This window comes from Chelatococcus sp. XZ-Ab1, assembly GCF_029309855.1.
Taxonomy (GTDB): domain Bacteria; phylum Pseudomonadota; class Alphaproteobacteria; order Rhizobiales; family Beijerinckiaceae; genus Chelatococcus_A; species Chelatococcus_A sambhunathii.
This window is the reverse complement of record NZ_JARKII010000007.1, coordinates 169,061-279,928: the sequence shown is the minus strand read 5'-3', so window position 1 is coordinate 279,928 and position 110,868 is coordinate 169,061. Positions and strand designations below refer to the sequence as shown.

At 69.1% G+C, this 110,868-nt stretch carries 105 protein-coding genes, 2 tRNA genes and 1 riboswitch (2 of these 108 only partly in view); of the genes, 42 read left to right on the top strand and 65 right to left on the bottom strand.

Annotated elements, in window-relative coordinates; genetic code table 11:
• The 3 genes from P2T65_RS12805 to leuB form a co-directional block, all read left to right on the top strand.
• Positions 1–273, top strand: the 3' portion of a protein-coding gene (locus tag P2T65_RS12805) for a RidA family protein (protein ID WP_055459688.1). It extends 117 nt beyond the left edge of the window; the window shows 273 of its 390 coding nt (coding positions 118–390); its start codon lies off the left edge, out of view; its stop codon occupies positions 271–273.
• Positions 274–294: 21 nt separating this feature from the next.
• Complete coding sequence (locus P2T65_RS12800) at positions 295–690, top strand: VOC family protein (protein WP_055459689.1); 396 nt, start codon at positions 295–297, stop codon at positions 688–690.
• Between the two features lie 105 nt (positions 691–795).
• Positions 796–1,908 (top strand): 3-isopropylmalate dehydrogenase, encoded by a 1,113-nt coding sequence (leuB, locus tag P2T65_RS12795; protein ID WP_063188289.1) that lies wholly within the window; start codon positions 796–798, stop codon positions 1,906–1,908.
• Between the two features lie 183 nt (positions 1,909–2,091).
• On the opposite strand, the gene P2T65_RS12790 is transcribed toward leuB, so the two are convergent.
• Both P2T65_RS12790 and P2T65_RS12785 read right to left on the bottom strand, forming a co-directional pair.
• Complete coding sequence (locus P2T65_RS12790; RefSeq protein ID WP_276199907.1) at positions 2,092–2,391, bottom strand: hypothetical protein; 300 nt, start codon at positions 2,389–2,391, stop codon at positions 2,092–2,094.
• Between the two features lie 127 nt (positions 2,392–2,518).
• Positions 2,519–3,490, bottom strand: a complete 972-nt coding sequence (locus P2T65_RS12785; protein ID WP_276199906.1) for a hypothetical protein — start codon at positions 3,488–3,490, stop codon at positions 2,519–2,521.
• A 440-nt stretch (positions 3,491–3,930) separates the two neighbouring features.
• Here P2T65_RS12785 and P2T65_RS12780 point away from each other — a divergent pair, with 440 nt between their 5' ends.
• Positions 3,931–4,965, top strand: coding sequence for an aspartate-semialdehyde dehydrogenase (locus P2T65_RS12780; protein WP_055459693.1), 1,035 nt, complete (start codon positions 3,931–3,933; stop codon positions 4,963–4,965).
• 159 nt (positions 4,966–5,124) lie between these two features.
• Here P2T65_RS12780 and P2T65_RS12775 read toward each other — a convergent pair whose 3' ends face one another.
• From P2T65_RS12775 to P2T65_RS12765, 3 genes are all read right to left on the bottom strand, one after another.
• On the bottom strand, positions 5,125–5,811 hold the full coding sequence (locus tag P2T65_RS12775; protein WP_055459694.1) for a carbonic anhydrase: 687 nt from the start codon (positions 5,809–5,811) through the stop codon (positions 5,125–5,127).
• Between the two features lie 21 nt (positions 5,812–5,832).
• Positions 5,833–6,798: a threonine/serine dehydratase gene (locus P2T65_RS12770; RefSeq protein ID WP_055459901.1), complete on the bottom strand. Its 966-nt coding sequence runs from the start codon at positions 6,796–6,798 to the stop codon at positions 5,833–5,835.
• A 70-nt stretch (positions 6,799–6,868) separates the two neighbouring features.
• Positions 6,869–7,591 (bottom strand): DUF429 domain-containing protein, encoded by a 723-nt coding sequence (locus tag P2T65_RS12765; protein WP_071923212.1) that lies wholly within the window; start codon positions 7,589–7,591, stop codon positions 6,869–6,871.
• Positions 7,592–7,701: 110 nt separating this feature from the next.
• Here P2T65_RS12765 and P2T65_RS12760 point away from each other — a divergent pair, with 110 nt between their 5' ends.
• Positions 7,702–8,583, top strand: a complete 882-nt coding sequence (locus P2T65_RS12760) for a CoA ester lyase (RefSeq protein ID WP_276199905.1) — start codon at positions 7,702–7,704, stop codon at positions 8,581–8,583.
• 82 nt (positions 8,584–8,665) lie between these two features.
• Here the strand turns inward: P2T65_RS12760 and metW are convergent, their stop codons facing one another.
• Both metW and P2T65_RS12750 read right to left on the bottom strand, forming a co-directional pair.
• Positions 8,666–9,301, bottom strand: coding sequence for a methionine biosynthesis protein MetW (metW, locus tag P2T65_RS12755; RefSeq protein WP_055459697.1), 636 nt, complete (start codon positions 9,299–9,301; stop codon positions 8,666–8,668).
• Positions 9,302–9,303: 2 nt separating this feature from the next.
• Positions 9,304–10,473, bottom strand: a complete 1,170-nt coding sequence (locus P2T65_RS12750) for a homoserine O-acetyltransferase (RefSeq protein ID WP_055459698.1) — start codon at positions 10,471–10,473, stop codon at positions 9,304–9,306.
• Between the two features lie 252 nt (positions 10,474–10,725).
• Between P2T65_RS12750 and P2T65_RS12745 the strand changes: the two genes are divergently transcribed.
• Genes P2T65_RS12745 through P2T65_RS12735 form a run of 3 tightly spaced genes read left to right on the top strand, consistent with a single transcriptional unit; the run spans position 10,726 to position 13,683 of the window.
• Positions 10,726–11,604, top strand: coding sequence for a chorismate mutase (locus P2T65_RS12745; protein WP_063188282.1), 879 nt, complete (start codon positions 10,726–10,728; stop codon positions 11,602–11,604).
• 14 nt (positions 11,605–11,618) lie between these two features.
• Entirely contained in the window at positions 11,619–12,731 is a 1,113-nt protein-coding gene (gene hisC / locus P2T65_RS12740) for a histidinol-phosphate transaminase (RefSeq protein ID WP_055459700.1), read from the top strand.
• Positions 12,724–13,683, top strand: coding sequence for a prephenate/arogenate dehydrogenase family protein (locus P2T65_RS12735; RefSeq protein WP_055459701.1), 960 nt, complete (start codon positions 12,724–12,726; stop codon positions 13,681–13,683). Before hisC ends, P2T65_RS12735 begins: the two co-directional genes overlap by 8 nt.
• A 12-nt stretch (positions 13,684–13,695) precedes the next feature.
• Here the strand turns inward: P2T65_RS12735 and P2T65_RS12730 are convergent, their stop codons facing one another.
• A complete protein-coding gene (locus P2T65_RS12730) occupies positions 13,696–14,772 on the bottom strand; it encodes a DUF2125 domain-containing protein (protein WP_055459702.1) in 1,077 nt (358 codons plus the stop codon).
• A gap of 135 nt (positions 14,773–14,907) precedes the next feature.
• Between P2T65_RS12730 and P2T65_RS12725 the strand changes: the two genes are divergently transcribed.
• Positions 14,908–15,435: a gamma-glutamylcyclotransferase gene (locus P2T65_RS12725; protein WP_063188278.1), complete on the top strand. Its 528-nt coding sequence runs from the start codon at positions 14,908–14,910 to the stop codon at positions 15,433–15,435.
• A gap of 21 nt (positions 15,436–15,456) precedes the next feature.
• Here the strand turns inward: P2T65_RS12725 and P2T65_RS12720 are convergent, their stop codons facing one another.
• The 5 genes from P2T65_RS12720 to P2T65_RS12700 form a co-directional block, all read right to left on the bottom strand.
• Positions 15,457–15,888 (bottom strand): hypothetical protein, encoded by a 432-nt coding sequence (locus P2T65_RS12720; protein ID WP_141659683.1) that lies wholly within the window; start codon positions 15,886–15,888, stop codon positions 15,457–15,459.
• An 81-nt stretch (positions 15,889–15,969) separates the two neighbouring features.
• Positions 15,970–16,734 carry a lysophospholipid acyltransferase family protein gene (locus P2T65_RS12715; protein ID WP_055459705.1) on the bottom strand — a complete coding sequence of 255 codons (765 nt, stop codon included), beginning with the start codon at positions 16,732–16,734 and terminating at the stop codon, positions 15,970–15,972.
• A gap of 47 nt (positions 16,735–16,781) precedes the next feature.
• A complete protein-coding gene (locus tag P2T65_RS12710) occupies positions 16,782–17,534 on the bottom strand; it encodes a YdcF family protein (protein WP_082464826.1) in 753 nt (250 codons plus the stop codon).
• 77 nt (positions 17,535–17,611) lie between these two features.
• The gene (locus P2T65_RS12705; protein WP_276199904.1) at positions 17,612–18,583 is read right to left on the bottom strand and encodes an ABC transporter permease; all 972 of its coding nucleotides are present in this window, start codon (positions 18,581–18,583) and stop codon (positions 17,612–17,614) included.
• A 4-nt stretch (positions 18,584–18,587) separates the two neighbouring features.
• Positions 18,588–19,211, bottom strand: a complete 624-nt coding sequence (locus P2T65_RS12700; RefSeq protein WP_276199922.1) for an ATP-binding cassette domain-containing protein — start codon at positions 19,209–19,211, stop codon at positions 18,588–18,590.
• Positions 19,212–19,548: 337 nt separating this feature from the next.
• Between P2T65_RS12700 and hpt the strand changes: the two genes are divergently transcribed.
• From hpt to P2T65_RS12685, 3 genes are all read left to right on the top strand, one after another.
• On the top strand, positions 19,549–20,103 hold the full coding sequence (gene hpt, locus P2T65_RS12695) for a hypoxanthine phosphoribosyltransferase (protein WP_055459708.1): 555 nt from the start codon (positions 19,549–19,551) through the stop codon (positions 20,101–20,103).
• Positions 20,104–20,105: 2 nt separating this feature from the next.
• Complete coding sequence (locus tag P2T65_RS12690) at positions 20,106–20,468, top strand: response regulator (RefSeq protein ID WP_063188270.1); 363 nt, start codon at positions 20,106–20,108, stop codon at positions 20,466–20,468.
• A gap of 115 nt (positions 20,469–20,583) precedes the next feature.
• Positions 20,584–21,747, top strand: a complete 1,164-nt coding sequence (locus P2T65_RS12685; protein WP_276199903.1) for a PLP-dependent aspartate aminotransferase family protein — start codon at positions 20,584–20,586, stop codon at positions 21,745–21,747.
• A 14-nt stretch (positions 21,748–21,761) separates the two neighbouring features.
• Here the strand turns inward: P2T65_RS12685 and P2T65_RS12680 are convergent, their stop codons facing one another.
• The 4 genes from P2T65_RS12680 to P2T65_RS12665 all read right to left on the bottom strand — a co-directional run bounded on the left by P2T65_RS12680 (position 21,762) and on the right by P2T65_RS12665 (position 26,642).
• Positions 21,762–22,325: a hypothetical protein gene (locus P2T65_RS12680; protein ID WP_141659684.1), complete on the bottom strand. Its 564-nt coding sequence runs from the start codon at positions 22,323–22,325 to the stop codon at positions 21,762–21,764.
• 54 nt (positions 22,326–22,379) lie between these two features.
• On the bottom strand, positions 22,380–22,829 hold the full coding sequence (locus P2T65_RS12675; RefSeq protein WP_055459903.1) for a host attachment family protein: 450 nt from the start codon (positions 22,827–22,829) through the stop codon (positions 22,380–22,382).
• A gap of 98 nt (positions 22,830–22,927) precedes the next feature.
• On the bottom strand, positions 22,928–24,607 hold the full coding sequence (locus P2T65_RS12670; RefSeq protein ID WP_276199921.1) for an acyl-CoA dehydrogenase family protein: 1,680 nt from the start codon (positions 24,605–24,607) through the stop codon (positions 22,928–22,930).
• A 37-nt stretch (positions 24,608–24,644) separates the two neighbouring features.
• Positions 24,645–26,642 (bottom strand): protein meaA, encoded by a 1,998-nt coding sequence (locus P2T65_RS12665; protein ID WP_063188264.1) that lies wholly within the window; start codon positions 26,640–26,642, stop codon positions 24,645–24,647.
• A gap of 252 nt (positions 26,643–26,894) precedes the next feature.
• Here P2T65_RS12665 and ccrA point away from each other — a divergent pair, with 252 nt between their 5' ends.
• Positions 26,895–28,184, top strand: coding sequence for a crotonyl-CoA carboxylase/reductase (ccrA, locus tag P2T65_RS12660; RefSeq protein ID WP_055459713.1), 1,290 nt, complete (start codon positions 26,895–26,897; stop codon positions 28,182–28,184).
• A 229-nt stretch (positions 28,185–28,413) separates the two neighbouring features.
• Here the strand turns inward: ccrA and P2T65_RS12655 are convergent, their stop codons facing one another.
• Complete coding sequence (locus P2T65_RS12655) at positions 28,414–29,265, bottom strand: YihY/virulence factor BrkB family protein (RefSeq protein ID WP_082464827.1); 852 nt, start codon at positions 29,263–29,265, stop codon at positions 28,414–28,416.
• 257 nt (positions 29,266–29,522) lie between these two features.
• Between P2T65_RS12655 and P2T65_RS12650 the strand changes: the two genes are divergently transcribed.
• Positions 29,523–30,368 (top strand): DMT family transporter, encoded by an 846-nt coding sequence (locus P2T65_RS12650; RefSeq protein WP_245316275.1) that lies wholly within the window; start codon positions 29,523–29,525, stop codon positions 30,366–30,368.
• Here P2T65_RS12650 and P2T65_RS12645 read toward each other — a convergent pair.
• Positions 30,365–30,886 (bottom strand): GNAT family N-acetyltransferase, encoded by a 522-nt coding sequence (locus P2T65_RS12645; protein WP_063188258.1) that lies wholly within the window; start codon positions 30,884–30,886, stop codon positions 30,365–30,367. The two genes, P2T65_RS12650 and P2T65_RS12645, sit on opposite strands and share 4 nt — an antisense overlap.
• Positions 30,887–30,891: 5 nt before the next feature.
• Positions 30,892–31,677: a bifunctional 2-polyprenyl-6-hydroxyphenol methylase/3-demethylubiquinol 3-O-methyltransferase UbiG gene (gene ubiG, locus P2T65_RS12640; protein WP_276199902.1), complete on the bottom strand. Its 786-nt coding sequence runs from the start codon at positions 31,675–31,677 to the stop codon at positions 30,892–30,894.
• 145 nt (positions 31,678–31,822) lie between these two features.
• On the opposite strand from ubiG, the gene P2T65_RS12635 reads away from it, so the two are divergent.
• The 7 genes from P2T65_RS12635 (at position 31,823) to clpB (ending at position 43,155) form a co-directional block, all read left to right on the top strand.
• Positions 31,823–33,061 carry an aspartate kinase gene (locus P2T65_RS12635; protein WP_063188254.1) on the top strand — a complete coding sequence of 413 codons (1,239 nt, stop codon included), beginning with the start codon at positions 31,823–31,825 and terminating at the stop codon, positions 33,059–33,061.
• Between the two features lie 90 nt (positions 33,062–33,151).
• Complete coding sequence (locus P2T65_RS12630) at positions 33,152–34,084, top strand: DMT family transporter (RefSeq protein WP_245316273.1); 933 nt, start codon at positions 33,152–33,154, stop codon at positions 34,082–34,084.
• Between the two features lie 166 nt (positions 34,085–34,250).
• Positions 34,251–36,515, top strand: a complete 2,265-nt coding sequence (ptsP, locus tag P2T65_RS12625) for a phosphoenolpyruvate--protein phosphotransferase (protein WP_055459718.1) — start codon at positions 34,251–34,253, stop codon at positions 36,513–36,515.
• Between the two features lie 82 nt (positions 36,516–36,597).
• Positions 36,598–37,689: a peptide chain release factor 1 gene (prfA, locus tag P2T65_RS12620; protein ID WP_276199901.1), complete on the top strand. Its 1,092-nt coding sequence runs from the start codon at positions 36,598–36,600 to the stop codon at positions 37,687–37,689.
• 386 nt (positions 37,690–38,075) lie between these two features.
• Entirely contained in the window at positions 38,076–38,936 is an 861-nt protein-coding gene (gene prmC, locus P2T65_RS12615; protein ID WP_276199900.1) for a peptide chain release factor N(5)-glutamine methyltransferase, read from the top strand.
• A 439-nt stretch (positions 38,937–39,375) separates the two neighbouring features.
• Complete coding sequence (locus P2T65_RS12610) at positions 39,376–40,254, top strand: DUF4167 domain-containing protein (RefSeq protein ID WP_082464828.1); 879 nt, start codon at positions 39,376–39,378, stop codon at positions 40,252–40,254.
• Between the two features lie 270 nt (positions 40,255–40,524).
• Positions 40,525–43,155: an ATP-dependent chaperone ClpB gene (gene clpB, locus P2T65_RS12605; protein ID WP_071923202.1), complete on the top strand. Its 2,631-nt coding sequence runs from the start codon at positions 40,525–40,527 to the stop codon at positions 43,153–43,155.
• Between the two features lie 42 nt (positions 43,156–43,197).
• Here the strand turns inward: clpB and P2T65_RS12600 are convergent, their stop codons facing one another.
• From P2T65_RS12600 to P2T65_RS12580, 5 genes are all read right to left on the bottom strand, one after another.
• The gene (locus P2T65_RS12600; RefSeq protein WP_276199899.1) at positions 43,198–44,859 is read right to left on the bottom strand and encodes a hypothetical protein; all 1,662 of its coding nucleotides are present in this window, start codon (positions 44,857–44,859) and stop codon (positions 43,198–43,200) included.
• Positions 44,860–44,871: 12 nt separating this feature from the next.
• On the bottom strand, positions 44,872–45,021 hold the full coding sequence (locus P2T65_RS12595) for a diguanylate cyclase (protein ID WP_157672336.1): 150 nt from the start codon (positions 45,019–45,021) through the stop codon (positions 44,872–44,874).
• A gap of 229 nt (positions 45,022–45,250) precedes the next feature.
• On the bottom strand, positions 45,251–45,430 hold the full coding sequence (locus P2T65_RS12590) for a hypothetical protein (RefSeq protein ID WP_055459724.1): 180 nt from the start codon (positions 45,428–45,430) through the stop codon (positions 45,251–45,253).
• Positions 45,431–45,604: 174 nt separating this feature from the next.
• Entirely contained in the window at positions 45,605–46,540 is a 936-nt protein-coding gene (gene xerD, locus P2T65_RS12585) for a site-specific tyrosine recombinase XerD (protein WP_276199898.1), read from the bottom strand.
• Positions 46,541–46,555: 15 nt separating this feature from the next.
• A complete protein-coding gene (locus P2T65_RS12580) occupies positions 46,556–46,699 on the bottom strand; it encodes a hypothetical protein (protein WP_019402539.1) in 144 nt (47 codons plus the stop codon).
• A gap of 92 nt (positions 46,700–46,791) precedes the next feature.
• On the opposite strand from P2T65_RS12580, the gene P2T65_RS12575 reads away from it, so the two are divergent.
• From P2T65_RS12575 to P2T65_RS12565, 3 genes are read left to right on the top strand one after another with little or no spacing between them, the layout of a single operon-like run.
• Positions 46,792–47,409 (top strand): shikimate kinase, encoded by a 618-nt coding sequence (locus tag P2T65_RS12575; RefSeq protein ID WP_082831662.1) that lies wholly within the window; start codon positions 46,792–46,794, stop codon positions 47,407–47,409.
• An 11-nt stretch (positions 47,410–47,420) separates the two neighbouring features.
• Positions 47,421–48,566 (top strand): 3-dehydroquinate synthase, encoded by a 1,146-nt coding sequence (gene aroB / locus P2T65_RS12570; protein ID WP_276199897.1) that lies wholly within the window; start codon positions 47,421–47,423, stop codon positions 48,564–48,566.
• Complete coding sequence (locus P2T65_RS12565) at positions 48,563–49,852, top strand: HlyC/CorC family transporter (RefSeq protein WP_055459727.1); 1,290 nt, start codon at positions 48,563–48,565, stop codon at positions 49,850–49,852. The genes aroB and P2T65_RS12565 overlap by 4 nt, the downstream gene beginning before the upstream one ends.
• A gap of 128 nt (positions 49,853–49,980) precedes the next feature.
• Here P2T65_RS12565 and P2T65_RS12560 read toward each other — a convergent pair whose 3' ends face one another.
• On the bottom strand, positions 49,981–51,771 hold the full coding sequence (locus tag P2T65_RS12560) for a glucan ABC transporter ATP-binding protein/ permease (protein WP_276199896.1): 1,791 nt from the start codon (positions 51,769–51,771) through the stop codon (positions 49,981–49,983).
• A 210-nt stretch (positions 51,772–51,981) separates the two neighbouring features.
• Between P2T65_RS12560 and P2T65_RS12555 the strand changes: the two genes are divergently transcribed.
• Both P2T65_RS12555 and P2T65_RS12550 read left to right on the top strand, forming a co-directional pair.
• Positions 51,982–54,528 carry a DUF3772 domain-containing protein gene (locus P2T65_RS12555; RefSeq protein ID WP_276199895.1) on the top strand — a complete coding sequence of 849 codons (2,547 nt, stop codon included), beginning with the start codon at positions 51,982–51,984 and terminating at the stop codon, positions 54,526–54,528.
• Position 54,529: 1 nt separating this feature from the next.
• Complete coding sequence (locus P2T65_RS12550) at positions 54,530–55,045, top strand: CAP domain-containing protein (protein WP_082464831.1); 516 nt, start codon at positions 54,530–54,532, stop codon at positions 55,043–55,045.
• 6 nt (positions 55,046–55,051) lie between these two features.
• On the opposite strand, the gene P2T65_RS12545 is transcribed toward P2T65_RS12550, so the two are convergent.
• Genes P2T65_RS12545 through cbiE form a run of 5 tightly spaced genes read right to left on the bottom strand, consistent with a single transcriptional unit; the run spans position 55,052 to position 59,703 of the window.
• On the bottom strand, positions 55,052–56,554 hold the full coding sequence (locus P2T65_RS12545; protein WP_276199894.1) for a cobyrinate a,c-diamide synthase: 1,503 nt from the start codon (positions 56,552–56,554) through the stop codon (positions 55,052–55,054).
• Positions 56,551–57,333, bottom strand: a complete 783-nt coding sequence (cobA, locus tag P2T65_RS12540) for a uroporphyrinogen-III C-methyltransferase (RefSeq protein ID WP_276199920.1) — start codon at positions 57,331–57,333, stop codon at positions 56,551–56,553. Before cobA ends, P2T65_RS12545 begins: the two co-directional genes overlap by 4 nt.
• Positions 57,333–58,106, bottom strand: a complete 774-nt coding sequence (cobM, locus tag P2T65_RS12535) for a precorrin-4 C(11)-methyltransferase (protein ID WP_276199893.1) — start codon at positions 58,104–58,106, stop codon at positions 57,333–57,335. The genes cobA and cobM overlap by 1 nt, the downstream gene beginning before the upstream one ends.
• Positions 58,103–58,477, bottom strand: a complete 375-nt coding sequence (locus tag P2T65_RS12530; protein ID WP_276199892.1) for a cobalamin biosynthesis protein — start codon at positions 58,475–58,477, stop codon at positions 58,103–58,105. The genes cobM and P2T65_RS12530 overlap by 4 nt, the downstream gene beginning before the upstream one ends.
• On the bottom strand, positions 58,474–59,703 hold the full coding sequence (gene cbiE, locus P2T65_RS12525) for a precorrin-6y C5,15-methyltransferase (decarboxylating) subunit CbiE (RefSeq protein WP_276199919.1): 1,230 nt from the start codon (positions 59,701–59,703) through the stop codon (positions 58,474–58,476). The genes P2T65_RS12530 and cbiE overlap by 4 nt, the downstream gene beginning before the upstream one ends.
• A 28-nt stretch (positions 59,704–59,731) precedes the next feature.
• Here cbiE and P2T65_RS12520 point away from each other — a divergent pair, with 28 nt between their 5' ends.
• Positions 59,732–60,514 (top strand): cobalt-precorrin-6A reductase, encoded by a 783-nt coding sequence (locus P2T65_RS12520; protein WP_276199891.1) that lies wholly within the window; start codon positions 59,732–59,734, stop codon positions 60,512–60,514.
• 107 nt (positions 60,515–60,621) lie between these two features.
• On the opposite strand, the gene cobJ is transcribed toward P2T65_RS12520, so the two are convergent.
• The 13 genes from cobJ to P2T65_RS12455 form a co-directional block, all read right to left on the bottom strand.
• Positions 60,622–61,395, bottom strand: coding sequence for a precorrin-3B C(17)-methyltransferase (cobJ, locus tag P2T65_RS12515; protein WP_276199890.1), 774 nt, complete (start codon positions 61,393–61,395; stop codon positions 60,622–60,624).
• A complete protein-coding gene (locus P2T65_RS12510) occupies positions 61,392–62,123 on the bottom strand; it encodes a precorrin-2 C(20)-methyltransferase (protein ID WP_276199889.1) in 732 nt (243 codons plus the stop codon). The genes cobJ and P2T65_RS12510 overlap by 4 nt, the downstream gene beginning before the upstream one ends.
• Positions 62,120–62,752, bottom strand: coding sequence for a precorrin-8X methylmutase (locus P2T65_RS12505; RefSeq protein ID WP_276199888.1), 633 nt, complete (start codon positions 62,750–62,752; stop codon positions 62,120–62,122). The genes P2T65_RS12510 and P2T65_RS12505 overlap by 4 nt, the downstream gene beginning before the upstream one ends.
• Positions 62,749–64,020 (bottom strand): precorrin-3B synthase, encoded by a 1,272-nt coding sequence (locus P2T65_RS12500; protein WP_276199887.1) that lies wholly within the window; start codon positions 64,018–64,020, stop codon positions 62,749–62,751. The genes P2T65_RS12505 and P2T65_RS12500 overlap by 4 nt, the downstream gene beginning before the upstream one ends.
• Positions 64,017–67,502: a cobaltochelatase subunit CobN gene (gene cobN, locus P2T65_RS12495; protein ID WP_276199886.1), complete on the bottom strand. Its 3,486-nt coding sequence runs from the start codon at positions 67,500–67,502 to the stop codon at positions 64,017–64,019. Before cobN ends, P2T65_RS12500 begins: the two co-directional genes overlap by 4 nt.
• Before the next feature lie 48 nt (positions 67,503–67,550).
• A complete protein-coding gene (cobW, locus tag P2T65_RS12490; RefSeq protein WP_063188209.1) occupies positions 67,551–68,600 on the bottom strand; it encodes a cobalamin biosynthesis protein CobW in 1,050 nt (349 codons plus the stop codon).
• 67 nt (positions 68,601–68,667) lie between these two features.
• Complete coding sequence (locus P2T65_RS12485) at positions 68,668–69,096, bottom strand: DUF1636 domain-containing protein (RefSeq protein ID WP_055459740.1); 429 nt, start codon at positions 69,094–69,096, stop codon at positions 68,668–68,670.
• Positions 69,096–69,821 (bottom strand): CbtA family protein, encoded by a 726-nt coding sequence (locus P2T65_RS12480; RefSeq protein WP_276199884.1) that lies wholly within the window; start codon positions 69,819–69,821, stop codon positions 69,096–69,098. Before P2T65_RS12480 ends, P2T65_RS12485 begins: the two co-directional genes overlap by 1 nt.
• Before the next feature lie 6 nt (positions 69,822–69,827).
• A complete protein-coding gene (locus tag P2T65_RS12475; protein WP_055459742.1) occupies positions 69,828–70,001 on the bottom strand; it encodes a CbtB-domain containing protein in 174 nt (57 codons plus the stop codon).
• 34 nt (positions 70,002–70,035) lie between these two features.
• Positions 70,036–70,226, bottom strand: a riboswitch (cobalamin riboswitch).
• A 64-nt stretch (positions 70,227–70,290) separates the two neighbouring features.
• Positions 70,291–70,704: a nucleoside diphosphate kinase regulator gene (rnk, locus tag P2T65_RS12470; protein WP_276199883.1), complete on the bottom strand. Its 414-nt coding sequence runs from the start codon at positions 70,702–70,704 to the stop codon at positions 70,291–70,293.
• A 378-nt stretch (positions 70,705–71,082) separates the two neighbouring features.
• On the bottom strand, positions 71,083–71,772 hold the full coding sequence (locus P2T65_RS12465) for a hypothetical protein (protein ID WP_276199882.1): 690 nt from the start codon (positions 71,770–71,772) through the stop codon (positions 71,083–71,085).
• Positions 71,769–73,130, bottom strand: a complete 1,362-nt coding sequence (locus P2T65_RS12460; protein ID WP_055459745.1) for an O-antigen ligase family protein — start codon at positions 73,128–73,130, stop codon at positions 71,769–71,771. The genes P2T65_RS12465 and P2T65_RS12460 overlap by 4 nt, the downstream gene beginning before the upstream one ends.
• 128 nt (positions 73,131–73,258) lie before the next feature.
• Positions 73,259–73,335 (bottom strand) — tRNA-Arg (locus P2T65_RS12455).
• 20 nt (positions 73,336–73,355) lie between these two features.
• Between P2T65_RS12455 and P2T65_RS12450 the strand changes: the two genes are divergently transcribed.
• Together P2T65_RS12450 and P2T65_RS12445 are read left to right on the top strand one after the other, a co-directional pair.
• Entirely contained in the window at positions 73,356–74,222 is an 867-nt protein-coding gene (locus tag P2T65_RS12450) for a thermonuclease family protein (RefSeq protein ID WP_276199881.1), read from the top strand.
• A gap of 68 nt (positions 74,223–74,290) precedes the next feature.
• Complete coding sequence (locus P2T65_RS12445; protein ID WP_082464834.1) at positions 74,291–75,703, top strand: M48 family metalloprotease; 1,413 nt, start codon at positions 74,291–74,293, stop codon at positions 75,701–75,703.
• 211 nt (positions 75,704–75,914) lie between these two features.
• Here the strand turns inward: P2T65_RS12445 and P2T65_RS12440 are convergent, their stop codons facing one another.
• The 5 genes from P2T65_RS12440 to P2T65_RS12420 form a co-directional block, all read right to left on the bottom strand.
• Positions 75,915–76,505, bottom strand: coding sequence for a CarD family transcriptional regulator (locus tag P2T65_RS12440; protein WP_055459747.1), 591 nt, complete (start codon positions 76,503–76,505; stop codon positions 75,915–75,917).
• Positions 76,506–76,844: 339 nt separating this feature from the next.
• Positions 76,845–77,183 carry a ferredoxin FdxA gene (gene fdxA / locus P2T65_RS12435; RefSeq protein ID WP_055459748.1) on the bottom strand — a complete coding sequence of 113 codons (339 nt, stop codon included), beginning with the start codon at positions 77,181–77,183 and terminating at the stop codon, positions 76,845–76,847.
• Positions 77,184–77,388: 205 nt separating this feature from the next.
• A complete protein-coding gene (locus tag P2T65_RS12430; RefSeq protein WP_055459749.1) occupies positions 77,389–77,685 on the bottom strand; it encodes an RNA-binding S4 domain-containing protein in 297 nt (98 codons plus the stop codon).
• Between the two features lie 46 nt (positions 77,686–77,731).
• Positions 77,732–80,884, bottom strand: a complete 3,153-nt coding sequence (locus P2T65_RS12425) for a helicase-related protein (RefSeq protein ID WP_055459750.1) — start codon at positions 80,882–80,884, stop codon at positions 77,732–77,734.
• A gap of 563 nt (positions 80,885–81,447) precedes the next feature.
• Entirely contained in the window at positions 81,448–82,245 is a 798-nt protein-coding gene (locus P2T65_RS12420) for a DUF3108 domain-containing protein (RefSeq protein WP_186438018.1), read from the bottom strand.
• Between the two features lie 353 nt (positions 82,246–82,598).
• Here P2T65_RS12420 and rpmB point away from each other — a divergent pair, with 353 nt between their 5' ends.
• Entirely contained in the window at positions 82,599–82,889 is a 291-nt protein-coding gene (gene rpmB / locus P2T65_RS12415) for a 50S ribosomal protein L28 (protein WP_055459752.1), read from the top strand.
• Between the two features lie 83 nt (positions 82,890–82,972).
• Positions 82,973–83,596: a queuosine precursor transporter gene (locus tag P2T65_RS12410; RefSeq protein WP_063188191.1), complete on the top strand. Its 624-nt coding sequence runs from the start codon at positions 82,973–82,975 to the stop codon at positions 83,594–83,596.
• Positions 83,597–83,603: 7 nt separating this feature from the next.
• Here the strand turns inward: P2T65_RS12410 and P2T65_RS12405 are convergent, their stop codons facing one another.
• The 4 genes from P2T65_RS12405 to P2T65_RS12390 form a co-directional block, all read right to left on the bottom strand.
• The gene (locus tag P2T65_RS12405) at positions 83,604–84,629 is read right to left on the bottom strand and encodes an esterase-like activity of phytase family protein (protein ID WP_276199880.1); all 1,026 of its coding nucleotides are present in this window, start codon (positions 84,627–84,629) and stop codon (positions 83,604–83,606) included.
• Positions 84,626–86,527 (bottom strand): cobaltochelatase subunit CobT, encoded by a 1,902-nt coding sequence (gene cobT / locus P2T65_RS12400; RefSeq protein WP_276199879.1) that lies wholly within the window; start codon positions 86,525–86,527, stop codon positions 84,626–84,628. Before cobT ends, P2T65_RS12405 begins: the two co-directional genes overlap by 4 nt.
• 22 nt (positions 86,528–86,549) lie before the next feature.
• Positions 86,550–87,539 (bottom strand): cobaltochelatase subunit CobS, encoded by a 990-nt coding sequence (gene cobS / locus P2T65_RS12395; RefSeq protein ID WP_055459756.1) that lies wholly within the window; start codon positions 87,537–87,539, stop codon positions 86,550–86,552.
• Positions 87,540–87,700: 161 nt separating this feature from the next.
• Positions 87,701–88,321, bottom strand: coding sequence for a DnaJ domain-containing protein (locus P2T65_RS12390; RefSeq protein WP_055459757.1), 621 nt, complete (start codon positions 88,319–88,321; stop codon positions 87,701–87,703).
• Positions 88,322–88,400: 79 nt separating this feature from the next.
• On the opposite strand from P2T65_RS12390, the gene P2T65_RS12385 reads away from it, so the two are divergent.
• Positions 88,401–88,667, top strand: coding sequence for a BolA family protein (locus P2T65_RS12385; protein WP_276199878.1), 267 nt, complete (start codon positions 88,401–88,403; stop codon positions 88,665–88,667).
• A 90-nt stretch (positions 88,668–88,757) separates the two neighbouring features.
• Here the strand turns inward: P2T65_RS12385 and P2T65_RS12380 are convergent, their stop codons facing one another.
• Together P2T65_RS12380 and P2T65_RS12375 are read right to left on the bottom strand one after the other, a co-directional pair.
• Positions 88,758–89,924, bottom strand: a complete 1,167-nt coding sequence (locus P2T65_RS12380) for an acetyl-CoA acetyltransferase (RefSeq protein WP_276199877.1) — start codon at positions 89,922–89,924, stop codon at positions 88,758–88,760.
• Positions 89,925–90,000: 76 nt separating this feature from the next.
• Complete coding sequence (locus tag P2T65_RS12375; protein WP_082464836.1) at positions 90,001–90,903, bottom strand: DMT family transporter; 903 nt, start codon at positions 90,901–90,903, stop codon at positions 90,001–90,003.
• A 230-nt stretch (positions 90,904–91,133) separates the two neighbouring features.
• Here P2T65_RS12375 and P2T65_RS12370 point away from each other — a divergent pair, with 230 nt between their 5' ends.
• From P2T65_RS12370 to P2T65_RS12355, 4 genes are all read left to right on the top strand, one after another.
• Positions 91,134–92,411, top strand: a complete 1,278-nt coding sequence (locus P2T65_RS12370) for a D-alanyl-D-alanine carboxypeptidase family protein (protein WP_276199876.1) — start codon at positions 91,134–91,136, stop codon at positions 92,409–92,411.
• Positions 92,412–92,579: 168 nt separating this feature from the next.
• Positions 92,580–93,764 carry a GTP-binding protein gene (locus P2T65_RS12365; RefSeq protein WP_276199875.1) on the top strand — a complete coding sequence of 395 codons (1,185 nt, stop codon included), beginning with the start codon at positions 92,580–92,582 and terminating at the stop codon, positions 93,762–93,764.
• A 112-nt stretch (positions 93,765–93,876) separates the two neighbouring features.
• Positions 93,877–95,121: a GNAT family N-acetyltransferase gene (locus tag P2T65_RS12360; RefSeq protein WP_276199874.1), complete on the top strand. Its 1,245-nt coding sequence runs from the start codon at positions 93,877–93,879 to the stop codon at positions 95,119–95,121.
• A 697-nt stretch (positions 95,122–95,818) separates the two neighbouring features.
• Positions 95,819–96,364, top strand: coding sequence for a hypothetical protein (locus tag P2T65_RS12355; RefSeq protein WP_055459762.1), 546 nt, complete (start codon positions 95,819–95,821; stop codon positions 96,362–96,364).
• 206 nt (positions 96,365–96,570) lie between these two features.
• On the opposite strand, the gene P2T65_RS12350 is transcribed toward P2T65_RS12355, so the two are convergent.
• Positions 96,571–96,645 (bottom strand) — tRNA-Gly (locus tag P2T65_RS12350).
• A gap of 187 nt (positions 96,646–96,832) precedes the next feature.
• On the opposite strand from P2T65_RS12350, the gene P2T65_RS12345 reads away from it, so the two are divergent.
• The 3 genes from P2T65_RS12345 (at position 96,833) to P2T65_RS12335 (ending at position 99,304) form a co-directional block, all read left to right on the top strand.
• On the top strand, positions 96,833–97,006 hold the full coding sequence (locus tag P2T65_RS12345) for a hypothetical protein (protein WP_276199873.1): 174 nt from the start codon (positions 96,833–96,835) through the stop codon (positions 97,004–97,006).
• A gap of 120 nt (positions 97,007–97,126) precedes the next feature.
• On the top strand, positions 97,127–98,368 hold the full coding sequence (locus tag P2T65_RS12340) for a GNAT family N-acetyltransferase (RefSeq protein WP_055459763.1): 1,242 nt from the start codon (positions 97,127–97,129) through the stop codon (positions 98,366–98,368).
• Between the two features lie 3 nt (positions 98,369–98,371).
• Positions 98,372–99,304: a cupin-like domain-containing protein gene (locus P2T65_RS12335; protein ID WP_055459764.1), complete on the top strand. Its 933-nt coding sequence runs from the start codon at positions 98,372–98,374 to the stop codon at positions 99,302–99,304.
• Between the two features lie 60 nt (positions 99,305–99,364).
• Here P2T65_RS12335 and P2T65_RS12330 read toward each other — a convergent pair whose 3' ends face one another.
• Together P2T65_RS12330 and P2T65_RS12325 are read right to left on the bottom strand one after the other, a co-directional pair.
• On the bottom strand, positions 99,365–100,465 hold the full coding sequence (locus P2T65_RS12330; protein ID WP_055459765.1) for a 2'-deoxycytidine 5'-triphosphate deaminase: 1,101 nt from the start codon (positions 100,463–100,465) through the stop codon (positions 99,365–99,367).
• Between the two features lie 90 nt (positions 100,466–100,555).
• On the bottom strand, positions 100,556–101,224 hold the full coding sequence (locus P2T65_RS12325; protein WP_055459766.1) for a CDP-alcohol phosphatidyltransferase family protein: 669 nt from the start codon (positions 101,222–101,224) through the stop codon (positions 100,556–100,558).
• Between the two features lie 105 nt (positions 101,225–101,329).
• Here P2T65_RS12325 and apaG point away from each other — a divergent pair, with 105 nt between their 5' ends.
• Positions 101,330–101,722 carry a Co2+/Mg2+ efflux protein ApaG gene (apaG, locus tag P2T65_RS12320; protein WP_055459767.1) on the top strand — a complete coding sequence of 131 codons (393 nt, stop codon included), beginning with the start codon at positions 101,330–101,332 and terminating at the stop codon, positions 101,720–101,722.
• A 31-nt stretch (positions 101,723–101,753) separates the two neighbouring features.
• Positions 101,754–102,914 (top strand): acetylornithine deacetylase, encoded by a 1,161-nt coding sequence (gene argE, locus P2T65_RS12315; protein ID WP_055459768.1) that lies wholly within the window; start codon positions 101,754–101,756, stop codon positions 102,912–102,914.
• A 112-nt stretch (positions 102,915–103,026) separates the two neighbouring features.
• On the opposite strand, the gene P2T65_RS12310 is transcribed toward argE, so the two are convergent.
• The 3 genes from P2T65_RS12310 to P2T65_RS12300 are packed head-to-tail and all read right to left on the bottom strand — an operon-like array spanning position 103,027 to position 106,135.
• Positions 103,027–104,007, bottom strand: a complete 981-nt coding sequence (locus P2T65_RS12310) for an Hsp33 family molecular chaperone (protein ID WP_055459769.1) — start codon at positions 104,005–104,007, stop codon at positions 103,027–103,029.
• Entirely contained in the window at positions 104,007–104,936 is a 930-nt protein-coding gene (gene argF / locus P2T65_RS12305; protein WP_055459770.1) for an ornithine carbamoyltransferase, read from the bottom strand. Before argF ends, P2T65_RS12310 begins: the two co-directional genes overlap by 1 nt.
• On the bottom strand, positions 104,936–106,135 hold the full coding sequence (locus P2T65_RS12300) for an aspartate aminotransferase family protein (RefSeq protein WP_055459915.1): 1,200 nt from the start codon (positions 106,133–106,135) through the stop codon (positions 104,936–104,938). The genes argF and P2T65_RS12300 overlap by 1 nt, the downstream gene beginning before the upstream one ends.
• A 371-nt stretch (positions 106,136–106,506) precedes the next feature.
• Here P2T65_RS12300 and P2T65_RS12295 point away from each other — a divergent pair, with 371 nt between their 5' ends.
• Complete coding sequence (locus tag P2T65_RS12295; protein WP_055459771.1) at positions 106,507–107,052, top strand: GcrA family cell cycle regulator; 546 nt, start codon at positions 106,507–106,509, stop codon at positions 107,050–107,052.
• A 90-nt stretch (positions 107,053–107,142) separates the two neighbouring features.
• On the opposite strand, the gene phoB is transcribed toward P2T65_RS12295, so the two are convergent.
• The 4 genes in view from phoB to pstA are tightly spaced (at most 41 nt apart) and all read right to left on the bottom strand, a layout consistent with a single transcriptional unit that may run on beyond the window.
• On the bottom strand, positions 107,143–107,844 hold the full coding sequence (gene phoB, locus P2T65_RS12290; RefSeq protein ID WP_055459772.1) for a phosphate regulon transcriptional regulator PhoB: 702 nt from the start codon (positions 107,842–107,844) through the stop codon (positions 107,143–107,145).
• A 38-nt stretch (positions 107,845–107,882) separates the two neighbouring features.
• Positions 107,883–108,602, bottom strand: a complete 720-nt coding sequence (gene phoU, locus P2T65_RS12285; RefSeq protein WP_055459773.1) for a phosphate signaling complex protein PhoU — start codon at positions 108,600–108,602, stop codon at positions 107,883–107,885.
• 29 nt (positions 108,603–108,631) lie between these two features.
• Positions 108,632–109,441, bottom strand: a complete 810-nt coding sequence (gene pstB, locus P2T65_RS12280; RefSeq protein ID WP_276199918.1) for a phosphate ABC transporter ATP-binding protein PstB — start codon at positions 109,439–109,441, stop codon at positions 108,632–108,634.
• A gap of 41 nt (positions 109,442–109,482) precedes the next feature.
• On the bottom strand, positions 109,483–110,868 hold the 3' portion of the coding sequence (gene pstA / locus P2T65_RS12275; protein ID WP_055459774.1) for a phosphate ABC transporter permease PstA. 369 nt of this gene lie beyond the right edge of the window; the window shows 1,386 of its 1,755 coding nt (coding positions 370–1,755); the start codon falls outside the window, past its right edge — the gene reads right to left on this strand; the stop codon is at positions 109,483–109,485.

Below are 110,868 nucleotides of genomic sequence, written 5' to 3'. Positions count from 1 at the left end.
ACGATGGCGATGCCGGAGGATGCGGCCGCGCAGGCGCGCAACTGCTGGGCGACCATCGCACGCACGCTGGAGGAGGCCGGCCTCTCCCTCGCCGACATCGTGCGCGCCACCTATTACGTCACCGATGTCGCCCATGCCGAGCCGCTGCTCACGGTCTGTGGTGAAGTGCTGGCCGACGTGCGCCCGGCCGCGACGCTCCTCGTCGTCGCTGGCCTGCTGAAGCCCGAAATGAAGGTCGAGATCGAGGTAACGGCACTGAAGCGCCGCACCTGACGACGAAACGGAGCCCCACCCGTGGCCAAAGCCATCCACACCATGATCCGCGTGCTCGACGAGGCGCGCTCTGTCGCCTTCTACGAGACGGCCTTCGGCCTCAAGATCGCCGACCGCTTCGTCTTCGACGGCTTCACGCTCGTCTACCTGCGCAATGCCGAGGCCGATTTCGAAGTCGAGCTCACCGTCAACCACGGCCGCAGCGAGCCCTATGCGCTCGGGGACGGCTACGGCCACCTCGCCGTCGCGGTCGAGGATCTCGACGCCGAGCATGCCCGCTTCACCGACGCCGGCCTCACGCCCCAGCCGGTCAAGGAGTTTTTCCGCGACGGGGCGCTGATGGCGCGCTTCTTCTTCGTCACCGATCCGGACGGCTACAAGATCGAGGTGCTCGAGCGCCACGGCCGCTATCGCTGAGCGGGCCGGCCGGCGCGAGCCATGCGCCGGAACGCCTTGCCAAACCCGCACCCGCGCAGCAAAAGGCTGCGCGACCCATCTCATTCCGCGCAACACGAGGGCATCATGGCGTCCTACAATCTCCTTCTCCTCCCCGGCGACGGCATCGGCCCCGAGGTCATGGCCGAGGTCGAGAAACTCGTCGGCTGGTTCACGAAGACCGGCATCGCCCGCTTCGAGACGGAGAAGGACCTCGTCGGCGGCTGCGCCTATGATGCGCATGGCGTCGCCATCACCGACGCCGCCATGGACCGCGCGCAGGCGGCGGACGCCGTGCTCTTCGGCGCCGTCGGCGGGCCGAAGTGGGACAAGGTGGCCTACGAGCACCGCCCCGAGGCGGGCCTCCTGCGCCTGCGCAAGGAGCTCGGCCTGTTCGCCAACCTGCGCCCGGCCATCTGCTATCCGGCCCTGGCCGATGCCTCGTCGTTGAAGCGCGAGCTGGTCGAGGGGCTCGACATCGTCATCGTGCGCGAGCTCACCGGCGGCGTCTATTTCGGCGAGCCGAAGGAGATCGTGACGCTGGAGAGCGGCGAGAAGCGCGCCGTCGACACGCAGCTCTACACGACCCATGAGATCGAGCGCATCGCCCGCGTCGCCTTCGAGCTCGCCAAGGTGCGCCGCAACAAGGTCTCCTCGGCCGAGAAGCGCAACGTCATGCGCACCGGCGTGCTGTGGAACGAGGTCGTCACCCGCGTCCACAAGAACGAGTATCCGGGCGTGGAGCTGGAGCACGTGCTCGCCGACAACTGCGGCATGCAGCTGGTGCGCAACCCGAAGCAGTACGACGTCATCGTCACCGACAACCTGTTCGGCGACATCCTGTCCGATGTGGCGGCCATGCTGACCGGCTCGCTCGGCATGCTGCCGTCGGCCTCGCTCGGCGCCGAGGATCCCGCGACCGGCAAGCGCAAGGCCCTCTACGAGCCCGTGCACGGCTCGGCCCCCGACATCGCCGGCAAGGGCCTTGCCAACCCGATCGCCATGATCGGCTCCTTCGCCATGGCGCTGCGTTATTCCTTCAGCCTCGTGAAAGAAGCCGACATGCTGGAGAAGGCCGTCGCCAACGTCCTCGACGGCGGCCTGCGCACCAAGGACATCGCCGGGCCTGGCGTCAATGCCGCGGGCACCGGCGAGGTGGGCGACGCTATCGTTAGGGAAATGGAAAAGCTCGCCGGCTGAGGCCGGACGCAGCCTGCAACGACGAAGCCCGGCCGTCCGGCCGGGCTTTTTCGTTGTCTCTATCTTAGCGGCAAGGAACTTGCGTGCGCCATGGCCCGGCTTGTCCCGGCCGTCCACGCCGTCGATCTTGCTTGAGCTTTCAAGGCGTGGATGCCCACGACAAGCGCGGGCATGACGCCCCCCTCAGCGCGACGCCTGGAAGTCAATCGCGCCGAAGGGATTGCGACCGCCGCCGATGCGCGGGGGCAGCACGGTGGAGCCGAATTTCTCCTGCACGTTGGCATAGACGGGCGAGGCATGGCTTTGGCCCGAGAGCACGTAGTTTGACATGGACCCGACCGGCACGACCTTGCCGGGATCGAGATAGCTGCGCGGCGTCACCGTGATGGTGCGCACGCGGCTCTGGGCGTATGCCTCACCGGCGACGGCAAGACAGGAGGCCGCCATGGCAGCGGCCGACAGGATGATGGCGAGATGACGCATGGTGCTGAACCTTCGCTTGCCATATCGGCGCGGCCATTAGTCACAGAATAGCATAACGGCCCGTGAAGGGCGCCGCCGCCGACCATCACACGCCCGTCCCGGCGCTCAACTTGCGGTGACGGGCGGCTCACGTGCGCCCGAAGGAGGCCGGCCGGACCGGCGGCAAGGGCACGTCGGCCGAGGTCGCGAGCAGTTCCGCGATACCATCGGCCGCCAGCGCCTCCTCCGCCACGCGCGGCGCAGCGCCGCAGGTGGCGGCCGGCCTTGCCGCATGGAACAGAGCCTTCAGGCCTCCGTCATCAAGCGAGGCGGCCGGCTCGAGGCCGTCGATGACGCAGCGCAAGGCGGCGTCGGCGCGCGGCCTGTCATCGGCGCCGCAGACCCAGCCGCTGAGGCGGAGGGCTGGTGCAGCATGCAGCAGGCGAAAGGCGGAGCAACTGCGCACGACGCCATGGCCGACCAGCTGCGCTTCCGCAACCTCCATGGTGCCCAGCTTCGTCGTGACACCACGCGGCACCGACGTGCGGGAGACGGCGAGTCCCGCCTCCGAAGCGGCCCGCACCATGTCGACGAAGAAACTGGACGGAGTGCCCGCCTCCCCGCCCGGCCGATAGACCGACAGGCGCAGATGCGGGCCCGGCGTCGCGAAACGCCCGATGCCGATAATATCCTCCTGCCCGCCGAGGCCGTGATGCTGGGCCTCGTAGCTGCGTTCCCTGTCGCCGAAGCCGGGGCCGATGCCCGAGGCCGCGAGCGAGAACACGGGCACGGGCGCGCTCGCGCGGATCCAGATGGGGCGCGCCACGGCGGCGTCGAGGCCGGGCGTCGCCGGCACCGCTGCATCCTCCGCGAGCCTGACGTCCGCCTGTGCGTCACCGACTCCGGCGCCGTCAGGCCCCTTCGCGGCCTGAAGGACATAGGCGCCGCCGGCAAGGGCGACGACGAACAGCCCGGACAGGAGCGTGCGCTTCAGGCGCGCCGCGGCACTGCGCCGCGGCCGCCGGCGCACCGGCCGGTCCAATTCCTCGTAGAGCCTGTCGCCTGGCGACAGGTGCGGCATGGACGGCCCCGCCGCACGGCCTTGGTGATATCGCGTCATGGACACGCTCCCTGCCCTTCTGTTGCCGAAGGTTTTCCGGTGTCGTAGCGGACAAGGCTCACCGCATATGCCTGACCATCAGTTACCGCCGCGCGGCGATCTCCAAGGAGAGTCAACGACCCGTTGACGGGTAGCCGCCTGCAGTAACGTTAACGGGCCGCGCCGTGCATCCACGTCGCGCTTGACAGGACACGCCCGCCGTGGTGCAGAGACGGGTGCGGCTCGCTCTCGTTCGGCCGCGACTGGAACCGACGGACTTTCCATGGCTTCGCTGCTTGCGCTCAGCACGCTGACGAAAACGAAAGCCACGCTGACGGCCAAAACGGCCGGCTGACAGTCCGCTCGTCCCCCCGGTCCTCTCCCCACGGGGCGAGAGGAGGCGCCCGAGACGGCGCACCACGCCCAAGGGGGAGAAGCGAGAAATTCGAGGAGACAACGTGATGGGTTTCAAGGTCGCTGTCGTCGGCGCCACCGGCAATGTGGGCCGGGAGATGCTCGACATCCTGGCCGAGCGCGCCTTTCCGGCCGATGAGGTCGTGCCGCTCGCCTCGCGCCGCAGCATCGGGCAGGAGGTCTCCTACGGCGACAAGACGCTGAAGGTGAAGGACCTCGCGACCTACGACTTCTCCGATGTCGACATCTGCCTGATGTCGGCCGGCGGCGATGTGGCGCGCGAATGGGCGCCGAAGATCGGCGCCCAGGGCGTCGTGGTCATCGATAATTCCTCGGCCTTCCGCTACGACGCCGACGTGCCGCTGATCGTGCCCGAGGTGAACGCCGACGCCGTCGCGGGCTTCACCAAGCGCAACATCATCGCCAATCCGAACTGCTCGACGGCGCAGCTCGTCGTGGCGCTGAAGCCGCTGCACGATGCCGCCGGCATCAAGCGCGTGGTCGTGTCGACCTACCAGTCGGTCTCCGGCGCCGGCAAGGAGGGCATGGACGAGCTCTTCGACCAGACGCGCGCCATCTTCTCGGCCGGCGAGGTGAAGAACAACAAGTTCACCAAGCGCATCGCCTTCAACCTCATCCCCCATATCGACGTGTTCATGGAGGACGGGTTCACGAAGGAAGAGTGGAAGATGACGGCCGAGACGAAGAAGATCCTCGACCCGAAGATCAAGCTTACCGCCACCTGCGTGCGCGTGCCGGTGTTCATCGGCCATTCGGAGGCCGTGAACATCGAGTTCGAGAAGCCGATCACGGCTGACGAGGCGCGCGACATCCTGCGCTCGGCCCCCGGCTGCCTCGTCGTCGACAAGCGGGAGCCCGGCGGCTACATCACACCGCACGAGGCGGCGGGCGAGGACGCCACCTATATCAGCCGCATCCGCGAGGACGGCACTGTGGAGAATGGCCTCGCCATGTGGATCGTCTCCGACAACCTGCGCAAGGGTGCAGCCCTCAACGCGGTGCAAATCGCCGAGTGCCTCGCCAACCGCAAGCTGATCACAGCCAAGAAGAAGGCGGCCTGACCGGGCACTCGCGCGACGGCGCGCATGCCGTTGCCTGTTCAATGACCACTGATCTTTTCGTCATGGCCGGGCTTGTCCCGGCCATCCATGTCTTTGAGCCTTGCGCACCCGTCCTGGCGTGGATGCCCGCGACAGGCGCGGGCATGACGGCGGTCTTTCTTACGTGCAGCCGATCGCCGACACCCGCCCCGGCAGGTCCGCGATCACCGGTGCGAAGGCGCCTGTCTCGGGATCACGCACGAGCAGATGGCCCGTGGCGACGCCGAAGAACGCGCCATGCAGCGCCAGCCGACCCTTCTCCACCAGGATGCGCACGCAGGGAAAGGTCATGAGGTTGGCGAGGCTGTTCTCGATGGCGGCATATTCGAGCTTGCGCAGATAATCCGTCTCGGCCTCCCCGCCGCGGCGCGGGCCGAGGCGCTCCGCTGCCGGGGCGATGAGGTCCATCCACTTGCCGATGAAATCGCCGGGCGAGAGCGGCTCGGATTCCCCTGCGAAAGCGCGGATGCCGCCGCAATGGGCGTGGCCGAGCACGACGATGTGCTTCACCTTCAGCGCCTGGACGGCGAATTCAAGCGCGGCGCTGGTACCGTGGTGAGACACCTTGTCCGGCTCGTAGGGCGGCACGAGGTTGGCAACGTTGCGCACGACGAACATCTCGCCCGGCGCGGCGTCGAAGATGACCTCCGGAGAGACGCGCGAGTCGCAGCAGCCGATGATCATGATCTCCGGCCTCTGGCCCTTCTCGGCGAGATGCTCGAAGCGGTCGCGCTCGCGCGGCAGGCGTTCGTGCACGAAGGATGTGTAACCGTCCGTCAGCCGTTTCGGGAAGGGGGCGCTTGCCATGTGCCGGGTCCTCCTTGGATATCAGGCGGCGAGTGCCGCAAGGGTGGCGAGATCGACGTTGCTGCCGCAGGCGAGGATGCCGAGCCGCTCGCCACGGGCCGGCACATAGGCGCCGGCGAGGACGGCGGCAAGCGCCGTGGCCCCACCCGGCTCGGCAGCGATTCTGAGGCCGCGCCAGAGGCGGCGCTGCGCCTCGATGATCGCTTCGTCAGGCACAAGCACGACGCGCTCGACGGCACGCGATGAGATGGCATGGACGAGCGGCCCGACGTTGCGGGCGCCGAGCGAATCGGCCGCTACCGACTCGACCGGCACATCGACGGGCGCCCCGGCGGCGAGCGCGGCGTGCAACGCACATGAGCCCTCCGGCTCTACCCCGACGACCTTGACCTTGCCGCCGAACCACCAGGAGGCGATACCGGCGATGAGCCCGCCACCGCCGACAGCGACGAGCACCGTATCGAGATCCGGCACCTGCTCTTCCCACTCACGCCCGACCGTGCCCTGACCGGCAATCGTCTCGACGGCGGAGAAGGGGTGAATGCGCAGCGCCCCGCTGTCGGCCACGTAGCTGTCGCAGGCGTCCTGGGCGTCGGCATAGCGGGCGCCGCCGATGACGATGTCGGCGCCGAAGGCTCGGATAGCGGCGATCTTCGGGGCGCTGGAAATCTCGGGCACGAAGATACGTGCCTTCAAGCCGAGCTTCATCGCGGCATAAGCCACCGCCGCGCCATGGTTGCCGCCCGAGGCGGCGGCAACGCCCGCCCCCGGTACGGGCAGCGACAGGAGCGTGTTGAAGGCGCCGCGCGGTTTGAAGGAGCCAGCGTGCTGGAGGAGTTCCAGCTTGATATTGACCGGGCCTTCGAGCCCGAGATCGCCGGCGGCAAGGTCGATGACAGGCGTACGGCGGATGTGGGGCCGGATCCTCTCATGGGCGGCCTCGATTGAAGCACGCGGGAGCGGGCCTTCGGCCAGAGTGCCGTGCATGGATTTCTCCTCCGTGGTCGCGCGGACCATAGCGGCTGGGAGCGACGCCTCCAACCCTCCGTGGCTTGTCTTATGTCCAGATGGATACTGGTAAATTCGCGCCGTCACGGCCGGGCGGATCGGGGAAGCTGCGGGCTTCGCCACAGGCAATCCGCAGGGCCACGGTGAGATTGGCGAGGGCGTCGAGCACGTCGTCCGGGCCCGTACCGCGCGGGCGCAGGCCGAACGCGCCGTCGCCGAAGCCGGCGGCGCGCAGGAGGCGTTCACGAAGGGCGAGGCCCGCCGGCCAGGGGCGGCCCTTGACCTTCTTGGGCTGGTCGAGCGCCCGTTCGCCGTTGAGGCGCCAGAAGGCGACCTCGGGATGGGCCTCGAACACCCGGCCGGCGAGATCCGGCCGGCCGCGCAGCAGCGCGTCGAGCTCTCGGATCTTCGGAAAGAGATGGAAACACTGTTTCGACACCCGCCGCGGCGGATCGGAAGTCGCGAGTGCGGTGGCGCAGGCGGCGGCATAGTCACCGGCGTGGACAGCTGCGCGTGACGGCACGGAAAACACGCTCGACTGGCGCCCACCGAGCAGTGGCCGCACCAACGCCTCCGGGCCTCGCCCGCCATGACCGACGCGCTCCGGCAGGCCGATGGGCATGTCAACGGCCACGATAGCTGGCGCGTCCACGAGGCTGAAGAGATCCTCGAACCGTGGCACGACGAGGAGGCGAGGCACGAAAGGCTTTGCGGCAGGCGCCAGCGCCGCAACCCATCCGCCCGGACAACCGTCGACCCCCGCCAGCCACATGCCGCGTTCTCCGCACCCCGCCTGTCCACAGGCAGCATTCACCTTTTGCATGAGTGGCGCGGCGGCGTCGAGGCGTTATGCTGCAGCGCCGAAAAGGAGCATTCCCGCCCATGACCGAGATCCGCCCGCGCCGCAGCGCGCTCTACATGCCCGGCTCGAACGCCCGGGCCCTTGAGAAGGCGCGCAGCCTGCCGGCCGACGTCGTCATCCTCGACCTCGAGGATGCCGTGGCGCCGGATGCGAAGGAGACGGCGCGGGCCCAGGTGTCGGCAGCCGTCACGGCCGGCGGCTTCGGCCCGCGCGAGGTGATCGTGCGCGTCAACGGCCTCGACACGCCGTGGGGCGAGGAGGACCTGGCCGCTGCCATCGCCTGCGTGCCCGATGCCATCCTCCTGCCCAAGGTGTCGACCCCGGCGGTGCTCGCCACGGTCGGCCGCCGGCTGGCGACAGCGGGCGCCCCGCACAAGATCCGCATCTGGGCGATGGTGGAGACGCCGCTCGCGATTCTGAACATTGCCGAGATCGCCGCGGCAGCGGCCGACCAGGCGACGCGCCTCGAATGCTTCGTCATGGGCACCAACGATCTCGCCAAGGAGACGGGGGCGCGGCTCGTGCCCGGCCGCGCGCCCATGCTGCCCTGGCTCGCCACAAGCCTTGCCGCAGCGCGCGCACACGGGCTTTCGATCCTCGACGGCGTCTACAACAATCTCTCCGATGCGGACGGCTTCGCGGCCGAATGCGCCGAGGGCCGCGACATGGGCTTCGACGGCAAGACGCTGATCCATCCTGGCCAGATCGCGGCGGCCAATGCCGCCTTCGCGCCGGAGGAGGCCGAGGTGGCGCACGCCCGCGCCATCATCGCCGCCTTCGATGCGCCCGAGAACGCCGGCAAGGGAGCCATCAACCTTGACGGGCGCATGGTCGAACGCCTGCATGCGGCGATGGCACGGCGCACGGTGAGCCTCGCCGAAGCGATCGCAGCGCGGGAATGAGCCCTACCGCGGCAAATGCCTGCCACTCCCCGCCTCACTTGCGGGGTGTGTGGGGGCCCAACAGGAATGGAGACGCTGCCAGTCACCGCCGGCGCAACAGGAACACGCCGTTCTCGCCGAAGAGGTTCCACACCCACCAGGGCACGCTGACGCGCACGGGCTCGCCGCTGGCGTTGAGCGCCACGGCCCGCTCCATCTGCGCACCCACCTCGTCGCACAGCGCCACGAAGTCACGGATCGTGCAGAAGTGGATGTTGGGCGTGTCATACCAGGAATAGGGCAGCTTCTCCGTCACCGGCATGCGGCCCTTGAGGCCGAGCTCGAGGCGGATGCGCCAGTGGCCGAAGTTGGGAAAGGAGACGATGGCCCGGCGGCCGATGCGCAGCATGTGCTCCAGCACCTGCCGCGGCTGGCGCGTCGCCTGGATGGTCTGGGACAGGATCACGTAGTCGAAGGAATCGTCCGGATAGTCGGCAAGGTCCGTGTCGGCATCCCCCTGGATGACGGAGAGGCCGCGCGCGACGCTCTGGCTGACTCCTTCACGGGAAATCTCGATGCCGCGCCCGTCGACGCCGCGTTCGCGCATGAGCAGCGCGAGCAGCGCCCCGTCGCCACAGCCGACATCGAGCACCCGTGCCCCCGGCTCGACCATGTCGGCGACGAGCCGGTGGTCGGAACGAACTGGCAATTGGTCCGGAAAGGCTGTCGTCGCATCCATGATCACAGCCCCCGTGCCCGCGCCGCGGCGGCGAGGAAGCCGCCGGTGGTGGCGAAGAGTTCAGGCTCGTCGAGCAGGAAGGCATCGTGCCCCTTGTCACTTTCGATCTCGACGAAACTGACGGAGGCTCCCGCAGCGTTGAGCGCATGGACAACGGCCCGCGAGCCGGACGTGGGGAACAGCCAGTCCGAAGTGAAAGAGGCGACGCAGAAGCGTGTCTTCGTGCCGCGGAAAGCATTGGCCAGCACGCCGCCATGGTCGGCGGCGAGGTCGAAATAGTCCATCGCCCGCGTCACGTAGAGATAGCTGTTGGCGTCAAAGCGCTCGACGAAGGCCTCGCCCTGGTAGCGCAGGTAGCTCTCCACCTGGAAATCGGCATCGAAGGAGAAGGTCGGCGCCTCCCGGTCCTGCAGGCGGCGGCCGAACTTGCGATGCAGCGCCTTCTCGGAGAGATAGGTGATGTGCGCGCCCATGCGCGCCACGGCGAGGCCCTTGGCGGGTTTTACACCCTCCTCCAGATAGCGGCCGTGGCGCCAGTCGGGATCGGCCATCACCGCCTGGCGGCCGACCTCGTGGAAGGCGATGTTCTGGGCAGAATGGATGGCGGCGGCGGCGATCGGCATGGCCGAGAAGACGCGCTCGGGATAGCTTGCCGCCCATTGCAGCACCTGCATGCCGCCCATGGAGCCGCCCGCCACACAGAACAACGTGTCGATGCCGAGGTGATCGACGAGCATCGCCTGTGCGCGGACCATGTCGCGGATGGTGACGACGGGAAAGTCGATGCCCCACGGCTTGCCCGTCGCCGGGTTGAGGGAGGCCGGGCCCGTGGTGCCCATGCAGCCGCCAACGACATTGGCGCAGATGACGAAGAAGCGGTCGGTGTCGATGGGCCGGCCGGGACCCACCATGGTTTCCCACCAGCCCGGCTTGCCAGTCACGGGATGCGGGTTGGCGACGTGCTGGTCGCCCGTCAGGGCATGGCAGACGAGTACCGCATTGGACCGCGCGGCATTGAGTTCGCCATAGGTCTGATAGGCGATCTGCCAGGGCGCCAGAGCGACGCCGCAGTCCATAACGAGCGGCCTGTCCGGCCCGAAGCGTGCGACCGGACTCGCCGGATCGTCCACCTGCGAAGCCCCCAGCTGGCGTGCGACTGCACCTTGGACCATCGCCTCACCCGACACGTTCCGGAGCGGTCCGACCCGCGCGGCGCTCCGTTCGTTTTACCGAACCGTTTTCCTAGTGAACGAAAGGGCCGCTCGTCAACGGCAAAGGCAGCAAGACGGATGCGCGGCCGCCATACGTCGAAGGCAATGGTGTACCGACACCGATCTCTTTGCGTTCCGCCGCGCCGCGTTCTACAAGACCGGCTTTGCTGGCCCGCGATGGCGTGCGGGACGGCAGCTCATGCGGATCGGAACATGTCGCGGACCCTGCCAAACGTCGACCTCGCCGCCCTCAGGCAGGACATCGACCGCATCGACGAGGCGATGCACCGTCTGCTGATGGAGCGCGGCGAAATCATCGACCGGCTGATCGCGGTCAAGAAGACGCAGGAATCGGGCTCCGCCTTCCGCCCCGGGCGCGAGGCGGACATGATGCGCCGCCTGGCCGCGCGCCACCGAGGCATCCTGCCGCTCGACACGGCCGAGAGCATCCTGCGCGTCATCATCGCCACTTTCACCTATGTGCAGGCGCCCTATCGCGTGCATGCCGACATCTCCGGCGGCGACGCGCCGATGCGCGATTCCGCGCGCTTCCACTTCGGCTTCACCGTGCCCTACGTGCCCCACGCGAGCGCTGCCGAGGTGATCGCCGCCGTCGCCGCCTCGAAGGGCGATCTCGGCATCTTCCGTCCGGACCAGGGTACCGCCTCGGGCGCCTGGTGGGCGCGGCTCACAGGCGCGGGCGCGCCCAAGGTGATTGCGCGCCTGCCGTTCATCGAGCGGCCCGATCATCCGGCGGCGACCCCGGTCTTCGTCGTGTCGAAGCCAGTGGCCGATGCTGCCGTGCGCGAGATCGTGCTCGTCTCGGCGCGGGTGGAGCGATGGCGTGACACCGTCCCTGCCGCCATTTCCGCCCTCGGTGCCGAGGTGCTCGGCTCGGCCGGCATTGCCGGCGGCCTCTCGCTTCTCCTCTCCATGCCCGGCACGGTGACGCTTGCCGCCCTCGAAGAGGCGCTGACCGGCGCCGGTGCCGGGCGCGCGCATCTTGCCGAGATCGGCAGCCATGCGGCCCGGTTCGTCGTTCCCGAGGCGCCCTCACAGGGCGGCGGCGCCTCTTCTTCCCCCGTCCGATAGCGGAGCCCATTGCAATGGCCATCGTCACGGCCCGTCCCGAGCCTCGTCCCGGCGTGCTCAGCATCGACGCCTATGTCCCCGGCAAGAGCGCCGCGGCCGGCGTCGAGAAGGTCTATAAGCTCTCCTCCAACGAGACGCCGCTCGGCCCAAGCCCGCATGCGATCGCCGCCGTCCGCGCCGCTGCCGATCACATTGCTTATTATCCGGACGGATCGGCGACGCGCCTGCGCCATGCGATCGCCGCCAAATACGGTCTCGACGCCGGCCGCATCGTCTGCGGCGCCGGCTCGGACGAGCTGCTCAACCTCCTGACCCACGCCTATATCGGCCCGGGCGACGAGGGCCTGTTCAGCGAGCACGGCTTCCTCGTCTACCGTATCGCCATCCTGGCGGCCGGCGGCACGCCGGTGGTGGCGCCGGAGAAGAACCTGACGACCGATGTCGATGCCCTGCTCGCGCGGGTCACCGAGCGGACGAAGATCGTCTTCCTCGCCAATCCCAACAACCCGACAGGCACCTACATCCCCTTCGACGAGGTCAAGCGCCTGCACGCCGGCCTGCCGCCGCACGTTCTCCTGGTGCTCGACGCGGCTTACGCCGAATATGTGCGGCGCAACGACTATGCCTCCGGGCTCGAGCTGGTGGCGACGAGCGATAACGTCGTCATGACGCGCACCTTCTCGAAGATCTACGGGCTTGCAGGCCTTCGCCTCGGCTGGGGTTACATGCCGGCGCATGTCGCCGACGCGCTGAACCGCATCCGCGGCCCCTTCAACATCGGCGCCCCGGCGCTGGAGGCCGGCATCGCCGCGCTTGCCGACGACGCGCATATCGCGGCCTCCGTGGCGCACAACGAGGAATGGCTGCCCTGGCTGACGCGGGAGATCGAGAAGCTCGGCCTTTCCGTCACCCCGAGCGTCGGCAACTTCCTGCTCATCCACTTCCCGGACGAGGCGAAGCGCGGCGCCAGGGCGGCAGATGCCTTCCTCTCGGCCCGCGGGCTGATCCTGCGAGGGGTCGGCGCCTATGGCTTGCCGAACGCGCTGCGCCTGACGATCGGCACGGCCGAGGCCAACCGCCTCGTCGTCGCGGCGCTCGCCGATTTCCTGCGAGGGGGCGATGCCTGACCGTCTCGGCCCGCCGCGTGACACGCCGCTCTTCGAGCGGATCACTCTCATCGGCCTCGGCCTCATCGGCTCCTCGATCGCGCGGGCGGCGCGCCACCTGAAGCTCGCCGGCACGCTCGTCGCCGCCGATGCCTCGCCCGAGGTGACGGCGCGTGTGCGGGAGCTTGGCCTCGCCGATATCGCGACCACCGATGCCGCCGCGGCGGTCTCCGGAGCCGATTTGGTCATCCTGTGCGTGCCGGTCGGCGCCTATGGCGCCGTCGCCGAGGCCATCGCGCCGCAGCTCGAGTCCGGTGCCATCGTCTCCGACGTCGGCTCGGTCAAGGGCGCGGCCTTTGCCCAACTTGCGCCGCACATACCGGCAGGCGTTCATCTCGTTCCCGCCCATCCCGTCGCCGGCACCGAGCATTCCGGCCCCGATGCAGGCTTTGCGACGCTCTTCATCGATCGTTGGTCGATCCTGACCCCGCCGGAGGACGCCGATCCCGCTGCGGTCAACGCCGTGCGCAGCTTCTGGCGCGCGCTCGGCTCAAATGTCGAGGTGATGACGGCGCAGCACCACGACCTGGTGCTCGCCATCACCAGCCATGTGCCGCACCTCATCGCCTACAACATCGTCGGGACGGCGGCGGACCTCGAAGAAGTCACCCAGTCGGAGGTGATCAAATTCTCGGCCGGCGGTTTTCGCGATTTCACGCGCATCGCCGCGTCCGACCCGACCATGTGGCGCGACGTCTTCCTCAACAACAAGGAGGCGGTGCTGGAGATGCTCGGCCGCTTCAACGAGGATCTCGCGGCGCTGCAGAGGGCCATCCGCTGGGGCGACGGGCAGGCGCTGTTCGACCTCTTCACGCGCACGCGCGCCATCCGCCGCAACATCATCGCCGTCGGCCAGGAGACGGCCGAACCGGACTTCGGCCGCCGGCGGGGCGGAGACGGCGACGGGCAGTGACCGGCCCGCCGCTCAGCGCAGCGGCGCGACCGTGCCCACCTGGAAAGGACCGAGGAGGATCCGCCCGTCCGCGAAGCGGATGGGCGGCAGCCTGGTCATCCCCGGCGCACCCGGAGCCTGGGCATCGGCCCTGCCGCCGCCGAGCACGGAGAGACCTCCGGCGATGAGGCCGCCGAGTCCGTTGCCGCCGATGCCGAAGCGCGAGAGCAACCCCTCGAGGCCTGCCACCGACGCATCGATGGTGCCCTCCGGCCGATGCAGCACATCGATCCCGAGCCTTCCGCTTGCCTCCAGCGACTGCGGGCCCTTGACGAGGGCAAGGCGGGTCAGCTCCACCGCCCCATCGCGTTCCCGCCAGGCCTCCAGGCGGGTGGGGGTGGCGCCACGGGCCAATATCTCGGCATCGGTCACCGTTGCGCGCAATGTCATGTCCGCGGCGTCCGAGGTCGCGAGAAGGGCGTCTAGCTCGGGCACACTTGCCTTGCGCAGATCAAGCGCGAGGTCATAGGCACCGGGGCGCTCGGGCGCACGCCGGGCATGGAATTCCATGGCCTCCGCCTGGAAACGGCCCCCAGTCGAATCAGGCGCGCTCACCGTAAGCGTCGGCTCCGCGATGCTCACGGCGATCCGCTCGGGTAGATCGTCGGCGATGACAACGCTCGCATCGAAGCGCCGCCAGTCCAGCGTCAGGCCGGCATCGTTGACCGTGCTGCGCGCCACGAGCGGCCCCTCGACCTCCAGGATAACGTGCTGCGGGCGATAGACCTGCGAGACCGCGAGGAAGCGCTTCAGCTCGCCCGTGGCAGGGCCGATGTTGGTCTCGCCCGTGAAGGTGGCGTTCTCGCAACGCAGCTCGAAGCGGAAGGGAAAGCCTCCAACCGAGCGCTGCGGGCAGGACCAGCGGCGCCCCTCGGCCGCCTCGCGTGCCAGCCACAATTCGACCGTCTCGAGGGCCCGGGCGCGCGCGCTGAACCAGAAGACGGACCAGCCGGCGACGAGCAGCGCCAGCAGCACGACCGGAAGATAGAGCCCCCAGCGGCTGCGGCGCACGCCGGCCAGGCTGCTGTCGACCTGTTCGCTTTGGTTCAACACCCTCTCCCTTGTTGCACCGCCCCTTCCTAGCTGTTACCCGGCTTGCGGCCAAGCGGCGGCGCGGGCAAGCTCTCGGCGTCGGCGGAAACGGCCTGTCATCGACGAGACGGTTCATCGACGAGACGGAAGGGCATGGGCCACGAATCGGGCGATCTGTGGGTCTTCGGCTATGGCTCGCTGATGTGGCGGCCCGGCTTTCCCTTCATCGACCGCTTTCCCGCCCGGCTCGCCGGCTACCGGCGCTCGCTGTGCATCTATTCGCACGTCCATCGCGGCACCCCGGAGCGGCCGGGCCTCGTCCTCGGACTCGATCGCGGCGGCGCCTGCAAGGGGGTAGCCTTCCGCGTGCCGCGGCCGGAGGTCGCCGAAACGATCGCCTATCTGAGGGCACGGGAACAGGCGACGGCCGTCTATCTGGAGCGCTACCTGCCGGTGCGCCTCGACGACGGCAGGCACGTGACCGCCCTCACCTATGTGGCGGACCGTCGGCACCGCCAATATGCCGGGGAGCTGCCGCGCGAGGCGCTGCTCGCCATCGTGCGACAGGGCGTGGGCCAGTCTGGCCCCAATCCCGAATATGTGCTGAACACTTACGAGCACCTCATGGCGCTCGACGTGCATGACGCAACGCTCGCCTGGCTGGCCGCGCAGCTGCGCTGACGCCAGCCCCGCAACGCCGGATCACTGGAAGGGGCGCAGGTCCCGCGCGACGGCCGCGCGTTCCCCGGCGCTGGTGGCGAGGAGGTGGACGTGGAGCTCCACCGCGCCGCAGGCGCGCATCTGCCCGAACCAGGCGCCGTCGAAGCCCTCGGGCGAGAGCGGGGAGGAATCGCGCACCCCGACGATGCGGCGCGCCTCACCGTCACGGGCGACGGCGATGAGCACGGCGTCGAGATGCGCCTCCTGCCACATGGCCGTCATCGGATAAACCGACACGACATAGCGGCGCCCCGAGCGCCCGCGCCAGGCACGCAGCGGCAGGAGATCGCCGCCCGAGGCGACGTGGAGGGCCTCGTCCTGCACGGCCCGGCGCCCCGCAACGAGCGGGCGGGCCAACGGGCGCGCGACGGGACGGCGCGCCATGTGCATGGGAAATTGGACGACTGCGCTCATATCCGGCTCCATGTTCCCTATTTGTTCCGGACAAAGAGAGAACAAATTAACCATGTTGTCAAGCGCCGAGGCTTCAGCTGATCACGGGGCCTCCGCCCGCTCCGGTGCCGGCTGGATGGTCCCGCCGATCTCCGCAAGGCCTTCGGCATGGAGGCGGCGGGCGACGGGCTCGATCGCTTCGACCAGCGCCGGCACGAGGCTGTCGCGCGGCAGGCCGGCCGGGATCGGCGGCAGGAACTCGACCACGATGGTGCCGGGCCGGCGGATGAAGCGCCGGCGCGGCCAGTAGAGGCCGGAGTTGAGGGCGACCGGCAGGCACGGCACGCCGAGCCGGCCGTAGAGATGGGCGATGCCGTATTTGTAGGCGGGCTCGGCGCCCGGCGGCCGGCGCGTGCCCTCGGGAAAGATGATGATCTGGCGGCCGTCGCGCGCCTCCTCGGCCGCCTTCTCGGTCATGCGCACCATCGCCCGCGCGCCGCCGCGCCGGTTCACGGGCACCATGTCGGCCTTCCACAGGTACCAGCCGAAGAAGGGGATGAACATGAGCTCCCGCTTCAGGATAAAGGTGGGATCCGAGAAGAAGGGAACGAGCGCGAAGGTCTCCCACATCGACTGGTGCTTGCAGGCGACGAGGCAGCCCCCCTGCGGGATGTTGGCGAGGCCGCGCACCTCGAGACGCGTGCCGGCAATGACGCGCAGGAGCCACAGGGAGCTCCGGGCCCAGCCGCGCGCCACCGCCATCAGGGCGCGCCGCGGCAGGAGCATCGTCGGCAGGCAGATGACGAGCCACACGGCGAGGTTGGCGTAGAAGGCGATGTTGAAGGCGAGGGAACGGAGAGCGAGCATGGCATCCGGCGGCATCTGCGCGCGCGGGCCGGCGCGCCGCTGACCGCCTAGCGCAGCACGGGAACGGTCGCAACCGGTTTGCGGCCGCCGACGAAGACCGCGACGCGCGAATCTTCCGGATCGCGCTCCACATAGGTGCGCGCCACCGCGACGAGATACTTCAGATATTCCATGAAGAGCAGCTTCGCGGCCACGGGGTCGCGCCACCACCGCTCTGTGTCGATGCGGTCGGCCGAGACGGCATGCGGCACGAGTTCGGTCTCGGGCAGGACATTGCCGAGCTCCACCAGCGAGCGCGGCATGTGGTAGTTCGACGTCACCACGATCAGCGAGCGGAAGGCGTGCTGTTGCACCCAGCGCCGCGTCTCGATGGCGTTGCCGATCGTATTGCGCGCCCGGTAGTCGAGATCGACGCAGCAGTCGACGAGATCGCCGAGTTCCGGGTTGAGATCGGCGAGTTGGGCCGGCGTCGTGTGCTTGTTGACGCCGCTGATCAGGAGACGGCGGGCATAGCCTTGCTTCAGCAGGTCGGCAGCATCGGCGATGCGCTGGGCGCCGCCGGTCAGGGCCACCACGGCATCGGCGCTCGCGTTCACCCGCCGCTCCGCGCGCCCGACCATGTCGGTGAACACGAAGAAGCCGACGGCGAAGGCAAGGCAGGCGAGAAGGCCGGCCGCAGCCACGCCACGGCGCAGTACCAGCCATCCCCTGCCGCGCCGCGGGGGCACTGCCGTCGCCACGGCGGACGGCTCGCCTTCGGCAGGATCGACCGCGACCGGCTCGTTGCCCACGACGCTCATGCTTTCAACCTTTCGCCGCGAAGCATAACGACGAATGCGGCGGGCACTAGGCAGAAAGCGCGCACAGCCACGCGTTGTCAGCCCAGCCCACTCAGGTGACGGCGCACCGTGACGCGCGAGACGAGCGCCGTCACGGCGGCGACGATCGCCGCCACCACGACGACGGCGCCATAGCCGCGCCAGCCGATGTCGAAAGCCCCGAACAGCGCCTCGATCTGATCGCCGCCCGGACTCGCGCGCCAGTAGCCGGCGAGGAAGCCGAGCGCCGCGATGAGCAGGATGGCCGCCAGGCAGCCGATGGCCCCGCCCTTGAGGCCGAGGCCGAGGAACCTCAGCTGGAACTCGCGGGCGATGAAGCGGTCATCCGCGCCCACGAAATGCAGCACCTCCAGGATCTCGCGGCTGCTCGCCACGGCCCCGCGCGTCGCGAAGGCGATGGCCAGCGCCGCCGCCGTGAGCACCAGGCCGACGATGGCGAGCGCGATGACGACGAGGGTGCCCGCCATGGTCGACAGGCGCGCGATCCACAGGCGGTGATCGTCGAGGCTCGCGGTCGGCACCTGCTCGGCCAGTTGCTGCTTCATGCCGGCAAGGTCCGGCGTGATGCCGCCCTTGAGGCGGACGACGACAAGCCGCGGCACCGGCAGTTCGACGAGGTCGAGCCCCGTGCCGAGCCAGGGCGCCAGCAGCCGCTCCGCCTCCTCCTTCGAATAGACGGAGACGGAATCGACCTGCGGGTCGGCACCCGCCACCGCGGTGGCAGTGGCGACATCGGCCTCGATGTCACGCTGGGTGTTGGGCTTCACCTGGATGGTGACCTCGCGCGAGATCGAGGAGCGCCATTCGGCCGAGACGCCGGCGACGAGCTCGGCGGCACCGGCCGCGAGCGCGGCGAGGAAGGTCAGGATGGCGATGACGGTGACGAGCGCCCGGCCGGCGACCGAATCGGCCGGGACGAGCGGCTGGTTGCGCCGCAGCGTCTCTGGCAGCGGCCCGAGGTCGGGCTCTGCGACCGGTTGGACGGTGGTCTGTTCGGCGCGGCGCATCATGCGATCACTCGTAGATATGCAGGCGGCCTTCGCCAAGCACCAGGCGCCGAGCGTCCACCTGATCCATGAGCACAAGATCGTGCGTGGCGATGATCACCGACGTGCCGAGCCGGTTGAGCTCCACGAAGAGGCGCAGCAGGCGTCTGGCGAGGCTGGGGTCAACATTGCCGGTCGGCTCGTCGGCAAGGAGTAGCTCCGGCCGGGCGATGAGGGCGCGGGCAATGGCCGCGCGCTGCTTTTCGCCGCCCGAGAGCACAGGCGGCAGCACGTGCATGCGTTCGCCGAGGCCAACCCAGCGCAGCAGTTCCACCACCTCGGCACGGTAGCCCGCTTCCTCCCGCCCCTGCACGCGCAGCGGCAGAGCGACGTTCTCGTATGTGGTGAGATGGTCGAGCAGCCGGAAGTCCTGGAAGACGACGCCCATGCGCCGGCGCAGGGCTGTCAACGCGTCCCCGCCGATCTGGGATACATCCTCGCCGAACAGCGTGATGAGGCCCCGCGTGGGCTTGAGCGCGAGAAGAATGAGGCGCAGCAGCGTCGTCTTGCCCGCGCCCGACGGGCCGGTCAGGAACTGGAACGAGCGCGGCTCGATCGAGAACGTCAGGTCTCTCAGCACCTCCGGCCCCATGCCGTAGCGCAGTCCGACATTGTCGAAACGAACCACCAGTCACCTCCTCGCGGCCGCGGCGCGTTCACGGTTCGTTAACCATGAGGGCCGACCAATTGGTGTTACGCGGATGCCTGTCCTACCCGGGGCAGGCCGCGCAAGCCAGCCTGATTCGCCATGCCCATTGTCTGTCCTTCCCGCGCCAACGCCTATAGGGTCATACGCGCGGAGGCGCGGGCGCCCCGGCAGCGGATGGATCCGCGCCCGGACCCTGCCCGCCCGTCCTACTTGCACCCATCGCCGGTGGCGGCTAAGCGGCAGCGTGCGCTTCGCCGTGGGCAACGATAAAGGCCAGACCATGCAGACCAAGAGCATCCGGGTTCTGTTCGACGAGAGCAAGATCGCCGCCCGCAACGAGGACATCGCCAGGGCCGTAGCGGCCTCCAAGCCGCACGACCTGCTCGTCGTCGCCGTGCTCAAGGGCAGTTTCATGTTCGCGGCCGATCTCATTCGCGCGCTGCACAGGGCCGGGCTCGAGCCGCAGGTCGAGTTCGTGCACATGTCGAGCTATCGCGAGGCAACCGTTTCCTCCGGGCAGGTCGAAATCCTGAAGGATGTCGAGAGCGACGTACGCGACCGCGACGTGCTGCTCGTCGACGACATCCTCGAATCGGGCCGCACCCTCGCCTTCGCAAAAGACCTTCTGATGGCGCGCGGCGCGCGCACCGTGAAATCCGCCGTCCTGCTCGAGAAGCCGGGCAAGCGCGCGGTTCAGATCGATGCCGACTACATCGGCTTCGAATGCCCGGACCTGTTCGTGGTCGGCTACGGCATGGACGTCGCCCACCGCTACCGGCAACTGCCGTTCGTCGGCGTCGTGGAGACAGAAGACAAGGACCGCAAGGAGCAGTGACGATGGCGCATATTCTGCTCGTCGACGATGAGGAAGGCGTCCGCGGCTTCCTGAAGCGCGGGCTGGAGATCGACGGCCATGCGGTCGTCACGGCCATCGACGGCGAGGACGGCCTTGCCCGTCTCGACCAGCACAAGGGCCGTTTCGACCTCCTGCTCACCGATATCCGCATGCCCATCATGGACGGGATCGCCCTCGCGCATGCGGCCAAGCGCTCCTACCCCGAGCTTCCGGTCATGTTGATGACCGGCTTCGCCGACCAGCGCGAGCGGGCAGGTTCCCTCGACGGCATCGTCATCGACGTCCTGACAAAACCCTTCTCACTGGCGGACCTGCGCACGAGCGTGCGGGACGCGTTGAGCTGAAGGCGGCCACCGCCATGCGCCCGGCGCAGTCGGACGCTTCGTCGCGCCGCTTGCGTCGCCTGCCGGCTGGCGTCATATGCACGCATCCCGGTTCGCGCGCCGCAAGGAGCTTCCCATGACCGCGCCCCAGAAGCCCTGGTCCGCCCGCACCCTCGCCGCGCAGGCCATGGGTGTCACCGATCCGGTGACCAAGGCCGTGGTGCCGCCCATCCATGTCGCGACGACCTATATCCGGGACGAGGACAACGCCTATTCGTCGGGCTACGTCTACGGCCGGCCCGACAACGCCACGACGCGCGAGGCCGAGGCCGTCCTCGCCATGCTGGAGGGGGGCAAGGAGGCGCTGCTCTTCGGCTCAGGCATGGCCGCAGCCACTGCCCTTTTCCAGGCGCTCGACCCCGGCGACCACATTGTCGCGCCGACCGTGATGTACTGGGCGCTGCGCCACTGGCTGGCGAACGAGGCCAGGCGCTGGGGCCTCCTCGTCGATTTCGTCGATACCGCCGATCTTGACGCACTGCGCGCCGCCGTCACGCCCGGCCGCACCAGGCTCGTCTGGATTGAGACCCCGTCTAACCCGCTGTGGACGATCACCGACATTGCCGCCGCCGCCGAGATCGCCCATGCAGCCGGCGCGCGCCTTGCGGTCGATTCCACCACCGCCTCGCCCTTCCACAGCCAGCCGCTGGCGCTCGGCGCCGATATCGTGATGCATGCGGCGACAAAGATCCTCAACGGCCATTCGGATGTCGTCGCCGGGGCCCTCGTCACCGCTGCAGAGGACGACTTCTGGGCCCGCATCACGACGATCCGCCGGGGCCAGGGCGGCATCCTCGGCCCCTTCGAGGCCTATCTCCTGATGCGCGGTATGCGCACCTTCCACTTGCGCGCCGCGGCCCAGAGCGCCTCGGCTGCAACGCTCGCCGAACGGCTCGCCGCTCATCCCGCGGTGGCGAAGGTGCTCTATCCGGGCCTGCCGGGCCACCCTGGCCATGCCGTCGCGGCCCGGCAGATGGTGAACGGCTTCGGCTACATGCTGTCGATCCGGCTCGCAGCCGGCCCACAGGCGGCCATCGCGACGGCCGCGAAGGTCCAGTTGTGGAAACGGGCGACTTCCCTCGGCGGCGTCGAGAGCCTGATCGAGCATCGCGCCTCCATCGAGGGGGCGGGATCGCCCTGCCCGCCCGATCTCCTGCGCCTGTCGGTCGGCATCGAGGATCCGCAGGATCTCTACGATGACCTGTCCTCCGCGCTCGAGCGGGCGACCCGGCACGGCTGAGACCGCATCCGACGTCAGCCCCCGACCGCGGGGCGCGGTGCCGCCTTCCGGCACGCTTCGCCGCTTCCGTGCGACGCCGAGTCCGTCCGGCCGCCGAGGGCCACGACGAGATTGCGCGCGGCAGAGCGTACAAGCCGGGCGACAGCCGGCAGATCGACGGCATCGACGGCCGGCGCGCGGCGGGCGAGCCCTTCGGCCACAAGCGCTTCAAGGCCCGCTTCCGACACCAGCATGTAGCGCGTGAATGGCCGAAATGTGCCCGGGCTCGTCTCCAGCCGCACCAGCATCTTGTCATCGGGACCGACACAGGCGAGCGCTTGGGTGACGTTGATGGCGCCGGCCCGGTTCAAGGTGAAGCGCAGGGACCGGCAAACGTCGGCCGCGACGAACCACAACCCGCCAGCGCGTTCCACGAACCGCACCTCGTCGCCGGTCTCCGGCCAAGGCAGGCGAAAAACGGTATCGGCTTCGAAACTCTCCAGGGCCCACCCCATCGCCGGTACGCTCCCCTCGCTCGTTGCGCCATTCCGATAGCTGACAACGCAACGCGCGGCGTGGCAACACCCGCCGGCAGCCATGGGGCTTTTGCAGGAGCGCCCGCGCGGCACCACCTGGCGGGTGGCGCAGGCACTTCAGGCCGTCAGGACCTTCTCGATATCGTAGACCGGGTGGGAGGTGAGCGTCTTGTCCACCTCGGCGACGATGCGCTCGCTGACCTCCTTGTGGAAGGCCTTGCGCAATTCGCCGAGCGTCTGCGGCGGAGCGACGACGACAAGCCGCTCGAATCGCTTTTCGTGCGCCGCCCGGTAGAGTGTTTCTGCCACCTCGCTCGCGAATCGATCCTTGGCGAGACGGTGCCAGTCCGTCGGCTCGATGGCACTCTTGTTGTTGCTGGGCCGGCCACGGTTCATGCGGCCCGGCACGTCCGTAGCCTGCTCGCGATTGGGCGGATTGTCCTGCGCGAAGACATTCTCGACGACAAGGTTCGGATAGGCGGCGTCCCCCTCGTTGCGGAATAAGAGCGCCTTCTCTCCGTCGCCGACGAGAACCCAGGTGTCGTGGGCAAGGCGTAGTCCGCTCATCATGGTCCTCCTTGGCTGCACTGACTTATGTGGGAAGCGGGCACGCGCGATGCCAGACACGCGCGTGAAAGCCCTTCAGGAAGCGAACACGGCAAAGGTCAGGACAGTTCCTCGATCAGGCGGCGGGCGATGACCTGGGCCTGGATCTCGGCAGCGCCTTCAAAGATCGACAGGATGCGCGCATCGCACAGCACGCGCGACACCGGATATTCGAGCGCAAAGCCGTTGCCGCCGTGGATCTGCACAGCATTGTCTGCCGCCGCCCAGGCGACGCGGGCTGCCAGAAGCTTCGCCATGCCAGCCTCGAGATCGCAACGCCGGCCCTCGTCCTTGGCGCGGGCGGCGAAATAGGTGAGCTGACGGGCAAGCATGATCTCGACCGCCATCATGACGAGCTTGTCGGCAACCCGCGGGAAGTGGATGAGGCTCTTGCCGAACTGCATCCGCTCCTCGCCATAGCGCAGGCCGAGCTCGAAGGCCGATTGCGCGACGCCAATGGCGCGCGCCGCCGTCTGGATGCGGGCCGCCTCGAAGGTCTGCATCAGTTGCTTGAAACCCTGCCCCTCGTGCCCGCCGAGAAGATTGGCCGCCGGCACCTCGAAGCCATCGAAGGCGAGTTCGTACTCCTTCATGCCGCGATAGCCGAGCACCTCGATCTCGCCACCCGTCAACCCCGCCACCGGGAAGGGGTCTTCATCCGTGCCGCGCGGTTTCTCGGCCAGCAGGATGGAAAGGCCGCGGTGGCCGGGCTCGGCCGGGTCGGTGCGCACGAGCAGGGTCATGAGGTCGGCACGCACGGGATGCGTGATCCAGGTCTTGTTGCCGTGGACCTTGTAGACTTCGCCCTCGCGCAGGGCGCGCGCCTTCAGGGACGCGAGGTCCGAACCGGTGTTCGGCTCCGTGAAGACCGCCGTCGGCAGGATCTCTCCGCTCGCGATCTTCGGCAGGAAACGTGCTTTCTGCTCCTCCGTGCCGCCGCCGAGGATCAGTTCGGCCGCGATCTCGGAGCGCGTGCCGAGGGAGCCGACGCCGATATAGCCGCGCGACAGCTCCTCCGAGACGACGCACATGGACACCTTGGACAGTCCCATGCCGCCGTATTGCTCGGGGATGGTGAGGCCGAAGACACCGAGCGCGGCCATGTCGGCGATGATCTCGAGCGGAATGTAGCTGTTGCTGCGATGCCAGTCCTGCGCGTGCGGCATGACCTCCGCATCGGCGAACCGGCGCATCTCGGCGCGGATGGCCTCGAGCGTCTCGTCGAGACCGGTGTCGCCGATGCTCGAGGCGCCATCGCGCTGGCGGATGAGCATCGCCAGCCGGGCACGGTTTTCAGCCGTATTGCCTTGAGCTATGAGCGTCCGCAGCGCCGGTGTACGCAAGGTGGCAAGCGCCGCTTCGTCGAAACTGAAGACATCAGGCCGCACGATCTCGCCCTGGCTCATGGGGATGCCGCCGAAGACCTGCGCGCAATATTCGCCCGCGCCTAAGGCGAGGATGAGTTCCTCCACCTCGCCGAAGCGGCCTTCCCCGGCGAGCCGATCGGCCCAGGCGGCGAGCTCGCGCACGGCCGTGGCATAGGTCGCGATCCAGGCGAGACCATGGGCCATGTGCTGGGCGCGGTCGAGCCTGTCCGGCGCGATACGCCCCTCCATCATGACGGTGATCCGTGTCGCCTCTGTCGCGGTCCCTGTCAGTGCGCCGAGTGCCTTGGCCGCCTCGCGGGCGAGGGTGCGCAGATCGGTCGGTATCGTGCTCGCGGCAGCGGCAGGGCTCATCATGTCTCCCTTTCGTTATCGTTTCTTAATGGAGCGCTCAGGCATCGAGCCGGGCGCGGGCGCGCTCGACGACCCGGACGATGCCGGCCATCACCTCGTCGAGCGCATAGTCCTTCGGCGTGTAGACGGCGGAGACGCCGATGTTCTGCAGCACCAGTTCGTCCTCCGGCGGGATGATGCCGCCGACGACGACCGGAATGTGGTCCAGTCCCTCGGAGCGCAGCCGCGCCATGACGTCGCGGACGAGCGGCACGTGGGAGCCAGAGAGGATGGAGAGGCCGATGACATGGGCATCAACCGCGCGGGCCCGGGCCACGATGTCCGCCGGGGTCTGGCGGATGCCGTCGTAGGTCACGTCCATGCCGACATCGCGGGCGCGCAGGGCCACCTGCTCGGCACCGTTGGAATGGCCGTCGAGCCCCGGCTTGCCGACGACGAGGCGCGGCGGACCGCCGAGCTTTTCCGCAAGATCAGCCACCAGCAGGCGCACATCGCGGTCGACCTCGGGCGAGCGCGTCTCAATGGAGACGCCGGTCGGCGCACGGTATTCGCCGAAGACGCGGCGCAGGGTCTCGCCCCATTCGCCGGTGGTGACGCCGGCACGGGCGCAGCGGATCGATGGCTCCATGATGTTGCGCGCCTCGCGCGCCGCGGTCTCGAGATCGGAAAGCGCCGCCGCAACCTCGCTGCCGTTGCGCCGGGCCCGCCACTCCCTGAGCCGGGCCACGGCCTCCATCTCGACCGTCTCCGGCACGGTGAGAATGGCCCCCTCCCCAGCCAGGAGCGGGGAAGGCTCGCTCTCCGTCCAGCGGTTGACACCGACGACGACCTGCTCGCCCGCCTCGATGGCAGCGAGCCGGGCCGCATTCGATTCGACGAGCGCCCGCTTGAGATAGCCGGTCTCGACCGCGGCGACGGCCCCGCCGAGCGACTCGATGCGGGCGAGTTCCGCCCGCGCCGCATCCTTCAACGCCTCTACCTTCTCCTCGATCACGCGGGAACCGTCGAAGATGTCGTCATATTCGAGCAGGTCCGTCTCGTAGGCCATGATCTGCTGCATGCGCAGCGACCATTGCTGGTCGAAGGTACGCGGCAGGCCGAGCGCCTCGTTCCACGCGGGCAACTGCACGGCGCGCGCGCGCGCCTTCTTGGAGAGCACGACGGCGAGCATCTCGATGAGGATGCGGTAGACGTTGTTCTCGGGCTGCTGCTCGGTGAGGCCGAGGGAATTGACCTGAACGCCGTAGCGGAAGAGGCGCTTTTTCGCATCCGTGATGCCGTAACGATCGACGCAGATCTCATCCCACAGTTCCGCGAAGGCGCGCATCTTGCAGAGCTCGGTGATGAAGCGCATGCCCGCGTTGACGAAGAAGGAAATGCGCCCGACGACCTCGGCGAAAGTCTCCTCATCCACCTCGCCGCTACCCCGCACGGTGTCGAGGACGGCAATGGCCGTGGCGAGCGCGAACGACAACTCCTGCACGGGTGTCGCGCCCGCCTCCTGCAGGTGGTAGGAGCAGACGTTCATCGGATTCCACTTCGGCACCTCACGCGTCGTGAACAACACGATGTCCTTGGTGAGGCGCATCGACGGCACCGGCGGGAAGACATAGGTGCCGCGCGAGAGATATTCCTTGACGATGTCGTTCTGCGTCGTGCCCGCGAGGCGCCCTCGCGCGGCACCCTGCCCGTCAGCAACAGCGATGTAGAGCGACAGCAGCCACGCCGCCGTCGCATTGATCGTCATGGAGGTGTTCATCTCCGCGAGCGGGATGCCCTCGAAGAGGGTGCGCATGTCGCCGATATGGGCGATGGAGACACCGACCTTGCCGACCTCGCCGCGAGCGAGCGCATGGTCCGGGTCGTAACCGGTCTGCGTCGGCAGGTCGAAGGCGACCGACAGACCGGTCTGGCCGCGCGCGAGATTGGTGCGGTAGAGCCGGTTTGATTCCGCCGCCGTCGAATGGCCCGCGTAGGTGCGGAAGATCCAGGGCCTGTCCCGGTGCGGGCGCGCGCCGCCGTCTCGCTCGCTCATGCCGTCTCCCCATCATGCGCTCGCGGGTTCGTTTTTCCCGCGCTGCTGTTCTGACGTCATGGTGCGGCGCAGCAACCCGCGCTGCAAGCGCAAAATGCCGGATTGGCCGAAGGTCGAATGCAACCGGCGCCCGCCAACGGGCGTTTTCGCTTTCGCTGCATCGCAATATCATTCATTCTGTCCATGGCGCAGCGCAGCAGAGCCCCGTCATCAAGAGGGCGCGCCGGGGAAACACGAACGACAGGAGGCCGCATGAACGCCACAGCCAGAGCGACCACCGCGGGCGGCACGGACGAGCGCAAGGACCTTTACGCCATCGGCGAGATTCCGCCTCTCGGCCATGTGCCGGCGAAGATGCATGCCTGGGCCATCCGCAAGGAGCGGCACGGGCCACCGGAAGAATCGATGCAGCTCGAAGTTGTGCCGACCTGGACCATCGGCGACGACGAGGTGCTGGTGCTCGTGATGGCCGCCGGCGTCAACTACAATGGCGTCTGGGCCGCGCTCGGCCAGCCGATTTCGGTGCTCGACGTTCACAAGCAGCCATACCATGTGGCCGGCTCCGACGCCGCCGGCATCGTCTGGGCCGTCGGCTCCAAGGTGAGACGCTGGAAGGTTGGCGACGAAGTCGTCGTGCACTGCAACCAGGACGACGGCGACGACGAGGAGTGCAACGGCGGCGATCCGATGTTCTCGCCCTCGCAGCGCATCTGGGGCTATGAGACGCCGGACGGCTCCTTCGGCCAGTTCTGCCGCGTGCAGTCGCGCCAGCTCATGGAGCGGCCGAAGCACCTGACGTGGGAGGAATGCGCCTCCTACACGCTGACCCTCGCCACCGCCTACCGCATGCTCTTCGGCCACGCGCCGCATACCTTGAAGCCCGGCGACAACGTGCTCGTCTGGGGCGCCTCGGGCGGGCTCGGCGTCTTCGGCGTGCAGCTGTGCGCCGCCGCCGGCGCCAATGCCATCGGCATCATCTCAGACGAGGACAAGCGCGACTACGTGCTCGGCCTTGGCGCCAAGGGCGTCATCAACCGCAGGGACTTCAACTGCTGGGGGCAATTGCCCAAGGTGAACTCGCCCGAATATGCCGCCTGGACGCAGGAGGCGCGCAAGTTCGGCAAGGCGATCTGGGACATCACCGGCCGGCAAGACGTCGATATCGTCTTCGAGCACCCGGGCGAACAGACCTTCCCGGTCTCGACCCTGGTCGTGAAGCGCGGCGGCATGGTGGTGTTCTGCGCCGGCACAACCGGATTCAACCTCACCTTCGACGCCCGCTACGTCTGGATGCGGCAGAAGCGCATCCAGGGCTCCCACTTCGCCCATCTCAAGCAGGCTGCCGCCGCCAACAAATTCGTCGTCGACCGGCGTATCGACCCATGCATGTCCGAAGTCCTCTCCTGGCACGAGATCCCGGCCGCGCATACCAAGATGTGGAAGAATGAGCACAAGCCCGGCAACATGGCCGTGCTCGTCAATGCGCCGCGGCCCGGCCTGCGGAGCTTCGACGACGTGCTGGAGGCAGCGCGAGAAGGTTGAGTGACCCCCGGGCGGTGCTGCGGGCCGATCCATCCGGAGCCCGGCGGATCGCCCGTGGCGCCACCGCCGGGGTCGGCCTCTCCGCCGTCCTGGACGGGCTTGCCCCGGCCATCCACGTCTTGGGCCTCGCACGATCGTCGCGGCATGGATGCCCCCGACGAGTGGTCATGACGGTGGAAAGCTTCGCCCCTCGCTACACTAGGCTTCTGCAGTCCTTGGCGTCACTCCGCTACAAGCCGCCATCGTCCACCTCGCGCTCGCGGATCAGCGCGGCGTTGAGCTCGCCGCCAAAGATGAAGATGGCGGACAGGATATAGAGGAAGACGAGCACGATCATGCCGGAGGCGAGGCCGGCATAGGTCGACACGTAATTGGTGGCGAAGCCCTCGAGATAGAGGCCGAAGGCGGTGCCGCCGATGAGCCAGAGCACCAGGGTCGCAGCGATGCCCGGCAGCACCGACCTCACGCTGCGCCGCCCGCCCGGCAGGAGGAGATGGGCAATAAGCAGGGCCACGACGATGACGATCGTCGCCACGGCAAAGCGCGCCGTGACGATGAGCGGACCGAGCGGGCGCAGTGCCGGCACCTCGGCGACGATCGCGCGCCAGGCAAGCGGACCGAAGACGACGAGGAGGGCGAAGACCATGAGCGCGATGGCTCCGACGAGGACGTAGGCGATCGCCTCGAGCCGTGTCAGCCACCAGGGCCTCCAGTCGTAGCAGTCATAGGCGCGATTAAGGCCGATGCGCAGCGATTCGACGCCGTTCGAGGAGAAATAGACCGCAAGGAGAGCGCCGACCGTAAGGAGGTCGCGCCGCTGCTGGGTCATGACCTTGCGCACCTCGCCGGCCACCGAACCGGCAACCTCGCTCGGCCAGGTTTCGAAGATGAGGTCGGCGACGCCGCGGGCAAGATCGGTCGAGCCGATGAAACCGGCGAGCGCCGTGACGAGAATGAGGAACGGAAAGAGCGACATCAGGCCGGACAAGGCGATGTGGCTCGCGATCGCCCAGCCATCGTGATCATTGAACCGTTCGAAGGCCCGCCAGAGGACGCGTGCCGAAATGGCTATCGCCTTCACCGTCGCTCCCCTTGCACGGCGGCCTTTCGCCTCGTGACCTGCATCGCTCCTCCCGGCGCTCGCCCGCCAAGTTCGGCATTCCGGCCGCCGCTGACAAGTCGCATGGCAAGCCGGATGGCGACCGGACACATGGTCGCACGGCTGTGTGGCCGCCCCGACATTGCGGCTCGGCCGCCGCCATGGTTGGGTGCAGCCCCTTCTCGACAACGGATCGACCTGCCTTGCCGTTCCCGCCCTCCATGCCCGCCGAACGGCTGATGCCGGCGCTTTTCGTCGTCATCTGGGCGACAGGCTTCGTCGTGGCGCGCCTCGTCGCGCCCCATGCCGAGCCGTTCACCTTCCTCTTCATCCGCTATTGCCTTACCATAGCCGTGCTCGGTGGCCTGTGCCTCGCCGTTGGCGCGCCCTGGCCGCGGACGGCGCGCGGCTGGCGCGACGGCCTCGTGGCCGGCGTGCTGCTGCACGGCGTCTATCTCGGCGGCGTGTTCTGGTCCGTCGGCCACGGCCTGCCGGCTGGCATCGCCGCGCTCATCGCCGGCATGCAGCCGCTGCTCACCGGGGCGCTCGCCGGGCCCCTCATCGGCGAAAGGGTCAGCCCACGGCGCTGGCTCGGCATCGTCACCGGCTTTGCGGGCGCCCTCCTTGTGCTCGTGCCGAAGCTCGGCGGGGTCGACGGCCTCGCGCCGATGGCGGTGCTTGCCTGCTCGCTCGGCATGGTGTCCATCACCATGGGAACGTTCTGGCAGAAGCGGACGGGCGCCGGCTCGGACCTGCGCACCAACGCCGTCGTGCAGTTCATCGGGGCGGCGCTCGTGACCCTGCCGGCCATGCTGCTCGCCGGGGACATGCGCTTCGACCCAGCGCCGCCCGCGCTTGCCGGCCTCGCCTGGGCGGTCGTCGTCCTGTCGATCGGGGGCATCCTCCTGCTGATGCACCTCATTCGCCGGGGCGCAGTGGCGGGTGTCGCCTCCCTGCTCTATCTGGTGCCGCCGGTGTCGGCCGTCATGGCCTTCCTTATCTTCGGCGAGAGCCTCGCGCCGCTGCAGATGCTGGGCATGGCCATCGCCGCCGTCGGCGTCGCCATCGCGAGCCGCGGCGCTTAAGACGCGATCATGCGCCACATGTAGAGCGCATCCTCGCCGTAGCTGGCGAGCTTGTCGGCAAGTCCCGGTGCGTCGGCCGCCACGAAGCCGTGGCGCTGCCAGAATGCAGCGGAATTGTTGACGGCCACGAGCGAGAGGTTGTCGGCTCCCGCGATCCGCGCCTGCCGCACGAGATGGGGCAGCGCGGCTGCGGCAGCGCCGGTGCCGCGACCGGGCGGCAACAGGGCGATGTCGTGCAGATAATAGGTGGTCGCGACCGGCGGCAGACGGCCGAGGAGGCTGTCGAGCGGCGGGGGCGCGCCAGTGTGCCAGGGATGGCTGAGGAGATAGCCGGCCGCCTCGCCGTCCCGCTCCAGGATCAGGCAGCCGGCCGGGAAGAGCGCAAGGCGCTCGGCGAAGACCTCTGGCCGTTCGGGAAAGCCCGGATGCACCGCCCGCGCGATGGCATCGACCTCCGGCAGGTCCGTCACCGTCATGGGCCGCCAGCCGGCGCCGGCGGCATCGCTGCCCTCGATCATCGTACCTAAGCGCCGGCCTCGCCCGGCCGGGCGGCGACCAGCATGTAGTTGACATCGAGATCGCGCGACGGACGCCAGCTGTCGGCAAGCGGATTGTAGACCACGCCGGTGCGGTCGAGCACAGAGAGGCCGCCGTCCTCGATGGTGTCGGTGAGTTCGTCCGGCGTGACGAACTTCTCCCAGGAATGGGTGCCGCGCGGCAACCAGCGCAGGACATATTCGGCGCCGACGATGGCGAGCGCATAGGACTTCAGCGTGCGGTTGATGGTCGCCATGAAGAGCAGGCCGCCCGGTTTCACCACCGCGCAGCAGGCCGCGACGAAGGCGCCGACGTCGGCAACATGCTCCACCACCTCCATGGCGCAGACGATATCGAAGCGTTTGCCGCGTGCGGCAAGGGCCTCCACCGTCTCATCGCGATAGGCGATGGAAAGGCCCGCACGCTCCGCATGCAGGCGCGCCACCTCCACATTGGTGGTGGCGGGGTCGAGCCCCGTGACCTCCGCCCCGAGGCGCGCCAGAGGCTCGCACAGCAGCCCGCCGCCGCAGCCGATGTCGACCACCGAAAGATCCTGCAGGCAGGTCAGGCTCGCCGGGTCGCGGCCGAAATGCCGCGCCGCCTCGTCGCGGATATAGCCGACGCGGACCGGGTTGAACTTGTGCAGCACGCGCATCGATCCGCGCGGGTCCCACCAGGTGTCGGCGAGCGCGGCGAAGCGCGCCACCTCCCGCTCATCCACCGTGCGGCGCTCACCCGTGCCGTGCCGCGGCTCGCTCCTCGTTCCAGCCATGTCCCTCACCCTCGTCCGGGGGCCTTTCCCGCCGTTGACACGGCAGGGGGCTCCCGTCATCTATACGCGCCTTTTGCGTGCTTGGCGCCAGGCTCCTGGTCGCTGTAGCACCTCCCGTCGTCCTGTAAATGGTGTCAGTCCTGCCATGGCCCGTCTGGTGATGAAGTTCGGCGGCACGTCCGTCGCCAATATCGAACGCATCCGCAACGTGGCCAGGCACGTCAAACGGGAGGTCGACGCCGGCCACCAGGTGGCGGTCGTCGTCTCGGCCATGGCCGGCAAGACGAACGAACTCGTCGGCTGGTGCCGCGAGGCCTCACCCCTGCACGATGCGCGCGAATATGACGCGGTCGTCGCCTCCGGCGAGCAGGTGACGGCGGGCCTCCTCGCCATCGTGCTGCAGGACATGGGTATCTGGGCCCGTTCCTGGCAGGGCTGGCAGATACCGATTCTGACCGACGGTGCCCACGGCGCGGCCCGAATCACGGGCGCCGACGGCTCGCGCATCATCCAGCATTTCGAGGAGCGCAACGAGGTCGCGGTCGTCACCGGCTTCCAGGGCATCCACCAGCCGACAAACCGCATCGCGACGCTCGGCCGCGGCGGCTCGGACACGAGCGCGGTGGCGCTCGCCGCCGCCATCCATGCCGACCGCTGCGACATCTACACCGACGTCGACGGCGTCTACACGACGGACCCGCGCATCGTGCCCCAGGCCCGGCGCCTCGACCGCGTCTCCTTCGAGGAGATGCTCGAGATGGCCTCGCTCGGCGCCAAGGTGCTGCAGGTGCGCTCGGTCGAGCTCGCCATGACCCATAATGTGAAGACTTTCGTGCGTTCCAGCTTCGACGATCCCGCCGATCCCAAGCCGGGCACGTTGATCTGTGACGAGGAGGATATCGTGGAACAGCAGATCGTCACCGGCATCGCCTATTCCAAGGACGAGGCCCAGATCACGCTCCGCCGCGTCGCCGACAAGCCGGGCGTCGCCGCCGCGATCTTCGTGCCGCTGGCCGATGCCAACATCAACGTCGACATGATCATCCAGGTCGTGTCCGACGACACGACGACCACCGACATCACCTTTACCGTGCCGGCCGCCGACTATGAGCGCGCCAAGACGATCCTCGAGAAGGCGCGCGGCGAGATCGGCTATGCCACGCTGCAGGGCGCCACAGACGTGGTGAAGGTCTCGGCCATCGGCGTGGGCATGCGCAGCCACGCCGGCGTCGCCGCCAAGGCCTTCAAGGCGCTCGCCGACAAGGGCATCAACATCCGCGCCATCACGACGTCCGAGATCAAGTTCTCGGTGCTGATCGACGCGGCCTATACAGAGCTTGCGGTGCGCACGCTGCACTCGCTCTACGGGCTCGACAAGGCCTAGAGCGCAGGCAAGACCGGCCCGGTTTCGGGTGGCCTCCTCCCCGCGCGCGGCTAACGTTCAGGCGGCTGCAACGAACAGCGATCGAGGAGCATGATGACGGCCACCCCACGCACCCCCGCCATGGGACCAACCGAATGGGCGATGCTGATCGCCCTTTCGGTCCTGTGGGGCGGCTCGTTCCTCTTCATCGGCATCGCCGTCAAGGCCGTGCCGCCGCTCACTATCGTGCTGGCCCGCGTCGGCATCGCCGCCCTCGCCCTCAACCTCGTGCTGCGGCTCTCGGGCCAGCGGCTGCCGATCGACGGCCGCTTCTGGGTCGCCTTCGCGATCATGGGCCTCCTCAACAACCTCATCCCCTTCAGCCTCATCGTCTGGGGACAGGCGCGCATCCCGAGCGGAGTCGCCTCCGTCCTCAACGCCATGACGCCCGTCTTCACCGTCATCGTCGCCCATTTCCTGACGAGCGACGAAAAGCTGACCGGCAACCGGCTCGCCGGCGTCGCGCTGGGCTTTGCCGGCGTTGCGGTGATGATCGGGCCGGCGGCCGTCATGGGCCTGGGTGCCGATGTCATCGGCGCCGTCGCCGTTCTTCTCGCGGCGCTGTCCTACGCCTTCTCCGGCATCTTCGGGCGCCGCTTCCGCGGCTACGGGTTGAGCCCGCTCGTGGCCGCCACCGGCCAGCTCACGGCGACGACGGCGATGATGACGCCGCTTGCCGTCCTTGTGGAACAGCCGTGGACATTGCCGGCGCCCGGCCTCGGCCCGGTGGCCGCGATCGTCGCGCTGGCGCTCGCCTCCACCGCGCTCGCCTATATCCTCTTCTTCCGCATCCTCACCGCGGCGGGGGCGGTCAATCTGTCGCTGGTGACGCTGCTCATCCCGGTGAGCGCCGTCTTCTTCGGCGCCATCTTTCTCCACGAGGCCCTCGCGGCGAGGCATCTGGCCGGAATGGGCCTGATCGGCCTGGGTTTGCTCGCCATCGACGGCCGCCTGTTCGCCGCCTTCCGGCGCGCGCCCGCGTGAAGCAGGCGGGAAGGAAATACGCATCCACATGCGCGCGGCAGCTTGCGGGTGCGGCAAGACCTTGGTTATACGGCTAGTTGAAGCTGTCGGCCGGAGACGATCATCGGCGCCGGTCCGACGAAGAGGGAACGGGCTGCGCTGGCGGCCCGATGACGGGAACCGGCTGATGCGAGGCGCTCTCGGTGGCCCGCGCGTTCTCCTGCGCCGCCTCCGCGAGGTCATGGCGGAGCCGGTCCACGCGCAGGAGAAGCTCGACAGGATCGTCATCCAGATCGCCGCCAACATGGTGGCGGAGGTCTGCTCGGTCTATGTCATGCGTGCCGACGGCGTGCTGGAGCTTTACGCCACCGAAGGCCTGAAGCGCGAGGCCGTGCACCTGACAGCCATGCGCGCGGACGAGGGCCTCGTCGGTCTCATCGCCCGCGAGGCCGAGCCGCTCGCCCTCTCCGACGCCCAGTCGCATCCCGCCTTCAGCTACCGCCCGGAGACGGGCGAGGAGATCTACCACGCCTTCCTCGGCGTTCCCATCCTGCGCGCCGGCAATACGCTGGGCGTGCTCGTGGTGCAGAACAGGGCGCACCGCCTCTACAGCGAGGAGGAGATCGAGGCGCTGCAGACGACCGCGATGGTCCTCGCGGAGCTGATCGCCTCGGGCGAACTGCAAGCCATCGCGACGCCGGGCGCCGACATCGCCATCCGCCGGCCGCTGCACCAGCGCGGGGTGTGCCTCGCCGATGGCGTCGGCCTCGGACACGTGGTGCTGCACGAGCCGCGGGTTGTCGTGAAGAATCTCATCGCCGAGGACGTGCAGCGGGAGGTGCAGCGCCTCGAGGATGCGATCGCCGCCATGCGGGCGGCTATCGACAAGCTCATCGAGCGCGGCGACGTCGCCCACCATGGCGAGCACCGGGACGTGCTCGAGACCGTGCGCATGTTCGCCAACGACCAGGGTTGGCTGCGCCGCATCCGCGAGGCGGTACTCACTGGCCTCACGGCCGAGGCCGCGGTCGAGCGCGTGCAGTCGGACACGCGCGCTCGCCTCCTGCGCCAGACCGATCCCTATCTTCGCGAGCGTCTGCACGATCTCGACGACCTCGCCAACCGGCTGCTGCACACGCTGGCCGGCACCGACTTCGCAACCAGCCGGGAGGGCCTGCCGGAGAATGCCATCCTGGTCGCCCGTTCCATGGGGCCCGCCGCGCTGCTCGACTACGACCGGGCACACCTCAGGGGTGTCATTCTCGAGGAAGGCGGCCCGACGAGCCATATCGCCATCGTCGCCCGGGCGCTCGGCATCCCGGCGGTCGGGGAGGTGGAGAACATCACGAGCCTCGTCGAGCAGGGCGACGCCATCATCGTCGACGGCGGCGCGGGCGAGGTTCAGATCCGCCCGGCACCCGACGTCGAGGCGGCCTATGCGGAGAAGGCGCGGCTGCGCGCCCGCCGGCAGGAGCAGTACCGCAGCCTGCGCGACCTGCCGAGCCGCACGCGCGACGGCGTCGCGATCGACCTTAACATCAATGCCGGCCTCCTCGTCGACATGCCGCATCTGGCGGAGACGAATGCCGCCGGCGTCGGCCTGTTCCGGACCGAAATCCAGTTCATGGTAGCGCAGCGCCTGCCGACGACCGGCGAACAGCTTGCGCTCTATGCAAGCGTGCTCGAAGCCGCGCAGGGCCGGCCCGTCACCTTCCGCACGCTCGATATCGGCGGCGACAAGGTGCTGCCCTACATGAAACAGGTGGAAGAGGAGAACCCGGCGCTAGGCTGGCGCGCGATCCGCATCGGCCTCGACCGGCCGGGGCTGCTGCGCTCGCAGGTGCGCGCCCTGCTGCGCGCCGGAGCCGGGCACCACCTCAGGATCATGTTCCCGATGGTGGCCACCGTCGAGGAATTCGAAATGGCAAAGGCCATCGTGGCGCGGGAAGAGGCGCATCTTGCGCGGCACGGCCACCCCCCGCCCGCGTCGCTGTCGCTGGGCGTCATGGTGGAGGTGCCCTCGCTTCTCTTCCACATCGACGAGGTCGCCCGCAAGGTCGACTTCATGTCGGTCGGCTCCAACGACCTGATGCAGTTCCTTTTCGCCGCCGACCGGGAGAACCGGCAGGTCGCCGCGCGATTCGACCCGCTGTGCCGGCCGGCGCTCCGGGCTCTCAAGGTCGTCGCCGAGCGGGCCGATGCGCTCGGCTGCCCGGTCACCGTCTGTGGCGAGATCGGGGGCCGGCCGCTCGAGGCGATGGCGCTCATCGGCCTCGGCTATCGCCGGCTCTCGATGTCACCCTCCGCGGTCGGGCCCGTCAAGGCGATGCTGCTCAAGCTCGACGCCGGCGCCATCACGGCGGAGATGGAGCGGTTGCTCGCGGGAGACGGCGACCTGTCCCTGCGCAAGGCGCTCCTGCGCTTCGCCGAGGCCCACGACATCCCGTTGTAGCGACGCTGCCGCACATCCCGGTTCCCCGGCCGTGCGCTCAGCCCTGACGGCCGTATCGACGCAGCTGCATTTCGGAAACGCCATGTCCGACCAGACCTTTACCCCCCCGCGAGAGAGGCTCGACGCCATCCGGGCTCGGCGCGACATTCTGACTGCGACCCTCGCGGCCGGCGCCGGGGCGGACGATTTCGTCGCGCTGTCGCGCGAACTCGCCGAGATCGATCCCGTCGTCGTCGCGATCGACGCCTTCGAGGGCGCGCGCAAGAACCTCGCGGAAATCGAGGCGCTCATGGACGACCCGGCAACGGACGCAGACATGCGCGCACTCGCCGAAGAGGAACTGCCGCGGGCACGCGAGGCGGTGAACGAGGCGGCACACACCCTCAAGCTGCTGCTGCTGCCGAAGGACGAGGCCGACGAGAAGAGCGCCATCCTCGAGATCCGCGCCGGGACGGGCGGCGACGAGGCCGCCCTCTTCGCCGGCGACCTCTTCCGGATGTACAGCCGCTACGCCGACCTCAAGGGCTGGAGCGTGGAGATCCTGTCGGAAAGCGAGGGTACCGTCGGCGGCTACAAGGAGATCATCGCCGAGGTGAAGGGCCGCGGCGTCTTTGCCCGCCTCAAGTTCGAATCCGGAGTCCACCGCGTGCAGCGCGTGCCGGAGACGGAGGCTTCCGGCCGCATCCACACCTCGGCCGCCACGGTCGCCGTCCTCCCGGAAGCTGCAGAGGTCGATTTCGCCATCGACGAGGGCGATCTCAGGGTCGACACCATGCGCGCCGGCGGCGCCGGCGGCCAGCACGTCAACAAGACCGAATCGGCCGTGCGCATCACGCATGTGCCGACTGGCATCGTCGTCCTGGTGCAGGACGAACGCTCGCAGCACCGCAATCGCGCCAAGGCCATGGCGCTCCTGCGCTCGCGCCTCTATGACGCCGAGCGTCAGCGCAAGGACGCGGAGCGCGCGGCCGATCGGCGGGCGCAGGTCGGCTCCGGCGACCGCTCCGAACGCATCCGCACCTACAACTTCCCCCAAGGGCGCCTCACCGACCACCGCATCGGCCTCACCCTCTACAAGCTCGACGAGGTGATGATGGGTACGGCCCTGGACGAGGTCATCGATGCTCTGATCACCGAGCACCAGGCGGCGCAACTGGCAGCGCAGGCGGGGTGAGGACAGCATCCCCTCTCCGCCGGAGGAGTATGGTGGAAAGGAAAACGTCTCCACCGAAGCGACAGCAGGCGCTTCGGCTATTGGCTTTTGCCCCTCACCCCGGCCCTCTCCCCCTGATAGGGGAGAGCGGGCAGGGTCCAGTTGTGCGAGTGATCGTCGCCCGCCTCATAGCTTCGGCCGCAATCCCAGCATCGAGCGGCAGGAGGGTGTCGGCGAACTGCTCGAAGGAGAATGGCTTGCATGCGGCGGTTCTGCGGCGGATAAGACGCGCCTTATGGCCCGCCCAGCGGCCCGCGAACAAGCGGGCACCACATGTCCCTGCCGCCGTTTGCGACGGAGCGGGAGGAATCACCCTGACGACCATGCCCGCTCCGGTTCCACCTTTGATGCCGACGACGACGCGTCAGGAAGCCCTGCGGCATTTGCGCGCGTCCTTTGCGGCCGCCGGCATCGACAACCCGGCGCTCGACGCGCGACTTCTCCTTCTGGCCGCATGCGAGATCGCCGGCGCGGAGCTCGCCGCCAACCCGACGGAACCCCTTGGCGAGGACGGCGCGAAGCGCCTCGTCGCCGTCGCGGCGCGCCGGCTCGCGCGCGAGCCGGTGGCGCGCATCCTCGGCAAGCGTGAGTTCTGGGGTCTGCCCTTTCGGCTGTCGCCCGCGACGCTGGAGCCGCGGCCCGACACCGAGACGCTCGTCGCGGCGATACTGAAAACGTTGAGGGCGCAAGGCCGCGCCGATGCGCCGCTCACCATCCTCGACATTGGTGTCGGCAGCGGCTGCATCCTCCTCGCGCTGCTGCACGAACTGCCCCAGGCCACGGGCCTTGGCATCGACCGCGCCCTGGAGGCTGCGCAGACGGCGCGGGGCAATGCGGAGCGCCTTGGCCTAGCAGAGCGCGCGCGTTTCATCGTCGGCAACTGGTCCGCAGCCGTTGCTGGGCCGATCGACATCCTCGTCTCGAACCCACCCTATATTGCGAGCGCCGTGATCCCTGGCCTCGCGCCGGAAGTGCGGCGATACGATCCGCTGCTCGCCCTCGACGGCGGCGGCGACGGGCTCGATGCCTATCGGGCGCTCGCGGCCGATGCGCCGCGCCTCCTCGCTCAGGGCGGTCTTGCGGCGCTTGAGGTCGGTGCGGGGCAGGACGGTGCCGTCGCCGGCCTCTTCGCCGGACTCGGGCCGATAACGGTCCATGCCGATCTCGCGGGCATTGCCCGCGCGGTCGTTGTCGCGGCGGCTGGATGAGCCTGTCGGCGGAGGGGCCCGCCGGGCCGGAGCGCAAAAAAGGCTTGGCGGGCACGGTCAAAGCCGCTAGTGTCCGGTTAGGAATCGCGCTCCACGACAAATGATCTGGCTTCAGCAAGCCCGGTCGAGGTTGCGACAGCAAGCCTCCGGGTCGGCGCGAACATCAAGTCTTCGGAGTGCCGGGATGCGTCTGCGCCTGGCATGAAGCGCCGGACGACGAGGCGACGTCTGTTCGGCGCGGCCGGGGAAGTATCCGGAGAGCTCGCTCGCCCTCGGATCATTGCCGCTGTTACATGACGTTCTCGGCTGACAGGCCCCTTCGGTTCGGCATGCGACCCGAACCAACCGGCTCGCTCAATGCCTCTCGGCGGCTCGCCGCCCGGGATGGTCTGCGGCGTCGGGATGTCATGCGGTTCAGGAAGCTTCAAAGAGACATTAGATGAGACCAGGTCAGAACAGGCGTATGCGGGGGCGCAACCGCAAGGGTCCCAACCCGCTGACGAGAAGCTACGAGTCGAACGGTCCGGACGTGAAGGTGCGCGGCACCGCTCAGCATATCGCCGAGAAATACAGCCAGCTGGCGCGCGACGCCCAGGCTTCGGGCGATCCGGTCGCGGCCGAGAATTACTTCCAGCACGCCGAACATTATTTCCGCATCATTGCGGCGGCGCAGTCGCAGCTGCAGCAGACCTACGGCGGCTTCCAGCGGCCGTACGACGACGAACGCGATGATCTCGATGCCGAGGAGGGCAACGGCTTCGGTTACGGGCAGGGCCAACCGGCCGTGCACGAGCTTGGCGCGCCCCAGCCGGATGTGCGCGGCGAAACCTTCGCCGACGACGACGGCGAGGCCCGGCCCGAGCGCCCGCGCTTCGAACGCGGCCCGCGCGGCGACCGCCCGATGCGACAGGACCGTGGTGACCGTCCGGACCGGAGCGATCGCCAAGAGCGTGGCGAGCGACAGGACCGTGGCGAGCGCCGCGAGCGCGGTCCCCGGCCTGCCTATGTGAACGGCAATGCCGCGGGCGAGGCGCGCCGCGCCGAGAGCGAGGAAAAGGCTGGCCTGCCGGCCTTCCTGACAACCCCCGTGCGCACGCCGATCGCCCCGGTCGAGGATGATGAGGCATCCGCACCGGCGAACGAGCCGGCGGCTGTCGAAGAGGTCGCCCCCAAGCGCACGCGCCGCCGCAAGGCCCCGCTGGCGACCGAGCAGGTTGCCGCCGAGAGCACTCCGGCGGAGGAGGACAAGCCCGCTCGCGCCAGCCGTCGCCCCCGTGCCCGCAAGACCGCGGACGACAAGGTGCCCGTCGGCGAGTGAGCCCAGGCCATCATAACGACTGCGCGGAAGGCGGGCGACGAGCCCGCCTTTTTCGTCTTGGCCGGCCTTGCCGCGATCGGCGGGCTGCATCGGCGCCCGCCCCTTGATGTGGCCGCCGTGCAACACCTACATGATTGATGCGGCGCAATGACCGGTGCCGCAGCCGTGCCGAGGATCGCCGCAATGGGGTCTTGGGCCGGCAAGTCCATTGAATGGGGGGCGCCTTCCCGGGCATCATCTGGCGGGCGGCGCGGCCTCGAGGAGGTTTTGATGAACGTCGACAAATACACCGACCGCTCGAAGGGTTTTCTGCAGTCCGCGCAGGCACTCGCCCTGCGCGAGGGCCATCAGCAGTTTTCGCCCGAACATCTCCTCAAGGTACTGCTCGACGATCCCGAAGGGCTCGCGGCCGGCCTCATCGACCGCGCCGGCGGGCGCTCGCGCGAGGCGCTGCAACTCGCCGAACAGGCACTCGCCAAACTGCCGAAGGTTGAGGGCGGCTCGGGCCAGCTCTATCTCTCGCCCGGCCTCGCCCGGGTGTTCGACACGGCCGAGAAGGCGGCGGACAAGGCGGGCGACAGCTTCGTCACCGCCGAGCGGCTACTCATCGCCCTCGCCATCGAGAAGGACACCGAGGCCGGCAAGGCGCTGGCGAAGGCCGGCGTAACCGCCCAGAGCCTCAATGCCGCCATCGAGGCCCTGCGCCAGGGCCGCAAGGCAGACACGGCCTCGGCCGAGGAAGGCTACGACGCGCTGAAGAAATATGCCCGCGACCTCACGCAAGCGGCGCGCGACGGCAAGCTCGATCCCGTCATCGGCCGCGACGAGGAGATCCGCCGCACCATCCAGGTGCTGTCGCGGCGCACCAAGAACAACCCGGTGCTGATCGGCGAGCCCGGCGTCGGCAAGACGGCCATCGTCGAGGGCCTCGCCCTCCGGATCGTCGACGGCGACGTGCCCGAGAGCCTCAAGGACAAGCGCCTGCTCGCACTCGACATGGGCTCGCTCATCGCCGGCGCGAAGTACCGCGGCGAGTTCGAAGAGCGGCTGAAGGCCGTGCTGCAGGAAGTGCAGGCGGCCGAAGGCGGCATCGTCCTGTTCATCGACGAGATGCACACGCTCGTCGGCGCAGGCAAGGCTGACGGGGCGATGGACGCCTCGAACCTGCTGAAGCCCGCACTTGCCCGCGGCGAATTGCACTGCGTCGGCGCGACCACGCTCGACGAGTACCGCAAGCACGTGGAAAAGGACGCGGCGCTCGCCCGACGATTCCAGCCCGTCTTCGTCTCCGAGCCGACGGTGGAGGACACGGTCTCGATACTGCGCGGCCTCAAGGAGAAGTACGAGCAGCATCACGGCGTGCGCATCCAGGACGCGGCGCTCGTCGCGGCCGCAACCCTGTCGAACCGCTACATCACCGACCGCTTCCTGCCCGACAAGGCCATCGACCTCGTCGACGAGGCGGCGGCGCGCCTTCGGATGCAGGTCGATTCCAAGCCGGAGGAGCTCGATTCGCTCGACCGCGAGATCGTGCGCCTCAAGATCGAGGCCGAGGCCCTGAAGAAGGAGAATGACGCCGCCTCCAGGGACCGACTCGTGCGGCTGGAGAAGGAGCTGGCCGCGCTCGAGGAGCGGTCCGCCGTGCTGACCGCCGCCTGGCAGGCCGAGAAGGACAAGCTCGGCCGCGCCGCGGACCTCAAGAAGAAGCTCGACGAGGCGCGCAACGAGCTCGCCATCGCCCAGCGCAAGGGCGAGTATCAGCGCGCCGGCGAACTCGCCTACGGCATCATCCCGCAGCTCGAGCGCGAACTGGCCGAGACTGAGGCCAAGGCCGACGGCAAGGGGGACGGTGCCGGCGTGGTGCAGGAGGCAGTGACGCCCGACAACATTGCCCAGGTGGTGTCGCGCTGGACGGGCGTGCCCGTCGACAAGATGCTCGAGGGCGAGAAGGAGAAGCTCCTCAAGATGGAGGAGCAGCTGGCGCGCCGGGTCGTCGGCCAGAGCGAGGCGGTGGAGGCGGTGTCGACCGCCGTGCGCCGCGCCCGCGCCGGCCTGCAGGACCCGAACCGCCCGATCGGCTCCTTCATGTTCCTCGGCCCCACGGGCGTCGGCAAGACGGAGCTGACGAAGGCGCTCGCCGCCTTCCTCTTCGACGACGAGACGGCGTTGGTGCGTATCGACATGTCGGAATACATGGAGAAGCACTCGGTCGCCCGGCTCATCGGCGCCCCGCCCGGCTATGTCGGCTACGAGGAGGGCGGCGCGCTGACGGAGGCCGTGCGCCGGCGGCCCTATCAGGTCGTGCTCTTCGACGAGATCGAGAAGGCGCATCCGGACGTGTTCAACGTCCTGCTGCAGGTGCTCGACGACGGGCGCCTGACGGACGGCCAGGGCCGTACGGTGGACTTCCGTAACACGCTCATCATCATGACCTCGAACCTCGGGGCCGAATATCTCGTCGCGCAGAAGGCGGGCGAGGATTCGGAGGCCGTGCGTGACGAGGTGATGGGAGTTGTCAGGGCCCACTTCCGGCCGGAGTTCCTCAACCGCGTGGACGAGATCATCCTCTTCCACCGCCTGAGGCCCGAGCAGATGGGATCAATCGTCGACATCCAGCTCAAGCGCCTCGCCCGGCTGCTCGAGGACCGCAAGATCACGCTCGCGCTCGACGACGCGGCGCGCGAATGGCTGGCGACCAAGGGCTACGATCCGGCCTACGGCGCACGCCCCCTGAAGCGCGTGATCCAGAAGAACGTGCAGGACCCGCTCGCCGAGATGATCCTCGCCGGCCGGGTGAAGGACGGCGAGACCGTGCCGCTGACGGCGGGGCCGGAGGGCCTGGTCATCGGCAACACGCCCGTCGTGCGCGAGCGCCGGCCGGCCGGCGTGCCGCTGAACTGATCGTGGAACGGGAGCCGCAGCCGGTGCTGCAGCTCCCACTGCTCAGGCGGTGGGCGGGACGTCGGGCGTGCCCGCCTGTTGTGATTCGCCTGGATCCTGCCGCGGCACGACGACGACCGCTTCGGGCGCCTCCGCCTCGCCGGCGGGCCGGGCCGCCCCCCCGGCCCAGGCTTCCAGGGGGCGGGAAACGGTTCGCATCGCACTTCCCGCCACGGTCCTGACCGCCTCCTTGATCGAGGCGTTGTCGTAGATGCCGGACAGCGGCACTCTCAGGGGAAAGGCTGCCAGCCTCCCTGCCGCATCGCCCCAGAGCCGGCTCGCCCCGGCCCCCTCAACCGCGTCCTTGACGGCCGTTCTCGTCACGGCATAGGCGCTCAAGCCGCCGACGAGCCATGCACCCAGCGCGACATTCTCGACGGACACGGCATCCTTCAGGTTGTCGCCAAGGCTGCGCACGGCATCATAGGGCAGCAGGGCAACCTTGCGGCCGATGTTGAGGGCAGGCTCATAGGGGGGCGAGGCCTTCAGGGTGTCGTAAACCTCCTCCCAGTCGTGCCTGCCGAACAACCACAACGGGCCATAACGGCCGGCCTGATACTCGATGCCGTAGCGGATACCGTCCTTGATGGCGCCACCCGGCATGCGCAGCGCGTTGTTGACGATCTTGTCGACGACGCCGGCCGTCCTGGGAGAGGAGGCCGCCTCAACTGCAACGGCGATGGGGAGCAGCAGAAGGTTGCGCACCGATCCCGTCTGGTTGGTCAGGAACCGGTTGCGGAAGACCTGCCATTGCCCGAGCTCCATGGCCTTGTTGGCCTTGGCCGCCGGCTCGACCAGCTTTTCCACGTTCGGCGCCAGATAGAACCGGTCACCGACCGAGGGTACCACGCGCAAAGACAGCAGATAGCAGCCAAGCACATCGGCCGCGTGCTCGAAGGCTCCCGCCTGCGCCGCCGTGGCGGCCGCCTTGCCGAGCGGATTGCCCAGTTTCTCCGCCTCGGCGAAGAAGTTTGGCGTGAAATCGGCCGCCCATCCGGCCGCCATGGCGGGGACGGCATTGACCGCCCCGGTCGCCGCGGCCGTCAGGACATCGCGCCGCAACGCCTTGAGCGCCAGCGCCCTGATGTCCTCGAGCCGCTCTCCTTTTTCGGCCAGGCGACGGCTCACGGCCTCGAGATGCAGGCCGAGGGCCGCGCGCACATCCTCGTCAAGCTCCCGCGGGACGGAGGACGCCAGCCAGGAACCGATGACCTCTCCCTCGGGAATGTCGATCGCGACCGACTGTGCACGGGTAGGTCCCTGCGATGCGGCCGCCCCGTTAACCGGCACCGGATCTCCGAGGTGGATGACCACCGAGCGGTCCGGCCGATAGCTGATCGTCGCGCTGGGCGCACCCAAGGGGATCTCCGCCAACGCGGGCCCGCGGACCCGGCGCCCCGGGCCCGCCTGCGCGGCGTCCCGGAACCGGGCAGCCGCGGCGTCGCGTGCCGGGCTCTCGCCCGCCCGCGGAGATGGAACAGCATCATTATTGATATCAACACCCATTATAAGTCCTCTCAAAATATCCCGAACAGGCGCAAAGCCACCCTGCGGCGCAGAACCATAAATCCAGCAAGTGATATTGGTGACGTATATTAGAATTCCCATGAACGAGATGGGAAATATCGGTCTGCGCATCGATAGACTATCGCGGGGCGAGCACACTCACGTAGCGGCCTACACCTCGGCCGCTACGGAAAAACCATTGCGACCACGCTTCTTCGTAGCATAGAGCGCCACGTCTGCCGCCTCGATGACCCGCGCCAGTCTGGCGTTTCCTTCAGGGCGCCATTCTGCAATGCCGACGCTGATGGAAAGCGGGATCATCTTGCCGCGCCACAGACAGGGGCTTGCAGCGACGAGCCTCACGAGATCGTGGCCATGTTGAGACTCGCCCGGTTGCCAACGCACAGCACCATGCCGAGACCTGCCGCTGCCGTCACGACGACGGTCACATCCCAGCGCGGCCGTTCCCGTAGAACACGCGCACGCCACCCCACGTGACACCGAAACCGAAGATGACGCACGCATTGCCCGCCACCGTGAAGGCCTCGTCCTAGGGCAGCGCCTCCAGCGCCAGGAGACAGCCGCCGAACGTCGTCAGAATGCAGCTCGCCAACCCGTAACGCGCGGCCGCGAACGGCCGGTAGGCGTGGCAGATGGCGGCCCAGACGATGGTCAACGTCAGCGAATTGAGGAGTATGATGACGTAGAGCGTGAAGAAATCGAGGTTCAATCGATGCCCGCCCGCTGTGGGTCGGGCGCTTGGCCCGATCGGGCACGACACCGGCGCCCTGGCCCGCCGGTCGATCATTGTGCTCTTGTTGCACCGCATGCAGAGCGTTGCAAGCACGATACGCGGCACCAGAGGTGCGGATCCGGACAGGCCGAACCACCGGGCGCCTTTCGCTCACCCCTCATCCGCCAGCGGATGCAGGTCGCGCACCATGGCCTTCAGCCGCTCGTCGAGCACGTGGGTATAGATCTGGGTCGTGGCGATGTCGGCGTGGCCGAGCAGCTCCTGCACGATGCGCAGATCCGCGCCATTCTGCAGGAGGTGGCTGGCAAAGGCGTGCCGCAGCACGTGCGGACTGACGCGCGCCGGATCGAGGCCGGCGGCGATGGCGAGGTCCTTCAGTTCGCGGGCGAAGGCCTGGCGGGTCAGGTGGCCGCTCTCGCTGTCGGCCGGAAAGAGCCAGGGCGAGGTCCTGTCCGCCGCCTCGCCCGTGGTGGCGAGGTCGAGCCACGTCCGCATTGCCCGGCGCGCGGCCCCCGTCAACGGCACCAGCCGCTCCTTGCCGCCCTTGCCCCTGACAAGGAGGAAGCGCTCCTTCGTACGCGCAGCCGCCACGGGCAGTGAGACGAGCTCCGATACGCGCAGGCCGGTGGCATAGATGAGCTCGAGAAGGCAGGCGAGACGGGCGGCGCGGCGGCGCTCGCGCAGGGGGCGCTTCTCGTCGTCGATGCCCTCGTGCGCCGTGGCGATGAGCCGGTCGACCTCGGCGACGCTGAGCACCTTCGGCAGCGGCCGGCCCTGCTTCGGCCCCTCGATGGCGCCGGTCGGGTCGTCGCCGCGATAGCCCTCGGCATAGAGGAACTTGTGAAGTTGCCGGACGGCCGAGAGGCGGCGCGCCGCCGAACTCGCCTTGAAGCCGCGGGTGTGCACGTCCTGCAGATAGGCCCGTATCATCGCCGCATCCGCACTCCTCAGACCGGTGCCGGCCGCGGCCAGGAAGGCCGTGTAATCCTCGAGATCGCGCCCGTAAGCCGCGAGCGTGTTGGCGGAGGCCCCACGCTCGGCCGCCAGCATGTCGAGGTAGAGGGCGATGAGCCGGTCGTCGCGCATCGTCAGCTGCCGGTGTCACTTGCCGAGACGGGAATTGGGAATGGTGACCGTGATCTCCCGCTCCTGCGGCTCGACGAAGGTGGCGAGCGCGAACATGCCGGCATAGACGGCGCCGACGATGAACCCGACGACGAAAAGGAAGCGAAACAGGGTGGGCACGTGTCGGAACCTGCCGTCAAAGTCCATGCCGCGGCCACCGTGGCGCGGCTTTCCTGTCCGTGATAGTGAAGCATCGAAGAGTGAATACCAAGATGACGAGCTATCAGGACATGGCGACCGTGGACGACAAGGCTCCACCGGCCGCCCTTGCGCCCGACGCGCTGCGCCGCAGCCTCGGCAAGCGCTCGATCGTGCTCGTCGGCATGATGGGCGCGGGCAAGAGCACGGTCGGGCGGCGGCTGGCCGCGAGGCTTGGCCTGCCCTTCATCGATGCCGACAACGAGATTGAGGCAGCGGCCGGGATGACGATTCCCGAGATCTTCGCCGCCCATGGGGAGGCTGCCTTTCGCGACGGCGAGCGGCGGGTGATCGAGCGACTTCTCGGCGAGGGGCCGCAGGTCCTCGCCACCGGCGGCGGTGCCTACATGAACGCGGAGACACGCGCCCGAATCGCCGAAGCCGGCATCTCGGTGTGGCTCAAGGCCGACCTCGATGTGCTGATCAAGCGCGTGCGCAAGCGCCCCAACCGGCCGCTGCTGCAGACACCCGACCCGGAAAAGACCCTGCGCGGGCTCATCGATCTGCGCTATCCGATCTATGCCGAGGCTGCCATCACCGTGATCTCGCGCGATGCCCCGCACGAGGCGGTGGTGGAGGACATCATCCGGCGCGTCTCCGCCTTCCTCCAATCGCCCGCCGGCCGCGCATAACGAGCCCTGCCGTGACAGCATCCCCTTCCCCCGCCCGCTCCGCCACCCCTGCGCGCGTCGTCAAGGTTCCGCTCGGCGAGCGGTCCTACGACATCCGGATCGGCCGCGGCGTCCTCGCCGAGGCGGGCTCCGCCATGGCAGCCCTCAAGCCCGCCGCCTGCGCCATCGTCAGCGACGAGACGGTCGCGAGGCTGCACGCTTCGGCGTTCGCAGCGTCCCTCGAAGGCGCCGGCCTCAGGACGTCCCTCGTCACCGTGCCGGCCGGCGAGCCCTCGAAAAGCTACGCCCGGTTCGCCGAGGTGTGCGACAGCATTCTCGCCGCGCGCATCGAGCGCGGCGACCTCGTGGTCGCATTCGGCGGCGGGGTGGTCGGGGACCTTGCAGGCTTTGCCGCTGCGGTCGTGCGGCGCGGCGTACGCTTCGTGCAGGTGCCGACGACGTTGCTCGCGCAGGTCGATTCTTCCGTGGGCGGCAAGACCGGCATCAACTCGCCCCACGGCAAGAACCTCGTCGGCGCCTTCCACCAGCCGAGTCTTGTCCTTGCCGACACGGCGCTGCTCGACACGCTGCCCGCGCGGGAGTTCCGCGCCGGCTATGCCGAGGTGGTGAAATACGGCCTGATCAACGACGCCGGCTTCTTCGACTGGTGCGAGGCGAACGGTACGCGCGTCTTCTCCCCCGGCGACGAGCGCGACCAAGCGGTGGCTGTCAGTTGCGCTGCCAAAGCCGCCATCGTCTCGCGGGACGAGCGCGAGACGGGCGAGCGGGCGCTGCTCAACCTCGGCCATACCTTCGCTCACGCGCTCGAGCGCGCCTGTCGCTACGACGGCAGCCGCCTGGTACACGGAGAGGCGGTCGCGATCGGCCTTGCCCTCGCCTTCCGCTTCTCGCAGCGACTCGGCCTGTGTCCCGGCCAGGACGCGGTGCGCGTCGCCCGCCATCTTCAGGCCGTCGGCCTGCCCTCGCGACTGCAGGACGTGCCCGGCGGCGCCGGCACGGCCGACAGCCTCATCGACGCCATGGGGCAAGACAAGAAGGTGGAGCGCGGGGCGCTCACCTTCATTCTGGCGCGCGGCATCGGCAAGAGCTTCGTTGCCAAGGGCATCGAGGCTGGCGCCGTGCACGACTTTCTCACGGAGGAACTGAAGCCGTCATGACGGCAGACCTTTGGCTTGCGATCGGTACCGTCTTCATCTGCCTCATTCTCTCGGCCTTCTTTTCCGGCTCCGAGACGGCGCTGACCGCCGCCTCGCGTGCGCGCATGCATGCCCTCGAAAAGGGGGGCGACGCGCAAGCCGGCATCGTCAACCGCCTGCTCTCTCTGCGCGAGCGGTTGATCGGCGCCATTCTCATCGGCAACAACATCGTCAACATTCTCGCCTCGTCGCTGGCGACGAGCGTGCTGGTTGCCTTCTTCGGCAGTGCCGGCGTCATCTATGCGACGGCGGTGATGACGGTGCTCGTGGTCGTGTTTTCCGAGGTGATGCCGAAGACAGTCGCCATCAATGCACCCGACCGGGTGGCGCTCCTCGTCTCGCGGCCGGTCGCTGTCTTCGTGGCGCTGTTCGGCCCCCTCGCGCTTGCCGTCGAAGCCATCGTGCGTCTGACGCTCAGGCCCTTCGGCGTCCGCATCGGCGAAAATCAGGCCATCCTTTCGGCCCACGAGGAATTGCGCGGGACGGTCGACCTGCTGCACCGTGAAGGCGGCGTGGTGAAGGACGACCGGGACATGCTCGGCGGGCTCCTCGACCTGCAAGATCTCGAGGTCTCGGACGTGATGGTCCACCGCACCAAGATGCGCACCATCAATGCCGAGCTGCCACCGCAGGAGCTCGTCAACGAGGTGCTCTCCTCGCCCTACACGCGCCTGCCCCTGTGGCGGGGCACAGGCGACAACATCATCGGCATCCTGCACGCCAAGGACCTGCTCCGGGCGCTCGCCGCCGCCGGCGGCGACGCGGAGAAGCTCGACATCGAGAAGATCGCCCTGCCGGCGTGGTTCGTCCCGGACACGACCGGCCTCGTCGACCAGCTGCGCGCCTTCCTGTCCAAGAAGACGCATTTTGCCCTCGTCGTTGACGAATACGGTGAGGTGATGGGCCTCATCACGCTCGAGGACATCATCGAGGAGATCGTCGGCGACATCAAGGATGAGCACGATATCATCGTGCAGGGCGTGCGGCCGCTGCCGGACGGCTCCATCAACGTCGACGGCTCGGTGCCGATCCGCGACCTCAACCGGGCCATGGATTGGGACCTGCCGGACGAGGAGGCGACGACCATCGCCGGCCTCGTCATCCACGAGGCGCAGACCATCCCCGAGCAGGGCCAGGCCTTCACCTTCCACAACTTCCGCTTCCAGGTACTGCGCAAGACGCGCAACCGCATCACTTTGCTCCGTGTGACGCCACTCATCCCGCGTCGCAAGGCGGCAGGGGAGTAGGGCATCAAAGGTTGCAGGCCGCCGCCGGTTCGGACGGCGCAAAGAGCAGCGGCTCGGCATGGCGGCGGGGGGCCGTGCGGCGATTTGGCCGCGGCCCCATGGCACGCACCATCATGACCCGCGGGACCTCACGTCTCGGCGATGCCGGCGCCCTCCGGCTGCGCCTCGGCCTCGGCCAGGAACTGCGCCCGGGCGAGGGCCGCGAAATGGCCGCCCTTGGCTACCAGCTCCGCGAAGCTGCCGCTCTCGATGATACGGCCGTCCGAGAAGACGAGGATGCGGTCGGCGTTGCGGATGGTAGCCAGCCGGTGGGCGATGACGAAGGTGGTGCGCCCAGTCATGACCGCTTCGAGCGCCTTCTGGAGCTTCGCCTCGGTCGCCGCGTCGAGCGCGCTCGTCGCCTCGTCGAGGATGAGGATCGGCGGGTTCTTGAGGAGGACGCGGGCGATGGAGAGGCGCTGGCGCTCACCGCCCGAGAGCGTGCGCCCGCGCTCGCCGATGACGGTGGCGAGCCCGTCCGGCTGACGGGCGAGAAAGTCGCTGGCCTGCGCCTTCGCGAGCGCCGCCCGCATTTCGCCCTCGCTCGCGTCAGGCTTGCCCACGGCAAGGTTCTCGGCGATGGAGCGGGCGAAGAGCATCGGCTCCTGGAAGACGACGCCGATGTTGTGGCGCAGGCTCTCGAGTGTCAGCGAACGGATGTCGCGCCCGTCCACCGTAATCGTGCCCGATTGCGGATCGAAGGCACGGTAGAGCAGGCCGAGCGTCGTCGACTTGCCCGAGCCGGTGGCGCCGACGAGCGCCACCGTCTCGCCGGGGGAGACGGTGAAGGTCACGTCCGCGACCGCGGCCCGCTTGCCATCGTAGGAGAAGCTCACCCCGTCGAACGCGACGGCGCCCGAGAGTTGCCGGGCGTCGATCGCGTCCGGCCGGTCGGCGACGGTGGGTGCAGTGTCGGCCACGGCAAAGAACTCGGCGATCTTCGGCGCCTGCATGAAGAGCACGTTGACGAAGCCGACCGCCTGCTCCAGCCGGCCGATGAGCAAGGTGGCGAGGCTCATGAAGGTGACGATCTCGCCGATGCTCGCCTCGTCACGCAGATGCAGCCAGGTGCCGAGAAGGAAGACGGCGAGGATCGTCAGCGTCGCCGCCGCGCGGGTCGAGATCGCGGCCAGCGCCCACCAGGACAGGACCGGCGTCTGGGCCGCGAGCAGCCGGTCCGTCGTCTCGCGCAGGGCGCGCGCCTCCGCCTCGATGCGCGTGAAGCTCTGGATGACGGGCACGTTGCCGAGGGCGTCGGAGGCCCGCTCGGCCAGCGCGCTGTGGTAGCGCTCGACCGTGCCCTGCTTCGTCTGCGTGCGCCTGAGGACGAAGTTGATCAGCACCGCGAAGACGAGCACGAGGACGAGCAGCAGCGCGCCAAGGCGCAGGTTGATGACGAGCGACAGCGGCAGCAGCACGACGAGCATGACGAAGGCGGCGCAATGCTCGCGGAAGAAGGAGAGCCACAGGCTCGCCATGCCGTTCGCGCCTTCCAGCATCACCTTGAGGAGCCGGCCGGAATGGGTCTCGCCGTGGAAGGACAGGGGCAGGCCGAGGACGTGCTCGAAGAGCCGGGCCATGACGGCGAGGCGCCGTCGATGCGACAGCCGATCAGCATGCAGCGCGACGACGACACCCATGGCGATTGAGAACAGGCCGAAGGCGACCCACAGACCGGCCAACAGGGAGAGACGGCGCATATCGAGCGGCACACCCGGCGACTGGGCCCGGGCAAGCACGTCGATGAGCCGGCCGAACAGCACGGGCTCGGCGAACAAAGTTGCGGCGAGTGCGATATTGGCGAGGGCGAGCGCGAGCGCCAAACGCGCCTCGTCCCTGAGGAGGCCGAGGACACGGACGTAGAGACGGATGATCGACATGGTGTCCGCGAAAGTGGACCGGGCCTGCAGCTTGCCCGCCGGCGCCTGCCGCCGCAACCCGCCCGTCCTGCGTTAACGCTTCCTTCACCAAAGGCCCGCTTGCTGCCCACAGAGCACAACTTCCCCGCCTTGTCTTTGCCGCAACCGCCAAAGAGGTTGCCGCGGGCGACGGCCGGGGGGCTGAGCCGAAGCAGCGGATGCCGCATGCGCATGACACATCCTGTCCCGATCCTTCCCCTTGCGGCGGCCATCGTCCTCGCCACCAGCCTTTCCATCGGCTTCTGCTGGCCCGCAAGCCTGGCCGCCGCTGCACAGGACGCGGCAGAGCAACGCCCCCCGGTGCTGGCAGCGCCATCGGGAGCGGTCGCGGAGCCGGGCAACGGTCAGGATGCCGCTATCCATCGGGCGCAGCTCGACGGGGTAAGGGCCCAGCTCGACCAGATCGAGAACGCCCTGACGCGCCAGGATCTTTCGGACGACGACCTGCAGCGGCTGCGCCAGCTGCTAGAGGCGCCAGCGGCGCGGATTCAGGCAACCCTCACGGCCCTGACGCCGAAGGCCGATGCCGTCAAGGAGCGCCTGACCCAACTCGGCCCGGCGCCGGCGGCCGGAGCCGCACCGGAGACGGCGGAGATCAGCCGTGAGCGGGAGGAACGCAGCCGCTCGCTGAAGGAGCTCGAGGACACGATTCGCCTCGCCAGGGCACTGCAGGTGCAGTCCGAGCAGATCCGGGCCACGTTGGCCGAACGGCGGCAGGCGGCCTTTACGCGCATGATCTTCCAGCGCACGCATAGCCTGCTCAGCCCTCATCTCTGGTCGCGCTTGCTTTCGGCCCTGCCGGGCGAGTTCGCCGCGCTCTCCACCGTTGCGCGCGACTGGCTGGCGACCTTCGAGCGGCGCGCCCGCAGCGGGGAGGTGCTGGCGCTGCTCGCCGCCCTCGGCATCGGGCTTGCCCTGCATTTCGCGCGCGTCCGGCTGCTGCCGCATGTCGCACGCCGCCCCGCGGAGGTGACGGACCCGAGCCGGCTGCGGCAGTCCGTGACAGCCCTCGGCATCGTGCTGGCCCAGACGGTGCCGGTCCTTGCCGGGGTGTTGGTGCTCTATCTTGCGCTCGAGAGCATCCAGCTGCTGCCGCCGCGGGTCGCGCCGATCGTCGGCACCTTCCTGACGAGCCTCGTCTTCCTCACCTTCGTGCGCTCTCTCGCCCACGGCCTCCTCGCCCCCGGCCTGCCTGCCTGGCGGCTGCTGCCGGCACAGGAGGTAACGGCGCGCATTCTCGTCACGGCAGTCACGACCGGCTCGGCACTGGTCCTGCTGTTCACCACACTCGAGCGCATCGCCGAATCGATCGGCGCCGACTATGCCGTCCTCGTCTTCCTGCGGGGCGTCCATGCTGTTGCGATCGCGGCGCTGCTGGCGGTGACGCTGCACCGAACGCAATCGACCGGTGCCAGCGACGAAGCCTGCCTCGGCCCCTATGTGCCCGACAGCCGGGCCGGCGGTCCTCTCAAGGCCCTTGGCTGGCTGGTGGCGGCGATCATCCTCATCGCCTGCCTCGCCGGCTACATCGCCCTCGCCACCTTCCTCGTCGAGCAGATCGTCTGGGTGGCGACGCTCGCGGCGGTGCTCTTCCTGCTGCTCGTCCTGGTCGAGGAAACCTTCGAGCACGCGATCCGCCCCAACAGCCGCTTCGCGCTCTCGCTGCAAACCAGCCTCGGGCTGCGCCGTCGCGCGCTCGACCAGCTGTCGGTGCTCGCGGGCGGCACGATCCGCATCCTGCTCGCCATCGCTGCCATCGTGCTGGTGCTCGCACCATGGGGAATCGAATCGTCCGACATCCTCGGCTCGCTGCGCAGCGGGCTCGCCGGCATCCAGCTCGGCGAGGTCAGACTGTCGCCGACAGCGATCGCCATCTCCATCGTCACCTTTCTCATCGTGATCGTGGTGACGCGGGCCGTGCAGCGCTGGCTCGACCAGAAGTTCCTGCCAGCGACGGAGCTCGATTCCGGGCTGCGCAACTCCATCCGGACGGCGACCGGCTATCTCGGCTTCTTCCTGGCGGTCGCGCTCGCAACGGCCCAGATGGGCCTCAGCCTGGAGAAGATCGCGATCGTCGCCGGTGCCCTCTCCGTCGGCATCGGTTTCGGCCTGCAGTCGGTCGTCAACAACTTCGTCTCCGGCCTCATCCTCCTGTGGGAGCGGCCGATCCGCGTCGGTGACTGGGTCGTCGTCGGCGACGAGCAGGGCTACGTGCGGCGCATCAACGTGCGCGCGACGGAGATCGAGACTTTCGACCGGGCAGCGGTCATCGTGCCCAATTCCAACCTCATCTCCGGCGTCGTCAAGAACTGGGTACACAACAACCGCATCGGCCGCATCATCGTGCCCGTCGGCGTCTCCTATGACGCCGATCCGGACGAGGTAGCGCGCATCCTCGAGAGCTGCGCCCGCGAGCATTCGGAGGTGCTGAGCGAGCCCGCTCCGACGGTCCTGTTCATCCGGTTCGGCGATTCCTCGCTCGACTTCGAGCTGCGTTGCTTCGTCGGCAATGTCGAGGCGTCGCTCGGCGTGAAGAGCGCCCTGCTCTTCTCCATCTTCCGAAAGCTGCGCGAGGCGGGCATCGAGATCCCCTATCCGCAGCGTGACCTCCACGTGCGCGGCACCGAACGGCTGGAACAGGTCCTCGAACGGCTGACAGATGCCACAAGGGCACCGCCGGCGCCCGCGAGTGCGGCCGAGACGTCCCAATCTTCATAGGATGACCATGGTGAACACCTCCTCCGTTCAGCAACTCCTGCGCCGCGCGCTTGCCGCAGCCCCGCTCGCGCTCCTGGCAGCCTGCTCCTCGCAGCCGGAGACGCAGCAGCCGGCCTTCTACCGCTCCCTCGCCTCGGCCGGTGCGAGCGTCGATGCCGCAAGCGCCGCGGGGATGATCTCGGCCTACCGCCGCAACCACGGCCTGCCGCCCGTCGCCGTCGACGCCGCCCTGCAGCGCGAGGCGCAGGCAGAGGCTGAGCGCATGGCGGCGGCCGACAGGCCGAGCTCGGCCGATGCGGTGAAGCAGCGCCTCGCCGCGGCGGGCGTCGCCTCTCCCGCCGTCAACCTCTCGGCCGGCTACCACACCATGGCGGAGGCCTTCTCCGGCTGGCGCGAATCGCCCCAGCACGACCGCACCATGCTGGCGCCCAGCGCGACGCGCCTCGGCATCGCCACGGCCTATGCGCCGGGGTCGAAATACAAGGTCTACTGGGCGCTGATCGTCGCCAGCCCCTGAGAGGGCTCAGCGCGGAGCGATAGCGTGAAAGAAGGTGCCGCTGACGCGCCCGCGCAGATGGCCCACCGGGCCGATGTCCGTTCCATGTGCATCGCGCACCTGCGCCAGGCAATCGACCTCGCCCGGGGCGCCGGCCGTCACCGAGGCATAGTGGAACTCGTGGCCGACGAGCACCGCGCCGGCGGAGCCGAGGACGCTGTCGCGGGCCAGCGTCGCGATGCGATAACCGAGGTGCAGGCGGCGCCTCGCGAAGGAGGTGACGACGGGCAGCAGGCCGGCCATGGCGTGCGTCACACCTTCGGCATCCTCCAGCGCCTCGCCCAGCACCATGTAGCCGCCGCATTCGCCGTGCACCAGCCGGCTGGCCGCGAACCCGCGGAGGCCGTCGAGGAAGCGCGCATTGCCGGCGAGTCGCCCGGCATGCAGTTCCGGATAGCCGCCCGGCAGCCAGCAGGCGTCGCAATCGTCCGCCGGCGGCTCGTCCTCCAGCGGCGAGAAGGGCACGATCTCCGCCCCCGCCTGCCGCCAGCCGTCGAGCACATGCGGATAGACGAAGGAAAAGGCCGCATCCTGCGCCAGCGCGATACGCCGGCCGGGCGGTGGCAGGCGGAGCGATGGGCGGCCGGGCGGTCGAAGGCTGGGCGATGAAGGACTGGGCGCCGTTCCCCTCCCCCCGCCTTTCGGTTGGAAGGGGCTAGGGGTGGGGGGTGTTCCCGCTTGGATGGGCCGGCTGTCGATCGTCGCGCCGCTGCCCCCCACCCCAACCCTCCCAACCGCAAAGCGGGGGGAGGGAGCCTGTCGCTCCCGGTCGTCGCCAGCGTTTTGCGATTGCCGCGCAGCGTGCAGCAAGGCGTCGAGATCGATCGACGCCTCCGCGAGGTCCGCCAGTGCGTCGAGGCGGGCGGCGAGGTCGGCCGTCTCGCCCGCCTGGACGAGGCCGAGGTGGCGCTCGGGCAGGATGATCTCCTTGCGGCGCATGACGACGCCGACGACGGGCAGGCCGATCCGCGCCATGCCGTCGGCCGAGAGGCGCCGGTGGCGCTCGCTCGCGACGTTGTTGAGGATGACGCCGGCGATCATCACGCGCGGATCGTAGCTGCGGAAGCCGAGAGCCGTCGCGGCCGCCGACTGCGCCTGGCCCGAGACGTCGAGCACCAGCACGACCGGCCAGCCGAAGCGGGCGGCGATGTCGGCGCTGGCGCCGGTCGCCCCCTCGCCGCCGGTCACACCGTCGAAGAGCCCCATGGAGCCCTCGGCAATGACGAGGTCGGCCGCCGCATGGTCGGTGACAAGATCCTCCAGCAGCGCCGGCGGCATGGCGAAGCTGTCGAGGTTGAAGCTCGGCCGCCCGGTCGCCGCGGCATGGAAGGCCGGGTCGATATAGTCCGGCCCGCATTTGGCGCCCTGCACGACAAGGCCGCGCCGGCTGAGCGCCCGCATCACCGCAAGCGTGATCGTCGTCTTGCCGGAGCCGGAGCGTGGGGCGGCGATGAGGAGGCCGGGGCTCACGAAGCCTCCTTCAGGCGAGCGGCGAGCATGGCGCGGAACCGCGCTATGGCGCCCACAGCGATTACCGCCGGCGCGTTGAGGCCGCCGCCAGCGGCGAGCGCGGCAAGCTCGTCGAGCGTGCCCTCCACAAGCCGCTCGTCCAAGGTCGAGACCCGCTCCACCGCGAGCGCTAGTGTCGCGCCCGACATGCCACCGGCCTTGAGTCCGGCAACGATGGCGGGCAGGTTGGCGACGGCCATGTAAAGCACGATGGGCACGCCCGCCCGGGCAAGCGCCGCCCAGTCCGCGCCCTCCTCGCCCGGCGCCGCATGGCCGGTAGCGAGAATGACGGCGTGGTTGGTGTCGCGCGTCGTCGCCGGAAGGGCGTGGGCGGCGAGTGCGGCAATGCCGCTCGACAGGCCGGGCACCACGTGGAACGGCACGCCGGCGGCGGCGAGCGCCAGCACCTCCTCGCCGCCGCGGCCGAAGACGAAGGGATCGCCTCCCTTGAGGCGCAGCACGCGCAGCCCCTCGCGCGCGAGCGCGACCAGCCGCTCTGAGATGTCGCGCTGGCACGCCGAGGGCTTGCCGCCGCGCTTGCCGGCATATTCGCGCCGAGCCGAAGACGGTGCGAGCGCGAGGATGCGCGGATCGACGAGCGCGTCGTGGACGATGACGTCCGCCTCGACGAGCGCCTTGACGGCATGGAGCGTCAGGAGCCCGGGATCGCCGGGGCCGGCGCCGACGAGCCAAACCGAGCCGGGCGCGAAGGCGGGCGTCTCGATCTCCGGCAGCCTCATCACGTCTCGCTCTCCCCCTCCTGCGGGCGGAAGCGCCGCGCATAGGTCTTCGTATAAAGCGCGCTGTCGCGGAAATCCTCGCGAGCCAGCGCCGGCCCGACGAGGATGAGCGCGGTGCGCTCCAGCTTCTCGCGCGCCACCTCGCCGGCGATGCCGGAGAGGGTACCCCTCAGGATACGCTCGTCCGGCCAGGACGCACGCCAGACCACGGCCGCCGGGCAATCCGGCCCGTAGTGCGGCGTGAGCTCATCCACCACCTTGTCGATGACATGGATGGAGAGATGGATGGCGAGCGTGGCACCCGTCGCGGCGAAGGCGGCGAGCTTCTCCCTGTCCGGCATGGGCGAGGCGCGGCTGCCGGTACGGGTGAGCACGAGCGACTGGGCGACGCCGGGCAGCGTCAGCTCTCGCCCGAGCGCAGCCGCAGCCGCGGCGAAAGCCGGCACGCCCGGCGTCAGCGTATAAGGAATGCCAAGGGCATCGAGCCGGCGCATCTGCTCGGCCACCGCGCTCCAGATGGAGAGGTCGCCCGAGTGGAGGCGCGCCACGTCCTGCCCGAGCGCATGGGCACGCTCGAACTCGGCGGCGATGGCATCGAGGTCGAGTCCGGCCGTATCGACGAGGCGCGCACCCGGCGGGCACCAGGAGAGGATCTCCGGCGGCAGGATGGAGCCGGCATAGAGGCAGACCGGACAGCGCTCGACGAGGCTGCGCCCGCGCAGGGTCATGAGATCGGCGGCGCCGGGACCCGCGCCGATGAAATGGACGGTCATGGCCCCTCCCCTTCCGCCACGGCGCAGGTCGCCCCCGCCTCTGCAAGGCGCGCCACGAGCAGGCGCGCGCCGCGTCCGGCGGCGACGAGCGCCGCCGCTTCGGCGACCGAGCCGACGCCGTAGCGGGCAAGGCTTTCGGGCGAGCGCGTCACCACGGCCGCCTCGACGGTCTGCATGGCCGCGCGCGATACCGGCGCGACCGGCAGGCCCAAGAGGCGCGCCGCCGCGGCCACCGCCGGCAGGTCCGCGCGCCAGTCGGGCACGGCGAGCACGGACGCCTCCAGTCCGGCATGGGCCAACGCTCGGCGTGCGAGCGCGGCAATGGCCGCGCCGTCGACAGCGCTGGTAAGACCGATGCCGAGGGCGATCATGGCTTGTCCACCATCCATTGCGTCACGGGCATCGCCGTGCGCCAGCCATGGAAGCCGCCGACCGGCTCGGCCCGGGCGACGGAGAGGCGCCGCAGCCGCCCGCCGTGGGCGGCGAAGAGTGCGGCGAGCCGCTGTTCGCTCTCCAGGGTCACGGCATTGGCGACGAGCCGCGCGCCGGTCGGCATGGCGGCCCAGGCCGCCTCGAAGACGCCGGCATCCGTCAGCCCGCCGCCGATAAAGACGGCCTCAGGCCGCGGCAGGTCGGCGAGCCCTTCCGGCGCCCGGGCTTCCACCACCGTGACAGCGATCGCGCCGAGCCTGTCCGCATTCGCCGCGGCACGCGCGGCGCGGTCCGGCCGCTCCTCGATGGCGAAGGCGCGGTTACGGGGATGGGCAAGGCACCATTCGATGGCGATGGAGCCGGCGCCGGCGCCAATATCCCACAACACCTCGCCCGCGCGCGGGGCGAGCGCCGCCAGGGTCACGGCGCGGATCTCGCTCTTGGTGAGCTGGCCGTCGTTGTCGAACCAGGCATCGTCGCGCCCCGGCACCAGCGTCACGACCCGGGCGTCCGGGCCGGCGAGGACCTCGACGGCGAGCGTGTTGAGCGGACCGATCCCGGCAAGATCGAAGCCTTGCGCCGACGCCACAAGGCGCCGCTCGCGCGGCCCACCCATGGCCTCGAACACGGTGAGGCGCGAGGCGCCGAAGCCACGCTCCGTGAGCAGCGTCGCCACCTTGCCGGGCGTCGTGCCGTCCCATGTCAGCACGATGAGCCGCGCACCGGGCAGCAGGTAAGGCACGATGCCGGCGAGCGCGCGGCCGTGCAGGCTGATGGTCGCGGCGTCCGGCAGCGACCAGCCGAGACGCGCGGCGGCGAGCGAGAAGGAGGAGGGCTGAGGCAGGCACAGCAGTTCGTCGGCCGGCACGAGGGCGGCGATCTGCGCGCCGATGCCATAATTGAAGGGATCGCCGCTGGCGAGGATGCACACCGGGCGGCCGCGATGGGCGAGGATTTCCGGAAAAGCCTCCTTGAGCGGGCTCGGCCAGGCGAGGGCCCGGCCGGGAAAGGGCGCGGCGAGCGCGAGGTGCCGCTCCCCGCCGACCACGAGCTCGGCCGCCTCGAGCGCCGCGAGCGCGGCGGGAGACAAGCCGCCGCGCCCGTCCTCCCCGATGCCGACAATCGTCAGCCAGGGCCCCGCGCTCATCCGCGCGGCGCTCGACATCGGCGCTGCGTTGGGCGAGAAGTCCGGCATGTCAGCGGCCATGCGCATTCTCCTTCTCGGCGGCACCAGCGAGGCGACGACCCTTGCCCGGCTCGTGGCGGAGGATACGCGGTTCGAGCCCGTGCTGTCGCTCGCCGGGCGCACGAGCGCGCCGGCCGCCGCGCCTGTCGCGACACGCATCGGCGGCTTTGGCGGCATGGACGGGCTGGCGCATTTCCTCGCCCGAGAACGGATTGCGGCCGTCGTCGATGCGACGCATCCCTTCGCCGCTCGCATGAGCGCGAATGCGGCCGCCGCCTGCGGGATGGCGGGCGTGCCGCTTCTCGCCCTCACGAGGCCGTCGTGGCAGCATCGGCCGGATGATAACTGGATCGAGGTCGCCGACATGGCGGGCGCGGCGGCGGCGCTCGGCACGACGCCTGCCCGCGTCTTCCTCACCATCGGGCGCCAGGAACTGTCCGTTTTCGCCGCGGCGCCCCAGCACCATTATGTCGTGCGCAGCATCGAGCCGGCGAAGGGGCTTCTCGCGTCCGCCACGCTCATCCGGGCGCGCGGGCCGTTCGCGGTGGAGGACGAGGTGGCGCTGATGCGGCGTGAGGCGATCGATGTCGTCGTCTCGAAGAATGCCGGCGGCCGCGCCACCGAGGCCAAGATCATCGCGGCCCGCAAGCTCGGCCTGCCCGTCGTCATGGTGCGACGGCCCGACCGGCCTGACGTGCCGATGGTCGAGACCGCCGAGGCGGCGCTGGCATGGCTCATTGCCAGGCACCGGAGCGCCAGCGCCCCCCCCCCCTTGGGGGGGGTGGGTTAGGGAGGGGGGTAGCGCCATCCGCTGTACAAGCGACCGGCGCCCGGCCTGACGCCCCCCACCCCCGACCCCTCCCCACAAGGGGGAGGGGAGAATTGACGCCGCTCTGTTCATCGCCCGCCTCCGTAGCTGCGCGGCGTGTAGACCCAGGGTCGTTCACCGGCCGGCCGTCGCACGCAGCGCGTCGTCGAGGCCCCGATAATGACGAGGGTCGCCATGTCGGCGAGGCCGCCGGCCGCCTCGGCGAGAGGCATCACCGTCAGCTTCTCGTCGGCACGCCCCACGGCCCGGGCGAAGATGACGGGCGTTTCCGGCGCGCGATGCTCGCGGGCGATGGCGAGGGCGCGCCCGAGCTGCCAAGGCCGCGCGCGCGAGATGGGGTTGTAGAGGCAGATGACGAAATCGGCCGACAGCGCCGCAGCGAGCCGCTTCTCCAGCACCTCCCAGGGCTTCAGATTGTCGGACAGGGAGATGGCGCAGAAATCGCCGCCGAGCGGCGCGCCGGCCCGGGCCGCGGCGGCGAGCATGGCGGTGACGCCGGGCTCCACCTGGATGTCGAGCCCCGCCCAGGCGGGATCGCCCCCTTCGACCGCCTCGAACACGGCCGCCGCCATGGCGAAGACGCCGGGATCACCGCCCGACACGACAACCACCCGCCGGCCCTCGGCGGCGAGCGTGAGCGCGTGGCGCGCCCGCTCCAGCTCCACGCGGTTGTCGGAGGCGTGGCGGCGCTGGTCGGGCCGCAGGTCGCCGAGGCGGTCGAGATAGGGTCCGTAGCCGATGAGGTCGCTCGCGCCGTCAAGCGCGGCGCGCGCCGCCGGCGTCAGCCAGTGCGGCTCGCCGGGCCCGAGGCCGACGATGACGAGACGGCCCGGCGCGCTCACAGCCGGCGCCCCTCGCCGGGCACCAGCACCATGGCGAAATAGGGCGCTTCGTCGTCCGCCTTCTCGGCGAGGGGGCAGACGATCTCGCCGTCCATCGTGCCGCGCTCGACGAAGACAGCGCGCTCGATGAGCCCGGCCTCGATCAGCGCCGCACGCACCTTGGGGAGGTTGCGGCCGAGCTTCATGATGACGGCGGCGTCCGTCGTGCCGAGACGGCGCACCAGGTCCTCCTTCGCGAGCGTCGCCGGCAGCACCGTGAGCACGTCGTCGCCCCAGGTGATGGGCACGCCGGCGCGTGACCAGCAGCCCGACATGCCGGTGACGCCCGGCACCACCTCCACCGCGAAGCGCCCCCGCAGGCGCCGCCACAGATGCATGAAGGAGCCGTAGAAGAAGGGGTCGCCCTCGCATAGCACGGCGACATCGGTGCCGGCGGCGAGTTCCCGGGCGATCGCCTCGGCCGCCTCGTCGTAGAAGGACGTGATGGCGGCACCGTAGCCCGGATCGGCGACGGCGATCTCGGTCGTCACCGGATAGACGAGGGCCATTTCGCGCCTGCCTGTGCCGATGGCCGCATCCGCGATGGTGCGGGCATGGCCGCGCCGCCCCTTCTTGGCGAAATGGGCGACGACGCCCGCCTCGAGCACCACTGCGCGGGCGCGCAGCGTCACATAGCCGGCGTCGCCCGGCCCCATGCCGACACCGAAGAGCTTGCCTGGGGTGGTCATTCGCTATCGCTCGCAAGGGCGTTGACCGCCGCGGCCGCCATGGCGCTGCCGCCGCGCCGGCCGTGGACGACGAGGTGCGGCACGCGCCCGTCGGCGGCGAGCGCCGCCTTCGATTCGGCCGCGCCGACGAAGCCGACGGGGATGCCGATGATGGCAGCCGGCAGCGGCGCGCCCTCGTCCAGCATTTCCAGCAGACGGAACAGCGCCGTGGGCGCATTGCCGACGACGACGAGGCTGCCGGCGAGCCGCGCGCGCCACAGCTCCATGGCCGCGGCGGTGCGGGTGTTGCCGATCTTCTCGGCGAGGGCCGGCACGCGCGGGTCGTCGAGCGTGCAGACGACCTCGTTGCCCGCCGGCAGGCGCGCGCGGGTGATGCCGTTCGCCACCATGCGCGCGTCGCAGAGGATGGGCGCGCCCCGGCGCAGGGCCGCCGCCGCCGCTTCCGCGAAGCCGCCGGACATGTCGACGTCCTGCGACAGGTCCGTCATGCCGCAGGCGTGGATCATGCGCACGACGACGCGCTCGGCGGCGCCGGAAAAGCGCGCAAGATCCGCCTCGGCGCGGATGATGGCGAAGGAAGCGCGATAGATCGCCGCCCCGTAGCGCTCGTAATCGTAACGGCCGCTCATCGCGGCATCTCCTTCCCCGGTTCAGATCCCAACGCGCGGACGAGGGAAGCGATTGCCTCGCCCCGCGACGGGCCAGTCGCGACAACCTGCTGCAGCAGCGCCTCGATCTCCGCCGCTGAGCGGACGGCGAGCGGCGCATCGCGCACCGTGCCGTCGAGCACCACGCCATAGCCGCCCGCCTGGGCCACCAGCGTGAGCGGCGCTGGCGCCTGGCGCGCACAGCCCTTGGCGCAGCCCGAGACATGCACGGCGCCGAGGAGCCCGGCCACGCCGGCGAGGCGCAGGGCATCGGCCTGCGCCGGCGCGAAGGCGCTCCGGCAGGCCGGCCGCCCCGGACAGGCGACAAGCAAGGCACGCGGATCATCGGCATCGACGATGAAGCCGGCCGCCCGCGCCTCGCGCATCAGCCCGTCCGCCGCGTCCCTGTCAAGATGCGGGATGAGCACGGCTCGGGACGGCGTCAGGCGCAGTTCTCCCGCGCCGTGGCGGCCGGCCCAACCGGCGAGCCGGCGCATGTCGGCAGCGGCGAGGCGGCCGAAGGCCGGGGCGACGGCGAGGATCGGTTGCTCGCCGGCTGGCAGAAGGCCGAGGTAATTAGCCGGCACATCGCTTCGTTGTCGGGGACTACGCTTGGCGGCGCGACGGGCGAGGAACTCCAATACCAGCGCCACGATCCGGGCCGGGAGCCCGGCCTCCTGTCTCCTCCTCCCTTGCGAAGGAGGGGAGCAGGGCGTGTCCGCCTCAGGCGGTTGCGCGCCGGGAAAATGGACGACAGCGTTGCCGTCGGCATCGATGGCGACCTCGACGTCCGCTGCCACGGCGGGCGCGGTGCCTGCATGTCCAAGGGCGATGCAGAACTTGCCGGGGAGCTTCGCGCGCAGCGGCCGCAGCTCGGCCTCGATGGCATCAGCGAGCGGGCGCAGATCGCGCAGTCCGTCGAGACCCGCGAGCGGATGCAGAAAGACGATGCGCTGCGGTCCCGTTGCCGGCAAATCATCGATGAAGCCGAGTCCGGCGAGCGCGTCAGAGAGCGCGCCATGATCGGCCTCGGCAACACCGCGCAACTGCAGGTTGCCGCGGCTCGTCACATCGGCGAGGCCGTTGCCGTAGCGCTCAGCCAGATCGGCGAGCCCTCCAAGCTGTGCCGCCGTCAAGGAGCCGTGGCGCGGGTGGATGCGCACGAGCAGGCCGTCGCCGGTCGCCATGGGGCGGGCGATGCCCGGACACCAGCCGCGTCGGCTGGCCGGTACGGGAGCCGCGCCGCTCATGCCGCGGCCTCCTGGACGAGGGTCTCCAGCCGGGTGGCGGCGGAATTGAGCCGCGAGCGCCACAGGCCGCGGCGGCGGGCCGCGGCGAAACGCTCGAGGATAGCACCGGCGGCCGGGGGATTGGCCTCCCGCACCTGGGCGAAAACCGCCTCGTCGCCGACATAGGCGGAAAACAGCATGTCGAACTGATGGTCCGACACTGCGCCCGTGGTGGCCGCACAGATGAAGACGGCATCGAGCGACTGGGCGAGCTCCGCAGCGCCGCGCCAGCCGTGAGCGAGCTGGCCGGCGATCCAGCGCGGGTTGGCGAGCCGGCCGCGGACGAGGCGGGCGACGTCCTCCTCCACGGTGCGCACGCGCGGCGCCTCCGGCCGGCTGGTATCGAGACTGAAGACGAGCGCCCCGTCCCGCCCGGCGACGGCGAAACCGCCGATGGCCTCCATGGCGTCGTCGCCGTCGAGGATGTCGCGCTCGCGCGTGTCGGACACGTGGACGAAGGCATCGGCCGCCGCGAGCCGCTCCGCGAAGGAGGCATCCCGGCGCGCCGGCCCGGCACCATAAGCGTGGTCGGTCGCGGCCAGGTAGAGCGCGGCGAGGTCCGCGCGCGCGGCGTCGTCATCCGCCAGGACCCGGTCCGCCAGCCCCATGCCGTAGCGGCCCGGCGCGGCGCCGAAGACGCGGGACAGGAGGCCACCGGCGCGGCGCGCGGCGGCGAGCGGGTTCCAGCCGTCCTCCTCGTCGAGCGCCGCGACCGCCCGCGCCGCCTGGTCGAGCAGCGCCAGCTGGACGGGGAAGGTATCACGAAAGGCGCCCGAGACGCGCAGGGTGACGTCGACGCGCGGCCGGTCGAGCAGCGCCAGAGGCAGGATGGTGAAGCCGCCGACACGGCCGGAGGCATGGTCCCACTCCGGCTTCGCGCCCATCAGCGCCAGCGCGTGGGCGATGTCCTCACCGCCGGTGCGCATGGTGGGCGAGGCCCACAGGTCCATGACGATGCGGCGCGGCCAGTCGCCCGTCTCCTGCAGATGGCGGCGGACCACTTCGGCGGCGGCGCGCTCGCCGAGCCGGGTGGCAGCCGGGGTGGGGACGGCGCGCGGATCGAGCGTCGTCATGTTGCGGCCGGTGGGCAGCACCTCCACCTGCCCGCGGGCAGGCGATCCCGATGGGCCCGGCGGCACGAAACGCCCGTCGAGCGCGGCGACGAGTGCCTCACGCTCGGCCGCGCCGCTCGCCGCGACAGCCTCGGCCACGCGCGCGGCCTCCGGTTCGTCGAGCCCGGCGATCTCGGCCAGAAGACGCGCCCGCTCAGGTGCCGCGGGGCTGCGGCCGAAGACGTGCAGTCCCGCGGCGAACGAAACTTCGGCGAGATCGCAAAGATGCGCATCGAGCGCGCTCAGCGCCTCCGCCATCCCCATGCCCGGGACGATGCCGCACTCGGCGGCGAGGCCGGCGGCTTCGGCACGCGACAGGATGTCCTCGGCAAGGAGTGTCGCCCGGCGCGGGTCGAGCACCTGTGCGCCGGCATATTCCTCCACGAGGTCGCGCAGTCCGGCCGCCTCGCCGTGGAGTCCACCGATGGCGAGCGGCGGCGTGAGATGGCCGAGCGTCAGGGCCGCGATACGCCGCTTGGTGGGCGCCGCCTCGCCGGGATCGTTGACGATGAAGGGATAGATCACCGGCAGGTCGCCCGTCACCACCTGCGGCCAGCAGACGCCCGATAGCGCTACGGCCTTGCCCGGCAGCCATTCCATGGTGCCGTGCGTGCCGAGATGGACGAGGGCATCGACGCCGGAGCGCCTGAGCGCCAGATAGAAGGCGAGATAGCCGTGGCAGGGCGGCACGTCCGGCGCGTGATGCAACGCCTTCCTGTCGGCGTCAGGCAGGCCGCGGCCCGGCTGCAGGGCGGCAAGCGCCTTGCCCGCGCGCAGCACGGGGAAGACGAAATGGCCGTCGCGACAGGCGGGGTCCGATTCAGGCGCGCCCCAGCGGTCCAGAACCTCCGCCTGCAGCGCGGCGGGCAGGGCGGAGAACCAGGCGCGGTAATCGGCAAGGGACAGGAGCGCTTCGCCGGGGGCCGCCGAATCTCGGGAGAGATCAGCCGCGGCGACCGGGTGCCCCCTGGCCCCCTCCCCCCGCAAGCGGGGGGAGGGAGGCACGGCGCCCGTCAGCCGCGGCATCACGTCGGCCACATCGAAGCTGCGGCGTGTGTCGAAGCCGACCGCGGCGAGATCGTCGAAGATGGCGCAGAGGCTCGCCGGCGTGTCGAGCCCAACGGCATAGCCGGCGCGGCCGGCACGGGCAGGATAGTCGGACAGGACGAAGGCAAGGCGCCGCTCGCCGCGCGGCGTCGCGGCAAGGCGCGCCCAGCGGGCGGCAAGGTCCGCGACCGCCGCCACTCCCTCCGGATCGGCGACCTTGCGCCGGCCGACGAAATCGGCCGCGGGCACGTCGAGCGCCCATTCCTTGAAGGCGACGGCGCGGCCGATGAGGCGCCCGTCCGCCTCCGGCAGCACGACCTGCATGGCAAGATCCGCCGCGGCGAGGCCGGCCGGCGCCTCCGCCCAGGCCTCGCGCGTGCTGCCCGAGACGATCGCCTGGATGACGGGCACCCCGGCCGCGTCGAGGACGAAGCCGGCATCGTCCCGCGCCGAAAAGCCCGTCAGCGCGACGATCACGGCGGGCGGGCGCAACGCGAGGAGCCGGCGCAGCGGCTCGGCGACGGCAGGGTCCTTCAGGCTGGTGAGCGCCAGCGGCAGCGGCGCGAGGCCACGCACGGCCAGGGCTTCGGCAAGGGCTGCGACCGGCGCGACATCCCCGGCCGCGAGCGCCGAACGATAGAAGAGGAGCGGCACGACCGGCCGGTCCGCCGGCAGGCTTGCGAGCGCCGCCACGGGCTCCACGGCCCCGCCCTCCGCCGACCAGGCGACGAGCGGCGGCAGCGGCGCCGGCGGTGCAGACGCGGTCTCGCTCGCCGCTTCATGGCCGAGGGCGGCGGCGATGCGGCCGAGCATTGCCTGCATCGCTGCCTCGCTGCCGGCCGAGAAATCGGCATGGAGCGCGCGCAGCAGGTCCGGCGAGGCGCTGGAGAGCGCCATGAGCGCAGGGTCGGGCCGCGGTTCGCCGGGCACCGCCGCGAGCATCAAGCCCGTCTCCCGCGCGAGCTGTGACAGGCGCTCGAGGCCGTAGCGCCAGTAGTCGACGCCGCCGAGGCAACGCACCAGGACGAAACGCGCCTTCGCCGCCACCTGATCGACGTAGAGGTCGACCGACAGGGGATGGCGCAGCCGCTTGAGGTCGGCGAGGCGCAGGCTGGGAAAGTCGCTGCCGGAGCGAGCATGGGCGAGACGGGCATGGGCGGCCGCGACGAGCGCAAGGTCGCTGTCGGCGAAGGAGAGCACGACAATGTCGCCCGGCGACTGGGCGACATCCACCGCCTCGTTCGCCTCGTCGAGCGTCACGGATGTCGTCGCGAGGAGGTGCATTGCCTCCGTCCCTCACCTCTCACGCGGGCCGGCGGGCCCGCGCGTCCCTCACCCGGCGAGCGCGCCCGCCACCGCAGCCTGGTCGAAGCCCTTGAGGCCTATGACGACGAGCCGGCCCGCGCGCTCCTCACCCGGCTTCCATGCCCGGTCGAAATGATGGCCTACTCGGGATCCCACCGCCTGCACCACGAGCCGCATGGGCTTGTCCGGCAGCGCGAGGAAACCCTTGATGCGCAGGACGCCATCCACCGCGCCCGCGGCGGCGACGCGCCGGGCGATCTCCTCGGGCGAATCGACATCGGCCACCGGGAAGACAGCGCTCTCGAAGTCGTCGTGGTCGTGCTCGCCGATGTCGTCATGGTGCGACGGACGGGCGGCAAGGTCGTTCTCCGCCGCCGCGCCGAGGCCGATCAGCACGCGCGCGTCGATGGCGCCGTTGGCCGCCGGCACGATCTTGACCGCGCGCGGCAGTTCGCTGGCAATCTGTGCTGACACGGCCTCGATCTCGGCCGAGCTCATCAGGTCCGTCTTGTTGAGCACGATGAGGTCGGCGCACAGAATCTGGTCCTCGAACACCTCCTCGAGCGGATTGTCGTGGTCGAGCGTCTCGTCCGCCGCACGCTGCGCCGCCAGCGCGGCGGGATCGTCGGCAAAGCGCCCCTCCGCCACGGCCGGCCCGTCGACCACGGCGACGACGCCGTCGACGGTGACGCGCGAGCGGATCTGCGGCCAGTTGAAGGCGCTGACGAGCGGCTTGGGCAGGGCGAGGCCCGAGGTCTCGATGACGATGTGGTCGGGCGCCGGCTCAATGGCGAGCAACCGGTCGAGCGCCGGCACGAAGTCATCCGCCACCGTGCAGCACAGGCAGCCGTTGGGCAGCTCCACCACCGCCTCCTCCGGGCAGCCGGCGATGCCGCAGCCGGAAAGGAACGAGCCGTCGAAGCCGACGTCGCCGAATTCGTTAACGATGACGGCAATGCGCCGGCCGTGGCCGCCCTCGAGGATGCGGCGCACGAGGGTCGTCTTGCCCGCGCCAAGGAAGCCGGTGACGATGGTACACGGCACCTTGGCCGTCGTTGCTGGAAGGGTCGCTTGCATCTGTCGGTCCAGTCTGCCGCATCACGGCGGCACAAGAAAATCGGGGGCTGCGCCAGGAGCGGCGCGGCTAGTCCTGCGTCAGCGCATCGCTGCCGCTCAGGGCCGGCGTCGGCGTCTGCGGGCGAAAGGCCAGGGGCGGCACGCGCGCGACGACGCCCTTACGGAAGGGCAGCGGCCGCTCCTTCCAGGCGATGATGCCGTTCTCGGTGGCGCCATAAGCCCGTGCGGCAGCGGCGATGTCGTCGAGATGGGCCTCGTTGTCGAGGTCACCGACGAGATAGGTCCACTTGCCGTCACCGACGAGCGCCACCGTGCAGGGGCGGTTGCAGACGGCGAGGCACTCGACCGGCACCACCGCGGCGCCGGGCGCGTCATCGGCCAGCCGGTCGGCGAGGCGCTCGGCGAGCACGCGGCCCGGCTCATCGAAGCCGACGGCATTGTCGGCGCGCCGCCGGCAGGAGACGCAGACGAAGACGGTGACGTCGGGCGCCGCCATCACGCCTCACCCGCCCGGCGGGCCAGATGCTGCCAGAGGAGACCGACGAGGAGCCCGGTCAACAGCCACAGCACCGCCTGGACGGCAAGCGAGGTGGCGGCGAACTGGGCGGCGAGTTCGGCCGGCACGCGGCTCTCGTAGGCGGCCGGATGCGGCGCGCCGACGACGTGCGGCGCCGCGATCATGGCAAGGGCGATAGCTCGGGCCCAGAACGCGCCGTGGTGCACGAACAGCCACAGGCCGCCCGCGGTCAGCGCCGCCGTCGCGATCCACCAGACCTGCCGCGCCAGCAGCGGCGCGGCGGCGCTGCCGGGCAGTTCCGGCGCGAGGCCAAGGGCCGGTGCAAGCCCGGCGGCGAGGAAGGCGGCGAAGGCGAAGCCGAGGGCCCGGCGCTCGTCGATGCGCCCGCCTGCCGCGATCATGGCGGCGAGGATGACGAGGGCGAAGCCGACGGCCGTGACGATCGTGGTAAGCCCGGTCAGCAAGGTCCTGCCGGCATCGAAGCCGGCCTCACCGCCCGATGCGGCAGCACCGGCGCCGTGGCCGCCGTGAGCGAGGATGATATTGGCCGGCACCAGCAGGCCACCGGCCTGCTGCTCGGCCTCGACCTCATAGACCTCCGCCGCCAGGATCAGCGGCGTCGTGGTGAAATGCTGCAGGACCGCAACCGCAAGCCCGGCAACGAGGCCGGCCACAAGGCCGACCGCGAGCACGCGTTGAAGCATTGCCCGTCAGTGGCAGGGGAAGCTCAGGGCGTGGCGCGTGTCGTGGGCGGCATCGTGGATGGTGTCGGGATGGGCGAAGCCCGTCACGAAGACGAGGCCCGTGCCGAGGACGAAGGCGAGAAGCGCCGCCTTGAAGGCTTCGGCGCGGCTGGCAACGCGGGCGGTTGCGACTGCGGTCATCGTGCATCTCCCTGGCTGCCACACCCGGCAGCCTCACGCGTGGATCGGCGACGGCAGGTCTCCTGGCTTGCGGCTCTCGTCCCCGGGCCGCCTTCCCGGGACCCGTGGGTCCCAGTGGCATCCGGCCCGGCGCTTGCCGCCTACAGTTGCGGGGGCAGCCGCGGCTTTCGACCGCGTTCCCTTTTCACCTCGCGGGAGCGAGGCACCGTCACCGGCACATTACCGTTTCACGAGGCGCTTGCAATCACGCTTTTTGCCGAGCGTCACCGCCGAGGCGCCCGGTGGCGCCTCACGACCGCTCCTCGACGGCGTGGACCTTGAGCTGCCGCCGCTCGCCGCCGCGCGTCTCCCACGAGATCGACTGGCCGGCGGCGAGGCCGATGAGCGCGACGCCGATTGGAGTCAGGATGGAGATGCGGCCGGCCGCGATATCGGCCTCACCGGGGTAGACGAGCTCGACCGTCTGCACCTTGCCGGTCACCTCGTCCTCGAAGGTGACGCGCGAGCCCATGGCGACGACGGCGCTGCGCAGCTTGCCTGCGGGCAGCACCTTGGCCCGGTCGAGTTCGCCCAGGAGATTCTCGGCGAGCTCCGGCTGGCGATCTGCCGCGGCCTCGGCCAGCGCGTAAAGCCGGTCGAAATCCTCCTGCGAGACCGTGATGGGCGGACGGCGCAAGGCGCGGCGCGACGATACGGCGGACATGGAATAACCTCCCGATGAGCGTTCGACGGCCCGGTGCCGCTTCCTGACGGGCAGGCCGCTCGCGGAACGGCCCTCGCAGCGCGACCGCCTCTACGGCCGGCCGGCGCGCGGCGCCCTGGCCGCATGATGTGGATGACTGTCGTGTGATGTCGTGTATGGCCGGCCTACGCCGGCGGTCGTCAGGCCGAAGCCCGGCGGCTGCCCCGAACCCGGGCAGCCCAATGGCCACACCGCGTCCGGGGCTATATTCCCGCGATGAGAGAACCCGCGCGAAGCAGGAAACGGCGCTGTGGCACGACCTTCAACATCATCCATCGAATATGGGTTCGGCCGGAGCGGGTGTCAAACGGGCTGACGCGCTGCGGCCTGTGGACAGCGTCACTTCTCGGCGGCATCGAGCCGCGCGAGTTGGGTGGCGAACCAGGCACGCACCTCCGCGCCCGCCAGATCACCCAGCGCCAGCGCAGTTCTCTCGGCCCGCGGGTCCAGCGCAGCGCGGGCGAGGATATGCTGCATGCGATGCCCGGACATCACGAGGATGGCGAAATCCACCGCGATGCGCCTGCGTTCGTCCGGCGTGAGGGCGTCGAAGGCATCGAAAGCGAAGAGCACCCGCCGCTCCGCCATCCACGCCTCGAAAGGCATGGTGCGGATCGACAGGGCGAGGGCAGACCTGCCCTGGTCGTCGAGGCGCCCCCCGGTCACGTGGGTGGCAGCCAGCGCAAGCCAGGCATCGCCCGAACGGGGCGAGGCCCGCACGAGGCGCCGGCGCAGATCGGCGCAGGCCCCGCGCTGCCGCTCCGCCTCCTCGCCGCTCCGCCGCGCCACCAGCGCCAGCCACTCGCTGTCGCAGGCCAGTGCGGCAACGGCCAGAACCTCGCCCGATTCGACGCCGCCGACCGGTCCCGGAACGGGCGAATCAGCGATCGCGACGCGCGACAGCTGTCTTGCGCCGAACTCCGGCACAAGGGTTCCCATCGCGCGAACTGCCCAGCACTCGGACCGCAACATGACAAGACCGGCGGCGACCAGCGCGACGGCAGGGAGGAGGGTCGTGGCGCGCCTCATCGCGTCTGTCCCGAAAGGATGGGCAGAACGGCCAGCCCCGTAGCCCGACGCCGGGTAGCCGTGATGCCGCGTGCCGCATCACCCGCGGCCGCGAAGGTCAGCGCGAGCAGCGCGGTGGCGAAGCCGCGGCTCTCGATCAGCATGGCTTCGACCACATTCGCACCGATCAGGAAGACAGCGACGGCGAAAGGCATACAGCGCAAGGCTCCGAGCCGTGCCACGTCCTCCCGCAAGGCGAGACGCAAGGACTGGCGAAGGAGAACGAAGAGGACGAAGAGAGCGGCGAGGAGCCCGACGACGCCAAGGCCGATGAGAATGTCCATGTAGCCGCTGTGCGGATTGACGAAATCGTAGCCGAACATCGCTGTGATGGCCGGCCGAAGCACCTGGTAGCCGGCGCTGAAGCCGTAACCGAGCCAGGGATTCTCCCTCGCGAGATCGATCAGCAGGACCCACAATTGCCAGCGGCCGGTGAAGGTGAGGTCTCGGCCGAGGGCCATGATGCCGGCGGCGAGCAGCGCCTGCGACGCGAGCAGCAGCGGAACGAGGAAGAAGAGGCCAAGGACCAGCAGCACGCCGCGCAGGCTCCGCCCGGCCCCTTCGAGGAGGCGAAGCCCGGCCATGGCGGCAACCCCGATGACGAGCGCCGCATAGCCGCCGGCCGATTCCGACCGCACGAGACAAAGCACGGCCACGGCGGCGATAGCGAGACGCAGAACGAGCGGCCCGAGGGACGGCCCGGCGCAGAAGAGCCAGGTGATGCAGGTGAGGGCCGCCGCCTGACCCAGCAGCACGCGATGGTAGAAGACGCCCCGCCAGACACCGGCATGGATGGATTCGAAGGCATCCGTGCGCTGGTGCAACGCCTGTTCGGGCGCAGCGAAGGCAAAGAGCGCGCTGGCGAGGATGCCGATGGCGAGGACGATGGCGACCAGACGCAAGGTCTCGCGGGCGCCGAAATACGCAACATAGCCGCAGCCGAGGACGAAGGTCGCCGTGCTGGCGAAGGCCTTCTGCAATGTCACCCCCGGAAGCGGCGACCAAAAGGCAGACAACGCCGCGAGAAGCAGCACCGGGAAGACGGGCCACGCGCGCAGCAGCGTGGCTGCGAAGCGGCGCGGCACCATCAGGCCGAAGCAGAGGCCAAGGGCGTAGATGCCGATGAGCAGGCCGCGCAACAGCGGCGAATAGATCTCGATGGCCTGCTCGAAGTCGATGCCGACTATCTGCGGCCGAAAGACATCGAAAAGCACGACAAGCGCCGCCAGCGCAACCAGCCGGATCACGGCGGGCCTTTGAGCGACATCGCCATCCCCCGGGCGGCGCAGTTGCGCCTTGCCGGTTCCCGTCTGTTGCATCCGCGGCGCCCCGCTGGCTCCCGAAACATGAGACTACCGCCGCCCGGCACAAATTGCCACGCGCCCACGCGCGGGCGGCGCCGCAAGCGCTGGCCGGCCCACTGCTGGCGGGATAACAATGGACGGGATGGTGTCCCGGACAGGATTCGAACCTGTGACCTACGGTTTAGGAAACCGTTGCTCTATCCTGCTGAGCTACCGGGACAACCGCAGCCCCTTTAGCACATGATTCTCGAAATTGCAGCGCGGCACATGCATCATGTCGGCATCGCGGCCGTTCTCGTGGCGCTCATCGCAGCGGCGCCGGCTCGCGCAGCCTCCTGCCCGGGGCGCATCGCCGGCACGGCGCGCATCGCTGCCGTCACGCAGCATGGCGACTTCCGCCTCGACGACGGCCGCACGGTGCGACTTGCCGGCGCTGTGCTGCCGCAGGACGGGCCGGCGGCCGAAACCTGGCGTGGACGACTTGCAACACTCGCCGGAGAAGAGGTCACGCTTGCCGCAATCGGGGCGGGAACGGACCGCTGGGGCCGCAATGTTGCCTCAATCTTGGTCGGAAAGAACTTTTCGGCCGCGTGGGACGTTTTCCCACAACACGCGTCAACCGACGCCGAAGGCGCATCCGATGTCATGATGCTCGAGGAGCTGTTGGTGCGGAACGGTTTGGCGCGTGTGTGGCCGCAGTATGGCGTGAAGGGTTGCATACCGACGTTGCTCGCGGCAGAGACAGAAGCGCGGCGCGAGGTACGCGGGCTGTGGCGCGAAGCCGAGCATGCGGTGCGGGAGGCGAGCGATCTTGACGGGCTTGCAGCCTTGGCGGGGCGGTTCGCCATCGTCGAGGGCACGGTGGCGAGTGTAGGCGAGCGTACAGCCCGTACCTATCTCAATTTCGGCCGGAGCTGGTCTGAGGACATGACGGTCTCCGTCTCGAAACCGATCTGGGAGACCATGCGCGCGGCCGGTCTCTCTGCGGCCTCTCTCAAAGGGCGCCGGGTGCGTGTACGCGGCGTCGTCGAGCTGCGCGGCGGCCCGCTGATCGAGGTAACACGGGCGGAAGACATAGAGCGGATCGAGGTGGCCGGAACGGAATGAGCAGGCTGAGCGACAGGACAGGTCTGGTCTTGCCGGGACGTACCGCGCGTCTGGCGGCAGGACTTGCCATGGCACTTCTCCTGGCCGGCTGTGCTTTCGACAATAGCCGGCTGCCGGACACTGCCCCCCTGCCGCCGGCGGCGCCGCGGCTGACGGGGCTCGACCGGGCAGCAAGCCGCGAGCACCAGCAACTCGTCACCGCGCTCGGCGGCGAATACCGCAACGCCAGGGCCGAGCAGTTGCTGCAGCAGGTTGTGGCCAAGCTGGCGCCGGCGAGCGACCGTCCGGCAGAGAGCTATCGCGTCACCATCCTCAACTCCCCGACTGTCAACGCCTTCGCCCTTCCGACCGGCAACGTCTATGTCACGCGCGGTCTGCTCGCGCTCGCCAACGACACGTCGGAGATCGCCGGCGTACTGGCGCACGAGATCGCCCACGTCACCGCACGCCACGCTGTCGCGCGCGCGGAGATGGAGCAGCGCTCCATGCTCGTCAGCCGCGTGGTCTCCGAGGTGCTGAACGACCCGGCGGCGAGCGAGCAGGTGCGAGACGAGACGCGCCTGTCGATCGCAGGCTTCTCGCGCGCCCAGGAGCTCGAGGCGGACCGCATCGGCGTGCGCACCATCGCCAAGGCGGGTTACGACCCCTATGGTGCGGCGCGCTTCCTCGTCTCTCTCAGCCGCAACGCCGAGCTCAATGGAAGCTCGAGCCGGTCGGCCCAGGGGCAGAACTTCCTCTCGACCCACCCGACAACGCCGGAGCGCGTGTCCCAGGCCATCGCCGCGGCACGGCTGGCCAGCAGCACGCGGGCTGGGGCGGCCGACCGCAATGCCTATCTCAACGCCATCAACGGCATCGCCTATGGCGAGGACCCGGCCGACGGCGTCGTTCAGGGACGCCGCTTCCAGCATCCGCGCCTGGGCATCACCTTCGCCGGACCGGAGGGATTCCAGCTCGATAATACGGCCCAAGCCGTGTTCGGCGTCTCGCCCGACGGCTCGCATGCCCTCCGCCTCGACGCCGTCGAGCTGCCGCCGGCACAGAGCCTCCGGGACTTCCTCGCCTCGGGCTGGATCGAGGGCATGACGACCCAGAACATCACCGAGACGACGATCAACGGCCTGCCGGCGGCGACTGGCACCACCCAGGGCAAGGAGTGGTATTTCCAGCTGGCCGCCATCCGCGTCGACGGTGCCGTCTACCGCCTCGTCTACGCCTCGCGCGACAACAGCACCGCCACCATGCGCGCCTTCCGACAGACCCTCGCGAGCTTCCGCCGGCTCTCCACGCACGAAATCGCGTCCATCCGGCCGCGCCGCATCGCCTTGATCACGGCGCAGCCCGGCGACACGCCCGAGAGCCTCGCAAGCCGCATGTCGGCGCCCGACCGGCCGCTCGAGCGCTTTCTCGTGCTGAATGGCCTGACTGCGGGCAAGCCGCTGACGCCCGGCTGGACCTACAAGATCATCACGGAAGAATGATCGGCTGCGCGGCCTGCCAGGTCGCGGAACGGCGCGCCTGCGAATGGTGCAGGTGCATGCCGCGTGCCGCACGAGGCGGCCGGCCCCCGTCGCGAGCCAATGATGAAACCGGCGCAGCGCAAGCAAAGCCCGGGACCGCGCCGCCAGCAACGGCGATGGTCAGACAGCGAAAAGCCCGGCATTGCTGCCGGGCTCTTGTCTAACGCAGGGCTCAGGCGGCTTCTTCCTGGACGTCCTCGGCATCAAGGTCGGCATCGGCCTCGACCGGCACCTTCGCCGCCCGCTTGGGCGACTTGGCGAGGCTGTCCTCGATCAGCTTCAGCGCTTCGGTCTCGGTGACGCGGTTGACGGCCGAGATCTCCCGCACCATCCGGTCGAGCGCGGCTTCGTAGAGCTGGCGCTCACTGTAGGACTGCTCGGGCTGGGCATCGGAACGGTGCAGGTCGCGCACCACCTCGGCGATGGCGATGAGATCGCCCGAATTGATCTTGGCCTCGTACTCCTGGGCACGACGCGACCACATGGTGCGCTTGATGCGCGCGCGGCCGGTCAGCGTCTCCAACGCCTTGGCGACCAGCGGTGTCTCGGCGAGCTTGCGCATGCCCACGCTTGCCGCCTTCGTGGTCGGCACGCGCAGGGTCATCTTGTCTTTCTCGAATGTGATGACGAACAGTTCCAGCTTGAAACCGGCGACCTCCTGCTCCTCGATGGCGACGATCTGGCCGACGCCATGAGCGGGATAGACGATGGATTCCCCCGTCTTGAAACCCTGACGCTGGGCGGTCTTCTTGGCATTCGTCATGATAGTGGTCGCCTCCTGATCGCACTCGCCTCGAAACGGACGATACGCCCCACCACCGGGAAGGCTGATCCGCGGCGGTGGCACAACACCAGCGGGGCAGGAGGGACACCTCTGCCTCGCAAACTGATCTCAGTCGATGAACCCGTGTCGCGCAAAGGCCTTGGGCGCCTGCGAGGGACATCGCAGGTTCCGCTACTGACGTTCTTTGGCTGAACAAAGTACGGCGAAAACGACCGTGCCCATTGCGCTAACCGACTGTAGAACAACAACCTATCATAAAATGCAGTGAAAATCAAAGGCCTACCGCGCCGCACCCCGCGAGCGGGCGGGGCAAGGCGCTCAATCCCCTTCTCCCGGCTCGGGCGAAAAATACTTTTCCAGCTTCCCCGGGACGCCATCAAACTCCTTGGCATCGGCCGGGGGCTCGCGCTTCTGGGTGATGTTCGGCCACACCTTGGCGAAATCGGCGTTCAGCTTCAACCAGTTCTCAAGCGCAGGCTCCGTGTCCGGCTTGATCGCCTCGGCAGGGCATTCCGGCTCGCACACACCGCAATCGATGCACTCGTCGGGATGGATGACGAGCATGTTCTCGCCTTCATAGAAACAGTCGACGGGGCAAACTTCGACGCAATCCATATACTTGCAACGAATGCAGTTGTCGGTGACGACGTAGGTCATCCGCTTCTCCTGCCGCCTGGCCCCGTGTTCGAAGGCGGGCCCGCGCCCGTCCGTCGGTTGCGAAAGCGCGCTCTACCCGCTCCGCGTCCGCAAAGCAAGCGACGTCTCGTCGCGCGCGGCCGCGACGGCCGCGCGTGGATTGCGACCTCGCACATCCGCCCATCGTGTGACTTAAGGGGCCAGCCGGGACGATGCCAGAGCGCACTCATTCGCTGGCTGCAGAGCCGTCCTGCAAATTCTCGACATAGAGGGTGCGCGCTTCTGCCGCAGGCCCGCGGCGCGTACCGAGCGCCATGACGGTGACGACGAAAGTCCCGTGCGCGAGCGCGATCGTGAGGACATCCCCCCTGCCGATGCGGCGGGCGGGATCCTCCATGCGCCGGCCGTTGAGGCGCACGTGGCCGGCGGTCACCAGCCTGGCCGCGAGCGTGCGACTCTTGGCCATGCGCGCGTGCCACAGCCACTTGTCGAGACGCAGCCGCTCGGCTTCCTGCTCGGTCATGCACTCCGTCCGCGCTGGCGGCGGGACGCGAGGCCCCGTGGCGCCGCTACTTCTTGTCGTCCCGCGCTTCGAGCTGCTGCTTGAGGGCGAGCAGCTTGGCAAAAGGCGAATGGGGATCTGGCGCGCGCTCGTTGCGCTGTTCGTGGCGGCGCTCGCCGCGTCCCTCCCCGGGTTTGCCGCGACGCGGCCCGCCGTCGGCCCGTTTCTCGGATCGCCCTTCGGCCGGCCCGCCGTTGCGCGGCTGGGCCGAACGCATCGGTCCACGCACCGCCGGTCTGTCGGGACGCCCCGGCCCGCCCTCACGCGGCGCCTCGGCGCGGCCATGGCGGCGGCCGCGCTTTTCCGCGCCCTGCCGCTGCTGCGCGTGGTGATGATGCCGGTGCGGACGCCACACCTCGACGATAGCCGGCTCCGCCGGCGCTTCCGTTGCGCCTTCCTGCGCAGCAGGCTCGTCCACCCCACTCTCTCCCACGGGAGCAGGTTCCTGCGCGGCCAGTTCCTGGGCGACGACTTCCTGGGCGGTATCCTCTCGGGTGTTGGCCCCTTGCTCAGCCGGCTCGTCTGCCAACGGCGTCTCGCCGGCCGCATCCTCGGAGGCTGCCCGTTCGGCGATGGTCGCCCCGGTCTCGGCAACTGGCTCGGCCGGCGCATCCCCCTGCGCTTCGGCAGCCGCGTCCGGCAGACCGGGCTGCGGCGGCGTCACCTGACGGGGCGCCGGCACGAGCGGCACCGTGATGGCCGGCCCCGGGCGGCGGTCGACGACATAGCCCAGCGCCTTGAGGATCGAGGAGAAATCCTCGCCCGAGCAGCCGACGAGGGAGGTCATGGCGACGGTGACGACAAAGCCGTCGCCATCGGCCGCGCCGGCCGGCGGCTCGCCGGGCGTCGTGCCGGGCCGGTAGGCGATGGCCGGGCGGATGAGATCAGCGAGGCGCTCGAGGATGTCGACCCGCACGGCCCGCTCGCCGCAGACACGGAAGCCGGCGGCGCGATACAGCGCCTTCGGCGCCTCGGCATCGACGGGAATGGACGTGCGTCCGGAGGCGGCGAGATGGGGAATATCGTCGAGCCCCTTGACGTCGAGGCCGCCGTGCTTGAGCGCCCAGAGCTGCGCGGCAAGCGCCCGCGGCGCCGGCTTCAGGAGCTGGGGCAAGTAGAGATGATAGGCGCCGAACCGCACGCCCATGCGCCTGAGAGCGCCGCGCTGCTCCTGGTCGAGGCCCTTGACCTCCTGCGCCACGCGCGCCCTGTCTAGCACGCCAAGAGATTCGGCGATCTGGAACGCGATGCCACGGGCAATGCCATTGAGTTCGTTCGCCTCCTCGAGGGCGATAAGCGGCCCGAGCAGCTTGCCGACATGCGCCTTGAGCCAGAGGTCCAGCCGCTGCTCGACCTTGTCGCGCGCCGGACCACTCAGATGCTCGTCGGCGAGGATGCGCAGGCGCGGGCCCAGCAACTTCTCGCCCGGCACCAGCCGCGCTACGGCCTCGCCCATCCAGCGCACGACGCCATCGTTCGCGAGCACGAACGTATCATCCCCGGCGTTGGCCAGGCGCTCGGCGCGCATTTCGATCTCGCCGGCCAGCGCCTTCTGCGCTGCGGCGCGCAGGGCCTTGGCCTCGGTGCCGTCCGCCTGCGGGTCCGCGGCGAACTGAAATCCGTGGAGCTGGCCCACGTGCTGGCCCTCGACCAGCACATCCCCAGCGGCGGTGACTTCCGCTTCAAGCATCGCATTCTCTCTCAAACGCCGCATCAGGACGCTGGTGCGCCGGTCGACGAACCGACTGGCCAGACGCTCGTGCAGCGCATCCGACAGCCTGTCCTCTACCTGACGGGTTCGCGCCTGCCAATGCTCGGGATCGGTCAACCAGTCGGGACGGTTGGCGACGAAGGTCCATGTGCGCACCTGCGCGATGCGTGCGGAAAGTGTGTCGATGTCGCCGTCGGTGCGGTCGACGAGGCCGACCTGACGGGCGAACCAGTCCTCCGCTAGCACGCCGTTGCTGACGAGATCGCGGTAAATCGTGACGACGAGGTCGGCATGAGCGGCCGATGCGACGCGCCGGTAGTCCGGCACCTGGCACACCTCCCACAGCCGCTCGACCGCCGACCGCGAGCCGGCGAGGCGGCGCACCTCGGCATCGCGGGCAGCGATGTCGAGCGCCGCCTCGTCCTCGGCCGTGGGGGCGCGCGTCAACCCCTCCTCGCGCGGCGGCGCAGCGAGGCTGCGCTGCAGGGCAGCCAGCGAGGAGAAATCGAGGTCGGGATTGCGCCACTGCAACATGCGCACCGGATCGAAGGCATGGTCCTCGAGTGCCGTGACGAGCTCGGAATCGAAGGGCGGGCAGCGACCCGTCGTGCCGAAGGTGCCATCCCGCATGTGACGGCCGGCACGGCCGGCGATCTGGCCGAATTCGGCAGGGGTCAGCTGGCGAAAGCCGTAACCGTCGAACTTCCTCTCGCTGGCAAAGGCGACATGATCGACGTCGAGGTTGAGGCCCATGCCGATGGCATCCGTGGCGACGAGATAATCCACCTCGCCGGATTGGAAGAGCTCGACCTGGGCGTTACGCGTGCGCGGGCTCAGAGCTCCGAGGACAACGGCCGCCCCACCCTTCTGCCGTCGGATCAGCTCGGCGACGGCATAGACCTCCTCGGCCGAGAAGGCCACGACGGCAGAGCGCCGCGGCAGGCGCGTGATCTTCTTTTCTCCGGTATAGCTCAGTTGCGAGAGACGCGGCCGCGAGACGATGTTGGCCCCCGGCAGCAGCCTCTCGACGAGCGGGCGCATTGTGGCCGCGCCTATGATCAGGGTTTCGGAGCGGCCGCGCTGGTTGAGCAGCCGGTCGGTAAAGACGTGGCCGCGATCGAAGTCGCTAGCGAGCTGTATCTCGTCGATGGCGCAGAAGGCGACATCGAGGTCGCGCGGCATGGCCTCGACAGTCGCCACCCAGTAGCGGGCGTTGAGTGGTTTGATCTTCTCCTCGCCCGTGACGAGCGCGACCTGATCGGCGCCGGCGCGTTCGACGAGGCGGCCGTAGACCTCCCGCGCCAGCAGGCGCAGCGGCAGGCCGATTATACCGCTGTCGTGCGCCAGCATGCGCTCGATGGCGAGATGCGTCTTGCCCGTATTGGTCGGCCCAAGCACGGCGGTGACCCCGCGGGCGCGCACGGAAGGCGGCAATGATCGAAGAAGCATGCGATCCCGATTACGATAAACGGTCCGGCGCCGCGAAGCTTTGCTCCGGCACCCTCCTGTACCACAGCGGAACGCCCGCCCGCGCGCTTTTTAACGATGCGAACAGGCCACGAACGAAGGGAGCCCGAATCGCTGACTCGTGCAGAATCAGGATTCGTTCGCCACGACATATGGTGGCTGAACCTGCCCTGCGCCACAAACGACCGATATGGAACCTCCAGCCAAGGCACGGCGAAGCACTTGGAATGGTTAACGGGGCCGGCTTTCTGCAATTGGCAAATATTAACGCTCCGGATGGCCGCCGGCGGCCGCGACGTTAACGGTCAGGCCGAAACGGGAACGGAGGTGCGACGAATCACTGCCAATGCACCGTTCACGGTTCGGTCTGCGCAAGATATCGTGGCCGCCCCATGAGAGAGGCACAAGTTGCCGCCGGCGCTACGAGCGCGCGCCGCCCTGGAAACGCCGCGCGTTTACCACGCCGTGCTGAAATGGCACAGGCATCGGGACACGCACGCATTCCTTCTTCGCGGAAGCGTAAAGCGCCGGATCGGCCCCCGCTTTCAGTTCTGGGCGCGGACCGGCGACATGTCCCGGCCGAGGGGGACACCGTCCATCGTCAGGCTCGTCGCCTCGATCTCGCTGAGGCCGATGGGCGTGCGCACGGCGATGCGGTAGGGCATGAACAGGCGCGTGCCGGCGAGCGGCGCGAGCCACACCTGCATGTCCCTGTTCTCCTCCATGAACTTCGTCACCTTGCGGTTGGCACGATGCCCGGCAATGGCGGAATAGCGCACGTCGCAGACTGCGACAGGTCCCTGATAGCCGTTGCCGTTCACCGTGCGCACGGTCCTGGGCGTCAAGCTGATGTCATAACGGGCGGCCCCGTCGAAAATAGGCAGGGTGCGCCGGCAGGCGTTCGCGCTCACGCTCGCGGCATTCGTCCGCGACAGCGTGGCCGAGACGGGCATCAGAAGGGCGCTGACCGGATCGAGCACATTGCGCCGATGCGCATCAGTGACAGCGATTCGGTCGGGATGCGGCTCGATCTGCGGATTGACCTCGAGGGCCTGCACGGTACCGCCAGACATGGCCATGCGCACGGTGATGGATTTTTCGGAGCCTGCGGTGGTGATGGCAAAGGTGCCCGGGGCGGGGCGGCTGCCGTCGAGGCTGCCTGTTGCCGTGGCAGCCCCCTTGCCGCTGGTCATCACCCCTGCAAGGCCGGTGAGTTTGGCCCAGATCGACAGGTCATAGCGATCCCCGTCGATATCAGCCTTGACGGTGGCGACGCCGATCTTGAAGCCCATCAACGAAATGTCGTATCTCGCCTCGACCGTGCCGGCGGCGGCCTGCGACACGAAGGCCACCAAGGCGAGAGACGCGCCCGCGGACGCGCGAAGGCAGGCCGTGCTCCAGCCGGAGCGGCCCAGCATGCGGGGAAGAGACTTCCCTCGCCTCAATCGGTAGCGCGCCTGCATGTCGAACCCCGGGTGCCCGCTCGTCCTTAACTGGCCTGCGAATCAGTCCGAATCGTGGCGCTTCCCACGCCGTTTGGCGAGATGCGCGCGTTCACGTCCTTGACGAACACGGGCGAAGTCCACTATACACCCGCGACTTTCTCGGGACATGTGGTGCCCAGCCGCCGGCGACGGTTGCCGGTCATGGGGCTTTGCCTGGTCGGCGGCACCTGTAGCGTTGAGGACGAATCATCATGGCACGCCGTTGTGAACTGACGGGCAAGGCGGTTCTGACCGGCCACCTCGTGAGCCACTCGAACCGCAAGACCAAGCGCCGGTTCCTGCCGAACCTGTGCAACGTCACGCTGCAGTCGGATGCGCTCGGCCGCGCCGTTCGCCTGCGCATCGCCGCTGCCGCCCTGCGCTCGGTCGAGCACCGCGGCGGCCTTGATGCCTTCCTCGTCAAGGCGGCCGACGGCGACCTGTCGCAGGGCGCCCGCGCGCTCAAGCGCGAGGTCGAGAAGAAGCTCGCCGCCGCCGAATAAGGCCGGCGCGCCAGTCTTCCTGCGGGCGGCTCACGGCCGCCCGTTTGTGTTTGGGCACCCGCGACTGGTGAGAGAAGCCGACCATGGACCGTGATCGACGCCCCTTCTTGCCGGCGCGGACGCGCCGCCTATGGGCGCCGGTCACCGCCATGGCGCTGGTGGTACTCGCGTCCAACATCGCGGTGCAGCACCCCTTCACGCCCTGGGGCCTTGAGGATTACCTGACCTGGGGGGCCTTTACCTATCCGGTCGCTTTCCTCGTCACCGACCTTACCAACCGCCGCTATGGTGCCGCCACGGCACGCCGGCTCGTCATCGTCGGCTTCGTGCTTGCCCTGGCCGCTTCCGTCGTCGCGGCGAGCCCGCGCATCGCCTTCGCTTCCGGCACCGCCTTCCTCGTCGGGCAACTGCTCGACATCGGCGTGTTCAACCGTCTGCGCCGGCTCGCGTGGTGGAAAGCACCGCTGACCGGCAGCCTCCTCGGCTCAGCTCTCGACACGGCCCTGTTCTTCACCCTCGCCTTCGCGGGCGATGTGACCGATCTCGTCACCTATGGCGGCGGGCCGCTTGCAGCGACCGTTCCCGTCTGGATCGGCTGGGCAATCTGCGACTTCATCGTCAAGGTCGCGATGGCGCTCGCCATGCTGGTGCCCTACGGCGCCCTCATGGGCCTTGTCCGCCCTGCGGTCGAGGCCCGCGCCTCCTGAACGGCGCCTAGGGTGCCAGGGCGAATTCCAGCAGCAGCGTGCGCTGCATCATCGAGAAGTTGTTATCGGAGATGACGGTGAGGATGGTCTCGCCCGCGGCGCGGCGCACGGCGAGCCCCTCCATATTGTCGATCTCGTAGCCGTTGTCCGCCTCAATGAGCGCCATGCCGTCGAGGACGGCGCCCGGCACGAGCGCCCGTCCCTCGATGTGCCGGATGCGCATGCCGATGCTGAAGGGCGGCACGTAGCGCCGCTCCAGCACGATCAGATCGCCGCCGGGCAGGAAAGCGAGATCCGTCACGTCGAAGCCGTCCCGCCGGCTGAACGCGAACCGGCCGGGCCGCCGCCCGCCGATGATGAAGCCGACCGTCTCTTCCTCGTCCGAGCGCTCGGCAATGGCGACGATGGCTCCAGCGACGGGGCTGCCGCGCGGCGCGACGCCAATGGCTTCGAGCCCGCGATTGCGGGGCAGGCGACGCGCCTCGTCCGGGACGGCAAGACGTTCGGCGCGTGCCGCGACGCCCGACCGGGCCCAGTCGAACCTCAGGATCTGGTGCACGCGCTCGACGCCGACATAGGCGGTGCCGCCGGCGATCGTGAGGCTCTCGGTATCGTAAGCCGCGGTCGCCGCCAGCGGCACGCCGTTGCCCGCGAGCATCGGCGCCATCATTGCCTCGGCGAGGCCGACAAGGCGATCGCCCTGGCGCGCCGGCCGGGCGACGAACCATTCGGCCGCATCGGAGACCGCGACGAGCCGGCCGTCGTCCGCGAAAGCAAGGCCGGAAAAGCCACCGAATCCCTCATAATCCGCCTTGAGCTGCAGCCCGCCGCGAAAGACGAGCGCGCCGAAACGCTGCCGACCGGGATCGCCCGGACGGAAGGAATCGACGCGGCGCGCCTCGACAGTGAGGCGCACCGGCCCCCCCGGCACCGGCGGTCGGGCATTGACCCGATGCAGCCCGAAGGCGGCGAGACCCGCGGTCGCCAGCCCGCCCCCGAGGAGGGCGCGGCGCGTCGGCCACAGCCATCTCATGCGTGGAGGCGCTGGCGTCGGCCGGCGACGGGCGAGGCGCGGCTCGCCGTCTCGTCGAACAGCTCGGCAAGCTTCTCGGTCATCACGCCGCCGAGTTCCTCGGCGTCGACGATGGTGACCGCACGACGGTAATAGCGGGTGACGTCGTGGCCAATGCCGATGGCGATGAGCTCGACGGGCGAGCGCTCCTCGATCTCCGCAATGACGTGGCGCAGATGGCGCTCGAGATAGTTGCCCGGATTGACGGACAGGGTCGAATCGTCGACCGGCGCGCCATCCGAGATCACCATCAGGATGCGGCGCTGTTCGGGCCGCACCAGGAGGCGCTTGTGCGCCCAATCCAGCGCCTCCCCGTCGATGTTCTCCTTGAGGAGGCCCTCCCGCATCATCAGGCCGAGATTGCGCCGGGCACGGCGCCAGGGCGCGTCGGCCGCCTTGTAGACGATGTGGCGCAGGTCGTTGAGGCGACCGGGATTGGCCGGCTTACCGGACTGGAGCCACAGCTCGCGCGACTGCCCGCCCTTCCAGGCGCGCGTCGTGAAACCGAGGATCTCCACCTTGACACCGCAGCGCTCCAGCGTGCGGGCGAGGACGTCGGCGCAGGTTGCGGCCACCGTGATCGGCCGCCCGCGCATGGAGCCCGAATTGTCGATGAGCAGGCTCACCACCGTATCGCGGAAGTCGGTGTCCTTCTCGCGCTTGAAGGAGAGCGGCTGGAACGGATCCGTCACCACGCGCGGCAGACGCGCGGGGTCCAGTATCCCCTCTTCGAGGTCGAATTCCCAAGCCCGGTTCTGCTGCGCGAGAAGGCGCCGCTGCAGGCGGTTGGCGAGACGCGCCACGACGCCCTGGAGATTGGCGAGCTGCTTGTCGAGATAGCCGCGCAGCCGCGCCAGCTCCTCGGCATCGCAGAGCTCCTCGGCGGCAACCGTCTCGTCGAAGCGCGTCGAGAAGGCCTTGTATTCCGGGCCGCGCGGCTCGTTGGACAGCGATGTCGGCGGGCGGCGAGATTCGCCGGCATCGTCTGCCTCCGAAACATCGGCATCGTCGGGCATCTCACCGGAGGGCGCCTCGGCGGCCTCGCTCATGCCCTCCTCGAGCTCCTGCATGGCCTTGGCGGCGCTCTCCGACTCGCCGCCTTCATCCTGCGACTGGCGCTCGCCCTCGCCCTCGTTCTCGTCCTGCTGCTGGTCGGACTTGTCCTCGCTGTCCTCGTCCGCCTCGTCCTCGGCGTCGAGATCCGTCTCGTCGGCCATGTCGAGGCTTACGAGAATGTCACGCACGCCGCGGGCGAACAGGCGTTGGTCCTCCACCGACGCAACCAGCCTGTCGAGCTCGCGGCTCGCCTTGTCCTCGACCACGTCGCGCCAGATGTCGACGAGCTTGCGCGCGGACGGCGGCGGGCGCTGGCCGGTCAGCCGCTCGCGCACGATCATGGCGACCGCCTCCTCGATGGGCGCATCACTGCGATCGGCGACGTCCTGCATGTTCGCGCGGTGGCAACGGTCCTCGAGCATCGCCGAGAGATTGGCGGCGACACCGCTCATGCGCCGCGCGCCAATGGCCTCGACACGCGCCTGCTCGACGGCATCGAACAGCGCCCGCGCAGCCTGCCCGTCCGGGGCAAAGCGGCGATGCACGGCCTCGTCGTGACAGGCAAGCCGGAGCGCCATCGCATCGGCATGGCCGCGCAGGATGGCGGCGTCCGCCTCGCTCATGCGGCGCGGCGGCTCGGGCAGGCGCGCGCGCTCGCCGACGAGTGCCGGCCGATCCACGGCAAAAGCGACGTCGAGCTCCGGCCGACGAGAGATGGCCCGCATCGTGCCGGCGACGGCGCGCTTCAGCGGCTCGCTCGGCGCCTCCTTCGACGTGGCGGGCTTGCGGTTGGAGATGCTCACGGCGCTGCCCTCTCGTCTCCCGTCAGCTCAGGGCGACGTTGACAGCCGATTCCGGCAAGTCCTTGCCGAAGCAGCGCTGATAGAACTCCGCCACCAGCGGCCGCTCCAGTTCGTCACACTTGTTGAGGAACGTCACACGGAAGGCAAAGCCGATGTCGTCGAAGATGTCCGCATTCTCAGCCCAGGTGATGACCGTGCGCGGACTCATGACCGTCGACAGGTCACCATTGATGAAGGCGTTGCGCGTCAAGTCCGCCAACCGCACCATCTTGTTGACGATGTCGCGACCCTCGCCGCTCTGGTAGTGCTTGGCCTTGGCGAGGACGATCGCCACTTCCTTGTCGTGCGGCAGGTAGTTGAGCGTCGTCACGATCGACCAGCGGTCCATCTGGCCCTGGTTGATCTGCTGCGTGCCGTGGTAGAGGCCCGAGGTGTCGCCGAGGCCGATGGTATTGGCCGTGGAGAACAGGCGGAAGGCCGGATGCGGGCGGATAACGCGCTTCTGGTCGAGCAGCGTCAGCTTGCCGGACAGTTCCAGCACGCGCTGGATGACGAACATCACGTCCGGACGGCCCGCATCGTATTCGTCGAAGACGAGGGCGACGTTGTGCTGCAGCGCCCAGGGCAGGATGCCGTCCTGGAACTCGGTGACCTGCTTGCCTTCCTTGAGCACAATCGCGTCCTTGCCGACGAGATCGACGCGGCTCACATGGCTGTCGAGATTGATGCGCACGCAGGGCCAGTTGAGGCGCGCCGCGACCTGCTCGATATGCGTCGACTTGCCGGTGCCGTGATAGCCCGTGACCATGACACGGCGGTTGCGGGCAAAGCCCGCGAGGATGGCGAGCGTCGTCTCCCGGTCGAACAGATAGTCGGGATCGAGGTCGGGCACGTGTTCTTCGGGCGTCGAATAGGCCGGCACCTCGAGATCGGTGTCGATGCCGAAGACCTGCCGCACGGATAGCTTCATGTCGGGCAGGGAATTCGCGCTCGTATCGGTGGTCGCTTGCATGGCTCCTCACAATCGGCGGGACCTCCCGCCGCGTCGCGGCAGAGTTTCACCGCCTCCGCCCGCGGGCAAGCCCAAATATATCGATATGACTCTCGATATAGGCTCGCGCCGGCGCGCACAAATCACCATGCGTCATCGTGACCATCACGACGACAGGTGGTTCAGCACAAGCCGACCGTCTTCAGGGTATTGTAGGCGCGGATGATCTCCTGCAGCCGCGCCTCGAAGGACCGGTCGCCGCCGTTGGCATCGGGGTGAAAACGTTTCACGAGCTGCTTGTAGCGCGCCTTGATCGCGGCTGCATCCGCCACCTCCTCGAGCCCGAGGGTATCGAGGGCCTGGGCCGCTGGCGCGGACAGGCGCCGAACCGGCTCGGCACGGCGAGCCGCACCCTGTGCCTCGCGGGCGCCGGCGAAGAAATCGAACGGATCGACCACCTCGGCCTCGTCATCGGCCCTGGCATAGGCGGCCGAGCGCATGCGTGCGGTGCCGTTAACGCCCATCTTCCATGTCGGCCGGTGGCCGATGACCGAATCCTTCTGGTAGGCGGCGACGGCATCCTCGCTCATGCCGGCGAAATAATTGTAGGACTGGTTATAGGCGCGCACATGCTCAAGGCAGAACCGAAAGTACTGGCCCTCCTGCCCCCGCCCTTTCGGTGCCCGGTGCAGGCCGAGGCCCGCGCAGCCCGGATGCTCGCACACCGGGTCGTCGCGACGCGCCGTCTCCTCCGCCGCGGGGCGGACACGGATGCGATCGAAGAGGGGCGAGTTGAGATTCATGACTCAAAGCTTATGTGAGACGCGGTTGTCAGAACAAGTGCCGCAGAGACACAGCGGCGTTGCAATGCAGGGGGCACCCATGGGCTTGAAGGACGACATCGGCGCCAAACTCACGGCGGGGCTCTCCCCCACCCACATCACGGTCACGGACGAATCGGGCAACCACATCGGCCATTCCGGCTGGCGTCCGGGCGGCGAGACGCATTTTCGCGTCGAGATCACCGCCCCGGCCTTCGCCGGCAAGAGCCGCGTCGAGCGTCACCGCATGGTCAACGCCCTTCTCGCCGAGGAGTTCGCCAACGGCATGCACGCGCTGGCGGTGATCGCGCGGGCGCCGGGAGAATAGATGGATAGGCAATAGGCAATAGGCAATAGGCAGTCGGATCCCCCCGACTGCCTATTGCCAACGGCCTGAGGTCGCGGCTCGGCCGCGACTTTACTTGATGCGCTCGAGCACCGACACGTAGTTGGCGACTGCCGCCCCGCCCATGTTGAAGATGCCGGCAAGGGTCGCGCCTGGCACCTGGATGCCCCCGGCCTCGCCGCACAGCTGCATGGCGGAGAGCACGTGCATGGAGACACCCGTCGCGCCGATGGGATGGCCCTTGGCCTTGAGGCCGCCGGAGGGATTGACCGGCAGGCGCCCGCCCTTCTCCGTCCAGCCCTCCTTGATGGCGCGCGCGCCCTCGCCCTCGGGCACAAGGCCCATGGCCTCGTATTCGATGAGCTCGGCGATGGTGAAGCAATCGTGCGTCTCGACGAAGGACAGGTCGTCGAGCGTCAGGCCGGCGCGGTCGAGCGCATCGGCCCAAGCCTTGGCGCAGCCCTCGAACTTGAGGATATCGCGGCGCGACAGGGGCAGGAAGTCCTGGGCATGGGCCGTGCTGCGGAAAGCGACGGCCCGGCGCATCTTCAAGGCCGTCTCGATATCGGCGAGCACGATGGCCGCCGCGCCATCGGAGACGAGGGAGCAGTCCGTGCGCTTCAGCGGCCCTGCGACGATGGGGTTCTTCTCGCTCTCGGCGCGGCAGAAGTCGAAGCCGAGATCCTTGCGCATCTGGGCGTAGGGGTTGTCGACGCCGTTCCTGTGGTTCTTGGCCGCGATCATGGCGAGCGCGTCGGACTGGTCGCCGTGGCGCTGGAAATAGGCAGCGGCGATCTTGCCGAAGACGCCGGCGAAGCCGCCGGTGATGTCGCCTTCCTCTTTGAGATAGGAGGCCTTGAGCAGGTTCTTGCCGATCTCGGGACCGGGCGTCGTCGTCATCTGCTCGACGCCGACGACAAGCACGACGCGCGCATCACGGGCGGCGATGGTCTTGAGGCCCTGCTGGACGGCGGCCGAGCCGGTGGCGCAGGCGTTCTCGACGCGCGTGGCCGGCTTGAAGCGGAACGCGGGATCGGCCTGCAGCACGAGCGAGGCCGTGAAGTCCTGCTGCGAGAAGCCGCCGTTGAAATGGCCGAGCACGATCTCGTCGACATCGTCGGCGCTGATGCCGGCATGGGCGAGCGCCTCGTTGGCGACGCGGACGATGAGGCTTTCGACGCTCTCGCTGTCGAGCTTGCCGAACGGCGTATGGGCCCAGCCGACGATTGCCGCGGTCATTCCTGGTATCCTCCCATCATTGTGCGGCGCACTGTGCACCCGCCTATGACGGGTCGCAACCCGATTATCGCTCATATCACTGTGCGGCGAAGAGCATGGCGACGCCAAGGCAGACGAGGAGCATGCCGGCGATCTCGCGCCGCGACGCGGACTGGGCGAAGAGGCGCCGCGCCGCGATCTGGGCGAAGAACACCTCGACGAGGGCGAGGGTGCGCACGTTGGCCGCGCTCGTGAGCGAGAAGCCGACGAACCAGAACTGCGAGGCGAGCGCACCCATGAAGCCGGCAAATAGGGACGGCCGCCAAGCCCGGAAGCTGCCGATGAGCGCGCCCCTGTCGAAGAGGGCAAGATAGGCGAGGAGCACCAGCGTCTGGATGCCGAGCCCGAAGACGAGCGTCGTCGTCGCCCGCACCAGGAACGAGCCTTCCGGCAGGGCGAGGATGGCGCCGCGGAAGCCGATGGCGGCGAGCGCGAAACACGCGCCGGAGGCGATGCCGGCGAGCGCCGGCCCGCCGCGGGCAAGGGAAGAGAGGCGGCTGACCGGCTTCACGGACATCAGGATGACGCCGAGCGTCGCGACGACGACCGCGCCGGCGCCGAGCATGGTCAGCCGGTCGCCGAGGACGATGAGGCCGAAGAGGGCGACCTGCACCGGCTCGCTCTTGGTATAGGCGATGGTGACGGCGAAGCCCTCGCGGCGCATGGCGGCGAGCATGAGCGCGGTCGCCGCGATCTGGGCCAGCGCACCGGCCGTGACAAAAGCGAGGAAGCCCGCGCCCGGCGCCGGCAAACCCTCCCCCGTCACGGCGGTGACAAGCCCGAGGAAGATGAGGGCGAAGGGAAAGCCATAGAGGAAGCGCACCTGGGTCGCGCCGACCGTGCCGAGCACATCGGTCAGGCTGCGCTGCATGGCATTGCGCAGGGTCTGCGCGGCGGCGGCCGCGATGGTGGCGGGAATCCACAGAAGGGCTGTGACCACGGCGAAACTGTCCGGTGAAACGCGGATGTGGAAGACGCCACCGTCCGCCCGGACGCTGCCGCAATTGCTGTCTACAGGCCGCTGCGACCCTATGCAAATCAGACGATACAGGTTACGACTGACCAGCGAAAACGCTTGCCTTCCGGGTTGGACGCCGGGAAGGACTGCTTCGGGCCGCATCGCACCACGGTGTCGGCCATGCGCCGGCAGGCGACCCGGACAGGTTCGATATGACAACCGCTCTCTTCTCGCGAACGGCTGCACCTCTTTTTTCCGGTCTTGCGGCACTCCTTCTCTCGGTCTCCATGGCGCTGGCCGCACCGGCCATCGTGGTCGATGCCGGCTCCGGCCGCGTGCTACACGCGGAGGATGCAACGCTCGCCTGGTATCCGGCCTCGATCACCAAGCTCATGACGACCTATGTCGTGCTCAGCGAGATCCGCGCCGGGCGCATCACCTTAGAGACGCCGCTGACGGTGAGCGCGACGGCCACGGCGGTGATCCCATCCAAGATGGGCTTCAAGCCCGGGACCGAGGTGACGGTCGACAACGCCCTGAAGATGATCATGGTCAAGTCGGCCAACGACATGGCCGTCGCGCTGGCGGAAGGCGTCGGCGGCTCCGTCGAGAACTTCGCCGCCATGATGAACGCTTCGGCCAGCCGGCTCGGCATGCACGACAGCTATTTCGTCAACCCGCACGGCCTGCCGGACGAGCGCCAGCGCACCAGCGCCCGCGACATGGCCGTGCTCGCCCGCGCCTTGCTGACGGAATTTCCCCAGTACAAGGATTACTTCGGCATCGGGGCGATCCGCTTCGGCAAGCGCATCATGCGCAACACCAACGGCCTCATCGGCCGCTATCCGGGTGCCGACGGCATGAAGACCGGCTTCATCTGTGCCTCCGGCTTCAACGTGGTTGCCACGGCGACGCGGAACGGGCGCACGCTGATCACGGTGGTACTGGGCGCGCACAACGCCACCGAGCGCACGATCCGCGCCGCCGCGCTCTTCGACAAGGGTTTCGCCAGCACCGGGTGGGCCGGTTCGACGCTGGAGGCGATGCCGGTCTCCTATACCTCGCCGCCGGACATGCGCGAGGCCGTCTGCGGCCGTAACCGCGGAACGGTGGGCGAGGATGGCGACGAGATGCAGACGGTGGAGGCTAATGCCGGCCTGTTCAACATCTTCTCGCCCTCACCCGGGCTCTCGAAGGTGATGGGCGACAAGCCGGGCACGCTCGGGCCGCGTGAGCCGACGACGCCCATCGACGTCTATGTCGGCCGCGCCCCAGGTGCCAAGGCTGCGCCGGCTGCCGTTGCCGCGACGCCACCAGCCGCTCGCGCCTTCGCGCCCAAGGAAGCGGAGGGCCCTGCGCTCGGCGGCAGCGGCCCGATGGTGCTTCAGGGGGCCGTCCGGCCGCCGCCGCGCCCCGTCATGAAGACGCAGGCCCCGGCGAAGAAGACCGTCCAGAAGACACCGCCGGCCCGGAAGGTGAGCGGCAACTAGCGTCCCGGACTGGTCGCGCCCACAGCACTGACCCGGTCTTGCGCTTGTCCATCGCGCGATAGATGTAATAGTAGAACGTTGTCGCCGGCGCAGGGCCGGCGGCTTGCAATGCATGACGCGACCGCCGGCATGGCCGGTGGCCCGTCAGCCATGCGGGATTTTCTTTCCATGACCGCTGACCAGCCCAGCCGTCCGGCGCCGATCCCGCTCAATGTCGTCACCGGTTTCCTCGGGGCGGGGAAGACGACCCTGCTCAATCGCCTGCTGCGCGACCCATGGATGACGGACACCATCGTCATCATCAACGAATTTGGCGAGATCGGGCTCGATCATCTTTTCGTCGAGAAGGTGGACGAGGACCTGGTGCTGATGACGGCCGGCTGCCTGTGCTGCAGCATCCGCGGTGATCTCGTGGCAACGCTGGAGGACCTCCTGCGCAGGCGCGACAACGGCCGCATCCGGCCCTTCCGCCGTGTCGTCATCGAGACCACAGGCCTCGCCGATCCGGCCCCCATCCTGCACACGATCCTGCGCCACCCCTATCTCTCGATGCGCTATGCGCTCGACGGCGTCGTGACACTCGTCGACGCGGTCAATGGCGAGGCGACGCTCGATGCGCATGAGGAGGCGATGAAGCAGGCCGCCGTGGCCGATTGCCTCGTCCTGACCAAGGCCGATCTCCTGCGGGGCGATGACCTACGCAGGCTCGAGAGACTGACAGCGCGTCTTGGTGCCCTCAACCCCGCAGCGGACGTCGTGCGCGCGGACGATGCCACCGCGACCGCCGAGCGCCTTCTCGACCGCGGCCTCTACAGCCCGGATGGCAAGATCGGCGACGTCGCCCGCTGGCTCGGCGCCGAGGTCTTCGAGGACGCGCATCATCATGGCCATGGGCACGATCAGCATGGCCACCATGATCATCACCATCATCATCACGACGATCATGGCCACGGCCACCACCAGCACGACGTCAACCGGCATGATGCGCGCATCCGCGCCTTCTGCCTGACGAGCGACCGACCGATCCCGGCCCCCTCCTTCGATCTCTTCCTTGACCTGCTGCGCTCGGCGCACGGGCCGAACCTGCTGCGCGTCAAGGGCCTCGTCGCTGTAAAGGAGGAGCCGGAGCATCCGGTCGTCATCCACGGCGTGCAACATATCTTCCACCCGCCGGTCGTGCTCGACGCCTGGCCGGACGGGGACCGGCGCACCCGCATCGTCTTCATCCTGCGCGACCTCGACGAAAGCTTCGTCAGGCGCCTGTGGGGCGCCTTCGACGGCACGCCTGCCGTCGACACGCCCGATGCTCAGGCGCTCACCGACAATCCGCTCGCCATCGGCGGAAGCCGCTGAGCCTCTGGAGCGGCTTTCCGGCACGCCCCCTGCTATGGCAATAGGCGACCGCTCCAGGACGGCAACATCCGTCCCGGTACGGGACGCCAGGCACAAGCGGGACCGGGCCGCCATGGAACAGAATGTCGTCCGTTTCAGATTCGGCGCGGTGATCGCCCCGGCTGGCTCGCCGTGTCCGGTGGCGCCCGGCAAGGACGAAAAAACGGGCCGCGATGATTTGGGTTGCCTTGTCATCGAAGAGCGCGCTGGCGCCCGGCTCGGCGACATCGCCGATGCGTGGGACGATCTCGCCCGCCGCGCTCTGGAGCGCAATGTCTTCGTCGAGCGGGCCTTCGCCCTCGCCGCGATGCAGCACATTGCGGGAGGGCAGGCCACCTCGGCCCTCCTCGTCTGGCGCGAACGCGGCGACGGCCGGCAGCTTGCCGGCCTCCTCCTTCTCGCCGCGCGACGGCGCCTCGACGTGCCCGGCCTCCTGCGCGGCTGGCATGTCCCACTCTCGGGTCTCGGCACACCGCTGATCGATGCCGACAGTTCCGAGGCCGTGGCCGCCGCAATCATCGATCACCTCTGCCGCCGCACACGCGCCGGTGCCGGCCTCGTCCTGCCGATGCTGGCCACCAAGGGCCCGGTGGCGACGACCTTTGCGGCGGCCGCCCGCGCCCGCGGCCTGCCGGTGGAGGCGCTCGACCGGCACGAGCGCGCCGTCCTCGACGGCGGGCAGGATGCCGAACGCCTCCTGCAAATCAACCTCTCGGCGAAGAAGCTGAAAGACCTGCGACGGCAACTGCGCCGGCTGGGCGACCATGGCCGGGTGCGGATCGAGGAGGCGCGTGACCCACAAAGCGTGCGGGATGCGACCGAGGTGTTCCTCGGCCTCGAGGCCTCGGGCTGGAAGGGCACGCGCGGCACCGCCCTCCTGCAAGACCGCGGCACGGCGACCTTCGTGCGGACGATGACGCGACTGCTAGCGCGCGAGGGGCGCTGCCATGTCGAGACGCTCTTGGTCGGCGAGATGCCGGTGGCGGCAGCCCTCGTGCTGCAGAGCGCAGACCAGGCCTGGTTCTGGAAGATCGCCTATGACGAGCGCTTCGCCCGCTTCTCCCCGGGCGTGCAGCTCACGCTCGCGCTCACCCACCGGCAATTGGCCGAAACCACCCTTACCCGCACGGATTCCTGCGCCATCGCGGACCACCCCATGATCGACCGTCTCTGGTCCGAACGGATGGCCGTCGCCGATCTCTTCATCGGACTGCACCGGGCGGACGATGTCCGGACGCGGATGACCTTGCGGTTCGAATTGATGCGTCGGTGGCTGCATGGCGCGGCGAAGCGCACGTACCACATGCTCAAACCGTAAAGGCCAACAGCTTGTTGATCCTGTCCCGCGCGACGGCGCCGAGGTCGTGAAGCATCAGGGGTGGCACTTGGGGCGATGAAGGGGTCGCATTGCATTTGAACCGCAAAACGTCCTTTCGCATCTTCTGAATAGCGGCGCAGATCTTCATCAGCTCATTTAGGGGCCAACATCAGACCATTTGACAGGCTTCAACATGATGGATCGCAGTCCGCGCGTCGGCCAGACGACACCGCCAAGTCCCGCTCCGACCTTTCAGACGCCTCCCCCATTTCCGCCCCTCGTACTGCTTTCGCCGAACGGTCTCCACGAATGCGGGCACACGCCACCGGCGTCACCGCCTGCCGATGTTCGTTCCTGGGATTCGACTACGGCTCTGGGCGCTGGCGGGCGCGGGACAGCCGAGGTTCCGTCCAGCCTTCCGGCCCCGCACCGATCCCGGCCGGATGCATCACCGGGCACGGCCGTGTCCGGCGCGAGCCCGGTTTCCATCGAACGGCCCGGGTCGGTCATGGCTGCTCAGCAAACGCTTGGGGCGGCTCCTCAAGCTCCAGATACCCCGGCTGCGCACGACCGGGCCGGCTCGAGTATGTCGCGCACGACCACACTGGAGACAGCGGAGTCTCCCACAACCAGCACTGCGGCTGCAATCCAAAGGGCGCTCGACGCATATGACGGGCAACTCGCTCGCATACGTCCCATGCTGACGCCCTTGGAGCACGCAATATTGGATCGTCCCCATCAGAACAACAAGGATCTCGCGCGCGCGAACAACGTTAGCGAACATACTGTCTGGGAGAGGCGGCAGGCGTTTCTCCGGTGCGGGCTTGTCACCACAGCCGCTTATGGCGGCGTTCAAGAGAACCGCATCGAACGCCAGAAGATCGGCGAAGCCTTAAAGAAGCGCCCGTGGATCGAGTCGAAAGACCTCGCGAAGCAACTCAATGTGAGCTATCCGCTGGTTCAATCCGAGCGGCGCATCAAGGAAAGGACGGATCAATTCAGGTGGGCTTTGGGGTTGGCAGACGAGCCACCGGCGGCAAGACAGCGCCCGCCGACGCAAGTGTTACCGGTTTGGACGGTCCCGCGGCCGGATGGAACGCTCCTCACAGTGCGCCCCGAGGATCGGCAGGAGGTCCTCGATCGATTGCATCCGGGTGCCACCACCTATGAGCTTCTTGAACCCCTCGAGCGCCGGTACGGCCCTATCGGGTACAGCACCCTCAACAGATGGCTTGGCCTTTAGGACGAGCGCAGCACCGCGGCCTGCCGCGGCGTCGATCACGTCCAACCGGGCTGCAACGACGACGCCGGCAGCGCGTCCTGCCCCGGGCACAGGCAGAAGCACGCCGGGCTTCTCGTTCCCGAGCGGCCCGCTTCGGCTTTGTCTGGCCCCGATCCGTCTCCCCAGGGAGCGGGACGGCGCCCCGGTCCTCGGGCTGGTTGCGTCTCTGGAGCGGGCGAAGGGAATCGAACCCTCGACATACAGCTTGGGAAGCTGTCGTTCTACCACTGAACTACACCCGCGAAGCCGGTGCGCGGCCCGTCGCGCGGTCGTCGCAGTGCAACGATGGCGACGTCTTTCCATAGCCGGTTCCGGGGCGGCTGTCACCATGCGGCATCGCAACGCCCGCGCCGCATCCCCCAGATTTCTCATTCGCCTTCGTTGCGGATGGCACCCCGCCTCTGCCATGCTGCAGCCGGAGGTGTGCCGATGGACGACCCATCCGATGTTCCGCCGGGCTGGGAGAGCCGTCGCGAGCGGCGCCTTTGGCTCATCGCCTATGTCGCCATGGTGATCGTCGTCGGCCTCGGCGCCGCGCGCCAGTTCCACAAGCTGTACGGCAGGCCCGGGCCGGCTTCGACGGCGGTCACCGATACGCGCTGATCCGTCCGAGCAGACGGGTCCCCCGCCGGCACGATCCCTGCGAGAGCTGGAGAGCGGGCCGTCGGAACGGCCGGAACCGTTTCACGGTGGGACAAACAGTTGCAGATCGGAACAGCCGGCATGGCACCCAAGGCCGCACACCCCTTGCAGAACGCGCCGCAGAAGCCGCACACCGCGCGCGGCACCATGGGCTGTGCTGCGCGCCCGAAAACGGCCTCCGGCGGCCGCTTTACCATCGAGCGGCAGCCCGCGGCCAAGCTCTCGGACATCGCAGAAGCCTGGGACGACCTCGCCCGCCGAGCCCTGGAACGCAACATCTTCACCGAACGGGCCTTCGCGCTCACAGCCGCGCTGCACATCGCCTCGGAACAGCACACGAGCGCCGTGCTCGTCTGGCGGGGCGACGGCAGGGCACCGCGCGATCTCCTCGGCCTCTTCCTCATCGATCGCCGACGGTTCGACGTACCCGGCGTGTCGCGCCTGTGGCACATGCCTTTCTGCGGCCTCGATACGCCACTGATCGACGCGGACAGCGCCGTGGCCGTCGCCGGTGCCTTCCTCGACCATATGGCGCAGCACGGCGCCCTGGCCGGCGGCATCCTGTTCCCGCTGCTTCCCGCCGAGGGTGCCGTGGCGCGGACGCTCGCAGCCGCGGCCGAGGCTCGGGACCTGCCGATGCGGCTCTTCGACCGCCACGAGCGGGCCGTGCTCAATGGCGGACACGCCCCGGAGGCATTCCAGGTAGCGAGCCTGCCCGGCAAGAAACTGAAGGAGCTGCGCCGCCAGCTGCGGCGGCTCGGCGAACTCGGCGAGGTGCACATCGAGACGGCGAGCGAGCCGCAGGCCGTGCGCGACGCCACCGAAATATTCCTGGCCCTCGAGGCGTCCGGCTGGAAGGCGGAGCGCGGCACCGCCCTGTTGCAATCCAGCGGCACGGCCACCTTCGTGCGCACCCTGACGCGGCTGCTCGCGAGCGAAGGCCGCTGCCGCGTCATCACGCTGCACGCCGGCGCGACGCCCGTCGCCGCGGGGCTCCTGCTGGATGCCGGCAGCCACAGCTGGTTCTGGAAGATCGCCTACGATGAGCAGTTTGCCCGCTTCTCGCCCGGGGTTCAGCTCACGCTGGCCCTCACCCGGTCCCAGCTCGAGCGCTCGACGGTGGAACGCACCGATTCCTGCGCCATCGCCGATCACCCGATGATCGACCACCTGTGGCCGGAACGGATGGCCGTCGCCGATCTCTTCGTCGGCCTGCGCCAGGAGGGCCACAGCCTCCCGATCGCTGTCGTCCGTCTCGAGCACCTGCGTCGCCGCCTGCGCGGCGCCGCCAAGCACGTCTACTACCGCCTGAAGGGATACTGACACATGATTGCCGAGATTATCGCCACCGAGGCCGATTTTGCCAGCCGCTTCCCCCGCGAGCCCTTCGCCACGCGCCACAACCTCGCCGACCACCCGTTGTTCTCGCTCACCGCGCTCGCGCGCCTCGCCAAGGCGCTGCCGCGCGACCGGGTGGAGTACAACGCCGGCGATGTCGCGCCGGGCGTCAAGCCGGAAGACGTGCCGACGCTGGACATGTCGGCCGAGGAGGTCGTGCACCGCATCGAGCAATGCAACGCCTGGATGGTGCTGAAGCGCGTCGAGGTGGAGCCCGCCTATCGTGCGCTGCTCGAGGAGGTCCTGACCGGCGTCGCCGAGAAGCTCGGCCACGGCTCCCTGGAAGAGGCCGGCTTCCATGACATCCAGGGCTTCGTCTTCGTCGCCTCCGCGAACGCGACCACGCCCTTCCATGTCGACCCGGAGGAGAACTTCTTCGTCCAGATCCGCGGGCCGAAGTTCTTCCACATCTTCGACAATCGCGACCGCTCGCTTCTGAGCGACGAGGAACTCGAGATGCTGCCCTCCAAGCACCGCAACAAGCGCTACGACCCGCGCCACGAGACAAAGGCGCAGGTCTTCTCGCTCCAGCCCGGCGACGGGCTCTTCGTGCCCCACCTGTGGCCGCACTGGGTGCGCACCGGCGACGGCCATTCCGTCTCCATGGCCATCACCTGGAAGTCGCCGCGGGCCGAGCGGCTCAATACCCTCCTGCGCGCCAACGGACTGCTGCGCAAATATGGCTGGCCACAACCCGCGCCGGGCACCAATCCGTTGATGGACGGCGTGAAGATCGCCGCCTATCGGACCATGCGCGCCGCCATCGAACCGCTGCGGCGTTCGGAGAGCATGCGCCGCACTCTGCGCGGCCTCGTGTTCGGGAGGCAGGCAAATTACTACTATGGTGAGAAGAAAGCCTGAGGCCCCATCCCACCGGCAGCACGGCCCTTGCGTCGCGCTCCGGCGCAACCGGTCAGCCGACTATACGTCCATGATGAAGTGCTTGGAGAGCTTCAACCCCTGCGCCTGGTAGTGCGAGCCGGCGCCGGCGCCGTAGAGCACGGCCGGGCGGGCGGCCATGCGCTCGTAGACGAGGCGGCCCACGATCTGCCCGTCCTCCAGGATGAAAGGCACGTCGCGCGAGCGCACCTCGAGCACGGCGCGGGCGCCCGAGCCGCCCGCCCCGGCATGACCGAACCCGGGATCGAAGAAACCCGCGTAGTGCACGCGGAACTCGCCGACCAACGGATCGAACGGCACCATCTCGGCCGCATAGTCCGGTGGCACGTGCACCGCTTCCTTGGACGCGAGGATGTAGAACTGGCCCGGATCGAGGATGATCTCGCCCTGGCCGCCAGCATAGAGCGGCTCCCAGAAGGCGCTCGCCTGATAGGCGCCGGGCCGGTCGACATCGACGAGGCCGGTGTGGCGCTTGGCGCGGTAGCCGACGAGGCGGCGCTCGCCGAAACCGGCTAGATCGACGCTGACGGCGACGCCAGCCTGGATAGAGGGCTCGTGCGAGGCGACCACCCGCGCCTCCTCATGCAGGGCGGCAAGCTCCGCGTCGCTCAGTCGGCAGGCGCCGTGGCGGAAGCGCAGTTGCGACAGGCGCGAACCCTGGCGCACCAGCACCGGGAAGGTGCGCGGCGAGATTTCGGCAAACAGCGCCCCCTCATAGCCGGCGTCGATGACATCGAACTCGCGGCCGTGGTCGGCGATGACGCGGGTGAAGACATCGAGGCGGCCGGTCGAGCTCTTGGGATTGGCCGCGGCGGCGAGCCCGGCGGGCAGCGCAAGCCCCTCCTGCAGCTCGGCGATGTAGACGCAGCCCGTCTCGAGCACGGCACCGCGCGTCAGATCGATCTCGTGCAGGGAGAGACCAGCGAGCCGCTCGCGCACCGAACGGCCGCGGCCGGGCAGGAAGCTCGCCCTGACGCGATAGGCCCGTGCGCCGAGGCGCAGGTCGAGGCTCGCCGGCTGGATCTGGTCCCCGTCGAAAGCGGCCGCGGCGCGGATCACGCCGGCCTCGGCGAAGGCGGCGATCGTCTCTGCAGGCTGGATGCCGGGAACGAGTGGAACCATGAAACCTCGCAGGAACCTCGCGGGGACAGGGGACGACGCCCGGGGCCCGGGCGCGGGAGTTCCGTGATTAGCGCGCTTTCGTGGCAAAGGCTATGGCTGCGCGTGCTCGTCCCGTTCGGGCGGGGAAAAGCCCGAAGCACGCACCTGCGGAGCCTCGCGAAAGCGGTACCAGCCGGCGAGCGCGCGGCCGACGGCGGTCGCGAGCGTCATGGCAGCGAAGGCGTAGGCGATCACCGGAAAATGCTGCGGCAGCGCCAGCATGAGGAGGAAGGCGAGGATCGTCTCCGTGCCCTCCGCGAGGCCGGCCGTGAAATAGATGGACTTTGGGCCGCGCGTCTCGGTCTCCCATCCCCGCCGGGCCGCCACCGCTGCATAGGCGAGGAAGGTCGCGCCGTTGACGTAGAAGCTACCCAGCAGGACCGCCGCGGGGAGCGCATTGGCGTCGGGATCGCGCAGCGCGAAGGCGAGCGGAAAAGCGCCATAGAGGGCGAAATCGCAGACAATATCGAGAAAGCCGCCGCGATCGGTGCGCCGGCCGGCCCGCGCGATCGCCCCGTCGAGACCGTCCGCGACGCGCCCGACGAGGAAGAGAAGGGCGGCAAGGGCATCGAGCCGCAGGACGACCGCTGCGGCGCCGACAAGCCCGGCGGCGAAGCCCGCGAGCGTCACGGCGTCTGCCGCAACGCCAGCTGCGGCCAACCGCCGGCCCGCGACGGCGAGCGGCGGGTCGATGACACGGCGCATGATCCCGTCGAGCATGTCGTGCTGCCTCCCCGGCGCGCGGGGCGATTGACGCTCGGCCCCGTTAGCGCTTACCACGCCGGACGGGGCGTTGTCCGTTCGCGACGTTCACGGAGCTGCGAGATGTACAGGGCCGAAACCAAGGGAATTCGCGTCACTGTCGAGCCGCGTTTCCTCGAGGATGAATCTTCGCCGCGCGACGGACGCTTTTTCTGGTCCTACACGGTCGAGATCGTCAATCTCAGCGCCGAGACGGTGCAGCTCAAGACCCGCCACTGGACGATCACCGACGGCGAGGGCCGCTCGCAGGAGGTGCACGGCCCCGGCGTCATCGGCGAGGAGCCCATCCTTGAGCCGGGTGAGAGCTTCACCTACACCAGCGGCTGCCCCCTTTCAACGGCCCACGGCACGATGGTGGGCTCCTACGACATGATCACGCAGCGCGGCGAGCGTTTTCCCGTGGATATCCCGCTGTTCCCGCTGGACAGCCCCTATGTGCGGCGGGTCATGCATTGATCCTTCGCAGCAGCAACCGATCGGGCCCCGCATGACCGGCACGCGCCTTTCCCCTCTCGACATGCTGGCGCGGCTCGTCGCCTTCGACACCGAGAGCGCCAAGTCCAACCTCGCGCTCGTCGAATTCGTCGCGACCTATCTCGACGGCTGGGGCGTGCGCTACATCCGCCTGCCGAACGCCACCGGCGACAAGGCGGCGCTGCTCGCCACCATCGGCCCCGCCGTGCCCGGCGGTGTCGTCCTCTCCGGCCATACCGACGTCGTGCCCGTGGCCGGCCAGGCCTGGACGAGCGATCCCTACAACCTGCGCGTCGCGGACGGGCGCGCCTATGGCCGCGGCGCGGTGGACATGAAGGGCTTCTGCGCGCTGGCGCTCGCCCTCGTGCCCGAGTTCCTGGCTGCGGATCTCAAGCGGCCGATCCACATCTTCCTCTCCTATGACGAGGAAACGACCTGCCTCGGCGTGGCCGACGGCATCGCCTGCTTCGGCAAGGACCTGCCGCTGCCCGGCGCCGTCTTCGTCGGCGAGCCGACGGGCCTCGAGGTGGCCGATGCGCACAAGAGCGTCGTGACCTTCGAGACTGAGGTGCACGGCGTCGAGGCGCATTCCTCGAAGCCCGAGCTCGGCGCGAGCGCGGTCATGGCCGCCTGCGATCTCGTGGCGGAACTCAACCGCATGGCCGAGGACTTCGTGGCGCGCGGTGACGCGTCCGGCCGTTTCGACCCGCCCTATACGACGATCCACATCGGCACCATCGCCGGCGGCACGGCGCGCAACATCCTCGCGCGCAACTGCGCGTTCCACTGGGAGTTCCGCGGCCTGCCGGATCTCGACCCTCAGGAGATTCCGCGCCGCTTCGCCGCGGTATCCGAGACGGTCCTCGCGCGCATGCGGCGCACGGCGCCGGCGAGCCGCATCGAAACCCTGTGCGAGGTCTCCGTTCCCGGCCTCAGGCCCGACACGGGCTCGGCCGCCGAGACGCTGGCGCTGCGCCTTGCCGGCCGCAACCGCACCATCACCGTGCCCTTCGGCACGGAGGCCGGGCACTTCCAGAACGCCGGCATCGCCACCGTCGTCTGCGGCCCGGGCACCATCGACCGGGCGCATCAGGCGGACGAATACATCACGCTCGCGGAACTAGAGGCGGGCGCCGCCTTCATGCGCGACCTGGCGCGCAGCCTCGCGCAATAGGCGACGTCAGCCACGCCGCTTGCGGAAGGCGAGCTTGGTCCAGCTCACACCCGGCTGTCTGAGCTTGCGCGCGACTGTCTCGTCGGCCGTGCCGCGCCGGTCCTTGCCGTCCTCAGCCGGCATCGGCTTCCTCGGCGACATCGGCCGGGTCGATGTCGTAATGGCGGGAGCAGAATTCGCAGGTGATGCCGATGCGGCCGTTGTCGCCCACCATGTCGGCGCGATCCTCGGGCGAGAAGCGCTTGAGCATGGCAAGGATGCGGTGAGACGAGCAGCGGCAGCTCTCCTCGACCGCCTGCGGCTGGAAGACGCGAACGCCGCGCTCGTGGAAGAGGCGATAGAGCAGTTGCTCGCGCGTCAACGTCGGATCGAGCAGTTCGTGGTCCTCGACGGTGGAGACGAGGAGCTTGGCCTCCACCCAGGCGTCGTCCTCGTCCGGCCCGGCCGCCGGATTGTGCCCCTCAGGCGCATCGCCGGGATCGAGGTCCGGCCGGCGCATGCGCTCGACCGAGCGCGGCAGGAACTGCACCATGAGGCCACCGGCCCGCCAAGCATGATCGCCGCCCCCCATCGCCTCGCCGACAGCGAGGCGCACGAGCGTCGGGATCTGCTCGGACTGGCGGAAGTACTGGTGCGCCGCCTCCTCGAAGCTCTGCCCCTCGAGCGCCACCACGCCCTGATAGCGGTTCATGTCGCCGCCCTGGTCGATGGTGAGGGCAAGATGGCCGTGGCCGATGAGGTCTCCCGTCGCCGTCGCGCGCGCGGCGATAGCCGCCTCGAGGCGCGCGGCATCGAAGCGGGCGCAGGCGCGCAGCCGGCCCGGCGCGTCGAAATCGACGATGACCATGTCGACCGGCCCGTCGCTGCGCGTCTGCAGCTGGAAGCGGCCATCGAGCTTGAGAGCCGAACCGAGCAGCGCCGTCAGCACTAAGGCTTCGCCGACCACGCGCGAGACAGGGGGGGGATAGTCGTGGCGTGCGATGATCGTGTCGACGCTCGTCCCGAGGCTGGCGACGCGGCCGCGCACGTCGAGCCCCTCCACCGCGAAGGGCAAGACGCGGTCGTCGCCGGCCGGCGGCGCAGCCATGTCCATTACGCGATTGCTCCCAGACACCAAGCCAGAATACCCTTTTGTGCATGGAGGCGGTTCTCCGCCTCGTCGAAGACGACCGAAGCCGGCCCGTCCATCACCTCGTCCGTCACCTCCTCGCCGCGGTGCGCCGGCAGGCAGTGCATGAAAATGGCATCCCTGGCGGCAGCGGCCATCAGCTTGCCGTTGACCTGATAGGGCCTCAGCAGGTTGTGGCGGCGGCCTTCGTCCTCGTCACCCATGGACACCCAGCAGTCGGTGACTACCGCATCGGCCCCCTCCACTGCTGCGAAGGGGTCGCTCGTGACATTGACGCGCGCGCCCTCCCGCCGGGCGAAGGCGATGACCTCCTCGGGCGGGGCGAGCTCCGGCGGGCTCGCGATGTTGAGCGTGAAATCGAGCCGCGCCGCGGCGTGCACCCAGGAGGCGAGCACGTTGTTGGCATCACCCGACCAGGCGACCGTGCGGCCCGTGATCGGGCCGCGATGCTCTTCAAAGGTCAGCACGTCGGCCATGATCTGGCAGGGATGCGAACGCTTCGTCAGCCCGTTGATCACCGGCACGTCGGCATGGCGGGCGAGCTCCAGCATCGCCTCGTGATCGAGGATGCGGATCATGATGGCATCGACATAGCGCGACAGAACGCGCGCCGTATCGGCGATGGTCTCGCCGCGGCCAAGCTGCATCTCCTTGCCCGTCAGCATCAGGGGCTCGCCACCGAGTTCGCGCATGGCGAGGTCGAAGGAGACGCGCGTGCGCGTCGACGGCTTGTCGAAGATCATGGCCAGCACCTTGCCGGCGAGCGGCTTCTCCTTCGGCGGCTGGCCTTTGCGGCGCCCGGCCTTCAGCGCGGCGCTGGCGTCGAGCACCTGGCGCAGGTCGTCTTGCGTGAAATCGGTGAGGTCGAGGAAGTGGCGCACGGAGCCGCTCATCACGCCGCTCCCTTCTCGACCGAGCGGGCGGCCTCGACGGCCGCGGCGGTCGCCTCCAGGCGTTCCAGCGCCTCGCTCACCTCGGCCTCGCCGATGGTGAGCGGCGGCAGCAGCCGCACCACGTTATCGCCGGCGCCGATGACGATGAGCCTGTTGGCCCGCGCCGCATCGACGAATTCCGTATTCGGCACGGCCAACTTGAGGCCGAGCATCAGCCCCTCGCCGCGCACCTCGGCGATGACACCAGGATGCCTGTCCTTGAGCGCGGCAAGGCGCTGCTTGAGGAGCAGGCCGGTCCGCGCCACCTGATCGAGGAAGCCGGGCGCCAGCACCACGTCGAGCACCGCATTTCCGACCGCCATGGCGAGCGGATTGCCGCCGAAGGTTGTGCCGTGAACGCCATAGGTCATGCCGCTCGCCGCCTCGGCGGTGGCGAGGCAGGCACCCATGGGGAAGCCGCCGCCGATGCCCTTGGCCACCGCCATGATGTCCGGCGTGATGCCGGCCCATTCGTGCGCGAAGAGCTTGCCCGTGCGGCCGACGCCGCTCTGCACCTCGTCGAGGATGAGGAGGAGGCCCCGCTCGTCGCAGAATTTGCGCAGGCGGCGCAACGCCTCGGGCGCGACGGCGCGGATGCCGCCCTCGCCCTGGATCGGCTCGATGAGGATGGCGCCGGTCTGCGGGCCGACGACGGCCTCGAGCGCCTCCCAGTCGCCGAAGGCGACCTGGTCGAAGCCTTCGACCTTGGGGCCGAAGCCCTCGAGATATTTCTTCTGGCCGCCGGCGGCGATGGTCGCCAGCGTGCGGCCGTGGAAGGCGCCCTCGAAGGTGACGATGTGGAAGCGCTCGGGCTGGCCCTTGGACGAATGGTAGCGCCGGGCCATCTTGATGGCGCATTCCAGCGCCTCGGCGCCGGAATTGGTGAAGAAGACATTGTCGGCGAAAGTCGCATCGACCAGCCGCTGGGCGAGCCGCTCGCCCTCGGGGATGCGCACGAGGTTCGACGTGTGCCAGAGCTTGCCGGCCTGCGCGGTCAACGCCTCGACGAGATGCGGATGGCAATGGCCGAGGGCGTTGACAGCGATGCCGGCGCCGAAATCGAGGTATCGCTCGCCGCTTCGCGTCACGAGCCACGCGCCCTCGCCCTTCTCGAATTCGATGTCGGCCCGCGCATAGGTCTGCAGAAGCGGCGAAGTCACGTCTCTCGTCTCCGCGATGAGGCGCCGGCCTGCCGCCGGACGCCTCGGATTTTCCCGAAAATCAAAGTGCCGCCCGGGCAGGGGCGGCACCGTCCACAATTTTAGATGGGTCACAGGGACTGTCAATTCAATCGCATTGATACGATCGATCAGCCGGCGCCCGATTGCTGTCACGATCTTGGGGAAAACGCAGATCGGCCGGCGCGAAGCCTTGCTCGTGCCTTCCCTCATATTGTAGCTTCCGAGCCACAGACCACGACATATCGTGTGGCCAATTCCCTATCGGCGCTACCTGCAGCAGGATGCGACGAGGCGAGAGCCTCTTTCGCGCTCCCCTTGCGCGCGCCGGAACGAGCCGGGCGGAGAGAGCGATGAGCGATCAGAGCAATACCTGGAGCGACGAGCGGGTGGAGCTGCTGCGCAAGCTCTGGACCGAAGGCCTTAGCGCCAGCCAGATCGCCGCTGAGCTCGGCGGCGTGACGCGCAATGCCGTCATCGGCAAGGTGCATCGCCTCGGGCTTTCCGGCCGCGCCAAGTCGGCGGCACCGGCGGCCTCCCGGCCGCGGAAGGCCGCGCACACACGCAGCCCGAGCCATCCTATGACGCAGCCATCGGGCCAGACCGTCGTGCGCGGCAACACAGCCCTCGCCGCGGCGCCCGAGCTCGAGACCGAGGCGGTGCCGCAGGAACAGTTCCAGCCCCAGGACGAGGTGGTCGTGCCGCTGAGCGAGCGCGTGACCATCATGGAGCTGCGGGAAGCCATGTGCCGCTGGCCGATGGGTGACCCGACGACGCCGGACTTCCGCTTCTGCGGCGCGCGCTCCCTCCTCGGCATGCCCTATTGCGCGCACCATGCGCGCATCGCCTACCAGCCGGCGGCGGACCGTCGGCGCGAGAAGAAGGTGATGCGCTCCTGACCGGGGACAGAAGCGGCCAGCAAAGAGGCCGGAGCGGGCCGCTCCGGCCTCTTTGCTGGCCGCACCGGGGGATGGCGGCAGCATCGCGCTTCACTCCGCGTGCGAAAAGGTCTCGTCGAAGGAATAGCCGGCGCCGCGCACCGTGCGGATCGGGTCCGGCTTGCGGGCCCGGTTGATGGCTTTGCGCAGGCGTCCGACATGCACGTCCACCGTGCGCTCGTCGATATAGACGTCGTGGCCCCAGACGCCGTCGAGCAACTGCTCGCGCGTGAAGACACGGCCGGGGCTCTGCATCAGGAACTCGAGCAGCTTGAACTCGGTGGGGCCGAGGTGAAGCTCGCGGCCAGAACGGCGTACGCGCCGGGTCTCGCGGTCGAGCTCGATATCGCCGGCGGTGAGCACGGTGGCCACATGGCCCGGCTTGGCGCGGCGCAGCAGGGCACGCACGCGCGCCAGGAGCTCCGGTACGGAGAAGGGCTTGACGACGTAATCGTCCGCGCCGGTCGCGAGACCGCGCACGCGCTCGCCCTCCTCGCCCCGGGCGGTGAGCATGATGACGGGCAGCCGTTCCGTTTCCCGGCGGGCACGCAAGCGCCGGCATAGCTCGATGCCGGACAGTCCCGGCAGCATCCAGTCGAGCAGCACGAGGTCCGGGACCTGCTCGCGCAGGCGCACCTCGGCCTCGTCACCGCGCGCGACGGCATCGACGGTATAGCCTTCGGCCTCGAGGTTGTAGCGCAGGAGGAGTGTGAGCGGCTCTTCGTCTTCGACGATGAGGATACGGGGTCCCATCGGTCCTTCCGTGGTGGACGCTGGCGCGTGATCGACACTTACTGCCGGCCGGAGACCGGCACGGTGGTGAAGCTCGAGTCGTCGCTCTTCGGCCGTTCGGCGGCGAGCGGCTTTCCGGTGACAAGATAGTGGATGGTCTCGGCGATGTTGGTGGTGTGGTCGCCGATGCGCTCGATGTTCTTGGCGAGGAACAGGAGATGCGTGCAGAAGCTGATGTTGCGCGGGTCTTCCATCATGTAGGTCAGCAGTTCGCGGAAGATCGAGGTGTAGAGCGCGTCGATGCGATCGTCGCGCTGCCACACGTCGAGCGCGCGGGCCGTGTCCTTCTGCGCATAGGCGTCGAGCACATCCTTGAGCTGGGCCTGCACGAGGTCGCTCATGTGCTGCACGCCACCGACGATCTTCTGCGGCTGCATCTCGTTGCTGATGGCGACGACACGCTTGGCGGTGTTCTTGGCGAGGTCGCCGACGCGCTCGATATCGCCCGCCACGCGGATGGCGGAGACGATCTCGCGCAGGTCGACCGCCATCGGCTGGCGCTTGGCGATGGTGAGCACGGCGCGTTCCTCGACGTCGTGTTGCAGGGCATCGAGCCGCTCGTCAACGGCGATGACCGCCTGGGCGAGGGCTGCATCGCGCCGCACGAGGGCTATCGTCGCATCGCCCAGCATCTTCTCGGCGATGCCACCCATCTCGGCGATCTTGCTGCGCAGGGTATCGAGCTCGACGTCGTACGAGCTGACGATATGATCGGTCATCGTCGGCAATCCTTGTTGCTGCGGCAGCCTCAGCCGAAGCGCCCAGTGATGTAGTCTTGCGTCCGCTTGTCCTGCGGCGCCGTGAAGATCTGCTCCGTCGGCCCCTCTTCCACGAGCTTGCCGAGGTGGAAGAACGCCGTGCGCTGCGAGACGCGCGCCGCCTGCTGCATCGAGTGCGTGACGATGACGATGGTGTAGTTCTCGCGCAATTCGTCGATCAACTCCTCGATCTTTGCCGTGGCGATGGGATCAAGCGCCGAACACGGCTCGTCCATGAGGATGACCTCGGGATTGACGGCGATGGCACGGGCGATGCACAGGCGCTGCTGCTGGCCGCCGGAGAGGCCGGTGCCCGGCGAGGCGAGACGGTCCTTCACCTCCTCATAGAGACCGGCGCGCTTGAGGCTCATGGTGACGACCTCGTCGAGGTCGGCCTTGGAGCTCGTGAGCCCGTGGATGCGCGGCCCGTAGGCGACGTTCTCGTAGATCGACTTGGGGAAGGGGTTCGGCTTCTGGAACACCATGCCGACCTTCGCCCGCAACTGCACCGGGTCGAGATTCCGGTCATAGATGTCGCTGCCGTCGATCTCGATGCGGCCGCTGACGCGGCAGATCGGTATCGTGTCGTTCATCCGGTTGATGCAGCGTAGGAAGGTGGACTTGCCGCAGCCGGACGGGCCGATGAAGGCGGTGACCGCCTTCTCAGGAATGTCAATCGAGACATCGTGCAAGGCGTGCTTGTCGGCGTAATAGACGTTGACCTCGCGGGCCACGACCTTCGTCGCTGCCTCGTCCGCGACTTCGGCCACCGTGGCCTTCGCCAGCTCGATGTTCGGCATCGTCGTCATCATTGAGAACTCCCTTCGGCCCGCGACGCGGCTCACCAGCGGCGCTCGAAGCGGCGGCGCAGCAGGATGGCGAGACCGTTCATGATAAAGAGGAAAGCGAGCAGAACCAGGATGGCGGCGGCGGTCTTGGCCTGGAACAGCGGCTCCGGCAGGTCCGACCACAGGTAGATCTGTACGGGCAGCGCCGTCGCCGCATCGGTGATTGAGCCCGGTACGTCGACGATGAAGGCGACCATGCCGATGAGGAGCAGCGGCGCGGTTTCCCCCAGCGCATGCGCCATGCCGATGATGGTGCCGGTCATGATGCCGGGCATGGCGAGCGGCAGCACGTGGTGGAACACCGCCTGCTGGTGCGAGGCGCCGATGCCGAGCGCCGCCTCGCGGATCGACGGCGGCACCGACTTCAGGGCGGCGCGGCTCGCGATGATGATCGTCGGCAGCACCAGGAGAGCGAGGACGAGACCACCGACGAGTGGCGCCGAGCGCGGCAGGCCGAAGAAGTTGAGGAACATCGCAAGGCCGAGCAGACCGAAGACGATCGAGGGCACCGCCGCGAGATTGTTGATGTTGACCTCGATGAGGTCCGTCAGCCGGTTCTTCGGCGCGAATTCCTCGAGATAGACGGCGGCACCGACGCCGATCGGCAGGCACAGGACCAGCGTCACCAGCATGGTCAGCGCCGAGCCGATGAGAGCTCCGAGAATACCCGCCTGCTCCGGCTCGCGGCTGTCGCCAGAGGTGAAGAAGCGGCTGGCGAAATGCGACGCTACCATGCCGCGCTGCTTCAGGTCCTCGAGCCAGGCGACCACCTGGTCGTCAAGCCGACGGTTCGCCTCGGGTTGGGTCAGGGTGAGGATGTCCCACCCACCCGCCGTCACAGCGTCGGTATTGGCCAGCGGCACGAGCACCGTGCCGCGCGCCTCGGAGGCGCCGATCTCGGTCAGCTTGACGATGCCGCCGTTGATGAAGACGAGTTTCGAGGGCAGGTCAGCCGTCAGCCGCTCGGGCGCATCAGCCGCGGCAGCGCGTGCCTCGGCGGCAGCGGCATCGCCCTCGAGGTCGGCGATGCGCTTCTGCAGAGCCTCGCGCTGGTCGCCGGCGACATCGGCCGCCGCGGCGGTCAGCCGTGCGGCCTCGCGACGGTCGGCGGCCGCCTCCTCGCGCAGGCTCTCCTTGACCTCGGCAAGGGCGCGGGCGAAATCGGGGGCCGAGCTCGTCAGCACCACGTCCTCGCCGTCCAGCGTCACCTGCGCCTGCCCTTGGCCGACGCTCTCGCGCCGCCCGGTCATCAGGCCCTTGAGGTAGAGGTCGGCCGCGTCGTCGAGCAGTGCCTCGATCGTCACCGGCTGGCCGATGGCGGAGGGATCGGCCAGCACCCGATTGCGCAGCGTCATCGCCGCGCCAGACGACAGAAGGTC

What these genes read in the sequence shown, in the direction of transcription:
- leuB (WP_063188289.1), top strand. Translation starts at nt 796, where the DNA reads ATGGCGTCCTACAATCTCCTTCTCCTCCCCGGCGACGGCATCGGCCCC.
- P2T65_RS12790 (WP_276199907.1), bottom strand. Translation starts at nt 2,391, where the DNA reads ATGCGTCATCTCGCCATCATCCTGTCGGCCGCTGCCATGGCGGCCTCC.
- P2T65_RS12785 (WP_276199906.1), bottom strand. Translation starts at nt 3,490, where the DNA reads ATGACGCGATATCACCAAGGCCGTGCGGCGGGGCCGTCCATGCCGCAC.
- P2T65_RS12780 (WP_055459693.1), top strand. Translation starts at nt 3,931, where the DNA reads ATGGGTTTCAAGGTCGCTGTCGTCGGCGCCACCGGCAATGTGGGCCGG.
- P2T65_RS12775 (WP_055459694.1), bottom strand. Translation starts at nt 5,811, where the DNA reads ATGGCAAGCGCCCCCTTCCCGAAACGGCTGACGGACGGTTACACATCC.
- P2T65_RS12770 (WP_055459901.1), bottom strand. Translation starts at nt 6,798, where the DNA reads ATGCACGGCACTCTGGCCGAAGGCCCGCTCCCGCGTGCTTCAATCGAG.
- P2T65_RS12765 (WP_071923212.1), bottom strand. Translation starts at nt 7,591, where the DNA reads ATGTGGCTGGCGGGGGTCGACGGTTGTCCGGGCGGATGGGTTGCGGCG.
- P2T65_RS12760 (WP_276199905.1), top strand. Translation starts at nt 7,702, where the DNA reads ATGACCGAGATCCGCCCGCGCCGCAGCGCGCTCTACATGCCCGGCTCG.
- metW (WP_055459697.1), bottom strand. Translation starts at nt 9,301, where the DNA reads ATGGATGCGACGACAGCCTTTCCGGACCAATTGCCAGTTCGTTCCGAC.
- P2T65_RS12750 (WP_055459698.1), bottom strand. Translation starts at nt 10,473, where the DNA reads ATGGTCCAAGGTGCAGTCGCACGCCAGCTGGGGGCTTCGCAGGTGGAC.
- P2T65_RS12745 (WP_063188282.1), top strand. Translation starts at nt 10,726, where the DNA reads ATGTCGCGGACCCTGCCAAACGTCGACCTCGCCGCCCTCAGGCAGGAC.
- hisC (WP_055459700.1), top strand. Translation starts at nt 11,619, where the DNA reads ATGGCCATCGTCACGGCCCGTCCCGAGCCTCGTCCCGGCGTGCTCAGC.
- P2T65_RS12735 (WP_055459701.1), top strand. Translation starts at nt 12,724, where the DNA reads ATGCCTGACCGTCTCGGCCCGCCGCGTGACACGCCGCTCTTCGAGCGG.
- P2T65_RS12725 (WP_063188278.1), top strand. Translation starts at nt 14,908, where the DNA reads ATGGGCCACGAATCGGGCGATCTGTGGGTCTTCGGCTATGGCTCGCTG.
- P2T65_RS12720 (WP_141659683.1), bottom strand. Translation starts at nt 15,888, where the DNA reads ATGAGCGCAGTCGTCCAATTTCCCATGCACATGGCGCGCCGTCCCGTC.
- P2T65_RS12715 (WP_055459705.1), bottom strand. Translation starts at nt 16,734, where the DNA reads ATGCTCGCTCTCCGTTCCCTCGCCTTCAACATCGCCTTCTACGCCAAC.
- P2T65_RS12710 (WP_082464826.1), bottom strand. Translation starts at nt 17,534, where the DNA reads ATGAGCGTCGTGGGCAACGAGCCGGTCGCGGTCGATCCTGCCGAAGGC.
- P2T65_RS12705 (WP_276199904.1), bottom strand. Translation starts at nt 18,583, where the DNA reads ATGATGCGCCGCGCCGAACAGACCACCGTCCAACCGGTCGCAGAGCCC.
- P2T65_RS12700 (WP_276199922.1), bottom strand. Translation starts at nt 19,211, where the DNA reads ATGGGGCCGGAGGTGCTGAGAGACCTGACGTTCTCGATCGAGCCGCGC.
- hpt (WP_055459708.1), top strand. Translation starts at nt 19,549, where the DNA reads ATGCAGACCAAGAGCATCCGGGTTCTGTTCGACGAGAGCAAGATCGCC.
- P2T65_RS12690 (WP_063188270.1), top strand. Translation starts at nt 20,106, where the DNA reads ATGGCGCATATTCTGCTCGTCGACGATGAGGAAGGCGTCCGCGGCTTC.
- P2T65_RS12685 (WP_276199903.1), top strand. Translation starts at nt 20,584, where the DNA reads ATGACCGCGCCCCAGAAGCCCTGGTCCGCCCGCACCCTCGCCGCGCAG.
- P2T65_RS12680 (WP_141659684.1), bottom strand. Translation starts at nt 22,325, where the DNA reads ATGGCTGCCGGCGGGTGTTGCCACGCCGCGCGTTGCGTTGTCAGCTAT.
- P2T65_RS12675 (WP_055459903.1), bottom strand. Translation starts at nt 22,829, where the DNA reads ATGAGCGGACTACGCCTTGCCCACGACACCTGGGTTCTCGTCGGCGAC.
- P2T65_RS12670 (WP_276199921.1), bottom strand. Translation starts at nt 24,607, where the DNA reads ATGAGCCCTGCCGCTGCCGCGAGCACGATACCGACCGATCTGCGCACC.
- P2T65_RS12665 (WP_063188264.1), bottom strand. Translation starts at nt 26,642, where the DNA reads ATGAGCGAGCGAGACGGCGGCGCGCGCCCGCACCGGGACAGGCCCTGG.
- ccrA (WP_055459713.1), top strand. Translation starts at nt 26,895, where the DNA reads ATGAACGCCACAGCCAGAGCGACCACCGCGGGCGGCACGGACGAGCGC.
- P2T65_RS12650 (WP_245316275.1), top strand. Translation starts at nt 29,523, where the DNA reads ATGCCGGCGCTTTTCGTCGTCATCTGGGCGACAGGCTTCGTCGTGGCG.
- P2T65_RS12645 (WP_063188258.1), bottom strand. Translation starts at nt 30,886, where the DNA reads ATGATCGAGGGCAGCGATGCCGCCGGCGCCGGCTGGCGGCCCATGACG.
- ubiG (WP_276199902.1), bottom strand. Translation starts at nt 31,677, where the DNA reads ATGGCTGGAACGAGGAGCGAGCCGCGGCACGGCACGGGTGAGCGCCGC.
- P2T65_RS12635 (WP_063188254.1), top strand. Translation starts at nt 31,823, where the DNA reads ATGGCCCGTCTGGTGATGAAGTTCGGCGGCACGTCCGTCGCCAATATC.
- P2T65_RS12630 (WP_245316273.1), top strand. Translation starts at nt 33,152, where the DNA reads ATGATGACGGCCACCCCACGCACCCCCGCCATGGGACCAACCGAATGG.
- ptsP (WP_055459718.1), top strand. Translation starts at nt 34,251, where the DNA reads ATGCGAGGCGCTCTCGGTGGCCCGCGCGTTCTCCTGCGCCGCCTCCGC.
- prfA (WP_276199901.1), top strand. Translation starts at nt 36,598, where the DNA reads ATGTCCGACCAGACCTTTACCCCCCCGCGAGAGAGGCTCGACGCCATC.
- prmC (WP_276199900.1), top strand. Translation starts at nt 38,076, where the DNA reads ATGCCGACGACGACGCGTCAGGAAGCCCTGCGGCATTTGCGCGCGTCC.
- P2T65_RS12610 (WP_082464828.1), top strand. Translation starts at nt 39,376, where the DNA reads ATGAGACCAGGTCAGAACAGGCGTATGCGGGGGCGCAACCGCAAGGGT.
- clpB (WP_071923202.1), top strand. Translation starts at nt 40,525, where the DNA reads ATGAACGTCGACAAATACACCGACCGCTCGAAGGGTTTTCTGCAGTCC.
- P2T65_RS12595 (WP_157672336.1), bottom strand. Translation starts at nt 45,021, where the DNA reads ATGATCCCGCTTTCCATCAGCGTCGGCATTGCAGAATGGCGCCCTGAA.
- xerD (WP_276199898.1), bottom strand. Translation starts at nt 46,540, where the DNA reads ATGCGCGACGACCGGCTCATCGCCCTCTACCTCGACATGCTGGCGGCC.
- P2T65_RS12575 (WP_082831662.1), top strand. Translation starts at nt 46,792, where the DNA reads ATGACGAGCTATCAGGACATGGCGACCGTGGACGACAAGGCTCCACCG.
- P2T65_RS12565 (WP_055459727.1), top strand. Translation starts at nt 48,563, where the DNA reads ATGACGGCAGACCTTTGGCTTGCGATCGGTACCGTCTTCATCTGCCTC.
- P2T65_RS12560 (WP_276199896.1), bottom strand. Translation starts at nt 51,771, where the DNA reads ATGTCGATCATCCGTCTCTACGTCCGTGTCCTCGGCCTCCTCAGGGAC.
- P2T65_RS12555 (WP_276199895.1), top strand. Translation starts at nt 51,982, where the DNA reads ATGACACATCCTGTCCCGATCCTTCCCCTTGCGGCGGCCATCGTCCTC.
- P2T65_RS12550 (WP_082464831.1), top strand. Translation starts at nt 54,530, where the DNA reads ATGACCATGGTGAACACCTCCTCCGTTCAGCAACTCCTGCGCCGCGCG.
- cobA (WP_276199920.1), bottom strand. Translation starts at nt 57,333, where the DNA reads ATGAGGCTGCCGGAGATCGAGACGCCCGCCTTCGCGCCCGGCTCGGTT.
- cobM (WP_276199893.1), bottom strand. Translation starts at nt 58,106, where the DNA reads ATGACCGTCCATTTCATCGGCGCGGGTCCCGGCGCCGCCGATCTCATG.
- P2T65_RS12530 (WP_276199892.1), bottom strand. Translation starts at nt 58,477, where the DNA reads ATGATCGCCCTCGGCATCGGTCTTACCAGCGCTGTCGACGGCGCGGCC.
- cbiE (WP_276199919.1), bottom strand. Translation starts at nt 59,703, where the DNA reads ATGTCGAGCGCCGCGCGGATGAGCGCGGGGCCCTGGCTGACGATTGTC.
- P2T65_RS12520 (WP_276199891.1), top strand. Translation starts at nt 59,732, where the DNA reads ATGTCAGCGGCCATGCGCATTCTCCTTCTCGGCGGCACCAGCGAGGCG.
- P2T65_RS12510 (WP_276199889.1), bottom strand. Translation starts at nt 62,123, where the DNA reads ATGACCACCCCAGGCAAGCTCTTCGGTGTCGGCATGGGGCCGGGCGAC.
- P2T65_RS12505 (WP_276199888.1), bottom strand. Translation starts at nt 62,752, where the DNA reads ATGAGCGGCCGTTACGATTACGAGCGCTACGGGGCGGCGATCTATCGC.
- P2T65_RS12500 (WP_276199887.1), bottom strand. Translation starts at nt 64,020, where the DNA reads ATGAGCGGCGCGGCTCCCGTACCGGCCAGCCGACGCGGCTGGTGTCCG.
- cobN (WP_276199886.1), bottom strand. Translation starts at nt 67,502, where the DNA reads ATGCACCTCCTCGCGACGACATCCGTGACGCTCGACGAGGCGAACGAG.
- cobW (WP_063188209.1), bottom strand. Translation starts at nt 68,600, where the DNA reads ATGCAAGCGACCCTTCCAGCAACGACGGCCAAGGTGCCGTGTACCATC.
- P2T65_RS12485 (WP_055459740.1), bottom strand. Translation starts at nt 69,096, where the DNA reads ATGGCGGCGCCCGACGTCACCGTCTTCGTCTGCGTCTCCTGCCGGCGG.
- P2T65_RS12480 (WP_276199884.1), bottom strand. Translation starts at nt 69,821, where the DNA reads ATGCTTCAACGCGTGCTCGCGGTCGGCCTTGTGGCCGGCCTCGTTGCC.
- P2T65_RS12475 (WP_055459742.1), bottom strand. Translation starts at nt 70,001, where the DNA reads ATGACCGCAGTCGCAACCGCCCGCGTTGCCAGCCGCGCCGAAGCCTTC.
- rnk (WP_276199883.1), bottom strand. Translation starts at nt 70,704, where the DNA reads ATGTCCGCCGTATCGTCGCGCCGCGCCTTGCGCCGTCCGCCCATCACG.
- P2T65_RS12465 (WP_276199882.1), bottom strand. Translation starts at nt 71,772, where the DNA reads ATGAGGCGCGCCACGACCCTCCTCCCTGCCGTCGCGCTGGTCGCCGCC.
- P2T65_RS12460 (WP_055459745.1), bottom strand. Translation starts at nt 73,130, where the DNA reads ATGCAACAGACGGGAACCGGCAAGGCGCAACTGCGCCGCCCGGGGGAT.
- P2T65_RS12450 (WP_276199881.1), top strand. Translation starts at nt 73,356, where the DNA reads ATGATTCTCGAAATTGCAGCGCGGCACATGCATCATGTCGGCATCGCG.
- P2T65_RS12445 (WP_082464834.1), top strand. Translation starts at nt 74,291, where the DNA reads ATGGCACTTCTCCTGGCCGGCTGTGCTTTCGACAATAGCCGGCTGCCG.
- P2T65_RS12440 (WP_055459747.1), bottom strand. Translation starts at nt 76,505, where the DNA reads ATGACGAATGCCAAGAAGACCGCCCAGCGTCAGGGTTTCAAGACGGGG.
- fdxA (WP_055459748.1), bottom strand. Translation starts at nt 77,183, where the DNA reads ATGACCTACGTCGTCACCGACAACTGCATTCGTTGCAAGTATATGGAT.
- P2T65_RS12430 (WP_055459749.1), bottom strand. Translation starts at nt 77,685, where the DNA reads ATGACCGAGCAGGAAGCCGAGCGGCTGCGTCTCGACAAGTGGCTGTGG.
- P2T65_RS12425 (WP_055459750.1), bottom strand. Translation starts at nt 80,884, where the DNA reads ATGCTTCTTCGATCATTGCCGCCTTCCGTGCGCGCCCGCGGGGTCACC.
- rpmB (WP_055459752.1), top strand. Translation starts at nt 82,599, where the DNA reads ATGGCACGCCGTTGTGAACTGACGGGCAAGGCGGTTCTGACCGGCCAC.
- P2T65_RS12410 (WP_063188191.1), top strand. Translation starts at nt 82,973, where the DNA reads ATGGACCGTGATCGACGCCCCTTCTTGCCGGCGCGGACGCGCCGCCTA.
- P2T65_RS12405 (WP_276199880.1), bottom strand. Translation starts at nt 84,629, where the DNA reads ATGAGATGGCTGTGGCCGACGCGCCGCGCCCTCCTCGGGGGCGGGCTG.
- cobS (WP_055459756.1), bottom strand. Translation starts at nt 87,539, where the DNA reads ATGCAAGCGACCACCGATACGAGCGCGAATTCCCTGCCCGACATGAAG.
- P2T65_RS12390 (WP_055459757.1), bottom strand. Translation starts at nt 88,321, where the DNA reads ATGAATCTCAACTCGCCCCTCTTCGATCGCATCCGTGTCCGCCCCGCG.
- P2T65_RS12385 (WP_276199878.1), top strand. Translation starts at nt 88,401, where the DNA reads ATGGGCTTGAAGGACGACATCGGCGCCAAACTCACGGCGGGGCTCTCC.
- P2T65_RS12380 (WP_276199877.1), bottom strand. Translation starts at nt 89,924, where the DNA reads ATGACCGCGGCAATCGTCGGCTGGGCCCATACGCCGTTCGGCAAGCTC.
- P2T65_RS12370 (WP_276199876.1), top strand. Translation starts at nt 91,134, where the DNA reads ATGACAACCGCTCTCTTCTCGCGAACGGCTGCACCTCTTTTTTCCGGT.
- P2T65_RS12365 (WP_276199875.1), top strand. Translation starts at nt 92,580, where the DNA reads ATGACCGCTGACCAGCCCAGCCGTCCGGCGCCGATCCCGCTCAATGTC.
- P2T65_RS12360 (WP_276199874.1), top strand. Translation starts at nt 93,877, where the DNA reads ATGGAACAGAATGTCGTCCGTTTCAGATTCGGCGCGGTGATCGCCCCG.
- P2T65_RS12355 (WP_055459762.1), top strand. Translation starts at nt 95,819, where the DNA reads ATGCTGACGCCCTTGGAGCACGCAATATTGGATCGTCCCCATCAGAAC.
- P2T65_RS12345 (WP_276199873.1), top strand. Translation starts at nt 96,833, where the DNA reads ATGGACGACCCATCCGATGTTCCGCCGGGCTGGGAGAGCCGTCGCGAG.
- P2T65_RS12340 (WP_055459763.1), top strand. Translation starts at nt 97,127, where the DNA reads ATGGCACCCAAGGCCGCACACCCCTTGCAGAACGCGCCGCAGAAGCCG.
- P2T65_RS12335 (WP_055459764.1), top strand. Translation starts at nt 98,372, where the DNA reads ATGATTGCCGAGATTATCGCCACCGAGGCCGATTTTGCCAGCCGCTTC.
- P2T65_RS12330 (WP_055459765.1), bottom strand. Translation starts at nt 100,465, where the DNA reads ATGGTTCCACTCGTTCCCGGCATCCAGCCTGCAGAGACGATCGCCGCC.
- P2T65_RS12325 (WP_055459766.1), bottom strand. Translation starts at nt 101,224, where the DNA reads ATGCTCGACGGGATCATGCGCCGTGTCATCGACCCGCCGCTCGCCGTC.
- apaG (WP_055459767.1), top strand. Translation starts at nt 101,330, where the DNA reads ATGTACAGGGCCGAAACCAAGGGAATTCGCGTCACTGTCGAGCCGCGT.
- argE (WP_055459768.1), top strand. Translation starts at nt 101,754, where the DNA reads ATGACCGGCACGCGCCTTTCCCCTCTCGACATGCTGGCGCGGCTCGTC.
- P2T65_RS12310 (WP_055459769.1), bottom strand. Translation starts at nt 104,007, where the DNA reads ATGGACATGGCTGCGCCGCCGGCCGGCGACGACCGCGTCTTGCCCTTC.
- argF (WP_055459770.1), bottom strand. Translation starts at nt 104,936, where the DNA reads ATGAGCGGCTCCGTGCGCCACTTCCTCGACCTCACCGATTTCACGCAA.
- P2T65_RS12295 (WP_055459771.1), top strand. Translation starts at nt 106,507, where the DNA reads ATGAGCGATCAGAGCAATACCTGGAGCGACGAGCGGGTGGAGCTGCTG.
- phoB (WP_055459772.1), bottom strand. Translation starts at nt 107,844, where the DNA reads ATGGGACCCCGTATCCTCATCGTCGAAGACGAAGAGCCGCTCACACTC.
- phoU (WP_055459773.1), bottom strand. Translation starts at nt 108,602, where the DNA reads ATGACCGATCATATCGTCAGCTCGTACGACGTCGAGCTCGATACCCTG.
- pstB (WP_276199918.1), bottom strand. Translation starts at nt 109,441, where the DNA reads ATGCCGAACATCGAGCTGGCGAAGGCCACGGTGGCCGAAGTCGCGGAC.